This is a genomic window from Prochlorococcus sp. MIT 0604, from assembly GCF_000757845.1.
In the GTDB taxonomy this organism is placed as follows: domain Bacteria; phylum Cyanobacteriota; class Cyanobacteriia; order PCC-6307; family Cyanobiaceae; genus Prochlorococcus_A.
In genome coordinates, this window is sequence record NZ_CP007753.1 from 966,278 (window position 1) to 1,081,620 (window position 115,343).

At 30.9% G+C, this 115,343-nt stretch carries 125 protein-coding genes and 3 tRNA genes (2 of these 128 running past the window's edge); 59 read left to right on the forward strand and 69 right to left on the reverse strand.

Annotated features, from left to right (window positions below; translation table 11 throughout):
* Together EW14_RS05420 and EW14_RS05425 are read right to left on the reverse strand one after the other, a co-directional pair.
* Positions 1 to 126, reverse strand: partial view of a hypothetical protein gene (locus EW14_RS05420; protein WP_225866621.1) — the 5' portion only. 60 nt of this gene lie to the left of the window's left edge; only the first 126 of its 186 coding nucleotides appear in the window; it begins with the start codon at positions 124 to 126; its stop codon lies off the left edge, out of view.
* Positions 127 to 211: 85 nt separating this feature from the next.
* A complete protein-coding gene (locus tag EW14_RS05425; RefSeq protein ID WP_025888492.1) occupies positions 212 to 391 on the reverse strand; it encodes a hypothetical protein in 180 nt (59 codons plus the stop codon).
* Positions 392 to 629: 238 nt separating this feature from the next.
* Here EW14_RS05425 and EW14_RS05430 point away from each other — a divergent pair, with 238 nt between their 5' ends.
* From EW14_RS05430 to EW14_RS05440, 3 genes are all read left to right on the forward strand, one after another.
* Positions 630 to 812 (forward strand): Nif11 family protein, encoded by a 183-nt coding sequence (locus EW14_RS05430; protein WP_025888496.1) that lies wholly within the window; start codon positions 630 to 632, stop codon positions 810 to 812.
* A gap of 85 nt (positions 813 to 897) precedes the next feature.
* Positions 898 to 1,668, forward strand: a complete 771-nt coding sequence (locus EW14_RS05435; protein ID WP_042850492.1) for a hypothetical protein — start codon at positions 898 to 900, stop codon at positions 1,666 to 1,668.
* A 131-nt stretch (positions 1,669 to 1,799) separates the two neighbouring features.
* Positions 1,800 to 2,114: a hypothetical protein gene (locus EW14_RS05440; protein WP_042850493.1), complete on the forward strand. Its 315-nt coding sequence runs from the start codon at positions 1,800 to 1,802 to the stop codon at positions 2,112 to 2,114.
* 18 nt (positions 2,115 to 2,132) lie between these two features.
* Here the strand turns inward: EW14_RS05440 and EW14_RS10315 are convergent, their stop codons facing one another.
* On the reverse strand, positions 2,133 to 2,294 hold the full coding sequence (locus EW14_RS10315; protein ID WP_197049547.1) for a hypothetical protein: 162 nt from the start codon (positions 2,292 to 2,294) through the stop codon (positions 2,133 to 2,135).
* 96 nt (positions 2,295 to 2,390) lie between these two features.
* A complete protein-coding gene (locus EW14_RS05445) occupies positions 2,391 to 2,765 on the reverse strand; it encodes a hypothetical protein (protein ID WP_042850495.1) in 375 nt (124 codons plus the stop codon).
* A gap of 180 nt (positions 2,766 to 2,945) precedes the next feature.
* Between EW14_RS05445 and EW14_RS05450 the strand changes: the two genes are divergently transcribed.
* From EW14_RS05450 to EW14_RS05460, 3 genes are all read left to right on the forward strand, one after another.
* On the forward strand, positions 2,946 to 3,152 hold the full coding sequence (locus tag EW14_RS05450) for a hypothetical protein (protein WP_042850497.1): 207 nt from the start codon (positions 2,946 to 2,948) through the stop codon (positions 3,150 to 3,152).
* A gap of 281 nt (positions 3,153 to 3,433) precedes the next feature.
* Positions 3,434 to 3,676 (forward strand): hypothetical protein, encoded by a 243-nt coding sequence (locus tag EW14_RS05455; RefSeq protein ID WP_042850498.1) that lies wholly within the window; start codon positions 3,434 to 3,436, stop codon positions 3,674 to 3,676.
* Between the two features lie 144 nt (positions 3,677 to 3,820).
* Complete coding sequence (locus EW14_RS05460; RefSeq protein WP_042850499.1) at positions 3,821 to 4,228, forward strand: OsmC family protein; 408 nt, start codon at positions 3,821 to 3,823, stop codon at positions 4,226 to 4,228.
* 636 nt (positions 4,229 to 4,864) lie between these two features.
* Here EW14_RS05460 and EW14_RS05470 read toward each other — a convergent pair.
* Positions 4,865 to 5,248: a DUF1499 domain-containing protein gene (locus EW14_RS05470; protein ID WP_042850500.1), complete on the reverse strand. Its 384-nt coding sequence runs from the start codon at positions 5,246 to 5,248 to the stop codon at positions 4,865 to 4,867.
* 856 nt (positions 5,249 to 6,104) lie between these two features.
* Here EW14_RS05470 and EW14_RS05480 point away from each other — a divergent pair.
* Entirely contained in the window at positions 6,105 to 6,353 is a 249-nt protein-coding gene (locus tag EW14_RS05480; RefSeq protein WP_042850502.1) for a hypothetical protein, read from the forward strand.
* Positions 6,354 to 6,435: 82 nt separating this feature from the next.
* On the forward strand, positions 6,436 to 6,582 hold the full coding sequence (locus EW14_RS10320) for a hypothetical protein (RefSeq protein ID WP_197049548.1): 147 nt from the start codon (positions 6,436 to 6,438) through the stop codon (positions 6,580 to 6,582).
* Here the strand turns inward: EW14_RS10320 and EW14_RS05485 are convergent, their stop codons facing one another.
* Positions 6,583 to 7,368, reverse strand: a complete 786-nt coding sequence (locus tag EW14_RS05485; RefSeq protein WP_025954687.1) for a metal ABC transporter permease — start codon at positions 7,366 to 7,368, stop codon at positions 6,583 to 6,585.
* A 17-nt stretch (positions 7,369 to 7,385) separates the two neighbouring features.
* Here EW14_RS05485 and EW14_RS05490 point away from each other — a divergent pair, with 17 nt between their 5' ends.
* Positions 7,386 to 7,820 (forward strand): transcriptional repressor, encoded by a 435-nt coding sequence (locus tag EW14_RS05490; RefSeq protein ID WP_042850503.1) that lies wholly within the window; start codon positions 7,386 to 7,388, stop codon positions 7,818 to 7,820.
* Between the two features lie 13 nt (positions 7,821 to 7,833).
* On the opposite strand, the gene EW14_RS05495 is transcribed toward EW14_RS05490, so the two are convergent.
* On the reverse strand, positions 7,834 to 8,604 hold the full coding sequence (locus EW14_RS05495) for an ABC transporter ATP-binding protein (protein WP_042850504.1): 771 nt from the start codon (positions 8,602 to 8,604) through the stop codon (positions 7,834 to 7,836).
* A gap of 136 nt (positions 8,605 to 8,740) precedes the next feature.
* On the opposite strand from EW14_RS05495, the gene EW14_RS05500 reads away from it, so the two are divergent.
* From EW14_RS05500 to EW14_RS05510, 3 genes are all read left to right on the forward strand, one after another.
* On the forward strand, positions 8,741 to 10,282 hold the full coding sequence (locus EW14_RS05500; RefSeq protein WP_042850505.1) for a metal ABC transporter solute-binding protein, Zn/Mn family: 1,542 nt from the start codon (positions 8,741 to 8,743) through the stop codon (positions 10,280 to 10,282).
* A gap of 77 nt (positions 10,283 to 10,359) precedes the next feature.
* Entirely contained in the window at positions 10,360 to 11,709 is a 1,350-nt protein-coding gene (locus EW14_RS05505; RefSeq protein ID WP_042850506.1) for a GTP-binding protein, read from the forward strand.
* Complete coding sequence (locus EW14_RS05510; RefSeq protein WP_042850508.1) at positions 11,697 to 12,770, forward strand: WD40 repeat domain-containing protein; 1,074 nt, start codon at positions 11,697 to 11,699, stop codon at positions 12,768 to 12,770. The genes EW14_RS05505 and EW14_RS05510 overlap by 13 nt, the downstream gene beginning before the upstream one ends.
* Before the next feature lie 18 nt (positions 12,771 to 12,788).
* Here the strand turns inward: EW14_RS05510 and EW14_RS10325 are convergent, their stop codons facing one another.
* The gene (locus tag EW14_RS10325) at positions 12,789 to 12,944 is read right to left on the reverse strand and encodes a hypothetical protein (protein WP_197049549.1); all 156 of its coding nucleotides are present in this window, start codon (positions 12,942 to 12,944) and stop codon (positions 12,789 to 12,791) included.
* Between the two features lie 560 nt (positions 12,945 to 13,504).
* Here EW14_RS10325 and EW14_RS05515 point away from each other — a divergent pair.
* Positions 13,505 to 13,780 carry a DNA gyrase gene (locus EW14_RS05515; RefSeq protein WP_042850509.1) on the forward strand — a complete coding sequence of 92 codons (276 nt, stop codon included), beginning with the start codon at positions 13,505 to 13,507 and terminating at the stop codon, positions 13,778 to 13,780.
* 24 nt (positions 13,781 to 13,804) lie between these two features.
* Here the strand turns inward: EW14_RS05515 and EW14_RS05520 are convergent, their stop codons facing one another.
* Together EW14_RS05520 and EW14_RS05525 are read right to left on the reverse strand one after the other, a co-directional pair.
* The gene (locus EW14_RS05520) at positions 13,805 to 14,038 is read right to left on the reverse strand and encodes a hypothetical protein (protein WP_042850510.1); all 234 of its coding nucleotides are present in this window, start codon (positions 14,036 to 14,038) and stop codon (positions 13,805 to 13,807) included.
* A gap of 31 nt (positions 14,039 to 14,069) precedes the next feature.
* Positions 14,070 to 14,306 (reverse strand): hypothetical protein, encoded by a 237-nt coding sequence (locus EW14_RS05525; RefSeq protein WP_042850512.1) that lies wholly within the window; start codon positions 14,304 to 14,306, stop codon positions 14,070 to 14,072.
* 127 nt (positions 14,307 to 14,433) lie between these two features.
* Here EW14_RS05525 and EW14_RS05530 point away from each other — a divergent pair, with 127 nt between their 5' ends.
* From EW14_RS05530 to EW14_RS05550, 5 genes are all read left to right on the forward strand, one after another.
* Positions 14,434 to 15,876, forward strand: coding sequence for a circularly permuted type 2 ATP-grasp protein (locus EW14_RS05530; protein ID WP_042850513.1), 1,443 nt, complete (start codon positions 14,434 to 14,436; stop codon positions 15,874 to 15,876).
* A 1-nt stretch (position 15,877) separates the two neighbouring features.
* Entirely contained in the window at positions 15,878 to 16,819 is a 942-nt protein-coding gene (locus tag EW14_RS05535; protein WP_042850514.1) for an alpha-E domain-containing protein, read from the forward strand.
* An 11-nt stretch (positions 16,820 to 16,830) separates the two neighbouring features.
* On the forward strand, positions 16,831 to 17,688 hold the full coding sequence (locus tag EW14_RS05540; protein ID WP_042850515.1) for a transglutaminase family protein: 858 nt from the start codon (positions 16,831 to 16,833) through the stop codon (positions 17,686 to 17,688).
* A gap of 173 nt (positions 17,689 to 17,861) precedes the next feature.
* Complete coding sequence (locus EW14_RS05545) at positions 17,862 to 18,335, forward strand: hypothetical protein (protein WP_042851319.1); 474 nt, start codon at positions 17,862 to 17,864, stop codon at positions 18,333 to 18,335.
* Positions 18,336 to 18,418: 83 nt separating this feature from the next.
* Complete coding sequence (locus EW14_RS05550; protein WP_042851320.1) at positions 18,419 to 18,937, forward strand: pentapeptide repeat-containing protein; 519 nt, start codon at positions 18,419 to 18,421, stop codon at positions 18,935 to 18,937.
* 8 nt (positions 18,938 to 18,945) lie between these two features.
* Here the strand turns inward: EW14_RS05550 and EW14_RS05555 are convergent, their stop codons facing one another.
* The 3 genes from EW14_RS05555 to EW14_RS05565 are packed head-to-tail and all read right to left on the reverse strand — an operon-like array spanning position 18,946 to position 20,378.
* Complete coding sequence (locus tag EW14_RS05555; protein WP_042850516.1) at positions 18,946 to 19,299, reverse strand: hypothetical protein; 354 nt, start codon at positions 19,297 to 19,299, stop codon at positions 18,946 to 18,948.
* On the reverse strand, positions 19,299 to 19,490 hold the full coding sequence (locus EW14_RS05560; protein ID WP_011863102.1) for a hypothetical protein: 192 nt from the start codon (positions 19,488 to 19,490) through the stop codon (positions 19,299 to 19,301). The genes EW14_RS05555 and EW14_RS05560 overlap by 1 nt, the downstream gene beginning before the upstream one ends.
* 24 nt (positions 19,491 to 19,514) lie before the next feature.
* Complete coding sequence (locus tag EW14_RS05565) at positions 19,515 to 20,378, reverse strand: PfkB family carbohydrate kinase (RefSeq protein WP_042850517.1); 864 nt, start codon at positions 20,376 to 20,378, stop codon at positions 19,515 to 19,517.
* A gap of 41 nt (positions 20,379 to 20,419) precedes the next feature.
* Here EW14_RS05565 and EW14_RS05570 point away from each other — a divergent pair, with 41 nt between their 5' ends.
* Positions 20,420 to 20,791 (forward strand): DUF2834 domain-containing protein, encoded by a 372-nt coding sequence (locus tag EW14_RS05570; RefSeq protein ID WP_025888552.1) that lies wholly within the window; start codon positions 20,420 to 20,422, stop codon positions 20,789 to 20,791.
* Here the strand turns inward: EW14_RS05570 and EW14_RS05575 are convergent.
* On the reverse strand, positions 20,788 to 22,017 hold the full coding sequence (locus tag EW14_RS05575) for an MFS transporter (protein ID WP_042850518.1): 1,230 nt from the start codon (positions 22,015 to 22,017) through the stop codon (positions 20,788 to 20,790). The two genes, EW14_RS05570 and EW14_RS05575, sit on opposite strands and share 4 nt — an antisense overlap.
* A 2-nt stretch (positions 22,018 to 22,019) precedes the next feature.
* Between EW14_RS05575 and EW14_RS05580 the strand changes: the two genes are divergently transcribed.
* Positions 22,020 to 23,570, forward strand: a complete 1,551-nt coding sequence (locus EW14_RS05580) for an alpha/beta fold hydrolase (RefSeq protein ID WP_042850519.1) — start codon at positions 22,020 to 22,022, stop codon at positions 23,568 to 23,570.
* On the opposite strand, the gene EW14_RS05585 is transcribed toward EW14_RS05580, so the two are convergent.
* The 10 genes from EW14_RS05585 to EW14_RS05630 all read right to left on the reverse strand — a co-directional run bounded on the left by EW14_RS05585 (position 23,567) and on the right by EW14_RS05630 (position 31,686).
* The gene (locus EW14_RS05585; protein WP_042850520.1) at positions 23,567 to 24,589 is read right to left on the reverse strand and encodes an ABC transporter permease; all 1,023 of its coding nucleotides are present in this window, start codon (positions 24,587 to 24,589) and stop codon (positions 23,567 to 23,569) included. The two genes, EW14_RS05580 and EW14_RS05585, sit on opposite strands and share 4 nt — an antisense overlap.
* Complete coding sequence (locus tag EW14_RS05590) at positions 24,582 to 26,153, reverse strand: ABC transporter substrate-binding protein (protein ID WP_042850521.1); 1,572 nt, start codon at positions 26,151 to 26,153, stop codon at positions 24,582 to 24,584. Before EW14_RS05590 ends, EW14_RS05585 begins: the two co-directional genes overlap by 8 nt.
* A 17-nt stretch (positions 26,154 to 26,170) precedes the next feature.
* Entirely contained in the window at positions 26,171 to 26,422 is a 252-nt protein-coding gene (locus tag EW14_RS05595) for a hypothetical protein (RefSeq protein WP_197049550.1), read from the reverse strand.
* A 70-nt stretch (positions 26,423 to 26,492) separates the two neighbouring features.
* Positions 26,493 to 27,794: a homoserine dehydrogenase gene (locus tag EW14_RS05600; protein ID WP_042850524.1), complete on the reverse strand. Its 1,302-nt coding sequence runs from the start codon at positions 27,792 to 27,794 to the stop codon at positions 26,493 to 26,495.
* Positions 27,795 to 27,838: 44 nt separating this feature from the next.
* A complete protein-coding gene (locus tag EW14_RS05605) occupies positions 27,839 to 28,258 on the reverse strand; it encodes a SufE family protein (protein ID WP_042850525.1) in 420 nt (139 codons plus the stop codon).
* A gap of 39 nt (positions 28,259 to 28,297) precedes the next feature.
* On the reverse strand, positions 28,298 to 28,855 hold the full coding sequence (locus EW14_RS05610; protein WP_042850527.1) for a 5-formyltetrahydrofolate cyclo-ligase: 558 nt from the start codon (positions 28,853 to 28,855) through the stop codon (positions 28,298 to 28,300).
* A gap of 9 nt (positions 28,856 to 28,864) precedes the next feature.
* Positions 28,865 to 29,338, reverse strand: a complete 474-nt coding sequence (gene ruvC, locus EW14_RS05615; RefSeq protein WP_042850528.1) for a crossover junction endodeoxyribonuclease RuvC — start codon at positions 29,336 to 29,338, stop codon at positions 28,865 to 28,867.
* Positions 29,339 to 29,343: 5 nt separating this feature from the next.
* Positions 29,344 to 30,432 carry a magnesium chelatase ATPase subunit I gene (bchI, locus tag EW14_RS05620; RefSeq protein WP_042850529.1) on the reverse strand — a complete coding sequence of 363 codons (1,089 nt, stop codon included), beginning with the start codon at positions 30,430 to 30,432 and terminating at the stop codon, positions 29,344 to 29,346.
* 118 nt (positions 30,433 to 30,550) lie between these two features.
* On the reverse strand, positions 30,551 to 31,303 hold the full coding sequence (locus tag EW14_RS05625; protein WP_042850530.1) for an RNA methyltransferase: 753 nt from the start codon (positions 31,301 to 31,303) through the stop codon (positions 30,551 to 30,553).
* Positions 31,303 to 31,686 (reverse strand): cytochrome c, encoded by a 384-nt coding sequence (locus EW14_RS05630; RefSeq protein WP_042850532.1) that lies wholly within the window; start codon positions 31,684 to 31,686, stop codon positions 31,303 to 31,305. The genes EW14_RS05625 and EW14_RS05630 overlap by 1 nt, the downstream gene beginning before the upstream one ends.
* A gap of 55 nt (positions 31,687 to 31,741) precedes the next feature.
* Between EW14_RS05630 and petG the strand changes: the two genes are divergently transcribed.
* Positions 31,742 to 31,861 carry a cytochrome b6-f complex subunit V gene (gene petG / locus EW14_RS05635; protein ID WP_011376619.1) on the forward strand — a complete coding sequence of 40 codons (120 nt, stop codon included), beginning with the start codon at positions 31,742 to 31,744 and terminating at the stop codon, positions 31,859 to 31,861.
* Here the strand turns inward: petG and rsmD are convergent.
* From rsmD to EW14_RS05655, 4 genes are all read right to left on the reverse strand, one after another.
* On the reverse strand, positions 31,838 to 32,437 hold the full coding sequence (gene rsmD, locus EW14_RS05640) for a 16S rRNA (guanine(966)-N(2))-methyltransferase RsmD (protein WP_042850533.1): 600 nt from the start codon (positions 32,435 to 32,437) through the stop codon (positions 31,838 to 31,840). The two genes, petG and rsmD, sit on opposite strands and share 24 nt — an antisense overlap.
* Positions 32,438 to 32,450: 13 nt before the next feature.
* Positions 32,451 to 33,068, reverse strand: a complete 618-nt coding sequence (gene hisH / locus EW14_RS05645) for an imidazole glycerol phosphate synthase subunit HisH (RefSeq protein WP_042850534.1) — start codon at positions 33,066 to 33,068, stop codon at positions 32,451 to 32,453.
* 11 nt (positions 33,069 to 33,079) lie between these two features.
* Entirely contained in the window at positions 33,080 to 33,403 is a 324-nt protein-coding gene (gene trxA / locus EW14_RS05650; RefSeq protein WP_011376622.1) for a thioredoxin, read from the reverse strand.
* A gap of 230 nt (positions 33,404 to 33,633) precedes the next feature.
* Positions 33,634 to 34,797 (reverse strand): GuaB3 family IMP dehydrogenase-related protein, encoded by a 1,164-nt coding sequence (locus EW14_RS05655; protein WP_042850535.1) that lies wholly within the window; start codon positions 34,795 to 34,797, stop codon positions 33,634 to 33,636.
* A gap of 179 nt (positions 34,798 to 34,976) precedes the next feature.
* Here EW14_RS05655 and gyrA point away from each other — a divergent pair, with 179 nt between their 5' ends.
* Positions 34,977 to 37,574: a DNA gyrase subunit A gene (gyrA, locus tag EW14_RS05660; RefSeq protein WP_042850537.1), complete on the forward strand. Its 2,598-nt coding sequence runs from the start codon at positions 34,977 to 34,979 to the stop codon at positions 37,572 to 37,574.
* Between the two features lie 24 nt (positions 37,575 to 37,598).
* A complete protein-coding gene (gene crtL / locus EW14_RS05665; RefSeq protein WP_042850539.1) occupies positions 37,599 to 38,810 on the forward strand; it encodes a lycopene beta cyclase in 1,212 nt (403 codons plus the stop codon).
* A 5-nt stretch (positions 38,811 to 38,815) separates the two neighbouring features.
* Here crtL and EW14_RS05670 read toward each other — a convergent pair whose 3' ends face one another.
* Positions 38,816 to 40,399 (reverse strand): glycoside hydrolase family 57 protein, encoded by a 1,584-nt coding sequence (locus EW14_RS05670; RefSeq protein WP_042850540.1) that lies wholly within the window; start codon positions 40,397 to 40,399, stop codon positions 38,816 to 38,818.
* Positions 40,400 to 40,624: 225 nt separating this feature from the next.
* On the opposite strand from EW14_RS05670, the gene EW14_RS05675 reads away from it, so the two are divergent.
* Both EW14_RS05675 and EW14_RS05680 read left to right on the forward strand, forming a co-directional pair.
* Positions 40,625 to 42,265 (forward strand): 2-isopropylmalate synthase, encoded by a 1,641-nt coding sequence (locus EW14_RS05675; RefSeq protein ID WP_042850541.1) that lies wholly within the window; start codon positions 40,625 to 40,627, stop codon positions 42,263 to 42,265.
* An 81-nt stretch (positions 42,266 to 42,346) separates the two neighbouring features.
* The gene (locus tag EW14_RS05680; protein ID WP_042850542.1) at positions 42,347 to 42,739 is read left to right on the forward strand and encodes a hypothetical protein; all 393 of its coding nucleotides are present in this window, start codon (positions 42,347 to 42,349) and stop codon (positions 42,737 to 42,739) included.
* Between the two features lie 9 nt (positions 42,740 to 42,748).
* Here the strand turns inward: EW14_RS05680 and EW14_RS05685 are convergent, their stop codons facing one another.
* Positions 42,749 to 44,221 (reverse strand): HDIG domain-containing metalloprotein, encoded by a 1,473-nt coding sequence (locus tag EW14_RS05685; RefSeq protein WP_042850544.1) that lies wholly within the window; start codon positions 44,219 to 44,221, stop codon positions 42,749 to 42,751.
* 75 nt (positions 44,222 to 44,296) lie between these two features.
* On the opposite strand from EW14_RS05685, the gene folD reads away from it, so the two are divergent.
* The 3 genes from folD to EW14_RS05700 are packed head-to-tail and all read left to right on the forward strand — an operon-like array spanning position 44,297 to position 46,626.
* Positions 44,297 to 45,193 (forward strand): bifunctional methylenetetrahydrofolate dehydrogenase/methenyltetrahydrofolate cyclohydrolase FolD, encoded by an 897-nt coding sequence (gene folD, locus EW14_RS05690; protein ID WP_042850545.1) that lies wholly within the window; start codon positions 44,297 to 44,299, stop codon positions 45,191 to 45,193.
* A gap of 37 nt (positions 45,194 to 45,230) precedes the next feature.
* Positions 45,231 to 46,133 carry a geranylgeranyl diphosphate synthase CrtE gene (gene crtE / locus EW14_RS05695; protein WP_042850547.1) on the forward strand — a complete coding sequence of 301 codons (903 nt, stop codon included), beginning with the start codon at positions 45,231 to 45,233 and terminating at the stop codon, positions 46,131 to 46,133.
* A 13-nt stretch (positions 46,134 to 46,146) separates the two neighbouring features.
* A complete protein-coding gene (locus tag EW14_RS05700; protein ID WP_042850549.1) occupies positions 46,147 to 46,626 on the forward strand; it encodes a divergent PAP2 family protein in 480 nt (159 codons plus the stop codon).
* On the opposite strand, the gene EW14_RS05705 is transcribed toward EW14_RS05700, so the two are convergent.
* The 4 genes from EW14_RS05705 to EW14_RS05720 all read right to left on the reverse strand — a co-directional run bounded on the left by EW14_RS05705 (position 46,623) and on the right by EW14_RS05720 (position 52,082).
* Positions 46,623 to 48,014, reverse strand: a complete 1,392-nt coding sequence (locus tag EW14_RS05705) for a cobyrinate a,c-diamide synthase (RefSeq protein ID WP_042850550.1) — start codon at positions 48,012 to 48,014, stop codon at positions 46,623 to 46,625. The two genes, EW14_RS05700 and EW14_RS05705, sit on opposite strands and share 4 nt — an antisense overlap.
* A 3-nt stretch (positions 48,015 to 48,017) precedes the next feature.
* Entirely contained in the window at positions 48,018 to 49,319 is a 1,302-nt protein-coding gene (locus tag EW14_RS05710) for a glucose-6-phosphate dehydrogenase assembly protein OpcA (protein WP_042850551.1), read from the reverse strand.
* Positions 49,320 to 49,321: 2 nt separating this feature from the next.
* Positions 49,322 to 50,845 (reverse strand): glucose-6-phosphate dehydrogenase, encoded by a 1,524-nt coding sequence (zwf, locus tag EW14_RS05715; protein WP_042850552.1) that lies wholly within the window; start codon positions 50,843 to 50,845, stop codon positions 49,322 to 49,324.
* Between the two features lie 109 nt (positions 50,846 to 50,954).
* Positions 50,955 to 52,082, reverse strand: coding sequence for an FAD-binding oxidoreductase (locus EW14_RS05720; protein WP_042850553.1), 1,128 nt, complete (start codon positions 52,080 to 52,082; stop codon positions 50,955 to 50,957).
* A gap of 182 nt (positions 52,083 to 52,264) precedes the next feature.
* Between EW14_RS05720 and EW14_RS05725 the strand changes: the two genes are divergently transcribed.
* Positions 52,265 to 52,801, forward strand: a complete 537-nt coding sequence (locus EW14_RS05725; protein ID WP_042850554.1) for an SRPBCC family protein — start codon at positions 52,265 to 52,267, stop codon at positions 52,799 to 52,801.
* A 17-nt stretch (positions 52,802 to 52,818) separates the two neighbouring features.
* Here EW14_RS05725 and EW14_RS05730 read toward each other — a convergent pair.
* Positions 52,819 to 52,891: transfer RNA gene (locus tag EW14_RS05730), tRNA-Glu, on the reverse strand.
* A 41-nt stretch (positions 52,892 to 52,932) separates the two neighbouring features.
* Positions 52,933 to 54,051, reverse strand: coding sequence for a histidine kinase (locus EW14_RS05735; RefSeq protein WP_042850555.1), 1,119 nt, complete (start codon positions 54,049 to 54,051; stop codon positions 52,933 to 52,935).
* A 106-nt stretch (positions 54,052 to 54,157) separates the two neighbouring features.
* Here EW14_RS05735 and EW14_RS05740 point away from each other — a divergent pair, with 106 nt between their 5' ends.
* Both EW14_RS05740 and EW14_RS05745 read left to right on the forward strand, forming a co-directional pair.
* Entirely contained in the window at positions 54,158 to 54,697 is a 540-nt protein-coding gene (locus EW14_RS05740) for a hypothetical protein (RefSeq protein WP_042850556.1), read from the forward strand.
* Positions 54,698 to 54,759: 62 nt separating this feature from the next.
* Complete coding sequence (locus EW14_RS05745) at positions 54,760 to 55,200, forward strand: hypothetical protein (protein ID WP_042850557.1); 441 nt, start codon at positions 54,760 to 54,762, stop codon at positions 55,198 to 55,200.
* Between the two features lie 10 nt (positions 55,201 to 55,210).
* Here EW14_RS05745 and EW14_RS05750 read toward each other — a convergent pair whose 3' ends face one another.
* A complete protein-coding gene (locus EW14_RS05750) occupies positions 55,211 to 56,206 on the reverse strand; it encodes a ribose-phosphate pyrophosphokinase (RefSeq protein ID WP_042850558.1) in 996 nt (331 codons plus the stop codon).
* A 238-nt stretch (positions 56,207 to 56,444) separates the two neighbouring features.
* Between EW14_RS05750 and malQ the strand changes: the two genes are divergently transcribed.
* On the forward strand, positions 56,445 to 57,965 hold the full coding sequence (gene malQ / locus EW14_RS05755; RefSeq protein WP_042850559.1) for a 4-alpha-glucanotransferase: 1,521 nt from the start codon (positions 56,445 to 56,447) through the stop codon (positions 57,963 to 57,965).
* A 13-nt stretch (positions 57,966 to 57,978) separates the two neighbouring features.
* Here malQ and EW14_RS05760 read toward each other — a convergent pair whose 3' ends face one another.
* Positions 57,979 to 58,473 (reverse strand): RodZ family helix-turn-helix domain-containing protein, encoded by a 495-nt coding sequence (locus EW14_RS05760; protein WP_042850560.1) that lies wholly within the window; start codon positions 58,471 to 58,473, stop codon positions 57,979 to 57,981.
* Positions 58,474 to 58,587: 114 nt separating this feature from the next.
* On the reverse strand, positions 58,588 to 60,243 hold the full coding sequence (locus EW14_RS05765; protein WP_042850561.1) for an AarF/ABC1/UbiB kinase family protein: 1,656 nt from the start codon (positions 60,241 to 60,243) through the stop codon (positions 58,588 to 58,590).
* Positions 60,244 to 60,307: 64 nt separating this feature from the next.
* On the opposite strand from EW14_RS05765, the gene EW14_RS05770 reads away from it, so the two are divergent.
* The gene (locus tag EW14_RS05770) at positions 60,308 to 61,705 is read left to right on the forward strand and encodes an aminotransferase class I/II-fold pyridoxal phosphate-dependent enzyme (protein ID WP_042850563.1); all 1,398 of its coding nucleotides are present in this window, start codon (positions 60,308 to 60,310) and stop codon (positions 61,703 to 61,705) included.
* A gap of 9 nt (positions 61,706 to 61,714) precedes the next feature.
* Complete coding sequence (locus EW14_RS05775; protein ID WP_042850564.1) at positions 61,715 to 62,572, forward strand: phosphatidate cytidylyltransferase; 858 nt, start codon at positions 61,715 to 61,717, stop codon at positions 62,570 to 62,572.
* A gap of 12 nt (positions 62,573 to 62,584) precedes the next feature.
* Here the strand turns inward: EW14_RS05775 and EW14_RS05780 are convergent, their stop codons facing one another.
* The 4 genes from EW14_RS05780 to rimI all read right to left on the reverse strand — a co-directional run bounded on the left by EW14_RS05780 (position 62,585) and on the right by rimI (position 67,746).
* Positions 62,585 to 63,484, reverse strand: coding sequence for an alpha/beta fold hydrolase (locus tag EW14_RS05780; RefSeq protein WP_042850565.1), 900 nt, complete (start codon positions 63,482 to 63,484; stop codon positions 62,585 to 62,587).
* Between the two features lie 8 nt (positions 63,485 to 63,492).
* Complete coding sequence (locus EW14_RS05785; RefSeq protein ID WP_042850566.1) at positions 63,493 to 64,584, reverse strand: iron-containing alcohol dehydrogenase; 1,092 nt, start codon at positions 64,582 to 64,584, stop codon at positions 63,493 to 63,495.
* A 15-nt stretch (positions 64,585 to 64,599) separates the two neighbouring features.
* Entirely contained in the window at positions 64,600 to 67,125 is a 2,526-nt protein-coding gene (locus EW14_RS05790; protein ID WP_042850567.1) for an ATP-dependent Clp protease ATP-binding subunit, read from the reverse strand.
* Positions 67,126 to 67,299: 174 nt separating this feature from the next.
* Positions 67,300 to 67,746, reverse strand: a complete 447-nt coding sequence (rimI, locus tag EW14_RS05795; RefSeq protein ID WP_042850568.1) for a ribosomal protein S18-alanine N-acetyltransferase — start codon at positions 67,744 to 67,746, stop codon at positions 67,300 to 67,302.
* Between the two features lie 82 nt (positions 67,747 to 67,828).
* Between rimI and lysA the strand changes: the two genes are divergently transcribed.
* The 6 genes from lysA to EW14_RS05825 are packed head-to-tail and all read left to right on the forward strand — an operon-like array spanning position 67,829 to position 73,401.
* The gene (gene lysA, locus EW14_RS05800; protein WP_042850569.1) at positions 67,829 to 69,202 is read left to right on the forward strand and encodes a diaminopimelate decarboxylase; all 1,374 of its coding nucleotides are present in this window, start codon (positions 67,829 to 67,831) and stop codon (positions 69,200 to 69,202) included.
* A gap of 28 nt (positions 69,203 to 69,230) precedes the next feature.
* Positions 69,231 to 70,139, forward strand: coding sequence for a diadenylate cyclase CdaA (gene cdaA, locus EW14_RS05805; protein WP_042850570.1), 909 nt, complete (start codon positions 69,231 to 69,233; stop codon positions 70,137 to 70,139).
* A gap of 3 nt (positions 70,140 to 70,142) precedes the next feature.
* Complete coding sequence (locus EW14_RS05810) at positions 70,143 to 70,946, forward strand: isoprenyl transferase (protein ID WP_042850571.1); 804 nt, start codon at positions 70,143 to 70,145, stop codon at positions 70,944 to 70,946.
* Between the two features lie 5 nt (positions 70,947 to 70,951).
* Positions 70,952 to 71,959, forward strand: a complete 1,008-nt coding sequence (bioB, locus tag EW14_RS05815; RefSeq protein WP_042850572.1) for a biotin synthase BioB — start codon at positions 70,952 to 70,954, stop codon at positions 71,957 to 71,959.
* Positions 71,956 to 72,888: a rhodanese-related sulfurtransferase gene (locus tag EW14_RS05820; RefSeq protein WP_042850573.1), complete on the forward strand. Its 933-nt coding sequence runs from the start codon at positions 71,956 to 71,958 to the stop codon at positions 72,886 to 72,888. Before bioB ends, EW14_RS05820 begins: the two co-directional genes overlap by 4 nt.
* A gap of 12 nt (positions 72,889 to 72,900) precedes the next feature.
* Complete coding sequence (locus tag EW14_RS05825) at positions 72,901 to 73,401, forward strand: hypothetical protein (protein WP_042850574.1); 501 nt, start codon at positions 72,901 to 72,903, stop codon at positions 73,399 to 73,401.
* On the opposite strand, the gene lipA is transcribed toward EW14_RS05825, so the two are convergent.
* Together lipA and recR are read right to left on the reverse strand one after the other, a co-directional pair.
* On the reverse strand, positions 73,398 to 74,297 hold the full coding sequence (gene lipA, locus EW14_RS05830) for a lipoyl synthase (protein WP_042850575.1): 900 nt from the start codon (positions 74,295 to 74,297) through the stop codon (positions 73,398 to 73,400). The two genes, EW14_RS05825 and lipA, sit on opposite strands and share 4 nt — an antisense overlap.
* A gap of 3 nt (positions 74,298 to 74,300) precedes the next feature.
* Positions 74,301 to 74,900 (reverse strand): recombination mediator RecR, encoded by a 600-nt coding sequence (gene recR, locus EW14_RS05835; RefSeq protein WP_042850577.1) that lies wholly within the window; start codon positions 74,898 to 74,900, stop codon positions 74,301 to 74,303.
* Positions 74,901 to 75,003: 103 nt separating this feature from the next.
* Between recR and psbP the strand changes: the two genes are divergently transcribed.
* Positions 75,004 to 75,561 (forward strand): photosystem II reaction center PsbP, encoded by a 558-nt coding sequence (psbP, locus tag EW14_RS05840; RefSeq protein WP_042850578.1) that lies wholly within the window; start codon positions 75,004 to 75,006, stop codon positions 75,559 to 75,561.
* A 15-nt stretch (positions 75,562 to 75,576) separates the two neighbouring features.
* Here the strand turns inward: psbP and EW14_RS05845 are convergent, their stop codons facing one another.
* From EW14_RS05845 to EW14_RS05885, 9 genes are all read right to left on the reverse strand, one after another.
* Positions 75,577 to 77,349 (reverse strand): ABC transporter ATP-binding protein, encoded by a 1,773-nt coding sequence (locus EW14_RS05845; protein WP_042850579.1) that lies wholly within the window; start codon positions 77,347 to 77,349, stop codon positions 75,577 to 75,579.
* Between the two features lie 10 nt (positions 77,350 to 77,359).
* Positions 77,360 to 77,653, reverse strand: a complete 294-nt coding sequence (locus EW14_RS05850; RefSeq protein WP_042850580.1) for a hypothetical protein — start codon at positions 77,651 to 77,653, stop codon at positions 77,360 to 77,362.
* Positions 77,654 to 77,662: 9 nt separating this feature from the next.
* On the reverse strand, positions 77,663 to 79,444 hold the full coding sequence (locus tag EW14_RS05855; protein WP_042850581.1) for a DEAD/DEAH box helicase: 1,782 nt from the start codon (positions 79,442 to 79,444) through the stop codon (positions 77,663 to 77,665).
* Positions 79,445 to 79,581: 137 nt separating this feature from the next.
* Positions 79,582 to 81,285, reverse strand: coding sequence for an ATP-dependent RecD-like DNA helicase (locus tag EW14_RS05860; RefSeq protein WP_042850582.1), 1,704 nt, complete (start codon positions 81,283 to 81,285; stop codon positions 79,582 to 79,584).
* Between the two features lies 1 nt (position 81,286).
* On the reverse strand, positions 81,287 to 84,913 hold the full coding sequence (locus EW14_RS05865; protein ID WP_042850583.1) for a UvrD-helicase domain-containing protein: 3,627 nt from the start codon (positions 84,911 to 84,913) through the stop codon (positions 81,287 to 81,289).
* 12 nt (positions 84,914 to 84,925) lie between these two features.
* On the reverse strand, positions 84,926 to 85,399 hold the full coding sequence (locus tag EW14_RS05870; protein WP_042850584.1) for an isoprenylcysteine carboxylmethyltransferase family protein: 474 nt from the start codon (positions 85,397 to 85,399) through the stop codon (positions 84,926 to 84,928).
* 3 nt (positions 85,400 to 85,402) lie between these two features.
* A complete protein-coding gene (locus EW14_RS05875; RefSeq protein ID WP_255347387.1) occupies positions 85,403 to 88,537 on the reverse strand; it encodes an exodeoxyribonuclease V subunit gamma in 3,135 nt (1,044 codons plus the stop codon).
* A 65-nt stretch (positions 88,538 to 88,602) separates the two neighbouring features.
* Complete coding sequence (locus EW14_RS05880; protein ID WP_042850586.1) at positions 88,603 to 88,920, reverse strand: MgPME-cyclase complex family protein; 318 nt, start codon at positions 88,918 to 88,920, stop codon at positions 88,603 to 88,605.
* A gap of 8 nt (positions 88,921 to 88,928) precedes the next feature.
* The gene (locus tag EW14_RS05885; protein ID WP_042850587.1) at positions 88,929 to 89,645 is read right to left on the reverse strand and encodes a pyridoxine 5'-phosphate synthase; all 717 of its coding nucleotides are present in this window, start codon (positions 89,643 to 89,645) and stop codon (positions 88,929 to 88,931) included.
* Positions 89,646 to 89,805: 160 nt separating this feature from the next.
* Here EW14_RS05885 and EW14_RS05890 point away from each other — a divergent pair, with 160 nt between their 5' ends.
* Genes EW14_RS05890 through grxD form a run of 4 tightly spaced genes read left to right on the forward strand, consistent with a single transcriptional unit; the run spans position 89,806 to position 91,549 of the window.
* Complete coding sequence (locus EW14_RS05890; protein WP_042851321.1) at positions 89,806 to 90,420, forward strand: 1-acyl-sn-glycerol-3-phosphate acyltransferase; 615 nt, start codon at positions 89,806 to 89,808, stop codon at positions 90,418 to 90,420.
* A gap of 43 nt (positions 90,421 to 90,463) precedes the next feature.
* On the forward strand, positions 90,464 to 90,982 hold the full coding sequence (locus EW14_RS05895) for a hypothetical protein (protein WP_042850589.1): 519 nt from the start codon (positions 90,464 to 90,466) through the stop codon (positions 90,980 to 90,982).
* A 9-nt stretch (positions 90,983 to 90,991) separates the two neighbouring features.
* Positions 90,992 to 91,222 carry a BolA family protein gene (locus EW14_RS05900; protein WP_042850590.1) on the forward strand — a complete coding sequence of 77 codons (231 nt, stop codon included), beginning with the start codon at positions 90,992 to 90,994 and terminating at the stop codon, positions 91,220 to 91,222.
* Positions 91,223 to 91,225: 3 nt separating this feature from the next.
* Positions 91,226 to 91,549 carry a Grx4 family monothiol glutaredoxin gene (gene grxD / locus EW14_RS05905; RefSeq protein ID WP_042850591.1) on the forward strand — a complete coding sequence of 108 codons (324 nt, stop codon included), beginning with the start codon at positions 91,226 to 91,228 and terminating at the stop codon, positions 91,547 to 91,549.
* 48 nt (positions 91,550 to 91,597) lie between these two features.
* Here grxD and EW14_RS05910 read toward each other — a convergent pair whose 3' ends face one another.
* Positions 91,598 to 91,867, reverse strand: a complete 270-nt coding sequence (locus tag EW14_RS05910) for a DUF6761 family protein (protein ID WP_042851322.1) — start codon at positions 91,865 to 91,867, stop codon at positions 91,598 to 91,600.
* Between the two features lie 86 nt (positions 91,868 to 91,953).
* Here EW14_RS05910 and EW14_RS05915 point away from each other — a divergent pair, with 86 nt between their 5' ends.
* A complete protein-coding gene (locus EW14_RS05915; RefSeq protein ID WP_042850592.1) occupies positions 91,954 to 92,691 on the forward strand; it encodes a response regulator transcription factor in 738 nt (245 codons plus the stop codon).
* On the opposite strand, the gene EW14_RS05920 is transcribed toward EW14_RS05915, so the two are convergent.
* From EW14_RS05920 to EW14_RS05935, 4 genes are read right to left on the reverse strand one after another with little or no spacing between them, the layout of a single operon-like run.
* Positions 92,688 to 93,194 carry a hypothetical protein gene (locus EW14_RS05920; RefSeq protein WP_042850593.1) on the reverse strand — a complete coding sequence of 169 codons (507 nt, stop codon included), beginning with the start codon at positions 93,192 to 93,194 and terminating at the stop codon, positions 92,688 to 92,690. The two genes, EW14_RS05915 and EW14_RS05920, sit on opposite strands and share 4 nt — an antisense overlap.
* Positions 93,195 to 93,209: 15 nt before the next feature.
* Positions 93,210 to 94,754, reverse strand: a complete 1,545-nt coding sequence (crtH, locus tag EW14_RS05925) for a carotenoid isomerase (protein ID WP_042850594.1) — start codon at positions 94,752 to 94,754, stop codon at positions 93,210 to 93,212.
* Positions 94,755 to 94,777: 23 nt separating this feature from the next.
* Positions 94,778 to 96,190 (reverse strand): methylenetetrahydrofolate--tRNA-(uracil(54)-C(5))-methyltransferase (FADH(2)-oxidizing) TrmFO, encoded by a 1,413-nt coding sequence (gene trmFO / locus EW14_RS05930; protein WP_042850595.1) that lies wholly within the window; start codon positions 96,188 to 96,190, stop codon positions 94,778 to 94,780.
* A 6-nt stretch (positions 96,191 to 96,196) separates the two neighbouring features.
* Complete coding sequence (locus tag EW14_RS05935) at positions 96,197 to 96,313, reverse strand: photosystem II protein Y (protein ID WP_002807463.1); 117 nt, start codon at positions 96,311 to 96,313, stop codon at positions 96,197 to 96,199.
* 177 nt (positions 96,314 to 96,490) lie between these two features.
* Between EW14_RS05935 and EW14_RS05940 the strand changes: the two genes are divergently transcribed.
* A tRNA-Lys gene (locus EW14_RS05940) sits at positions 96,491 to 96,562 on the forward strand.
* A 518-nt stretch (positions 96,563 to 97,080) separates the two neighbouring features.
* A complete protein-coding gene (locus EW14_RS05945) occupies positions 97,081 to 97,188 on the forward strand; it encodes a high light inducible protein (RefSeq protein ID WP_011132751.1) in 108 nt (35 codons plus the stop codon).
* A 536-nt stretch (positions 97,189 to 97,724) separates the two neighbouring features.
* Here EW14_RS05945 and EW14_RS05950 read toward each other — a convergent pair.
* Together EW14_RS05950 and EW14_RS10330 are read right to left on the reverse strand one after the other, a co-directional pair.
* A complete protein-coding gene (locus tag EW14_RS05950; RefSeq protein ID WP_369794263.1) occupies positions 97,725 to 98,795 on the reverse strand; it encodes a porin in 1,071 nt (356 codons plus the stop codon).
* 183 nt (positions 98,796 to 98,978) lie between these two features.
* On the reverse strand, positions 98,979 to 99,152 hold the full coding sequence (locus EW14_RS10330; RefSeq protein WP_197049551.1) for a hypothetical protein: 174 nt from the start codon (positions 99,150 to 99,152) through the stop codon (positions 98,979 to 98,981).
* Between the two features lie 540 nt (positions 99,153 to 99,692).
* On the opposite strand from EW14_RS10330, the gene EW14_RS05955 reads away from it, so the two are divergent.
* The 3 genes from EW14_RS05955 (at position 99,693) to EW14_RS05965 (ending at position 102,688) form a co-directional block, all read left to right on the forward strand.
* Positions 99,693 to 100,940: a tetratricopeptide repeat protein gene (locus tag EW14_RS05955; protein WP_042850597.1), complete on the forward strand. Its 1,248-nt coding sequence runs from the start codon at positions 99,693 to 99,695 to the stop codon at positions 100,938 to 100,940.
* Positions 100,941 to 101,017: 77 nt separating this feature from the next.
* A complete protein-coding gene (locus EW14_RS05960; protein WP_042850598.1) occupies positions 101,018 to 101,983 on the forward strand; it encodes an SPFH domain-containing protein in 966 nt (321 codons plus the stop codon).
* 342 nt (positions 101,984 to 102,325) lie between these two features.
* The gene (locus tag EW14_RS05965) at positions 102,326 to 102,688 is read left to right on the forward strand and encodes a hypothetical protein (protein WP_042850599.1); all 363 of its coding nucleotides are present in this window, start codon (positions 102,326 to 102,328) and stop codon (positions 102,686 to 102,688) included.
* 23 nt (positions 102,689 to 102,711) lie between these two features.
* Here the strand turns inward: EW14_RS05965 and EW14_RS05970 are convergent, their stop codons facing one another.
* The 3 genes from EW14_RS05970 to EW14_RS05980 form a co-directional block, all read right to left on the reverse strand.
* The gene (locus EW14_RS05970) at positions 102,712 to 103,317 is read right to left on the reverse strand and encodes an ImmA/IrrE family metallo-endopeptidase (RefSeq protein WP_156095666.1); all 606 of its coding nucleotides are present in this window, start codon (positions 103,315 to 103,317) and stop codon (positions 102,712 to 102,714) included.
* A gap of 5 nt (positions 103,318 to 103,322) precedes the next feature.
* On the reverse strand, positions 103,323 to 104,381 hold the full coding sequence (locus EW14_RS09730) for a tetratricopeptide repeat protein (RefSeq protein WP_156095667.1): 1,059 nt from the start codon (positions 104,379 to 104,381) through the stop codon (positions 103,323 to 103,325).
* Between the two features lie 104 nt (positions 104,382 to 104,485).
* Positions 104,486 to 104,998 carry an adenine phosphoribosyltransferase gene (locus EW14_RS05980; RefSeq protein ID WP_042851324.1) on the reverse strand — a complete coding sequence of 171 codons (513 nt, stop codon included), beginning with the start codon at positions 104,996 to 104,998 and terminating at the stop codon, positions 104,486 to 104,488.
* 500 nt (positions 104,999 to 105,498) lie between these two features.
* On the opposite strand from EW14_RS05980, the gene EW14_RS05985 reads away from it, so the two are divergent.
* Complete coding sequence (locus EW14_RS05985) at positions 105,499 to 107,052, forward strand: glycosyltransferase family 39 protein (protein ID WP_042850601.1); 1,554 nt, start codon at positions 105,499 to 105,501, stop codon at positions 107,050 to 107,052.
* 42 nt (positions 107,053 to 107,094) lie between these two features.
* Positions 107,095 to 108,186 (forward strand): glycosyltransferase family 2 protein, encoded by a 1,092-nt coding sequence (locus tag EW14_RS05990; protein ID WP_042850602.1) that lies wholly within the window; start codon positions 107,095 to 107,097, stop codon positions 108,184 to 108,186.
* A gap of 78 nt (positions 108,187 to 108,264) precedes the next feature.
* Here the strand turns inward: EW14_RS05990 and EW14_RS05995 are convergent, their stop codons facing one another.
* A complete protein-coding gene (locus tag EW14_RS05995) occupies positions 108,265 to 108,657 on the reverse strand; it encodes a GtrA family protein (RefSeq protein WP_042850603.1) in 393 nt (130 codons plus the stop codon).
* A gap of 266 nt (positions 108,658 to 108,923) precedes the next feature.
* On the opposite strand from EW14_RS05995, the gene EW14_RS06000 reads away from it, so the two are divergent.
* The 5 genes from EW14_RS06000 to EW14_RS06020 all read left to right on the forward strand — a co-directional run bounded on the left by EW14_RS06000 (position 108,924) and on the right by EW14_RS06020 (position 112,177).
* Complete coding sequence (locus tag EW14_RS06000; RefSeq protein WP_225866622.1) at positions 108,924 to 109,169, forward strand: hypothetical protein; 246 nt, start codon at positions 108,924 to 108,926, stop codon at positions 109,167 to 109,169.
* A 301-nt stretch (positions 109,170 to 109,470) separates the two neighbouring features.
* Positions 109,471 to 109,544: transfer RNA gene (locus EW14_RS06005), tRNA-Pro, on the forward strand.
* 393 nt (positions 109,545 to 109,937) lie between these two features.
* Complete coding sequence (locus EW14_RS06010; protein WP_042850604.1) at positions 109,938 to 110,213, forward strand: hypothetical protein; 276 nt, start codon at positions 109,938 to 109,940, stop codon at positions 110,211 to 110,213.
* Entirely contained in the window at positions 110,213 to 111,610 is a 1,398-nt protein-coding gene (locus tag EW14_RS06015; RefSeq protein ID WP_042850605.1) for an AAA family ATPase, read from the forward strand. Before EW14_RS06010 ends, EW14_RS06015 begins: the two co-directional genes overlap by 1 nt.
* A 294-nt stretch (positions 111,611 to 111,904) precedes the next feature.
* Positions 111,905 to 112,177: a helix-turn-helix domain-containing protein gene (locus tag EW14_RS06020; protein ID WP_042850606.1), complete on the forward strand. Its 273-nt coding sequence runs from the start codon at positions 111,905 to 111,907 to the stop codon at positions 112,175 to 112,177.
* Between the two features lie 6 nt (positions 112,178 to 112,183).
* On the opposite strand, the gene EW14_RS09870 is transcribed toward EW14_RS06020, so the two are convergent.
* The 4 genes from EW14_RS09870 to EW14_RS06035 form a co-directional block, all read right to left on the reverse strand.
* Positions 112,184 to 112,489 carry a hypothetical protein gene (locus EW14_RS09870; RefSeq protein ID WP_042850607.1) on the reverse strand — a complete coding sequence of 102 codons (306 nt, stop codon included), beginning with the start codon at positions 112,487 to 112,489 and terminating at the stop codon, positions 112,184 to 112,186.
* Between the two features lie 185 nt (positions 112,490 to 112,674).
* Entirely contained in the window at positions 112,675 to 112,815 is a 141-nt protein-coding gene (locus tag EW14_RS10075) for a hypothetical protein (RefSeq protein ID WP_156095668.1), read from the reverse strand.
* A gap of 75 nt (positions 112,816 to 112,890) precedes the next feature.
* Positions 112,891 to 113,952 carry a GTP 3',8-cyclase MoaA gene (locus tag EW14_RS06030; protein WP_042850608.1) on the reverse strand — a complete coding sequence of 354 codons (1,062 nt, stop codon included), beginning with the start codon at positions 113,950 to 113,952 and terminating at the stop codon, positions 112,891 to 112,893.
* Positions 113,942 to 114,547, reverse strand: a complete 606-nt coding sequence (locus tag EW14_RS06035) for a molybdenum cofactor guanylyltransferase (protein WP_042850609.1) — start codon at positions 114,545 to 114,547, stop codon at positions 113,942 to 113,944. The genes EW14_RS06030 and EW14_RS06035 overlap by 11 nt, the downstream gene beginning before the upstream one ends.
* Before the next feature lie 221 nt (positions 114,548 to 114,768).
* On the opposite strand from EW14_RS06035, the gene EW14_RS06040 reads away from it, so the two are divergent.
* Positions 114,769 to 115,343: the beginning of a NarK family nitrate/nitrite MFS transporter gene (locus EW14_RS06040; RefSeq protein WP_042850610.1), read on the forward strand. 979 nt of this gene lie beyond the right edge of the window; 575 of the gene's 1,554 nt are visible here — the first part of the coding sequence; its start codon is at positions 114,769 to 114,771; its stop codon lies beyond the right edge, outside the window.

Consider the following 115,343-nt stretch of genomic DNA (forward strand, 5'->3'; position numbering starts at 1 on the left):
AGACAAGCATTCAATTTCTGCCTTCTTCTCAGTATGAGAACTGCAGCCACCTGCATTTGCATTAGATGTTGAAAACAAAGTTAGTACCCCTAAAATTAAGGCGCATGAGGTGTTAATCGGTTTCATGAATTTTATTTTTATTATGGAAAAATAATTTCGCAATTGCGAAGATAATCTTCTCTTCTGCTAAAAGTATCCCCTTTTTATATATCTATTTGTAGTAATTAACTAAATCGATAATTAATATTGCTAGTAATGAAAAACCTAAAATGAAAGGTAAATAAGGATATTTATTTAAAATTTTGTTTAGTTGATTTTTCGATGTTTGTTTTTCCTTTTTCTTTTCTCTAGGTGGTAAGCCTAACTCTTCCCTTCTCTTAGCTTCTCCCATAATTTTTAAACTATTTAAGACTATTTTATACACTTAGAAAAAGTAGTGTATTGTTCTTGATTTAAATTATTAACGGTTAATTTAATTTAAATTTTGGATATATTAAAAATATATAAAAATAATTACATGATAGAAGTAGTTTGGTCAGTAAATATAATGATTGCAATTCTTATTATTGGTGTTGCCTGGGTTCTTTATTACATATTTACTTATGATCAAAAATTCACTTCCTAGATAAATGTCAGATAAAGATCTAAGTAATTTTCTAAAAAAAATAGAGCAACTTAATCAAATTGCTGAGCTAATAAAAAATAATCCTAGTAAAAAGTTATCCCTTTCAAAATGCAAGAATCATGATGAAGTAATTAAATTAACCACTGAATGGGGGTTTGATATTGGTAAAAGGTGGGGAGAATATTAATTGATTTTATTACCAGCATTATTAAAATTGCCATCAACTTCAAATTAAATTCCTAAGATTAATTAGTATTACTTGTATTGGAGTTATGAAAGAAATTGGAGAGATAAAGTCAAATATATATAAAATAGCTGCTGTTACAGATAGAGGGCAAAGATTAAATAAATTAATTTCTCCTATGTATGAGGAAAAAGCTAATGAAATGGATAAATTGATTGATGCTCTTAAGGACTTTAGTTTTGAAATGTCAGAAGAATTATTGTCTGGAGAGTGGGAATTGATTTTTTCTAATGTTGAATTATTTCGAAGTTCTCCTTTCTTCCTTGCTATTGAAAAGGCATTAAATGATGAATTTAAAAGTAATCTTTTTTTTAAATTACATCAATTGCAAGTAGGATCCTTTGGCATATCAACTATTGGGAGAATTGCTCAAAAGATTGATTTTAAAAAAAAAGAATTTATATCTACTTTTGACACTACAATATTTGGACTCACAACAATTCCTATCTTGGGTTGGTTCAAACTATTGCCTACTTTTGGTGGAAGAGTAATAACCTTAGCAAGTGATTTAGTTTTAAGAAATAATTTACTTGATATGAACTTACAAAAGACAAAAGTTTCCAAAGTTGATGGACTTAATAAGATTCCATTATTTAGTGAATTACTTATGGATAGATGGTATCCAGTTAAAGAGGTATGGAATAAGTTACCTTGGAATAAAGAATCGCCAAATTGCCAGGTTTCAATTGTATATTTAGACGATGAAATGAGAATTATGCAGGATATGTATGGGTCTATTTTTATTTATATAAGGCCTTCAATTTCCTTGTTGAATTCAAATAAAATCTCTTATGATTAATTAAAACACTGAATAATATTTTGTAATTTATAGGATAAATCTATTAAAAATTTATTTTAAAGATTAATTAATAAAAACATCTCACATCTTAAAATCAAATAGGTTATGTTCATAATGAACATTTTTTTATTATGCTTAGAAATCAAGAAAAAAATTCAGTTGTTAGAGGAATATTCCTAATAGGAGGTTGGGGCTTAGGTCTTGACAGATTCTACGAAGGAGATAAAAAAGGTGGCTTTTTATCAATCATTGGTTGGAGTATCACATTTTTAAGCTTTATCTTTCTTAAATGTTCAGGTTATGAATATGTTGAAGGTGTGAAAAATTATTCAGATTATTCCCCTAACCCTTTAATAGTATTACCTTTACTGGCAGGAGCATATGGTGGCTTTCTAATAATTAAGAAGGCATTTAGATTAGCAAAGCAATTTGAGAATGCTGAATAATAATAACAGCAGGCAAATTCAAGATAATAATCCAGATCCTTTCAAATAAAATTTAAATAAAAGAATTACTAAAAGGTTTACTATTACTAAGGCTACTAAACCATTTCTGTTCTTTACATCTAATTTCTTGACTAAACTAGAAAGATAAACGACTGGATTTTCTGGCTCTTTATTATCCAAATTTTATTTAAATATTAATTTGACAAGAAAATATCACAGTTTCATTTGAAGAATCAAAATTGTAAAGATGATTATCCAAAAAGAAATAAATAATTTCTAACCCATAATTCCTGCATTTCTTAAAAACGCTTTACCCATATTGCCAATTACAAAAAACAGAGACAAATTAATTAAAAGGATTATTAATAATGCCAACATTTTATAGTTTGGATTAGTTGAAATGCCATCAAATCCATTATTAAGAAATCTTTTAAAAAGTGATTTGTCAAGTTTTGATTTTTGTTGCTCAGAATCAAGTTTTACTTTTTCTTCTGAAGAATCTTGACTACTTGCTTTCTCTAGAAATTCTGTAAATGCTTTAACATTTTCTTCTTTTTTAATCCCCTCATTAAGATCTTTATTGTCTTCATTCAAATTGGAGGGCGATTCGATTGAATTATTTTCCTCAGGATTAAGTTTTGAATCTTCCAAATTAGTATTAAATGCTAGGAGTATATTACACCATAAAAAAAACCCACTCGATCAATTGAAGAGAGGGTTAGCTAAGGTTAAAGTTCTTAATTAAATAATAATTTATTTTAATTAAATTTGCGGTTGTGACATAATGTAGTTTTAGTTTAGATTAAATTCAAGGCGATTTTTTTAGTACATATGTTGGATGCGAATACTAAAAAGGCATGTAAAGATGATCCCACAATAAGAGAAATTAAAATCAGAAATATAGAACATGCTATTGAACAAGCAGAATTGATAATAAAAGAATCAAAAATGAGCCAAGAAGAATTAATCTTCTTAAAAAGAAAAATATCGGACTCAAGACAGGATTTAGAAATACTTTATTTAATGAAAATTCAATGAATATAAAATTTTTTAATCTGTAAAAGAATTGAATTTTGCAAAGAAAATTAATTTGTATATTTGAAGACTTATAAAGTTTAAAGAGAATGTAAGAATTTTTATAAAGTTTCTAGTTATGTCTAAAAATAATCTATATATACCTTTAAAGGTTGTTCCATACATCTTCATCTCAATTACTGCTATAGCAATAACAGCAGCTACATATGTAATTACTTAGCTCTATAAGCTATGTAAAGTTTTTAGATATTAAATAAATTAAAATATTTGTAATAACTAATTGTATGGATAAATTCAAAATAGCAATTTTTACAATATCAATAATCATATTTTCCCTTATCGGGATTAAAAAATTCATTTATATAAATCAAGTTAAAGATTTAAAAAATAAAGAAGCATCATTCTTAAATGAATCTATACGTGTTTTAAATGAATGCTTCGATCTAGAAAATAAAAATAAAAGAACTCTTAATAAATCAATTGAATTAATTGAGTATTGCTTAGAGGAATATGGATATAAAAACTGATTTCAAAACTTGAATGATGAATTTCCTTAATACTCCACTAATATGCAAATAAAAATAATATGCAAATAAAAAATTTCTCATCAATAGTCTTGTTATGTTCCATAATTTTTTATTAATAATATTTTCCTAATTTAATTTTTTAAAATGACTAAAGTTAAATGTTCTTATTTAGGAAATTTAAACTGTGAGGCTATTCATCTACAATCTGGAAGTCTTATTAGAACTGATGCACCTTTAGATCACTGCGGTAAAGGTGAAAGTTTTTCCCCAACTGATTTATTAGCAACATCTCTAGGTACTTGCCTGCTAACCATTATGGCAATCAAAGCTAAGTCGAAAGGATTTGATTTGAAAGGTATATATTTAAATATTGAAAAAGTAATGACACAAAATAGCGAGAGGAAGATAAAAGAACTAATAATAGATATTTTTATACCAGAGAGCACTTCTAATGAAACTATTAATTTTTTGAAAAAAGCTTCCAAAGAATGTCCAGTTACAAGAAATTTATCTCAAGAAATAGATATTAAAATTAGTTGGCATAATGGATAAATCTCAAAAATAGTATTACATAAAAAATAATGAAATACTTCATTGGAATAGTCATTCTTTTATTTGGGATTTATATAATGACAAACTTGGCATTAAAGACTAGGTATACAAGAAAAAGACTTTCAAAAGGAAAAAAAATCTTATAAATTTTAATATTGCAGATCAAGGAAATAGATTTATTTTTGTACCGACAATTAAGGCATATTTTAGTTTTATTTTTTCACTATTTTTTGGTCAATCAAACTAATCAAAGGGATCATGAAATTTACATTTATTCCAACAGTGCACCATGTGTAAATAATAAGAAAAAATATTTTTATAAATAAATTAGGGGGTAAGTTGAAAAATATTTTGAAAAACCCTCCAATGAATAATACCAATATTCCAATTTGAAAAAGACCTTTGATTATCCATTTAAGTCCATTTTTTTTAATGTTTATATAAAACAAGAAAAAAACAAAACTACATAACACTAAATATATAAAATTTATGATCATCTTTTAGAGAAAATCTAATAAACTTGCCATTATCAAGGCATGATGACAATTATCACTTTTTTATCTACTAATTTTTTTTAAAAATGGAAAAGTTATACAAAAAACAATAAAAACAATTTATTTTTTTTTTACTTTTAACTTAAAACATTTTCGATTTTAGTAAATCAACTCTTTTTTGATTCACTCCCAAATCACTTTCTCCAACTCTTGATTCTGATCTTATTGATAAGATGTTTGATTCAGGTAGAAAGGATACTTCTAAGTCGTCTACATACTTCATCCATTTACTGGTTGCCTCAGCATGAAGATAATCGCCATCTATTTCTACAATCTCAGTTCTTGGAGTGTTTTCGATAAATGTTTTAATCTCTTCAAAAGGTTTTTCAATATTGTTTACCTCCCATTCCTCTCTTACACAATGAGCAATCTCTACACAAGGTTTTAGTTCTATATGTGAAGCAAATGATGAAGAAGGGAATGAGAAACTTGAACAAATTAAAATTGCTAAAAAAAGTATTTGCATTAACAGAAGAATTTAACAACCCATAATCTAGCTAATTAAATTACAAATTTATAATGAAGACCTAATTATTTTGGAAGAAAGCATATATGTTTTTATATTCAGAATTTAATATGTATTTCTAATAGTACAAAAAAAAGATCCCTTCTTAAGGGATCTTTTTAAAAATTGATTTACATCAAGTGTTTCCTTGTTTCCACTGAAATAAATCAATTCCTCCTACACACATACCTAATATCACACCTATATTCAAAATATGTAATGCTTAATGGACCTCTATCTTAACTGTCACATGGGAAAAAATATAAAAAAGTACTCAAACATCTAGGTCGAGTACTTTTAAAGTTATCAGAAAAAAGTGTGTGAGGAGTTTCTGATGTATATAATCTACTCCGTAGATAATTTAAAACGCTACAGTATAAATCACTAATTATTTAAATCTTTGAGAAAAATTGGGCGTTGATGAAAAAAATAATCAAAAAAATAAAAAATTAATGAAAAGCATTTACAAAAAAATCATTTTTATTATTTCGGCAATTGCTCTTTTTTCAGTAATAGTGTGTGTTGTCAAATATTCGCTTACTTATATTGAAAGTAATCCGGAAAAATACTTACCTACACAAAAGTTAGACAAAAATTAAGTATAAATTCACTTCAAAAAATCTTTAAAGTGTCTTAAATATGTTATGCATAGACAGCTTGAGTCATGAAAATCAAAAATCCTTCAGTTCTTAATCAGCATTATATTCACTTAAGTCAATTCAAAAATAAGCATAAATATCAAATACTTGAGAATTACTGGAAGAAAAGAAAGAAAGAATGTGAAAAAAATCTTTCAAAATTTTGCTAACAGATAATTATGAATTTTATTTTTTCTTTTTTATTAGCATCTGTGATGTGGGTACAAGTTCCACAATGGGAAGCTGACTGGTCAAAATGTGCTGTAGATGTTCCCGATTCATCATGTCACTGGTACGTAGCTGCTCCCGATAATACGTTTGGGAAAGGATTCAATTGGGAAAACGCTCCTTGGTTTGATGCTAATGGATTACAGGATGTAGCTAAAATTGAGAAAGAATCTGTAGTAGAAAAACTTCAAAATAACTAAAGTTTCTATTTCATCAATTAACTTTTAAAAGTATTTAAATCTAGTTGCTTAGTGGTTAACTTTTGATTAATTAAAAATTTTTATGCGTTTCAAAGTAAGTCTCCTAAAAAATGGAAAGGAATTTGATGAAGTTGTTATAGCTAATAATAAAAAAGAGGCTATAGAAGTAGCTTTAAAAAACAATCCAGAAGCTCAAGCATTAAACTCTGATTGGACATTTAAGATTTAATTATTTACGAAGCTTAGGAATCAAAAGAGATGCGACACAAATAACACTAATTGCAGGTCCAGGCGACAAATTAAAGACTATAGAGAGAATAAAGCCCAGAAGTGAGATGCATAATCCAAAAAATGAAGACCTCATCATTGCAATTCTTAAGCTATGAGCGTTATTTAGCCCTAACAGAGTTGGGGTAGAAAGAAGAGCAATAACAAGAATTACTCCCACTGCTGACATTGAACTAACAATTACTAATGCCGTCGTAAAACTCAAAGCAAGATTTAATAAAGAAACATTTATACCACTCGCGGATGCACCTTCTGGATCCAATCCCACATAAACAACCTTTTCATATCCAAAAGTCATTAAAAGTATAAATACTAAAAAAGCAATTATTGTTCTAAGTAAATCTCCAAAATTTGCTGTCAATAAATCGCCAAATAATACTGCCTCCAAATCAATCCTTATTCCGAGCAAAGGGATTATAAGGACCCCAAACCCAAGCATTCCAGCGAGAATAGTATTCATAACTGCTTCATAATTTTCACTTTTTCTATTAGTTAAACTTTCCGCAATTACTGAGCCCAGAAGACCACTTATAACACCACCAATTGAGGGGTGAATTCCAAGAGCTAATGCAAGAGCAAGTCCAGGCAACACACAATGAGAGATTAAATTAACTTGTAATAATCTCTTATGAGTTATTAATACAGTTCCCATAGCTGGACATAAAATCCCGGAGAATATAGTTATTATTAATGGAACCAGCCACCAGTTGTTATTAATAAAAGACATTATTCGAATGATTCGGTATGATCAAAAATACGGGACAAAAAAAGATTTTGGAAACAATGGTAACTAAGTCTGACATTACCAAAAGACAAGAACAACTTCTTGAAGAACTTAATAAATGCGAGGATGAATTGACTGGTCAAGAGTTGCATAGAAAATTGATAGAAAGAGGAAAGTCTATGGGACTGACGACTGTTTACAGGAATCTTCAAGTTCTGATAAAGCATGGCTTAATACGTTCTAGACATCTCCCAACTGGAGAGGTTTTGTACACTCCCGTAGATAGAGATATTCATCATTTGACCTGTGTTCAATGTGGTGAGACATCAAAAATGGAAGGATGCCCAGTAAAAGATATTCATACACCCAAAACAAATCCAAAGAAATTCCAATTGTTGTTTCATACCCTCGAGTATTTCGGGCTTTGCCAAAACTGTTATCAAGCTCAGAATTAAAAAGGAACATTCTCTAATCACAGAAATTATTTTCGTTTATAGAGCTAATGTTTATTGCCTCTAATTTATCTTTTATTTGACCAGGACTACCAACTGCCAAAACACTTTTATCAAGAACGATTACTTGATCATAGTTATTTAAAGAATCGCCCCAATCATGGCTACTTACGAGCAAAGAAAGTCCAGCATCCGCAAGTTGTCGAACAATTTTAAGAAAATCCTCCTTTGCAGGTGGGTCCAAAGCTGCACAAGGTTCATCTAAAAGAAATATTTTTGCTGGAGACATAAGAGTTTTTGCTAATAGAGCTCTTTGCTGCTGTCCTCCTGAAAGAGAATCGAGTCTTCTATTAGCCAAACTTGCAATGCCTACTCTCTGCATTGTCGCCTCTAATTCACAACATTTATTAATCCAAGAATTAGGATATGCTAGAAGAGTCTTAATTTGAAATGGGTTATTACTTCTTGATTTTGAATACTTTATTTGACCAAGAGATACCAATTTTTCAACTGTAATGGGGAACTTCCAATTCATAGAACTTCTTTGAGGCATAAGTGCCACAAGAGCTCTAGATCTATATAAATTTTCACCGTCAATTTTTATTTCGCCTTTATCTGGAGTATTTTGTCCTTGCAAAATTCTCAAAAGAGTTGATTTACCTGCGCCGTTTGGGCCAACTAACGCTGTTAGAGTTCCAGGTTTAATCTCAATAGATACCTTATTCAAAACTGGCTTACTTTTTTTTGCGTATGCAAAGGTTAAATTTTCAGCGACTAAAGTAGCCATTAATTAATTGTTTAAAATAGTCACTTTACAAGCTTACCAATAATACAAGTTGCGTATTATTTTCATAACATTTGATACCTTCACTTGTCAGGTATAATGAAAATGATTATCATTTTTAGGTATTTAATTATTTTTCATGTCAATTTTTAAAAGACTCCTAACAAATAAAAAAGGTTCGAGTAAGTCATTTATTAAAAATTCCGTAATCGCTGGAACGATTATATTTTCTGGTTTTGGGCAGGATGTTATGGCTAAAGGAAAGTCATATATAGCAGTAGAGCCACTAGTTTGTGATTTAGTTAAATCAATTGCATTACCATCTGACGAAGTTACATGCTTAGTAGATAGAAAACAAGATGTTCATGACTTGAAGATCAATCCAAGGCAAGCTCAATTACTAAATAGAGCAGATAAAGTATTTACTCTTGGTAAAGAAATGACTCCAAGTATGAGAAATTGGGAAAATAAAAAGAATACTGTTGTTGTAGGTGTTAGTGCAATAGACGTAGATGATCATTCTGATCATGGAGGTCATGATGATCATTCAGACCATGGAGGACATGACGATCATTCTGAACATTCAGCTAAAGTAGATGATCATTCTGATCATGCAGGTCATGATGATCATTCAGACCATGGAGGACATGATGATCATGCTGAAGGTGCTTTCGAATGGGCAGGAAAATTTCAACTTTCTAAGGGTTCTTACAAATGGTCATTTGAAAAAGTCGATGGCGAATATGCAGATCCTGCAATGAAGATGGTAATTCTCAAATCTAATGACATAGAAGGGTCTGAAGATTTAGCCAAAGAATTATTAGGATCTAAAGACTCAATAAGCAGAAAAAATGATGGTATTTTGATAGCAAGTAATAAAGCTTTTGTTCTTAACTTTGATCAAAGAAAAGAAAGTACTGTTTTTAACGTGGATATCAAAGAGGATGGTCAATATATATTTTTTACTGAACACATGCCTTTTGAGTTTGAAGCAACTCAACACTTTTTTAAAGACGTTTCAAATAGTGATGTAGAACCAATAGCACAAGTTCCAGACGAAGGAGAGGGGCATCATCATCATGATCATGGAGGTCTAGATCCACATGTATGGCATGATCCGCATAACATCATAAAAATGGGAGATCTTATAAGCAAAAGTTTAAAGAAAGATATTTCAGTTTTTAATAGAGGTGACAGAAAACTAATTAATGAAAGATTCGAAAAAGCTGATTCTCTCTTAGAAGGCTTAGATAGTTGGATAGTCGAACAAGTAAGCTCTATTCCTGAGGAAAACAGAGTAATTGTCTCTAAACACAAAGCAATGGAATACTACGGGGATGCATTTGGTTTTGAGACCATTAGTTTACTTGACTTTCTTGGAGACTCCTCAAGCTTAAGGCCAGACAACATAAGTTCTACTTTAAAAATGTTAGATGAAGAGAAAGTTCAGGCAATATTTCCTGAACAAATTCCAGCATCTAAGTTATTAAGGAACTTAAGTAGACAAAGTTCGGTTCCTTTAGCTTCTAATCAAATATTCGTTGATGGATTGATGATGGATGGTAATACGGTTTCAGTAGCTGTTCACAATACTTGTACAATTGTTGATTCATTAGGTGGAAGCTGTGATAAAGAATCTGGCTCCAATCTTGAGTCTGAATGGTACAAACTTTCAGATTAAATTTTTCTAATAAAAACGGTTTTCATTTCTTATTATTACTATTATTAAACTATTGTTTATTTAGCAAAAATCAGTAAATGAGCATCAAAGATAAAGTTCCCGTAACCATCCTCACTGGATTCTTAGGTTCAGGGAAGACTACTTTGCTTAATAGAATTTTAAGTGAAGAGCACGGAAAAAGAATAGCCGTAATTGAGAATGAATACGGTGAAGTAGGTATAGATCAAGGGCTCGTAATTAATGCCGATGAAGAAGTGTTTGAGATGTCAAACGGGTGCATTTGTTGTACTGTTCGCGGTGATTTAATAAGAGTCCTTGGCAACCTAATGAAAAGAAGAGATAAGTTTGACTATGTTTTAGTAGAAACGACAGGATTAGCAGATCCGGGACCAGTTGCTCAGACATTTTTCATGGATGAGGAGATAAGTTCTGAATTCACTCTTGATGGAATTGTAACTTTAGTTGATGCTGCCCACATTGATCAGCAGCTAGGCAGGAGTGATGAAAGTTCAGAACAAGTGGCATTTGCAGATGTTCTAGTCCTTAATAAAACTGATTTGGTCTCTGATGATGCACTAGATACTCTTGAATCGAGATTGAGAGATATGAACCGAATGACCCGAATTATTAGAGCCGAGAATGCCAAAGTACCAATTGAAACAGTCTTAAATCTAAGTGCATTTGATCTTGATCAGATCCTTAAACGCAGGCCAACATTCCTTGAACCAGAATATCCTTTTGAATGGACAGGTATTTATGATCTTGATGCAGGTAAATATGAATTAATGCTAGAAGAAGGACCCGATCCAGAAATGTCATTAGTAGCCCTCGCTAACCAAGGAGAGAGTGAAGACGAACTTAAAGATGGTGCTGAATTCTCAGTGAGACTTTATGCAGAAAAAGCTAATAGTTTAGATCCTGGAAATACCATCCCATATGGAGAACATATAAATCTCAAATTGGAGGATAAAGGAAATAAATCCTTCATCCTTAACATAGAAAAACCAACAAAAATAGGTTTGTTTACACAGCACACCGCTGAAGAATTCAATATGAAAGTCATTAAAAGTGACGAAAATAAAGAGATTCCATTCAATACTGAAAGATTCTGGCAAGCAGAGCACGAACATGATGATGAAGTAGGCTCAATTGCTATTGAGCGTTTTGGAGATGTTGACCCAGAAAAACTAAATACTTGGATGGGTAGACTCCTATCAGAAAAAGGAGTGGATATATTCAGAACTAAAGGTTTCATAAGTTACTCAGGTAACCCAAGGAGAATAGTTTTCCAAGGAGTTCACATGTTATTTACTGCACAACCTGATAAAGAATGGGGTAACGAACCTCGTAGAAATCAACTTGTTTTTATCGGTAGAAATTTAAATGAGAAAGAGATGCAAGAAGGCTTTGATAAATGCCTGATATAGAACCATTTAGCCCAAGAGGCATGTTCCATGAAGGATGGACTGCTGAAGTTAACGATTACGCCATAGCATGTGGCTGGGCTCTTAAAGGAAAACAATTTATTGTTGGCGACGTGGCAGGAGGTATTTTTGCGTTCGAAGGAGATACTGGAAAAATCATTTGGAAAAAAGAAAATACACACTCCGGTGGTCTACTAGCTATGGCAATTCATCCAGAGGGTGAAATTTTTGCAACATCAGGTCAGGATGGGAATGTTCAAATTTGCAATTGCTACGAAGGTAAAGTAATTAAAACGCTTGATCTTGGCAAGGGTTGGGTAGAACACCTCAAGTTTTCTAATGATGGTTTATTTCTAGCGATAGCTTCCTCAAAAAAAGTATACGTTTTTAATGAAATTGGAGAAGAGAAATGGATCTCAGAAGACCATCCAAGCACAGTAAGTGCAATAACATGGTCAAATAAAAATGAGCTGGCAACTGCATGCTACGGCAGAGTGACATTCTTTGACATAGTTAATAATAAAACGAATCAAAAACTCGAGTGGCAAGGATCATTGGTCTCTATGGAATTAAGCCCAGATGGAGATATAGTTGCCTGTGGGAGTCAAGACAATTCAGTTCATTTTTGGAGAAGATCATCAGGAATGGATGCTGAAATGACAGGATACCCTGGAAAACCAAGTCACCTTTCTTTTGATGAAAGCGGAAAATTATTAGCGACAAGTGGCAGTGAAAGAATCACAGTATGGAGCTTTATAGGGAATGGTCCAGAGGGCACTATGCCAGGAGAGCTATGTCACCATACTGAACCTATTTCCAGCCTTGCGTTTTCAAATAAAGGTATGCTTGTAGCCTCAGGATCTAGGGATGGTTCCGTTGTCGCAAGTTTCCTCAAAAATGACGGCAATGGTGATCCCGTTGGGGCTGCATTCGCAGGAGATTTAGTAGGGGCAATATCATGGAGACCTGATGATTGTGCACTTGCAGCAGTCAATGCAAAAGGTGTTGTAAATGTATGGAAATTTAAAGTTCGTACTAACCTTTTTTCAAAGGGATTTAAGTAAAAAGTAGAAATTTATTAATTACCAATAGTTAGCTTTTAAATGTCTTTCCATACAAATGACCTCACAGTCATTATCTATCCCTTTTGGGTGAATATCGCAATATGAGAGACATTGAAAATATTCGTCTATGGGATTTGATTTATCAGTTTTACAAACTTCTTTCGAATGATTCATAAAAGATTTCCTCAATTATTTAAAATTAAGATAGACGAATTAAATATCAAAAGAAATAAGCAAAACTTACTAAAAATATCTCAAAAAAATTAGCTCAATTGATTCCTACTCTCGGACATTTTTAATTAAAAAGCAATGCGTATAAAAACGGATTGTCTTTAGAGAAATATTTTCCTAATTTTATATTGTTGAGTTCTAGGAGGTCTTTCAAAATGATCGATAGCCTGCCTGAAATTTCGGAATAAACCGAACTAATTTAATTAACTGCTCCAATTATTTTTTATTAATGTCTAAGCTTCCTTCTTCTGCATCGTTTAGGTGCCCTTTGAGAAACAAGCTTAATTCTTGAGTTTTTGCCCCAGTTAAAGACAATTAGTTAATTTTGGTAAGCATTAGCTTAATAGAAGTTAGCAACAAGGATCCATGATTTAGGTGCGTTATTAACTTCAGTAAAAAATATAAGTAAGAGATAAAAGAGGGCTTAAATAAGCCCTCTTTTTTGTTATTAGATGACTTTCTTCTAATTTTATAGATAATGATTAAAGCAATAAAATTTTAAAATGGTTCAATATTATTGCCCATATTGTAATCCTAAATATCAATTTCAAAAAAAATCCTCAAATGGTACTTTGATTTGTGGCTTGTGCGGAGAGGATCTTGTAAAAAAACCATTTATTAGGTTGAACCAGATAATTGCTCTTTTTGCAGCGTCATCATTACTTCTACCGTTAATATATACTTTTATTTTTTTAATTAAAAATCAAATAAATCCTCCTAAAAAAAATTATCAAGCAAATGGTAATTTAATGATAATTATCAAAGAAACACTTTCATAAAACAATTTAAAAAATCTCGAGAGGTTAACCTCTACATAGTGATTTATTTAAACAAGAATTTTCACTATCAATATTTATTTGAGCATCAATATTTTTTAATTTGTTTTTATTACTTATTACTTTAACTTTTTGGCCGCAATGTTCATTACAACCACCATTAAATAAATTATGTGCATACAAATTAGAAATATTCGTAAGTGATAAAAGAAAAATTATTTTATAAATTAGATAAAAATAAGACTTAATCCTTAATATCATTTTCTCAGAATTAGTAAATAAATAATATCAGTTAATTCCAAGGAGTGTTTATAAGTCCCCAGATATCAAAAAAGAAAAATAAAACTGCAATAACAACAAGATCCCATGCTCTTTCCCTAAAAGCCCAAGGCGCAATAAAAACTTCCCCAAGTCCGTGAAGTGCCGCCCCTACTGGTAGATGATCAAGAACCAGCAAACTGTGAGAGAGGATAAAAAGAAAGCTTGCGAAATATCTAAAAAATACATATTGCCAATTACTAGAACCCATACCTTTAGATTTTTAAAAAATATACTTCAATGATCAAAATAATGGTATAGATCGAGTCAAGAGATATTATTTTTGGTAGCCATAAATACGAATAAAGATATAAAGCTAAAGTAAAAGTTACTAAATGATGAAATATATGTTTTCAAGTTATCAGCCTAAAAATAGTTTTGATGAATACTTTAAGGACAATGTTAACTCTGCTAGAGAAATATTGATTCCGCTTCTTGCATCTTTAGATAATATGGGACTTGAAGAATTAAACAGGAATCACTCTGCCGCAAAAAAATTATTACTAAGACATGGTGCGACTTTTAGATTAAACGATACTGGTCTAAAAGGTACTGAGAGAATATTACCTTTTGATCCACTTCCCAGAATAATTAGTAAAGATGATTGGGTAACGTTAGAAAATGGCCTAAAACAAAGACTTGAGGCAATAGATTTATTCCTAGATGATATTTATAATTCTCAAAAAATAATAAATGATGGAATAATTCCAAGAGAATTAATAGAGAGTTCAGAAGGTTGGAGGCCTCAGATGATGGGTTTCAAACCTCCACTAAATAAATGGTGTCAAATTTCAGGACTTGATTTAATAAGGGATAGAAAAGGAGATTGGCATGTTTTAGAAGATAATTTAAGATGCCCTTCTGGGGTTGCTTATTTTTTAGAAAATAGATTAGTTATGAAGAATATTTTTCCTAATCTTTTCTCTGGCAGAATAGTAAAACCAATTGATGAATATCCATCATATCTTTTAAAAACGCTTCAAGACCTTGCTGTTTGGACAGATACTCCCAAGATAGTTCTACTAACTCCAGGAATTTTTAATAGTGCTTATTTTGAACATAGTTATTTAGCTCAAGAAATGGGCATCCAACTAGTTCAGGGTCATGACTTAGTTTGTAATGATGATTATGTGTATTTAAAAACCACCTCTGGATTAAAAAGAGTAGATGTCATTTACAGACGAATTGATGATGATTTCTTAGATCCTCTCAATTTCAGAAAAGATTCCTGCCTTGGTGTTAGCGGATTACTTGATGTTTTCAAGGCAGGTCATGTTGCTTTAGCAAATGCACCTGGGACTGGAATAGCAGATGACAAAATGATTTATTCTTTTGTCCCAAAAATGATTAAATATTATCTTGATGAAGAAATTATTATTAAAAATGTAGAAACGTATATTTGTCATTACCAAAAGGATCGAGAATATGTTCTAGGAAATTTATCAAAACTTGTTGTTAAGTCTGTATCTGAAGCAGGGGGTTATGGAATGTTAATTGGACCTCACTCAACAACCAGTGAAATAGAAGAATTCGCTAATAAAATTAAAAAAAATCCTAGAAATTTCATAGCACAACCAACGTTAGAATTATCTACTGTGCCATCGTTATGTGATGGAGAACTATATCCATGTCACGTTGATTTAAGACCATATATCTTGAGAGGGAAAGATTCATGGGTTAGCCCAGGTGGGCTTACGAGGGTAGCATTAAAAAAAGGATCATTAGTCGTCAATTCTTCTCAAGGTGGTGGATGCAAAGATACATGGGTTGTAGGTAAATAATATGCTTTTAAGTCGTGTAGCAGAATCTCTTTATTGGATAAATCGTTATTTAGAACGCGCGGAAAATATATCTCGTTTCGTGGAAGTAAGTGAAGCAATGTCATTAGATTGTCCTCCAGGAAGTGCAGAACCTTGGCTCCCATTAATTGAAGCATCAAGTGACAGAGAATCTTTTGATAAAAGATTCCCTGAGAAAAAACCTGATGACGTTATTAATTTTTTAATAAGAGATCGTTTAAACCCAAACAGTATAATTTCTTGCATTCAAATGGCAAGAGAAAATGCACGACAAATCAGAGATGTCATGACCACAGAAATGTGGGAACAAATTAATATTTTATATTGGAATATGCAAGAAGGAGAAGCAATATGGAATAAACCAAGACAAGAACAATTAAGCGAAATAAGGAGAGAATGTCAGCTTTTTTATGGAATTACAGATGCGACTCTGAGCAAAGATCTTGCGTGGAGATTTAGCATTCTTGGAAGATTAATCGAAAGAGCTGACAAAACATCAAGAATTTTAGATGTTAAATATTATTTACTATTGCCCAGCTTAGATGAACTTGGAGGAGTTCTTGATGAGCTGCAATGGATCGCACTTTTACGTTCAGCTGGAGCTTATCAAATGTTTAGGAAAGCAGTGCAAAATTCTATAAAGCCTAATTCAGTTGCGAGATTTCTTTTACTTGATCCAATCTTTCCGAGATCAGTTAGATACTGTCTTGATGGAATAAGCAATACTCTTAAAACGATAGATAACTCTCCATCTCCTGAAAATCCTTCAGAATTAGAATGCATGAGAGGTTTGCTTAAAGCAAAGTGGAGTTATATCAGAATTGAAGATATAATAAATGATGGTTTACATGAGGCAATCGATTCATTGCAAATGGATTTAAATAAATTAAATGATCTCATTCAAGAAAAATATTTTATTAATTAATAAGTTTATTAATGAGGATTAAATACATTCACAAACTTGAATATAAATACGAAGACCCTGTTCAATTAGGCGAGCATAGATTATGTATAAAGCCAAGGTCAAATGGCTTCCAAAAACTAAAGAATTTTGAATTAAATATAACCCCAGATCCAGAAATTATTTATCCATTACTTGCTGCCAGCGGAGAAGAGATTAATAGAATCAGATTCAATGGATTAACAGATAATTTAATTATTGAATCAATCAGCGAAGTTGAAACTATTAAACATCCAAACATTATTGATGGAGTTAAAAATAGAGATTTAACATTACCTTTTTGTAGAAGCATTATTAACAGAGATTTACAGGGTGCATTAGAGGGATGGATGCCAAATGGACAACACGATCCCTCTGCCGTAGAACTGGCCCAAGAAGCCTTAGCAGGAAGCATTAATAACGCATTATCATTTACCTACCAACTAATAGAGATTATTCAAGATCGGGTTAAATATACCAAAAGACATACAGGTCCAGCATGGCCGGCTAGCAGAACACTTAGAGAACGTATAGGTTCATGCAGAGATTTAGCAATGCTAATGGTTGAAGCTTGCAGGTCTATAGGTATCCCAAGTAGGTTTGTAAGTGGTTACCATTTTGAAGATCCTTTACCATCTGAGATGGATTTACACGCTTGGGCTGAATTATATATTCCAGGTGCTGGTTGGAGAGGTTTTGATCCCAGCGGAAAAGGATTGATTGATGATAGATATTTAACATTGGTATCCTCTTCAAAAGCTAATTTAACCTCCGTAATTACAGGAAACTTTATAGGAAAAAATAATCTAGAAAATACTTTATCTTGGGAAATCAAACCTCTTGAAATTAAATAAACATTAAATTTTTAATCTTTTAAAATAACAAAAAATATAAAAAATAATATGTTTCTTTTTTAGTGTTAATTGATACGTTCTTAGATATATATATCTGTTTTCATTTGTTTAATCTTTAAAGAAAATTGAACTCAAGTTTAGAAATTCCAGTTATCAAATCAAATAAATCAAAAATGTTTGAATTGATAAGTTATGAAAAATTTCGCGATACAAAAGATGTCAGATTTTTTGATATTAGTGTTAATGAATCAAACTACAGAGATCTAGTTATTCACAGTGGTCCTGCGGTTAGTCCTCCAAATGATGAAGATTTTAATAATTGGCAATTTTACATACATCACAATCAAGAAGATAATCTATTAGCTATCTCCGGGGGTAGAACATTTTTCCTTGTCAATTTTGGTTGGGAATATCCTTTTTATAAAGTTAGATTAGAATCTTGCGGATATATTTTAAGGATACCTAGAGGAACTTTTCATAGATCCGTATCTGACGAAAACGGTTCCATAGTTTTAAATCAAGCCATTAGAGATGAAGGCGGTACAGTGGAATCTGAATTCAAGGTAACGAATAGCAAAGATAATAAAAAACTTCTAGATTGTATAACTAATCTAGAACCTAGATTTAAAATTTATAGTGTTAAATAATCTTAAAAAGGTTTTCCAAATCTATACATCAATTTTAAAAATTATCTAATTGTTATAAAATAACAATGTTTGAATTATTTAGTATGAAATCTTTTAAGTTCTTAAAATATTTTTTATGCATAACTTTTTCTTTTCTAGTTTTATCCTCTCCAGTTTTTGCTGGAGCAAATGTAGCTGTTAAGGGTGAGGGAGATGAAGTCCCAAGTTATGTAAGATCTAATATTACAGGATTTGATTTTCATGGAGAGGATCTTCATTTGTCTTCTATAGCTGGAGCAGTTGCAAGAGACGCAGATTTTAGTGACGTTGATTTACATGGGACAACTTTAACCCTTTCTGATTTAAAAGGTTCTAATTTAAATGGAATCGACCTGACCGATACGCTTTCTGATCGAGTTAATTTCCAAAAAACAGATCTTAGAAATGCAGTTTTAATAAATATGATCGCATCAGGTAGCAGTTTTGCAGGAGCTCAAATAGAAGGAGCAGATTTTTCTTTTGCTATTCTTGACAGCGAAGATCAAAGGAATCTTTGTGAAATTGCGGATGGGATCAATCCAACAACAGGCGTTTCAACTAGAGAAAGTCTTGAGTGTAGTTAGCATTAAAATTATAAGTAAACTTTCTTACCATTATTAAATTTATAAATCCTTTGTTCTTCGTCTTGAAATATCATCTCACCATTTAATTTGGATTTCTTAAATTTTGAAAGCCTAGCTCTGTGAATATTAGATTTTCTGTTTATACTTTCTTCTTTATCATAACTTCCAATATAGATATTTATATTAGGGTTTGAAAAGGTTTTTTCTTCCTCTCTTAAAAAAATCCTGTCAATATTTGTTTGCGTACTCTGTAGTTTATTTTTAAATTTATCTAATTTTAAGTTCTTTGTTTTTTTAGAATTAATTTTTTTGTAGCCCAAAAAAACAACTCCTAAAATTAGAAAAACTAAAAATATATTCATTACTTAATTTTTATTTTTATATCTACGCCTAAGTTACTTTTAGTAGTTAATATTTCTTTTTTTATGATTCCATAGGTAAAAATTTTAGATAAAGTTTTTAAAGAATTAAAAACTAAAAAAACAGTAAATAAAAAGAAAACAATAATGTTTTCAACAAGTAGATTTTTATTTTTATTATCTAGATTGCTCATATAAGTCTTAATTCAATTATTTTTTTAATCACTATTTGCATATGGGCCGAAAAATTCACTGGCGTCTCTTCCCATTACTTTAGCAAGATTTAAACTTTTATCTATATCCCATTTAGATGCCATTCCATAAAGAATCCCAGCAGCAAAAGAATCGCCACATCCATAAGAATCAACCTTTAATTTTTTGTTTTTAAGAGCCTTATATCTTCCTCCTGGGAATATTATGCCTCCCTTCTCTCCCTCGGTTTTAATAGTATATTTGGGTTTTAACGATAATTCAGAAAAAGAAAAAACTTCTCCGGGATCAAGATTACTGCCTATTAATCCATCTAAAAGAACATTTGAATTATTAATTGTATTTAATCCTACCCTTGGTGTTGTACACAGTATTGAAGCTGATCTAGCCATTTTAAAAATCTCTGAATCAGATGCAGTAATAAAAATTCCGTCCATTTTTTTTAAAATGTTCCATTCTAAATTGTCTTTATGAGTTGGAGCTAACCTTTCTCCAATAACTGTTATTGCTCTTTCACCTTGAGAGTCAATTAAACTAAATCCTCTTCTAGTTGGTTTATCACGCCAAGCCACATGCAACTTAATTCCCATATTTGAGAGAATCTTGAAACACTTATCTCCATAATCATCATTACCTAATGACGTAAAAAAATGAATTTGGTTTAAGGTTAAATCAGAAAGTATTTTCGCGATAATAGATCCACCACCAGCTGGATACTCAAGGGACTTTTCAGAATGAGAAATGACTCCTGGTTTTGGTAATTGATCAACCTTTAAAAAATTTATCCACTCAACATGACCAACAACGGCAAAATTTAAATTTCCTTTTTTAAATTTATAGTCTTCAACTTTATTATTCTTTTCAACAACCATAAGCTTTTAAATACTATTATTAAAAGAAATATTTTTGACAAGTGAATTCATTTAACATTTTAAAAGATAATAAACAGATACTATCTTTTCTTTACCTTTTTCTATCAATTTTGGGGGCGGTCCTACCAATGTTGGCAAATTTTGAATTTGCTAGGGAATATGGAAACAGCTTTGATATAAATAACTTCATTTCGTTAGCGAATGCAAACCCTGCAGCTCAGTCAATTTCTAGAGACCTATTAGTAGGTGCAAGCGCTATTTTTATATGGATAGTAAATGAATCAAAAAAACTAAACATGAAGAATATGTGGGTTGTATACATTGGAACTTTTCTTATAGCCTTCGCATTCTCTGCACCTTTTTTCTTATTTCTAAGAGAGAGAAGAATTATTGAATTAGAAAAGATTAATTAAAATAATCTCTTAAATAGAATTGTAAATACAATAAAGCAACAACAAGAAATTGAAAGCCAGATTATTGAAGCATAACCAAATAGATCTAATATGCGTCCTGAAATAAATGGTCCAAAAAAATAACCCATAGCGAAACATTGTGATAGTAGAGCAAGTGCAAAACCTTTTTTATTTGAAGGAGCTATTCTGAAAACTACATCTGTTGATGTTGGAAGAAATGAAGCGGTACCTAAACTTACTAATATCAATGAAAAAGAAATTAAATAAAAAGCTGGGATATTTAGATAACTAGAAATAAATAATAAAAATGAAGCGAGAGAGAAATTTATTAAACTAAATTTCAAGCCATATAATCTTCCTTTCTTAGATATCCAAGAACCGACAGGCCATTGTAAAAACAACAATAAAATTAACTGAATAGAAATTATAAGACTAATAATTTCTTTGCTTAATGCATTCCGATATATCCCACCTTTAACAAGATCCAGAGGCAAAGTTACTTGAATCAGAGCTAAAGAGGTAGTTATCAATAAAATAGATAAAATTATTATTATTGAATTTTTATTCCATTTCAATTGTCCCTGATTAATTGGATCTACTAATTTTTTTTGGAAATTTTCTAAGTTACTTTTAATAGAAGAACTATTTCTAGATATTAAATACATGATAACTATCATGCAAAATATATCATTAATAAAAATTGATTTAGAATACAAAAAATTCGTCATATAACCCCCTAAGAATACCCCCAGAAATATTCCTAAAGCCTCCGAACTTCTAACAAGAGAGTACGCTTTGCGTGTTTCGATAGGATGGCAAAAATAGGGGACCCCAAACTCGGCAGCAGGCCAATATATTCCTGCAGCAGCCCCAACGAGTGATTGTCCAATTATGTAAAAAAAAGTATCTCTAGAAAAAATAAGGCATAAGCTAGCGGCAATACTTAGCATTGAAGAAGAAATTATGGGAAATTGTATTTTCCCTGTTTTATTAAGATAATTACCTGTAAAGAGTCTTGTTAGAGTTCCAATTATTGCTGAAATGGTAAACCCCAAGCCAATATCTGTTGCCGATAATCCTAGGTTATTAAATATAAGTGATGTTAAATAAATAACACCTCCTGCTCCAAATGCAGCGTAAAATCTTATCTTGGTTATTAACCTCAAATGATATGGAAATTGAATCCACCAATTTTTGCTAATTTCTAAACTATTTGGACTAATCACAAGTGAAATACATTTTTATAATTTTTTTTAGTTTTTATGGTTTATTTTTTAATAATGGTTTAGAGGCTGCTGAAAAGATAAATATTAAATTTGAAGAGATGGAAATCCCTCTTACTATAGAACAATTATCAAAATTAGAAAAATACAAAGATGATTCAACAGAATTAATAGATTGGTTTAAAAGAAATGGATTAATAAGAGTTTTTGAATTATCAAAATTTTTAGAATTTCCAGTTTTCAAAGAAGAGGGATTAAATAGAGAAATATTAAGAAGTTGGATAGGGCGTAAAATTCTTACAGAATTAAGCAAAAGCATTAAAGTTCCAAATGACAATAATGGAACAGAAATATATAACACTATAGAAAATTTATTAGATCAAAAAAAAGAAGTTTCAACTTTAGACATCATCAAGGCATTACCATCAGAAGAAATTTCACTAGATATTGACAATTTAATTTTAATAATTTCATCTTGGAAAAATGAATTATCAATGCATCAAGAACTTTTATCCAAATTAAATAAACTTGAAAGAACGAACCAAAATTCCTTTAAAAATACTGAAAACAAATCAACTCAAGATCCAATAAAAATTGCTAAAAAAATTTATACTCCTCATCGAGTAAAACCTCTTGAAATTGAAATATGGAAAAGCAATAAAAGAAATGATGATAAAGAACTGATAATTTTTATGCCAGGACTTGGAGGCGAAATTAATAATTTCAAATGGATTGGCAATGAATTGGCTAGAAGAGGTTGGCCAATATTATTCATAGATCATAGAGGGAGTAATTTAGAATCATTCAAAGAAGTACTCGAAGGTAAGGAAACAATACCTGGAGGTGCAGACTTTTTCTTATATAGAATTAAAGATTTAGATGCTGTATTGAAAGCTCATGAAAATGGCAAATTTGGTTTACCTAATAATTCTTATATTTTAATGGGGCATTCACTTGGTGCTTTAATAGCACTTTTATATGAAGGAAATAAACCAACTGATCAACTAGAGGGCAAATGTGATTCAGCATTAGAAGACTTTGCGGTAACAAATTTATCTAAATTACTTCAATGTCAGTTGAGCGAAATACCATTCCCTAAGAAAAATAACTCTAATAAGGCCAGTGCGATTATAGGTTTTAATTCATTTGGCAGTTTAGTATGGCCAAAAGAAAATAGTACTGGCATTAAAACACCAACTCTTCTAATAGGTGGAACGTATGACCTTATTACACCATTAATGAATGAACAATTTAGAGTTTTTTCTGCTTTAAATAATCCATCAAATAGATTTCTAATTATTGAGGGAGCAAGTCATTTCTCTCCAATAAGAATTAATAAAAGCTATGAAGAAAATAATGACCTCTTCAAAATAAGTGAATCTTTTATTGGTTCAGAACCAAAATTAGTACAAGATTTATCTACGAAATTTATAGTTGAATTTTTAAAAAATATTAAAGACCAAAAGATCCCTACAGTAGTTAAAAACCAAAGAAATTTGGGACTTGATTTCCATCTTTTAGATCTTGAAACAATAAAAGAAATTTCCGAGAATTAGTACTCTATTCGTGGATCTAAATATGCGATTAAAATATCTACGAAGAGATTTAAAGAGACTATGAGCATAGAGGTAAAAATTACAATTCCTTGAACCAAGGTATAGTCTCTTTGAGAAATAGCTTCATGTAATCTTAAAGCTATACCAGGCCATGAAAAAGTTACCTCGAACAATAGTGCACCTCCAGCTAATGAGGCCATAGTCAAGCCAGAAATAGTGACAATTGGCAATAGAGCATTAGGCAATGCATGGTTTAAAAAGATTTTTTTCCTTGATATTCCTCTACATATAGCGGCATTTACATAATCACTTTTTAATGTCTTATCCAAATTTACTCTTAATGAGCGGCTGAATATACCACTTAATAAAAAGCCCAGGGTAATCGAAGGAAGTGCGAGATGATAAAGACTATCTTTCAAAGCAATAATATTATTGGAAAGAATACTATCTAAAATTAGAAAACCTGTAATTTGAGGTCGTTGCTGAAATATTGGAAATCTACCTCCAATTGGGGAAATATTAAAAAATACAGAAAATAATAATTGAGCTAACATTGCACCCCAAAAAGGAGGGATAGCATATGTGGCAATTCCTAAAATTCTCGCAATATAATCTGTTTTTTTACCTCTATTTCTCAAGCCAAGTAATCCCAATAGGAAGCCAATTAGTGTGGCACTTAATATTGAAAAGAACCCAAGCTCAAGACTTGCAGGCAATGACCTAAGAATAATATTTAGAACTGGCTCTTGGGTACTAAGAGATTGGCCAAAATCCAAGTGCAATATATTTTTAATATATGAAAAATATTGACTTATTAAAGGTTCATTTAGCCCCAATTTATTTCTTAGAAATTCCCTTGAAACCTCATCGGCACCAGATCCAAGTATGGCATCGACAGGATCGCCTGGAGCAACTCTCAATAAAATAAATACTAATGAAGAAATTATCCATAACATTATTGGTATTAATGAAATTTTTAATAAGGAATAATTTAGTAGTTTATTGAAATTTCTACTCATCAATTAACTTAAGATCACTCAATGAAATTATTCCTGCACCATTAAAAATTGGTTTTGATATTTTATTTTGAGACCATGCTTTTTGAGAGGATATCCAAATAGGAATATAAGGGATTGAATTTGCTGCTATTTTTTCAATTTCAACAAGTTTTTCTAATCTGTTAATTCCACTTATTTTTTCACTCTCAAGAAATAAACTTTCCACTTTATTAGATCCCCAAAAACTACCGCTGTAAACTGATTCTCCTTTTTTACATATACCATCAACTATTTCATTGCAACTTAAAAGAGGAGTGAGATAGGCTTCTGGATCTGAATAAGCTCCAGTCCAGTCGAGAATAACTGCTGTATAAATTCCTAAACTTAGATTCTTATAAATTGTTGTAGATTCAACCCCATTGAGTTGAATATCAATACAATCTTTCAAAGAATTTTTAATTTCTTCCTGCCATGTCAGAGCAATAAGCTTGTCAGCTGGTACATTGGATCTATAAGTAAGAGGTATTTTAAGAATATTTCCATTACAATAATTTTCCTTTTCTAATAACCTTCTCGCTTCTAAATAATTATATTTAGGCCAAAGTGCTTGATTATCTTTTTTTAATATCGGTGGAATAATTGATCTAGATGGCTTCCTTAATCCATAACTTACTTTCTCACTAATTAATTTTCGATTAAGACTTTTTGCCAAAGCCAATCTTAAATTAAGATTACTTAAGGGATAAGAACTAGTTTTAAGGCTTATATAACTTAATTCAGTGAAAGGACTATTACCTTCTTTAAACTGTTTATTTTTGCTTAAATCATTTAAACTTTTTCTCTGACTATCATCAATTGAATTTGATAAAAGTACGTCAATTTGTTTACTTTTTAAAGCCCCAAAAAGAGATGATGAATTTGAATATCCCGCAAAATTAACGCCGTTATTTAAGGGCTTTTCACCCCAATAATCCAAATATGGATCAATTGATTGAACTTCATTAGAAAAACTGGTCAGCACATACTTGCCGGTACCAACAAATTTTTCATTTAGAAACTTATCAGAATATTGTTTGTAAAATGTAGGAGATATTGGAGTTAAATTTACTGATGTGAGTAAACCATTTAAAGAACTTGATGGTTTATTCAAATTTATTATGACTGAATATTCGCTTGGCGTTTCTATTGATTTAATCTTATTTCCTAAAATATAGTTCATCGTTCCAATTCTTTTGAATCTATCAAAGGTAAACTTCATAGCATTTGAGTTAAATTCAGTTCCATCATGAAAAAAAACATTCTTTCTTAAATTGATTGTTATTTGAAGTTTATCCTTTGAAATAACTGGCATCCCCGAGGCCAATTCAGGTATTAATTCTCCGTTAGAATTTAATTCATATAATGTGTCTCCAAGAGAACTGATTAATTGAATTGCTTTAAGAGTATTTGCTCTAGCTGGATCTAAAGATTCAATTTTTCCAGAACTTGCTACTATAATTTTTTTAGATATTCTTTTTGAGCCGCAAGAATTCTGTAAAAAATAAATTAAAATTATGAATATTGATGCAACAATTTTTTTTTTCATATTTCCTTAGTTCTTTATTATTCTAAAGAATTATTTGAGCAGAGAATTTGTAAGGTTATTTGACTAATTTCTAAAGCAAATGTTTTTTTAGAATTACAAGCAAAAGGCCACTCTCTCACCCAACAAATTTCTTTACCTCTATTTAAACCAATTACTTGAAAAGTCTTATTGCTATTTTTAATTTTTACACAGGCACCTTTATAAAGATTTTCAGAAAAAATTAAATTATTATTTTCATTATTATTATCTAATAGTTTTGAAAGAATCATTAAGGTGCTAAAACCAAACAGTTACTTTCTTCGGTTTACCAAGCTATGAAGAAATTTGCAAACTATTTTTTTAAATACAACTTAATTGACTTGCAATAATTTTGACTTCATTTAGCGAATTTATTTCATCTTTCGATCTCTCAAAATCTCCATTATTCACCTCATGAGTAATAACGACAATTTCAGCTTTGTCCTCACTAGCATCAAGTTGAACAATTGATTCGATTGATACATTATTCTTTCCAAAAATATCTCCAATCTTTCCTATGACACCTGGACTATCAAGACAAACAATTCTAAGGTAATTTTTTTTATTTATTTGTGAAGGACTTATTATATGGCAGTTTCTCCAGAAATCAAAAGATAATAATGGATCGATTGAATTATTATTTTTTACTGAGGCAGCATGCAGATTTAATATATCTGATACTACTGATGCTGCAGTTGGGCCACTCCCTGCCCCTGGACCATATAACATTATTTCTCCAAGAGGATCAGCCTCAATCAATAAGGCATTATTAACTCCCTTAACTGTTGACAATGGATGAGATTTTGGAATCAAAGAAGGTCCTACCCAAATATTTAAAGCGAGTGAATCATTACTATTAAGTTGTCCCCTTTCGGAGAGCGCTAAAAGTTTTATTTCAAACCCTAATTTATTGGCATATTCGATATCCTTTAGATTAATTTTACTAATGCCCTCAGAATGAATCTGCTCTCTTTTAATTTTCCCTCCAAATGCAAGTTCACTAAGAATTGAAATCTTATCAGCTGCATCATGTCCCTCAACATCTGCAGTTGGATCAAATTCTGCATACCCAAGGCTTTGGGCCAATTTTAAGGTCTCCTTGTAATCAGCTTTTTCATTTGTCATCTTTGAAAGAATAAAATTTGTTGTGCCATTTATTATCCCAACCATTTTTTTTATGCTGTTACTTTTTAATGATCTTTTTAAGGGTTCAATTATAGGAATCCCCCCGCAAACTGCCGCCTCTGACAATACATAAAGTCCTTCTTTAGATGCAGTTTTATATATTTCTTCTCCATATCTTGCAATGACTGCTTTATTTGCTGTAACAACAGATTTACCTAATTTTAATGATTGCAGAATAATATCTTTCGCCAAATCAACCCCACCCATTACTTCAACAATTACATCTATAGAGGGGTCATTAATTAATTTAAATGGATCATCTGTTAATAAATTTTTATCTAGCTCAATATCCCTTTTTTTATTAAGATCTCTTACAGCTATTTTTGCAATTTCTATTTCTTTTAGAATTGGATGAGAATCAACTTCAGAACTTAATATTTTATAAATCCCTGAACCTACAGTTCCAAAACCTATAATCCCAATTTTGCATTTTCTCATTTTTTATCTCTTTTAACTTTGAGTTTAATTTTATATTATTAGGCCTACAAAAATTCATTTGCTTGAGACTGCATTTTCAACAATATGTTTAAAAAACCATTTGACCGAGAAGGAGTTAAGCTTGATCTCAAACCAGTATCTTCAATAAATTTCTTATCTATTTTAATAACCTCATTTGGTGTTAATTCACTTAACCCAGTAATTAAAAATGCTAATAAACCCTTGGTTATTAGGGCATCAGAATATCCTTCCCAAAATATTTTACCGCCTTTAATATTTGCCTTAACAAAAACTTCTGAAACGCATCCCTTAACTTTATTTTCTTCAACAAGAATTTCATTATCTGGTTCTTTCAATTTTTTACCTAACCACAAAATGTATTCATATTTTCTTTTTGGATCATCTGATTTCTTCAACTTTTCAACTAATCTTGATAAATTATTGTATTTTTCCTGATTTTCCATTTATTAAAACTATAAATTAATCACTTTATAAGTTTCCTATTATACAAATATTTCTTTCTCTGTGATAAAGCCCGTTAAAGGAATATCCCACTCAGCTCTGGTTAATGGAACCGTACTTACACAATTAGAAGTTAATACTCCAATGCAAGGAACATTTCTCCAAGCATTATCTCTCCTTAATTTATCAAAATAACCTCCTCCATAACCTAACCTTGTTAAATTTTTATCAACAGAAAGACATGGTACAAATATCATGCTTATCTGCAAATGACTTAATGGGGAAGAGTTATTTGGACTTAGTATCCCCTCAAAGTCTTTGGTAAGAGGTTTTTCGTCCCATGGATAAAATAACAACTCTTTTTTACCTTCACATCTAGGCAAAGCTAAAGTAAATTCTTTCTTAAGACTTCTTATATCAACTTCATTTTTTAGAGGCCAATATATTGCTACATAGCCAATATTTTTATATCCCTTAATTAATGAATCAATATATAACCTTACATTTTTTTCTACATTTTCTCTTTGATTAAGAGAAATCCCATCTCTTAGTTTTCTAAACCTATCCCTCTCCAATTTCTTATTTTCAAAGATCGTCATATTAAATTTTCAGTTAAAGCCATCTTCATTTAGTTTTGTAAGTGCTATAGCCAATGCATCTGCTGAATCATCAGGTTTAGGAGGTTTGTCAAGATCTAAGTTATACATAACAGCATCAAGAATATCTTTCTTAGATGCCTTTCCAGACCCAGCAATTGTTAATTTTATCTGAGCAGGTGAGTACTCACTAACATTAATTTTTTTAGAGGCCAATACCATCATAATCACGCCTCTGGCCTGCACCACACTAATAGTAGTGCTTGACCTGTAAAAGAAAAATTTTTCTACTGCCGCTGCAGTTGGGTTCCAATGATTTATTAATTCATTAAGATCTTGGAATATCTCATAAAGTCTATCTTCTTCTTTTTTATCTTTACCTGTCTCAATAACACCGCAATCTAATAATATCTTTCTTTCATTTTCTATCTCAATTATTCCATAACCAACTCTAGCTAATCCAGGGTCAATCCCAATTATTCTCACTGTTATTATGCTTCAGCAGATAATTGAAATTTTGAAAGATTTTCTTTTTCATCTAAATCAAATACTTTACAAAAAGCTTGAATAACTCTTTCGCCAGAATCAACTTGTTCTAAGGGATCTTTTCTAAGTCTATGTCTTAAAGAACAAGAAATAACCCTTGCTATGTCATCTTCTTGAACTTCAGTTCTGCCCTCAAATGCTGCAATTGCCCTTGCTGATCGATTTGTAACAATATCTCCACGTAAACCATCCACATCTAGTTCTCCGCAGATTGCAGAAATATTCAATCTTAAGTCATCGTCCATTTGAACAGAATTTAATATTTCTTGTGCTTTAATAACTTTTTGTTGAAGTTCACCCTGTTTTTTCTCAACACTCAATGAAAACTCATCAGGATTATCATCAAAAGAAGTTCTTTGATCAACTACTTGAACTCTTAATTCAGCATCTCTAACTGTCTTAACTTCAACACTCATTCCAAACCTATCCAATAGTTGAGGCCTTAACTCACCTTCTTCTGGATTTCCTGAACCAATAAGTACAAATCTCGCAGGATGTCGAACTGAGACCCCCTCCCTTTCAACTGTATTCCATCCGGAAGCGGCCGAATCTAAAAGTACATCAACTAAATGATCATCAAGTAAATTCACTTCATCAACGTATAGTAAACCCCTATTAGCTTTTGCTAATAGACCTGGTTCGAATGCCTTAACACCTTCGCTCAAAGCCTTCTCAATATCAATGGTTCCACAAAGCCTGTCTTCAGTAGCCCCTAAAGGCAAATCAACCATAGGTACTTGTTTTTTAATGCTCTCTAGATTTTCTCCTTGAGTAATTTTTTCCAAAACTTCTTTACTTTGTAAATCAGGATCGACTAGTGAACTATTATATGGATCGTCTTTAACAACATCGATTGCAGGCAACAAATCAGCTAAGGCTCTGATTGTAGTAGACTTTCCAGTCCCTCTATCACCCATTATCATCACCCCTCCAATTCTTGGATCAATAACATTTAACAAGAGAGCCAATTTCATTTCTTCTTGACCAATTACTGCTGTAAAGGGAAAAACTCTTCTTTTCTTTGTTGTAGGCACAGTTTTAGTTTTCTTAAATATTCAAATAATCAATAGATGCTACTTCAGAAAATGTTTTTAGTAAATATCCCTATCAAATTAAAACAAGAAGTAAATAAAAAACTAATCAAATTTATACTTACTTATTTTTTTTTGAATTGTTCAAAAACCAGTTTATTTGATGGACTATTCCTCTTAAAACATTTATTTCGTGCTTTGATGTATTTGCCCTCAAAATAAAATTCTTAAATTTACTGATTTTTGCCTTGGAGGTATGTTTTAAGAGATATCCAACTCGCAAAAGCATTTCCTCTATCTCCAGAAATGTATAATGTACTTCTCTCGACGATGCCAAGTTAAAAACTTTTAATTCATTATTTAAATTCTTATTAAAAGACTTATTTAATTCATACAAAACTATTGAAACAGCGTGAGAAAGATTTAATGAAGGATTATTCTGAGAAGTTGGAATATTAAAAGTTTTATTTGCTAGAAGCAATTCACTGTTAGTTAATCCTCTATCTTCTCTTCCAAATATAATTGCTAAATTATTTATCTTCTTAAAGGATAATGTCCAATCAAATATATCTTCAGAAGATACAAAAAATGAATCTTTATTTACATCAATCCTTCCACAAGATGCTAGAACCAAATCACAATCAAAAATTGCTTTTTGAAGATCATCAAAAATCTTACAATGTTTAAGAAATTTTTGACCTTTAAGAGCCATTTTTTTTGCTTCTAAAGAAAATATATCGCATTTAGGAGAAACAATTCTTAATTCATCAACATCAAAATTACTACATAATCTAGCAACGCTTCCTACATTTAAAGGGCCATTTGGTTCAACTAAGATTACCTTTAAATTAGAAAAATTTTTTCCCAAAATCATTAAAGGCTGTGAAGATATTTTAATAAATTGGACATATTTACAGGATCAATTTCAAAACTCGGCATAGGAGGAGTCAGGCCTCCAGTAACTTGTTTTATTATCTCTTTATCATTCAAACGTTGTGTTATTGAGTGTAAGTCTGGGCCCACTAATCCTCTTGCTGTAATTCCATGACATCCGACACAATTTATCTTAAAAAGAGCATCTCCTTCCTCAGCAGAGCCATTAAGCTCAAGAGTTTCAATAATATATTTATTATTTTCATGATGATTTACGAGAAATATTGAAAAACAAATCAATAAAACTCCAAATAAAACAAAAACAATTTTTAAGAATTCTCTCTTAAAGTCTCTTTCTGCTGCAGTTGATGAAGATGTTGACACAAAAAATAGTCTCTATGTAACAATTGTGATTAAGAAATTCAAAAAAGGCAAAAAAATGATCGAGCCTCTTCTATGTGGAATTGTTTTAGGTTTAGTTCCAATAACTCTTCTAGGATTATTCGTAAGTGCATGGAATCAATACAGAAGGGGTTCAGGAATGCTGGACATTGATTAAAAATGTTAATCTTGACTGCCCATAATTTCTTACATCTATAGTTTCCCACAAAGTACTTTTTTTAATAAAAAGGTTTGGAGAATGTTCACAAATAATTGTTGAATCTTTTTTTAAAAGATTAGAATTAAATAATTGATTTAAGACTAATTCATGGAAATCAACATCATATGGAGGATCTAGATAAACAAAATCAAATTTTAATTTATTTAAATCCATATTTCTAGATGATATTTTTCTCTCATAATTAGGTTTTGTCCATTTCAAAACGTCTTTACAAATAACTTCGATATCATTTCTCCTATTCTCTATATTCTCCAAGGAGAGCAAATTTTCTAAGCAAATTTTTGAGTTGATCTTGTTTTTTTCGATTGCAATTATTTTGCTTGCCCCATGATTATAGGCTTCACAAGATATAGCTCCTGTTCCACTAAATAAATCTAACCAGTTACTATTTTCAACTCTTTTGTTCAATATATTAAATATGGCCTCTCTCACTCTCAAAGTTGTAGGTCTGGTATAAGAATTATTTGGACTTTGGAGTTTTTTACCACCTATTAATCTTAAATTAGTCTTCATCCCTAATAATCTGTTATTGAATATTACTCAGCCATCTTCTCAAAAGTTTTTCACCGGTTTTTCCAGATTTTTCCGGATGAAATTGACAGGCCAATAAATTATCATTCTCTATCATTGCAGTTAATTTCTCAGAACCATAATCAACCTGAGCTGCAATAATATTTAAGTCATCTGGGATTGCATGATACGAATGTACAAAATAGACCCAATTATTTAATTCTTCAATCCCAAATAAAGTATTTTTTTTCGTAGGTAAAAGTTGGCACCAACCCATGTGTGGGATTCTTTGATTAACAATATTGGGTATTTTTTGTATTTTCCCTTTTAAAATTCCCAGCCCTTTAACTTTTCCTTCATCACTAGATTCAAAAAGGAGTTGGAGACCTAAACATATCCCAAAAAAGGATTTCCCACTTTTAATCCAATTTTTCAAATCAGTTATCAAATCTGTATTTATGAGATTATTCATCGCTGGATCAAATGCTCCAACTCCTGGAAGTATTATCGCCTTACAAAGCTTGGAATCATTAAAGTTTTTAATTAATATAATTTCTTCTCCAAGACTTTCTAGAGATTTTGTTACAGAATGAATATTACCCATTCCATAGTCTATTAGTCCAATTTTATGCAAAGCTTTTAAGTTTATAAATGCTTAGTTAAAGTGCTTGAAAGAGTTGCTTTTGGCACAGCACCAACAACAGTATCAACCTTTTGACCTCCTTTAAAGATCATTAATGTAGGAATACTTCTAATTCCGTATTGACTGGCTACATTTGGATTCTCATCTGTGTTCAATTTAAAAACTTTAATCTTCCCTTCAAAGTCTTTTGAGATTTCTTCTACAACTGGAGCGACCATCCTACATGGACCACACCATGGTGCCCAAAAATCAACCAATACTGGTAGATCACTTTGCAGTACATCTTTGTCAAATGAAGAATCAGTTACGGCTGGAGCTGATGACATAATTTAAGTATTCCTTTTTGAAAATTTAGCAGGCAATTCTTTTAAGTGATGATTTCATTACAGATTAAATAATATAAGTAACAAAATATCTAAAAAAGCCCGATTAATCGGGCGATTTAGTGTGTGAGGAGTATGGGGTTTCCCCCATCATTTCATAATAACTCCTAATTAGAAAATTTTTCAAATTTATACTTAATTCACTAAGGATTTATAATTTTACTCAAAGAGAACTACTTACCCATCCCAAGCTGCTGAGCTTTTTGATAAACCTTACCCTCAGTAAGAAGCGATGGTGCGATAACTATTTCAACTTCTTGCATTTCTTTAATATTTTTTGCCCCAAGAGTACTCATTGAGGTTCTAATGGCTCCTAATAAGTTATGTGTACCATCATCAAGTAAGGCAGGACCTTTAATTATTCTTTCTAAGGATCCTGTAGAACCAACTTCAATTCTTGTACCCCTTGGCAATACTGGACTTGGAGTGGCCATACCCCAGTGAAATCCTTTACCTGGAGCGTTTGAGGATTTAGCGATTGGGGATCCAATCATTACTGCATCTGCTCCACATGCTAAACATTTACAAATATCTCCGCCAGTAACAATTCCTCCATCACCAATAATTGGAATATAACGACCACTTTCTTTAAAGTAATCATTTCTTGCCGCACTACAATCAGCAATTGCGGTTGCTTGAGGGATTCCAATTCCCAATACTCCTCTTGATGTACATGCCGCTCCAGGTCCTATCCCAACCATCAATCCTGCAACTCCAGCATCCATTAGAAGTTTTGCAACTTCATAAGTGACACAATTACCCGCTACAACTGGAACATTCATAAATTGACAGAGATCTTTAATATTTAGGGTTTCCTTACCTTCCATACCAAGATGTTCAGTGGAGACAACTGTTCCTTGAAGAAAAAATAAATCTATTTTGGAATTATTAAGTGTTTCTTTAAACTTAATAGCAGCTTGAGGAGTCCCACTAAAAGCAGCTATACCTCCTTTTTCTTTCACCTCATTTATTCTTTGTACAATCAATCCCTCCTTGACCGGTTCACTATATATTTTCTGCATTAATGGAACAAAATCATTCTTCCCGACTGATGCTATTTGGTTCAATATTTCATCAGGGTTTTCATATCGTGTTTGTATGCCCTCCATATTAATAACCCCTAGGGAACCTAATTTTGTTAGCTCTGCTGCCGTATTGACATCGACAACACTGTCCATGGCACTAGCGACTATCGGGACTTCTCTTTTGAAATCACCTATTGACCAAGAAGGATCAGTCAAATCGTAATCAAGTGTTCTATTACCAGGGACTAAAGCTATTTCATCGATGCCATAAGCCCGTCTGACTTTTTTATTTAAACCAAGTTCAATATTCACGATAATTTTCTTTTATTCTGATTAAATTAACAACTAAAGGGGTAATAAGCCAAGATTTATTTAAAAACAATAGGTTTTATTTTGATTTGTGTGTAAATGTGAGTATTTGGGAATTAAATAAACCTTTTTTTTTATTCATTATGACAATCAGCGATTATTATTAAAAAAAGGATTTTTGTATGTCTGATATTCCAGATTCCAATAACTCAGGATTAAGCGAAGATAACGACCGAATTATTCAGACTGACTTAAGAAATGAAATGTCGCGCTCATATCTAGAGTATGCAATGAGCGTTATAGTTGGTCGTGCTCTTCCAGATGCAAGGGATGGGTTAAAACCTGTTCATAGAAGAATTCTCTATGCAATGTATGAACTTGGTTTGACTAGCAGTAGACCATACAGAAAATGTGCAAGGGTTGTTGGAGAAGTACTTGGCAAATATCACCCTCATGGAGATACCGCTGTTTATGATGCTTTGGTCAGGATGGCCCAGGATTTCTCTATGAGGATGCCACTAATAGATGGTCATGGAAACTTTGGTTCAGTAGATAACGACCCTCCAGCAGCAATGAGATATACAGAATCTCGTTTACAGTCTCTTACAGATGAAAGTTTACTAGAGGATATTGAATCTGAAACTGTTGATTTTGCCGATAATTTTGACGGTTCTCAACAAGAGCCCACAGTTTTACCTGCTAGAATCCCCCAACTACTTCTAAATGGATCATCTGGAATAGCAGTAGGAATGGCAACTAATATTCCACCTCATAACTTAGGGGAATTAATTAATGGTCTTAAATCAATAATCAAAAATCCTTCAATCGAAGATAGAGAACTTTTTGAAATAATTAAGGGTCCTGATTTCCCCACAGGTGGTCAAATCTTGGGCAGAGATGGTATCAGAGAAACTTTCAAATCAGGAAGAGGTTCAATAACCATGAGAGGTGTAGCAAATATTGAGCAAATTAAATCCCCAGGTAGGGCAGAGAAAGATGCAGTAATAATTACAGAACTTCCATTTCAAACTAATAAAGCTGCATTGATCGAAAGAATTGCAGACCTGGTTAATGAAAAAAAATTAGAAGGAATTTCTGATATTAGAGATGAAAGTGATCGAGATGGAATGAGGATCGTTATTGAACTAAAAAGAGATGCCTACCCACAAGTAGTTTTAAATAATCTTTTTAAGTTAACGCCTCTTCAAAATAACTTTAGTGCAAATATTCTTGCGTTAGTAAAAGGAGAGCCCACAACACTTTCATTGAGGAAAATGTTAGATGTATTTCTAGACTTCAGAGTGGAGACAATTAGGCGAAGAACAGCATTTTTATTAAAAAAGGCAGAAGAAAGAGATCATATTGTAAAGGGTCTTTTATTGGCCTTAGATGCTATGGATGAAATTATAAACCTAATAAGATCAGCGAAAGATTCATTATCAGCTAGAGAAAAATTACAAAACGAACATAAATTATCTTCCATACAAGCAGATGCAATTCTACAAATGCAATTAAGAAGATTAACAGCGCTTGAAGCAGATAAAATCAAAGGGGAACATGATGAGTTAACCCGAAAAATCAACCTTTATAAGCAAATATTAAATAGTAAAGAACGAATTTTTGAAATTATTCTTGAAGAACTTAAAAAAATCGATGAAAGATTCTCTTCTCCTAGGAAAACAGAAATACTAGATTTAGGCGGCGGATTAGATGATATTGATCTTATAGCTAATGACAGATCCGTAGTCCTATTAACGGAAGCAGGTTATTTAAAGAGAATGCCTGTTAATGATTTTGAATCTACCAGTCGTGGTTCAAGGGGTAAAGCTGGCACAAAAACCAAAGAAGATGATGACGTGAAATTATTTATAAGCTGTAACGATCACGATACTCTTTTGCTTTTCAGTGATAGAGGAGTAGCTTATGCTCTCCCAGCATATAGGGTTCCTATGAGTAGTAGAACAGCAAAAGGGACGCCGTCAGTTCAACTTCTCCCAATTCCAAGAGAAGAAAAAATAACTTCACTAGTTGCTGTGGACTCTTTTGTTGACGATCGTTATTTATTAATGCTAACCAAAGCTGGCTTTATAAAAAGAACTGCACTTTCTGCTTTCTCAAAAATTCGCTCAAATGGACTAATAGCAATTAATCTTGAGGATGGAGATGCCCTAACCTGGGTCAGATTATCAAAAGAAGGTGAAAGTGTTTTAATTGGATCTAAAACAGGAATGGCTATTCATTTCAGACTAGATATCAATGAATTAAGACCACTTGGTAGAACAGCAAGAGGGGTTAAATCAATGAACTTGAGAGAAGGAGACAATCTAGTTTCTATGGATGTTTTAACATCTGATTTGGTTGATCAATTGGCTAAAATTGAGTACTTCACAGAAGATCTTGATGAAAATGTTGAGGAAAACTCTTCAGATGGTCCATGGGTATTAATAGCTAGTGCATTTGGACTAGGAAAGAGAGTGCCTGTAGCTCAGTTTAGATTACAAAAAAGAGCAGGCATGGGTTTGAGAGCAATAAAGTTTAGAATTAAAGATGATCAGCTAGTTTGTTTGAAGGTCCTTGGCGAGGGAGAAGAATTACTACTTGTGACCGAAAAAGGTGTAATAGTAAGAACAAACGCAGATAAAATCTCACAGCAATCCAGGGCAGCTACAGGAGTAAAATTACAAAGATTAGATGATGGTGATCACTTATCTGAAGTGGTATTGGTACCTCGTGAACAAACAGAGGAAAAAGACCAACTTGGATCAATTAAACAAAATTAAAATCCTTATGGTTAGCTAAATAATATGGAAATACTGGATATTTTAATTTTAGGTTCAGGTCCTGCAGCATTATGTTTAGCTTCAGAATTAGCCAAGCAAGATCTTAATATTAAGGGAATATCGACAAAATCTCCAAATGAAAAATGGGAGAATACATATGGTATCTGGGCATCTGAATTAGAAGAATTAGGATTAGAGTCCTTGTTATCTCACCGATGGTGTAAAACAGTAAGTTTTTTTGGAGATGGAGAAAATAAAAAAGGGGATACTCCGACAAAACACAACTACGATTATGGCTTAATAAATCAAGAAGCTTTTCAAAATGAGCTTTTAAAAAAATGTAAAGGGATTGAATGGTTGAATGAGACAGCAAAAGATATTAAGGAAATCAATAAACTATCTGAGGTAATTTGTTTTTCAGGTCTTAAAATAAAGGCAAGATTAGTTATTGACGCAAGTGGTCATAAAAGTAATTTTGTAAAAAGACCAGTTCAAAATGAAATCGCTCAACAAGCTGCTTACGGAATTGTAGGTAAATTTTCATCACCACCTGTTAATAAAGAACAATTTGTTCTAATGGATTTTCGTCCAAATCATTTAAACATTGAAGAAAAGTTATCTTCTCCTTCATTTCTTTATGCAATGGATCTTGGCAACGACACTTTTTTTGTTGAAGAAACATCATTAGCTAGTTATCCTGCATTATCCCAAGAAAATCTTAAAAAAAGACTTTATAAAAGACTTAATAGTAAGGGTATTAAGGTTAGTGAAATTTTTCATGAAGAGAATTGCCTTTTCCCTATGAATTTACCTCTCCCATTTAAAAAACAATTTGTACTTGGTTTCGGAGGGTCTGCAAGTATGGTTCATCCTGCATCAGGATACATGGTTGGATCTTTGTTAAGAAGGGCTCCACTCCTTGCACAAAAATTAGCAATCTTTTTAAAAAAACCTCACCTAAGTTCACTAGATTTAGCTTCAAAAGGTTGGAAAATCCTATGGCCTTACGAGTTAACACAAAGGCATAAACTTTACCAATACGGTCTCAGAAGATTGATGAGTTTTGACGAAAGTAGATTAAGAAGCTTTTTCTCAAATTTCTTTAGATTATCAACCAATGAATGGGTAGGTTTTCTTACTAATACACTTCCACTTCCAAAACTAATTTACGTGATGAGTAAGATGTTTATAAATTCACCTCTAAAAGTAAAACTAGGAATGCTCAAGTTAAATTAGTATTTTTATTTTCTCCAATCATCAATATTAATAATTGGGAAGACTTTATCCTCTTCCTCAATATCTTCAATGAATTTTAAATTAATATTAGAATGATCTTTAATCATTTCAACCAATTTCCAGAACCTGAATAAGTGTCTTTCTATTCTCTCTTTTGCGAGTTCAGTTGTGGTTCCAGCTCTTAGAATAAAACTCCAATCAGAAGACTCCGAAAGAAGTAGTTCTCTTGCTGCTTGCTTGAAGAGTCTTAGAGATAAATCATTATCAAAATTTTCCAAGCACAAATCCACAAATGTTGAGCCTGCCTTTGTGATTTCTGGAACGATCCATGCATTTGCATCATTAATCCAATAATTATGGTAACCACCTTGCCCCCAGCTTGATGGCGATGGATCACAAATCTGAATATTTGGCTTTTGAAGTAAGAATTCTTTTAAATTTGTAAGCTTAATTGAATATTTACTAGAGTTCTTTAGTATATTTTCAATAAAAAAAGGTCCCTCGTACCACCAATGACCAAATAACTCTGCATCAAATGGAGCTACCAATAAAGGCTTAAAGGATGAGGATAAAGTCAATTTTTCTAGTTGTTTAGATCTCGCTAGAAGATATGCATCAGCATGTTCTGCCGCCTTATTTTTGGCTTCATTTTCAAGGTAAAACTCTTTTTCACCTAAAGAAATGCTTTCATCTGTAATCTTATGAAACTTTAAACCTAGAGGTCTTTTTGTTGAAATACCTTTCTTTTGGAGCTTGGAGATAGGTAATTCCCATCCCAAATCTTTATGAAATTCCCTGTAAACTTTATCACCCGGGAACCCATCCTTTGCAGACCAAACGGGCAAAGTTGACTCGCTATCTCTTCCGAAGAAGGCAACTCCTTTTTTCGAGCAAATTGGTGCGTAAACACCATACCTAGGTCTTGGTGTGGAATTTAGAATCCCATGACCATCTAAGATTGTATATCTAATTCCTGAATTAAATAGTATTTCGTCTAAATTCTCATAATATGCACACTCAGGTAACCAAATACCTAAAGGCTTAGTTCCAAAAATATTTTCATGGTTCATAATGGCTGTATTGATTTGTCCTTTAACAGTTTCAGGATTCTCCCTAAGAATTGGCAAATATCCGTGAGTAGCTGCACAAGTAAGGATATCCAAATTTCCAGAGTTATTTAAAACCCTAAACTTCTCAATTAAATCTCCAGAGCAGTTTTGCCAATATAAGTATTTGTCATTAAGATTTTTCATTAAAAATGCTGAGGCATTTTTTTCTTCTAGCGGCAGTTCGTTTAAGAAATCATTTCTTGTTTTAATCCAGCTTGGGAAAGTTTCTTTAATTTGTTTATTATTTAGAAGTGATAATAATGTTGGAGATAGACTGATAGTAAGTTTTGTATTTTCAGGATTTTCATTTTTGGAAGATTCTATTGATTGAAGTAGTGGTATATAACATTCTAAAATCGCCTGAAACAACCAATCCTCTTCTAAGGAGTTTTTTTCATTTTTTCTGACATAAGGTAGATGAGCATGTAAAACTATCGCTAACTGACCTAAAACATTTGGGGGAGTGTATTGCCCATTCATACTTTTTATACTTTATGACTGTAATTCTATAAAAAATCAAAATTAACCTTTTATAGCAGGAGGTTTTAATCTTAAAAGAATACTTTAATAATTTAAATATTTCATTTTTTTTTTCAGAATTTTAACCAAAATTGTTAAGTTATAAATTCACGGCAAATTTTTATTGAACAAAATCTAGTCAATTTTTTTTAATTAGCTTAATATAAGTTTAGGTTATTACTTCTAATGTCAAAAGATCCTGGAAGAATTTTGATATTTGATACAACTCTTCGAGATGGAGAGCAATCTCCTGGTGCCAGTTTAAATCTTGAAGAAAAACTTGCTATAGCCCATCAATTAGCAAGATTAGGAGTAGATGTTATTGAGGCAGGCTTCCCATTCGCAAGTCCAGGAGATTTTAAAGCTGTTAATAAAATTGCCAATGCTGTAGGGAAAGAAAATGGCCCTATAGTATGTGGTTTGGCTAGAGCGTCAAAAGGCGACATAAAAGCATGTTACGAAGCAGTAAGTCCAGCTCCCAAGAAAAGAATACATACTTTTATTGCTACAAGCGATATCCACCTTAAACATAAACTTAAAAAATCAAGAAAAGATGTTCTTCAAATAGTCCCAGAAATGGTTAACTATGCAAAATCATTAGTTGATGATATCGAGTTTTCTTGTGAAGATGCCTCAAGGAGTGATCCTGATTTTTTATACGAAGTGATTCAACTAGCAATTTCTGCAGGAGCGACAACAATAAATATCCCAGATACTGTTGGATTTTCAACTCCTAGTGAATTTGGCAAACTAATTAGCGATATAAATAAAAATGTTCCAAATATTAATGAGGCAGTAATCTCAGTTCATGGTCATAATGATTTGGGTTTAGCAGTAGCCAATTTTCTAGAGGCAGTGAAAAATGGAGCAAGACAATTAGAATGTACTATTAATGGAATTGGAGAAAGAGCCGGGAATGCCTCTCTAGAAGAATTAGTAATGGCACTGCATGTAAGAAAAAGTTTTTTTAATAGTTTTTTCAAAAGAAATACAGAATCACCAACTCCTCTTACTGCGATAAGAACAGAAGAAATAACAAAAACCTCTAGACTTGTCTCTAACCTAACTGGAATGACTGTACAACCTAATAAAGCAATAGTGGGAGCTAATGCTTTTGCACATGAATCAGGCATTCATCAGGATGGGGTTTTAAAAAATAGACTTACTTATGAAATCATCGATGCAAAAACTGTTGGTTTGAGTGACAACAAAATATCCTTAGGAAAACTTAGCGGAAGAAGTGCAGTAAGAGCAAGATTAGAAGAGATGGGATATGACTTGAGCCGAGAAGATTTAAATGATGCTTTTGCTCGTTTTAAGGATTTAGCTGACAGGAAAAGAGAAATTACAGATAGAGACTTAGAAGCAATTGTTAGTGAACAAGTTCAGCTCCCAGAAGCTAAATTTCAATTAAGTCTTGTACAAGTAAGTTGCGGTAACGCATCTAAACCTACTGCCACCATTTCGCTTCTAAACACGGAAGATAATACCGAGGATACTGCCGTATCAATAGGGACTGGACCAGTTGATGCTGTATGCGAGGCTTTAAATAAATTAGCTAAAGTTCCTAATGAATTAATTGAATTTTCTGTTAAGTCAGTAACAGAAGGAATTGACGCTTTGGGTGAAGTAACAATAAGAATAAGGAGGGATAATAAAATATATTCTGGTCATTCTGCTGATACGGATGTTGTAGTTGCTGCAGCGAATGCTTACGTTAATGCTTTAAATAGGCTTGTTTTTTCCGAGAAAAAAAATTCAATTCACCCACAATTTGATAATTTGGAAAATGTGAAAAGCACATTTCTATCTAATCGCGCAAATTAAATTATTTTTTAGGAATATTAAGTAGCATTAAAAAGAGTCTCTTAATATTGTAGATTTATCTAATAGTTAAAGCAGTTAATAATGAGAGAAAGGTTACTAGGATATTGGCTACTTTCATGGGTTGGGTTAATCAGCAATATAATTGCACTTCCAATAATCGCATTAATAATAAGTTATGGGCCTCCACTAAAAATTGCAAATATAACTCTTGCCATAAGTCTTGGTTGGCCTGCCGCGATCGTTGGAATAGTTTCTTCAGCAGCACTTTTAGCAGAGAGAAAATGGGGAGTAACTTTAACTCTAGTCTCTCTATCAATGGTAATTTCTGGGACCGGTCCTTATTCAGTAGTTAGACTCATAACTCTTAAAGACATTTTTGGAATTGGGGGATTTACTCTTTTAACAACATTATTAAGTACATTAGCTCTTCTATATTGGTGTAACCCAAAACATCGAAGAAGCATTAGGCTATAAAAATTAAAATCAAGAAAAAGTATTATTCTTGCTAGTTGGATATTGAATTCTTCTATGTCTAATTCTTTTCCACACATTCAAGAATGCCCTTTTTATTAGAAAAATTTCTCCTTTCGATAAATTACTATCATCTAATTGCCCATCTTTTTGTCGAGAGTAGATAATATTAGATATTATTTCCAAAGCTTCTTTATCAGATGCATTAATATTCATAGCTCTTAATGCAGCTTCACATCCATCTGCAAGCATTAAAATAGCTGTTTCTTTTGACTGGGGAATAGGGCCTTTGTATCTAAAGTAATATTCATTAATATCAAGATTTTTTTCTTTAGCTTTTTGAAAAAAATATCCCATTTTTAGGGTGCCTTGATGTTCAGGGATAAAATTAGCTATTAGTTTAGGTAGTCTATTTTTTTTTGCAAATTTCAATCCTTCATCTACGTGAGCCTGTAATACTTCTGCACTTTTTATCGGATCATCTAATTCGTCATGAGGATTCTTTGAACCATCCTGATTTTCAATAAACCAATTAGGTGCGTGTAATTTACCAACATCATGATATAAAGCTCCAGTTTTAATTAGATCAATATCACCACCAATGATTCTTGTTGCTTCCTCTGCCAAACCACATATAAGTAAGGTATGTTCAAACGTACCGGGAGCTTCAAGAGACAATCTTCTAATTAAAGGTTTCTCCTTATCAGCTAATTCGAGCAATCTTGCTTTAGTTAATAATCCAAATATCGATTCAAAAATAGGAATAAATAAAATAGTAAAAAGCATTACTATTGCCAATAACAAGGAATCAGAAAATATATCCCCATTAGCTAAAACAAAATCTTGGTTCTTAATAAGAGATATATTATCTTTACCTATCAATATCCATTGACTCAAAAACGATCCTATTGGGACAAAAATTGATAGTTGAAGTAACTGAGCTCTACTTCTTATTCTTCCTCCAAGTAGAGATACTACTGAAGCGCAAACTAATAGAATAAAAAATAAATTATTATTAATAGCAACTGCTGGGTCTGGCCAACTAAAGCTTGCTATTGATACCCAAGCTAAAGCTGTTATGCTTCCCATTCCTTGAGATATTATTAATGCAGGCGGAATTATAATAGACAATGGACTTAGGGTTGAAGCTAAGGCTAATTTCGTAGCTTGTACTGCTAAGAGAAGAGTAATGATCAAGAAGATCTGTCTAGAAGATATTGTGGGATTCTCTTTTTTTGAAACTAATATCAAAATTCCGGAACTAATAAGTATTTCAATAAAGGTCAAAAGCCAAGAAAAAATATCTGAGATACTTAAAGGTGAACTAAGGAGTAATTTATAAGAAGAAATTATTGAAATTAAAATGCATAATAAAAAAATTATGAGATTATCTATTCTTGAAATTTTAATTGGTTGTTTCGCTGGAACTTGACTTCGTCTCCACAGATAAAACAATTTCTTTAAGGTAGATGTGATGTTTTGCACAGAATATAAATAAATCTATTTGAATAATTTAAAATTATAGGCATGCTAAATGTAAAAAAGGAGAAGTTTTTCTAAATGTCATTAAAATTAGACGGTAAAAAATTATCTCTTGAAATTGAAGAAAGATTAAATGATTATATTTCTAGTAATAAAAAATTTACAAAAAGAGCTCCCGGTTTAGCTGTAATAAGAATAGGTGAAGACCCTGCAAGTGGTGTTTATGTTAATAACAAAGAAAAAGCATGTTCAAGGATTGGGATAGAGAGCTTTATCTTTCATCTAAAAGAAAGAGTAGATCAAAAAGAAGTTGAACAATTAATAATAAAACTTAATTCTGATAAGGATATTGATGGAATTTTGCTTCAACTTCCCATCCCAAATAAGTTTGATGAGCAAAAACTAATCAGTCATATTAATCCAAGCAAAGATGTAGATGGATTAAATGAGATAAACATAGGCAAATTAGTAAAAAATGAGCCGGCAATGAGATCATGCACTCCAGCAGGAATTATTAATTTATTAAGATCCCAAAATATTACAATTGAAGGTAAGAAAATTGTTGTTATTGGAAGAAGTTTGCTTGTTGGCAAACCCCTATCGCTTATGTTGTTGAATTTAAATGGAACGGTGACAATGACTCATTCAAAAACATTAAATTTGAATAAAGTTTGTAGAGAAGCCGACATACTAATTGCAGCTGCAGGAAAACCCAATCTTGTAGATTCGAGTTTTGTGAAAGATGGAGCAGTAATTATTGATGTTGGCATACATAGATTAAAAAGTTCCGATAAGAATCGAACCAGATTATGTGGAGATGTATTATTAGAAGATGTTATTTCTAAAGTATTTGCTTACACACCTGTACCAGGAGGTGTTGGACCAATGACAGTAACAATGTTACTTGTAAATACTATTTTTAGCTGGAAAAAACAATTTGGTTTATCATCAACTCTTAACGACCTTTTGCCATAGACTCCAATATGAAAAAAATTTTTACTAAATGTTCAAGATGACTGAAGTTATAAATAGTATTTCTGATTTTGAAAAATATCTTAAAAACACAAAAAAGGTTGTAGAAGAGGCACTTGATTTTTCTTTGGGTCCTGAGAATCCAGAAATATTAAGAGAATCAATGAGATATTCACTTTTAGCTGGGGGGAAAAGAATACGTCCAATTTTATGTTTAGCATCTTGCTCACTGGCAGGAGGAGAACCCTCTCTTGCTGTTCCTACTGCAGTAGCAATAGAAATGATCCATACAATGTCATTGATTCATGATGATCTGCCTGCCATGGATAATGATGATTTAAGGAGAGGTAGGCCGACGAATCATAAAGTATATGGAGATGCAATAGCTATTCTTGCAGGCGATGCTTTATTAACCAGGGCCTTTGAAATGGTCTCTTTAAGAAGCCCTGGAGTCGATCCAAATAGATTATTAAATGTAATTGGTGAATTGTCCCTTGTTGCTGGTGCACCAGGTCTAGTTGGAGGCCAAGTTGTTGATTTGGAATGCGAAGGTAAAGAAGTCAATCTTGAAACTCTCGAATATATTCATCTTCATAAGACTGGGGCTTTATTAAAGGCCTGCGTAAGAACAGGTGCTATGATCGCCGGCGCTAACGAAAAGCTCTTACAAGCTCTCACAACATATGCAGAAGGAATTGGCTTAGCCTTCCAAATAATAGATGATATTCTTGATTTAACTTCCAGCAGTGAAAAGCTTGGTAAAACTGCAGGCAAAGATCTTTTAGCTGATAAGACTACTTACCCTAAATTACTTGGGATGGAGGAGTCAAAGAAAAGAGCATTTGATTTAGTTGAAAAAGCAAAAAAAGCAATTGAACCTTGGGGTGCAGATGCAAAATATTTAATATCCTTAGCTGACTTTATTACAAATAGAGACAGATAATTAGTTTTAATTTATGTCTGAGTTTTTTCCCTTTTTTAATAATTCAGTTCTTTTTTGGAGCTTAATATCCTGTTTACTAGCTCAATTTTTGAAAATTGTATTCAATTTTATTTTAACTCGAGAGATAAGATTTGGAATTATATTCGAGACTGGTGGCATGCCTTCAAGTCATTCCGCCTTAATAACTGGTGCTACATCTGGTATAGGTTATGAATTGGGATTTGATAGCTCAATATTCGCTTTGTCAGTTGTTGTAGCTCTAATAGTTATGTATGACGCTAGTGGTGTTCGAAAATCAGCTGGAATTCAAGCTGCAGAAATCAATAAACTATCAAAAAAACTAGATCCTCAATCTGAATTAACTTTAAAAGAAACCCTTGGTCATACAAAAATTGAGGTCATCGTGGGAAGTTTTTTAGGACCATTAATCACTTTGCCTGGAATGTTTTTTTTAGGTTCTCCTCTCAAAATATTTGATTTAATAATAAATTAAGAGTCCTTTGAAAAACTCATTTGGGTGGCATCTATAAAGTTTTTTGCGACTTCAGGAGAACTTGGCAAATGTAAGTGAATCCAACTTGCATGTAATTTTTCATCAAAAAAACCTTCATTTTTGTATTCAGTTTTCCAAGATTTAATTTTCCATGGAGAAGAAAGTTTCTTATGATGCTCGGCCTTTCTTAAATCAAGCTCAGATAAATTATTTTCAATTTCCCAATAATGAAATTCATGTCCTCTAATTAATTGATTTTGTTTAATTATCGGAGTATCTTTTAAACCTTCAATATATCTATAACCTACTGAAAGTTTACTTTTTTTTGTACTAAAAGACAGGACGCCACTCATTTTATGATTATTACCATTTTCATCTTTTATAAAGTCTCCTAAAATCATCATCCCTCCGCACTCTGCATATATAAAGCCATTATTGCGGAATTCCCTTAATGAATTTAGGCTTTTTATAGAGTTACTTATATGATCAGCATATTTTTCAGGGAAACCTCCAGGAATAATTAAAGAAGAAGCCTCATTAGGTATTTCTTCATCATCATAAATACTCCATGAAATCAATGGTATGCCAATTTCACTCAAAAACTCCTTAGTTTCAGGGTATTGAAAATGAAAGATTTTATCTTCTGCAATTGCAATAGGTTTACTTTTATCTATTTTAAAATCTTTAAAACTGACAGAATTAAATGTTTTTTTTTGGGGAGATTTCAGAAATTTAATAAGGGAAAATACATCAAGATTTCTTTCGGCAAAATTTGCAAAATATTCAACATCAATTTCTTTACCATTATCCAATGGGGATATTAAACCTAAATTAGCTTTGTTTAAAGTTATTTTTGAATCAGATGGTAAAAAACCAAGAATCTCGATATCTTCATTTTCAAAAACTTCTTTGATTAATTTTTTATGTCTATCTGAATTAACGTTGTTAAATATAATTCCTGATATTGACAACTCACTATCGAAATCTCTAAAACCTCGAACAGTCGCCAAAAGAGAAGCTACTTGACCTCTAGCATTAACAATAAAAATTATAGGGGCCTTGAGAAGTTTAGAGATATTTGCCGTGCTGGAATAGGTTGTTGACCCTAATCCATCAAATAGACCCATTGCTCCTTCAATTAATGAGAATTCGTATTTCAAAGAATGTTTTAAAAAACTTTCTTGAACCCATTCCTCACCACTTAAAAAAATATCTAAATTTCTACAAATAGGTTGGCCAATTGAACTAAGTTGTTGTTGATCGAGATAATCTGGGCCAACCTTGAAAGTTTGTATCTTTATACCTTTTGAGAAAGCCCAACAAGATATCAAAAGGGATAATGTAGTTTTGCCACTATCAGTTGAAGGAGAAGATATTACACAAGGCATTTATTAGTTATTAAAACCATTAAATATTTGAAGGGCTATTTTAATAGAATTTTCAAAAAGAGGACTTGTATTCCCTCTACTACTTCCCAATAATTTACTAACATCATACTCTGATGTAGAAAAAGAATTAGGAACAACTTGTTCTATTAATTCCATATTAGCCATTCCCCCTGCTTCAAGTCTCATACATTCAACTGATTCACAGCCAAGTATTACACAAGTGTTATTTTTTTGAACCTCACTAATTTTTGAAATCAACCTCAATCCAATAACTTGTCCTAAATGAATACTTGGATTTCCCAAAGATAAGGGGTTTATTGATGCAGAAATTATTTCGCCATTAATTCTTTCAAACTCTATTTTTGTTGATTCTGTATCCCTTTCAACTCTTAGAAAAGACCAACCAAGTTTATCGCTAATCCATGAAATCAAAAACAAAGCTTGAATAATATGTTCTCCTGCGATATCAATATCGATATCAGTAATATGATCTAAAATTGGTCGCCTCGAAGGCGGATCAAAAATCATTGCCAATGATTCCCTCCAATTTTTCAACCTAACCCAATTCAAATCATTAATAGATTTATTTGAATTATTTAATTGATCTAAAACTTTTAAACATTTGTTAGGCGATCCAAGAGCAGTATCAATTATTAACCGTAGATCATGATTAGTAAAATATTCGAAGATTTCAGGCGATTCATCCAAGCTTCCATTCCACCACAACCATGAAGGTAATTCATCAATAGATAATTCATCAATTATTTTTAATCCTTTATTAGATATTGAGGCTGAGTCCCCCCTGATAACAACTAAATCCCCACATATAGGTTGAATAGCTGGAGTATCACTTAATGGACAGTAAGCGGATACAAAAGTTTTGAGATCTGAATTTTTATTTAACGTTGGCGCTAGAGTTATTAATCTTCTTGGATTCAATGTACTTATTGATGATTCAAAAAATTGTCCTCTAAAGTCTTCAAAGTCATTATTAGATAAATTTTGCTTTAACAAATTTAATAAATTTTCACTTCCAAGGGAAGTAGTGATAGGAAGTCCTTGATCTAGTATGAATTTTTTAGCAACTTCAATTATCTCTGTACTTAAATTTCCAGTAATTGGTCCATTTACTAATCCTTTTTGAACCAAGCATTGTTCTAGCCAAGCAGGCTGCCAGACCATTAATGTAAAAGTATTAGCTCCAGAATTATCTTTATCTTCAGAAATCCATAATTTATTAAGGTAATTAGAAATTTCCTGAGAAGGCAATTCTAATGGAGTTTGAAGTGTTAGTTGAGGTTTCATTTTTAAGGTCTACGCCAGAAAATATTATCTTTTGAAAGTAATTGATCAGACTCAGGAGGTCCCCAAGTCATAGATTCATAATTATAAATAGGTAACTTCCAAGGAGAATTATCCATCAAATCTATTAATGGCGTATAAAGTTTCCAAGCTGCCTCTACTTCATCACTTCGAGTAAATAAAGTTGGATCAGAAAGCATTGCATCAGCTAATAATCTTACATAGCCTTCATCTGAGGGTTCTCCAAATGATTCATCATAAGAAAATTCCATCTCAACAGGTCTTGATTTCATTCCAGAGCCAGGAGATTTTACCTCAAATTTGAAAGTAGCTCCTTCGTTTGGCTGAATTCTAAGGATAAGTTGATTTGGGGAAGGGTTTATTATTGTTGATTCAAATAAATGAACTGGAACGTCTTTAAAAGTCAAGACTATTTCTCCAAGTCTTTTAGGTAGTCTTTTCCCTGTTCTTAAATAAAAAGGAACGCCTTGCCAACGCCAGTTATCAACAAAAACTTTTGTGGCAATATAAGTTTCTGTTGTGCTATTACAATAAACCCCATCTTCCTGCCTATACCCTTTGAGTCGACTTGAAATATTTCCTCCTTCTCCATATTGACCTCGTATGCAACAATTCCACGGTTCATTTTCATCAGCAAGTTTTGAAGCTTGAAGAACCTTAGCTTTTTCATTTCTTATTGCTTCTGGTTCGAACTTTCCCGGCGGTTCCATAGCAGTAACAGCAAGCATTTGTGTCATATGATTTTGAAGCATATCCCTTAAAGCACCAGAACTCTCGTAATAACCTGCTCTATCTTCAACACCCACTGTTTCAGATGAAGTAATTTGAACACTTGATATATAATTTCTGTTCCAGATTGGTTCAAAAATAGTGTTAGCAAACCTCAAAACAAGAATATTTTGAACTGTCTCTTTACCTAAATAATGATCAATCCTATAAATCTGACTTTCTTCAGCACAACTTTGAACGATCTTATTCAATTTTTTTGCACTTGAATAATCTCTTCCAAAAGGTTTTTCTATCACTAAACGACTTTTTTTAGGGTCATCTAAAAGCCCAGCTGCTTTAAGAGCTTTACATCCACTTGCATAAAAATTTGGAGATACAGATAAATAAAATGTTCTATTCCCATGAGTAGCTTGTGTTTTATCAATTTCATTTAATCTTTTAGAAAGCCTTACGACGTTATCACTTTGTTGTAGGTCAACTGGTTCATAAAAAAGATAATTAGAAAATTGTTCCCACTCTCTTTCTTTACCAGATATTTGATTGGATAGCTTTACTTTCATCTTTTCTCTAAACTCATTATCAGTCCAAGGTCTTCTCGCACAACCAACTATTCCAAATTCACTAGGAATTCTTCTTTGTAAATAGAGTTCAAATAAGGCTGGTATTAATTTTCTATGAGTAAGGTCTCCACTTGCACCAAATATTACTAAGCATTGTGGAGATATGACTCTTTCCTGCCGTAAACCTAATCTTAGAGGATTACTTAAAGTTGAAGGCATATTTTTAGTATTCTTTTTTTAAAATCCTCTTTTTTTCTAAGATTAGCTACAAATTGTGTCTAAACCAAAAAGTATTTAGCAGGTGAAACTTAAATCAAATATAAAAGATTTAGTAGGTTTCTACGTGCCATCTTCCTGCTTTTTTTAGTTGAGGTCTTAGTTCTGACCAGTTCAAGCCTTTTTCCTCAGCTGCCTTAGTCATTGCTTCATCTATTCCAGGCTCCATACCCTTTAAACCACAAAGATATATATGAGTCTTTTCATCTTCAATCATATTGAAAAGTTCATTGGCTGATTCTAAAACTCTGTCTTGTATGTACATTCTTCCACCTTTTGTATTTTGCTGCTCACGACTAATAGCTTTTGTATATTTAAAATTATCTGGATTTTCATTAAGGTATCTTTGAAGATCTTCTTCATATAACAAGTTAGCTGATTTTGGAGCACCCATAAATAACCATGCTTTACCCTTGAAATTCCATTTATTTTTTTCTTTTTCGGTTGGTTCAAACATTCTTCTTAAATAAGCCCTCATCGGTGCTATTCCTGTGCCAGTGGCCAACATGACAATGTTTGCTTCCTCTTCATCAGGGAGAAGCATCTCTTTACCTACAGGTCCTGTTATTTTTACTTTATCGCCAGGCTTAATATCACATAAGTAAGTGGAGCAGACACCATTAATGGTTTCACCATCTTTTTCATACTGAAGCTGTCTCACACAAAGAGAAACTGTATTTCCATTAAAGTCATCTCCATGTCTGGTGCTGGCTATTGAGTAAAGTCTTAATTTATGAGGTTTTCCATTGGCATCTTCACCAGCAGGCATAATACCAATACTTTGACCTTCTACGTAATTTAAAAATGGATCACTATCTTTAAGGTCAAAAGTTATGTGATTAACTCTACCAATAGCTCCTTCTTTAAGAAGACTATAGTTTTCAATAACTGTTCCCTCGTATGGTGTCTTGGGGCGATAAATATTGACTGGAACATCTGCATGCTTTTTCTTGGCCACTTTAAGAGTTTCTGTTTTTGGAGCTTCTATTTTTGTATTATCTGTTTTCAAAACAGTTGTTTTTTTTGGTTCCACAGGCTTTGATTCAGGTTTTTTTGTTTTTGCTTCTTCAACAAATTTTAAAGCTCTTTTATTAAAAGTTGTGAGTATAAAATAAAAAACAGCTATTACTACTGGTATATGAGCTAATCCGCCTGCGATTACTTTTGCTTGTGAATACATTTTTTAAGATTTCTTTTATAAAAGATTATCAATTTGTAGTTTAATTTGTAGTGATTTCACAAAAATGGTTACGTTTTGAGATCGGAATAATTTAATGAAATTATTTTTATTTTTCAGTATTTATTGTTTTTATCGGTATAGTTACACAGAAATAATTTTTTATCTAATTAAAAAATTCATTTATGAATAATCCTCAAGCATCAGTAGATCATTCTAAAAACGATGATTACAGGACAATTGAGCAAACGATGGAGAAGCTTTCTGGTGGAACAAGAAGACTTGCAGCTCAACTTACAACCTCTGCGAGTTTTGATTCTTTGTGGAATGTTTTAACAGATTATGATCGACTAAATCTTTACATACCAAATTTACTTTCAAGCAAAAAAATATATCAAAATAACAATAATGTTCACCTTAAACAAGTTGGAGCTCAGGATTTTCTTGGTTTGAAATTTTCAGCTGAAGTAACTATCGATTTATTCGAAGATAAGGAGCTTGGTCTTTTAAAATTTAATTTGATTAAAGGAGATTTCAGAAAGTTTGAAGGTAGTTGGAAAATTCAGAATATTAAAAACAGACAAAAAAATTCATTAATTTACGATCTCACTGTTCAAGGTTGTCAGTGGATGCCTATAGGAATGATAGAGAAAAGATTAAAAAAAGATCTTTCAGAAAATTTGATTGCCGTAGATAGGCAAGCAAAGTCCTCAATAAATTAGCATTAAATTTTAAATAATAGCCCCAAGGGGATTCGAACCCCTGTCGCCTCCGTGAAAGGGAGGTGTCCTAGGCCTCTAGACGATGGGGCCAGGAAATTAGCATAACAGCTTATTAAAAATTAAGAGTAAGGCTAGCCTTTCGTCAAGTATTGTTGATCTTTGTTTTGTCCTTGCCACACAGGAACTGTAAAATGAAAACAGGAACCTACGCCAACTTCAGATACAACCCATATTCTTCCCCCATGGACTTGTACTATTCTTCTACATACTGATAGCCCTATCCCAAATCCTGAAGTTCCTTCAGAAGTCTGTGGGAGCCTGACTCTATCAAGAAAAATCCTTTTCTGTTCGCTCATAGGAATACCTGCACCTTTGTCACAAATTGTTATTTCAACCCATTGGTTTGTTTTGTGAATCATTGTAATTTTTATTGAACCAGAGTCTTTGGAAAATTTAATAGCATTTTCAATTAAATTTAGAAATACTTGCCTCATTCTTCTTTGATCAGCGAATACACTTGGTAAATCTGATGGAATGTCCGTGTCAATTTCAATATTCCTTAATCTCCAAAACTTTTCTAATTCAAGTATTACTTCAGCACTAATATTACCTAATTCAATTTTTTGAGGATTAAATAAAGCTTCCCATTTTGTTGTTCCGACCTCTAAAAGATCCTGAGATAAGAGTTCAATCTCTTCCAATCTTCTTTTAATTACCTCTTGCAATTTTGTAATATCTATTTGTCCAAGTTTTTGACTTTGAACCGCCAAAGTAGCTGCAGTTAAGGGTGTTCTTAATTCATGTGCAACCATTCTTAATAATCTTTCCTGAGATTCTATTCTCTTTGTTAATGTCTCATTCTCTTGTCTTAGAACAAGAAGTTCGTCTTCCAGAAGAAATTCTTTTTGAGTTCTTATTGAATCAATTTTGGATGGTTGCAAATTAATCCCTAAATTTTTTGTTAAACCTTCCTGTGTCCATCTTGGCAGCCACTTCTGCAACTGAGAAAAAATATTACTTCCAGCAAATATTTGTTTAGGAGCTGGGGAAACCTTTATAAGAGCGGGGATAGCCACTAATCTATGTAATTCGAGTAATTCTGGCTGTTCTGTGGGCTCCGAAATCTGAAGAGATATCTTAAACTCACAATCATCTGACTCTAAATAAGCTATCAGAGACTTAATATCATTACTAGAAAGTTGATTTCTAGCTGCTACAAGTATTAATCTTAGCTCTTTTTTATCATTCAAATGATTTCCCCTGAAGTGTTGAAAAGCTGTTAATCCTTATAAACACCTTAAGATATTTATTTTTATTCTACAAATAAGCTATGAAATAAATAGGACTTATTTATATATGGTTGTTGTCAATCAAAAGAAAAATTCAAATTTTGGAGCTAATCCTCCAGAAATTAATTTAAATAGTAATTTAAAAAGATGGTTTTCGAGAAATATTGGTTTGTGGAAATCTAATAGAACATATTTTCTTGATGAAATGCAAAAAACTTATAATTTATGTATGAATATAAATATACAAGCTCTTAAAAATAAATCTGAATGGGAATCTCACTATAAATTTACTTGGTATCCAGAAAAAAAATATAAATTTTTTGAGGAAAACCCCCAATATAAAGAACGAGGTGAAATGCTTGCATTCCTAAAGGGGCATCAACTTATGAGGGAAAATTTTTATTTAAGTAATGATGAAGGTGTTTCAAATATTAAGCAGGTAGATGAACACGAAATGATTTTTGAATCTTCTTACAAAGATTGGTACATACTTGAACATACAAGACTAGTAGATTCGGATAAGTTTAGATTCAGAGTTATATACTCATGGAACAAAAACAAGTTAAAAATAGTAGAGAATCATCATGAAATAAAAATTATTAAATAAGTGCTTTTTTATAAATTAATGCAAACTTAAAAATGTTATCTTGTAGTAAATGTTATTAGTTAATGGGCATTAATTTTTATTCAAAAAAAATTTTAAAATTACTTGGGATTAGCCTTTTTATACCCTTTACACTTTTTGAGATTAATTTAATAAATAGACAAATTAAGGCTGAAAAAAATTTAATTGCTGCATCTGAAAAAGATCTTTTCCTTTATCGACAAATGGGGGCCTCCTATCTTTGTATAGCTTCAAAAGCTGAAGTAGATTTTAAAAAAGGCCTTGGGATTGCTAGTGCTACCTTTGCAAATGTAATAATTGGGAAGCATGGAGGACTTATTAAAGAATTAGGAAATGAAAAACTTGATGAGAAAAAATTATATAACGCAGGTACATTTCAAATTATCGGAAGTGCACTTAATATTTGTCCTGAAAGTATTCCAAAAAATATAAAAAATGATTATGAAAAAAGGTTAAAGCAACTTGTAAAGCAAAGTAAAAAATAACTTTTATTTATTATCTGAACATTGAACTTACGGAACTTTCTTCGTGGATTCTCCAAATAGCTTCTCCAAGCATATTTGCTACAGAAAGAATTTTTAACTGTGGAAAATTATCTGTATGTATAACGGGTATGCTATTAGTTACAATAACTTGCTCGAATAGATTCTTAGTACTTAATCTTTCATAAGAAGGAGGAGAAAATACAGCATGTGAGGCACATGCAAATATTCTTTTGGCTCCTTCTTTTTTTAATAAATGAGCTCCAGAACAAATTGTTCCTCCCGTGTCGATCATATCGTCTATAAGAATAGCCGTTTTACCTTTAACTTCACCAATAACTGTTAGACTTTCGGCGATATTATGAGCCGATCTCCTTTTATCAATAATAGCCAAAGGAGAATCTTTCATTAATTTTGCAAATGCTCTTGCTCTCGCAACTCCACCTACATCAGGAGAGACGACAACTATTTCTTCTAGATCTAAAGTTTCTAGATAATCAATTAACACAGGCGAACCGTAAATATGATCGCATGGGATGTCAAAGTACCCTTGTATTTGGGCTGAGTGTAAGTCCATAGCAAGAACCCTATCAACTCCTGATTTTTCAAGCAAATTAGCAGTTAGTTTTGCAGTTATAGATTCTCTTCCAGAGGTCTTTCTATCTGCCCTTGCATATCCAAAATAGGGAATTACAGCCGTTATTTGTCTTGCAGACGCTCTCTTGCATGCGTCAACCATAATCATAAGCTCCATTAAACTATCGTTTACAGGAGCGCACGTAGGTTGTATAAGGAATACATCACAACCTCTAATAGATTGCTGAATCTGGACATAAAGTTCTCCATCAGCAAATCTTTTAGAAATTAAGGGTACATTTTTAATCCCTAAGTATGATGCAATTTCTTCAGCTAATTTAGGATTTGTTGTTCCACTTACTAGCCTTAATCTACTATTAGTTAGATTAAAGTTAGATTCTTTACTCTGCATTGCCGTGATAAAACTTGTCACGAAATTTGCACCATAAACTATATTCTTATCGTAGTCGTTTATGTGAATTTCGCAAAAGATATTGACTTATGTTTTCAAAAGTCCCATCAATTAAAAAAAATTGTTGATTAAAATCGGATCTAATATTTATTCAGTCTTAAAAGCTAGGAATAATATTTGTCAATTAAAGAAAATTTGTATATGGTTTAATTTAGAGAATTAGAAACTCTTTAAGTGTAAAGAATCAAAATATATACAAATGCCCATAGAATCAATTCTTGCAAAAAAATCATTAGGCGTACTTATGCATCCAACATGTATTCCTGGAGGAAGAGTATGTGGAACGTTTGGTAGAGGAGCTAAAGAGTGGATAAAAAAACTACATAAGCATGGAATTGAATACTGGCAATTTTTACCTCTTACACCTACTGACTCTACAGGTTCTCCATATAGTTCCCCGTCTAGTTTTGCACTAAACCCATGGTTTTTGGATCTAGATGATTTAATCGAGAAAGGTTTTATCTTGATTCCAAATAAAGAAAATCTTGATCCAATAAATCAGAATAAAGATGAGTTTGATTTTAATATTGCGGATGATTTAACAAAGAAAATAGGGCACCTACTTTTACAAGGTTGGAGTTCACAGCCTGAAGAAAAAAAAATAAATTTTAATAAATGGATCAGTAGGAATTCTTGGGTTGAAGATTATGCAACATTTGTTGTTATCAGAGAGGAGTTTAATATGTTGCCTTGGTGGGAATGGCCACAAGATTTTAAAATAAAAAATAACAATTTTTTAAAATTGTGGATTAAGAAAAAGAGTAAAGAGATACTTATTAAGAAATTAATACAGTGGCATCTAGATGAGCAATGGAGCTCCATTAAAAACTTTGCAAAATTAAAGAATATTAAGCTCATAGGAGATTTGCCTTTTTATGTCTCTAGAGACAGCGCTGACGTATGGAGTAATAAATCATTATTTTCAATTTTTAAGAATGGAGATTTAATATTTCAAAGTGGTGTTCCACCTGATTATTTCTCATCAACAGGACAATTATGGGGTACCCCAACTTACTTTTGGTCAAAACATAAGAGGACTAATTTCAATTGGTGGAGAAAAAGATTTCAAAGGCAATTTGAACTTGTGGATATTTTGAGATTCGATCATTTCAGAGGTTTAGCGGGTTACTGGAGAGTTAATGGCCGTTCTAAATCGGCAATTATCGGAAAATGGATAAATTCTCCAGGTAGAACACTATTGAAAAAAGTAAAAAAGGACCTAGGGGGTAAATATCTACCAATTATTGCGGAAGATCTTGGAGTAATAACCCCAGATGTTGAGAAATTAAGGAACAATTTTGAACTGCCTGGCATGAAAATATTGCAATTCGCTTTTGATGGCAATGAAGATAATCCTTATTTACCCAAGAATATTGAAGGAGAAAATTGGGTTGTTTATACAGGGACTCATGACAATTCTACTTCTGTTTCATGGTGGGAATATCTAGATTATGAATCCAAAAGAAGAATAAGAGATAAGTATAAATTTTCAGAAAATCCTTCTTGGGATTTAATAGAAATTGGAATGGACACAAATGCGAATCTATTTATCGCTCCAATACAAGATTTATTATCTCTAGACGATTCAAGTAGATTAAACAAACCTGGTACCACAAAAAACAATTGGAAATGGAAATTAAATCGATCTTTAGAAGAAATAGAAGATAATATAAAAACTTTTAGTGAGCTTGGAAATAATTTTGGGAGAACTAGAAAATAGGATTTCTTAAAATTTATTTTTCGATGATTTGATTTTCAATATTTTGAATCTCTATGACATTTACGTTTAAAATAAAGTATCTCTTTAATATAAATATAGTTAAAACTAATAGAAAAAAATATAAAAGACTTCCTTGCCAAGTATTGATAAGATCGAATTTCTTGAACAAAAAATCCTTTCCCCCTTTCTTTATAATTTTTCTTTCTTTAACTGCTAATTTTAATAATGTATTTTTTTTTAAACCTAAGCATTCCTCTAATTTAATTAATATAGATCTTATAAATGGATACTCTGGCCTAATATTTTTATTGTTACTTTCAATAGAATTTATTATTCGTTCAGGAATTTTTGAAATGTATGACAATTCTTTTATTGTAAGTTTTTGTTGAATTCTTGCTTCTTTTACTAACTTTGCAATTTCTATATATTGATCAACAAATCCAGGACTAAAGTCTTTATTTTTTTCAGATTTCTTATTAAATAAAAAGAGATTTTTCAAAATATTCATTCTATAGCCCTAATCTAATAAATACTTTTACTACTCAATTTTCAAAATAAACAATTTGTTCAATTCTAATCGAATTAAAATCATAAGTAAATTTATTAGAGATAAATATAAAAACTAAACTGTGGAAATAATATTTTGCACTGCACTTTTTGCAATATTCAGAGGGCTAAAAGTATCTCTTATTAAAGCTAAGAGTTTTTTTGCATCTGTAAATTCTAATTTTTCATCTTTTATAAGGCTTAAAAGAAGATTCTTTCTAACTTCGGATCCTTTTTTACTAATAAATAATTTCAATCCAGCGTTAGCAACTGGTATGAGGTCTGAATTAATATTCTCTGAATCTTTAAATAAAATATTTAATAAACTTTCAACTTTTTCTATTTGAATTTGACCTTTTTTATCAAAAACGACTTCTAAAAGGATGTCTAAAATCTCTTCAGAATTATCTGTAAGTAGTTTTTTTGCAATATAGGGATAAGCGATTTTTAAAATTTTAAATTCAGGATCTAGTCTTAGTGCTAAACCTTCTTGACTAACAACGGCTCTTATTATTAAGGCAAACCTACTGGGAACTCTGAAAGGATAGGAATACATTAGTTTTGAGAATTTATCAGTTACATTTTTAAGATTAAAATTACCAACCTCTGCTCCTAGAGATCCTCCAAGAACTTCTTTTAATGGTTCTACAAGTTTTTGAAGATCTTGCTCTTTGGTTAAAAAACCTAATTTCTGGAAATCTTCTGCTAGAAGATAATATTCTTCATTTATTATGTGAACAATTGCCTTGATAAGAGTAAGCCTATCTGAATTAGTAATAGTATCCATCATTCCGAAATCAACATAAGCTAAATTCCCACAATCTGCATTTCCTCCTTTGAGAGCAAACATATTTCCTGGATGTGGGTCTGCATGAAAATATCCAAATTCAAATAATTGCTGCAGTCCACTGATGACACATGTTTTTATAAAAGAAGAAGGTATTAAGTTATTTTCCTCGAGTAAAGCTCGATCTCTTAACTTAACTCCATCAATCCAAGAGGTTGTGATAATCCTTTTAGATGAAAACTGTTTTTCTAATTTAGGAATAAAAATATTTGGGTTTTCTTTGAATAAATTTGCAAACTTCAAAGCATTTTCGGCCTCTTTTTGATAGTCAATTTCATCAAAAAGTGCCTTACCGAATTCATCTATTATTTCTCCAATTCCAACACCTATATTTAATGGTAAGAGTGGAGATAAAAAAGTTCCTAAAAACCTTAAGATTACAATATCCCTTCTTATGAGAAAGTATAGATTCGGTCGCTGTACTTTCACAGCTAGATAAGAATTATTTATTTTTGCTTTATAAACTTGACCTAAGCTTGCTGAAGCAATAGGACTATCTGGAAACTCTTCAAATAATTTATTAGCCGGGGATCCAAGTTCCTCTTCAATGATTTTTAAAGCAATTTTGTGATCAAATGCTGGGAGATTATCTTGTAAGTTTGTAAGTTCTGTAAGCCAATCTTGTCTAACAAGATCTGGCCTAGTTGAGAGTGCTTGGCCTAATTTGATAAAACAAGGCCCTAAATCCGTTATTACATCAAAAAGATATTTCGAGAGATTTTTTTGTACATTTTCATTTTTACTGTTACCTTGAAAAAGTATTCTTAAAAAAAGAAAAATAAAAGTTAAAAGGATATATAAAACTCTTGGGATAAAAATCCATGGTCTCAAAATCAACCAAAGTAAGTCATCTTTTGCTGAATATTTCGAATAAGATCTTTTCATTAAAGTTAAAAAATATCAAAAAAGATTACCATGTAGACCATTCTATATATGTCAATAATACTTTATGAGCATTTCATCTTTTCTAACTAAAAAGTTTTTAAAGTCTTTATTCTTTCCCGCTCATAACAGAGGGGCAGCTTTACCAGATAAATTGGTGAAGTTATTAAAAAATCCACCTGGGTATTGGGACTTACCCGAACTACCAGAAATAGGTTCACCGCTATCCCAAAGCGGATTGATTGCTAAATCTCAAAGAGAATTCTCCGAAAGATTTGGGGCTAAAGGATGTTTTTTTGGAGTTAATGGAGCTTCCGGATTAATACAATCAGCAGTAATTGCAATGGCAAATCCAGGAGAAAATATCCTGATGCCTAGAAATGTTCACATAAGTATTATAAAAATCTGTGCGATGCAGAATATAAATCCAATATTTTTTGACCTAGAATTTTCAACCTTAACGGGTCATTACAAACCAATTACAAAAATTTGGTTTGAAAATGTATTTAAGAAATTAAATTTTGATGAGAATAAAATTGCAGGGGTTATTCTTGTAAATCCCTCTTATCATGGATATTCCGGAGATTTAGAGCCTTTAATAGATTGTTGTCATCAAAAAAATTTACCTGTTTTAGTTGATGAAGCCCATGGTTCATATTTCCTTTTTTGTGAAAACCTTAATTTACCAAAACCGGCCTTATCATTAAAGGCTGATTTAGTTGTTAATTCATTGCATAAGTCGCTCAATGGATTAACTCAAACGGCGGTACTTTGGTACAAAGGGAATCTAATAAATGAAGGTAATTTAATCAAAAGTATTAATTTGCTGCAAACTACTAGTCCAAGCTCCTTATTACTTTCTTCTTGTGAAGAGTCTATTAAGGACTGGCTCAATAAAAAAAGTTTATCAAAATATCAAAAAAGAATTTTAGAGGCAAAAAGTATTTATAAAAAATTAATTCAAAAAAATATTCCTCTCATAGAAACTCAAGACCCCTTAAAAATTGTAGTCAATACCTCTCAGGCTGGAATTGATGGTTTTACTGCTGATAAATTTTTTTATAGAAATGGCCTTATTGCCGAATTGCCAGAAATGATGACTCTCACTTTTTGCTTAGGATTTGGAAATCAAAAAGATTTTCTTAATTTATTTGAAAAGTTATGGAAAAAATTACTGTTAAATGCCAAAAAATCAAAAAGTTTAGAAGTGCTCAAATCGCCCTTTGAATTAGTTCAAGCTCCCGAAATCGAAATTGGAATTGCTTGGAGAAGTGAGACTCGTAGTATTTCTTTCTCACAATCATTAAATAAAATATCTGGAGATATTATTTGCCCTTATCCTCCCGGGATACCTCTAATAATTCCTGGCGAAAAAATTGATATAAATAGGTTTAATTGGATAAATAATCAAAGTTTATGCAACAAAGATCTGGTAAATTTTAATATAAGAGTCATAGAAACATAGCAATTTCATATGAGATTAAGAAGCGGATTACTTATAGGAATTTTTGGTTTAATTGTTGTTTTGATGGGGGGGTGGTTTTTTACATTGGCAACTGCGTTGCTTACATATCTAGCATTATTAGAATTTTTTAGAATGGCAGAATTTAAAGGAATAAGACCAGCTACAAAAACTACACTATTTTCATCCTTTATAATTATAGTTTCTACTTATCTTGAGACTATTGGTTTGCTTGAAGGAGAAATTTCAAATTCAATTTTACCAATCTGTTCAGTTGGGATATGCACTTGGTTACTTTTGCAACCAAAACCCGGGACAATTTCAGATATTGCAGCCTCTATTTTTGGATTATTCTATTTAGGTTTTTTACCTAGTTACTGGATTAAGTTAAGGGGATTAGATTCAGTGATAATAAGTTCAAATCAGGGTATTATGTCGTTTGAGAATTTATCAAATACTACAGGTCTTTATCTAACTTTAACTTCTTGTTTTTTAATTGTAGCTAGTGATATTGGTTCTTATTTCATTGGGAAGTCATTTGGTAAAACATCTCTATCTCCAATATCTCCGAGCAAAACTATAGAAGGTTTACTTGGAGGAATATCCTGTTCAACATTACTAGCAATATTTTTCGCATTTTTAATGAATTGGGAAAATCCATTATTTGTTGGAATAATATATGGAATTTCAATTTCTCTTATGGCATTAGTTGGAGATTTAATTGAATCTATGATGAAGAGAGATGCAAAAATAAAGGATTCCGGAACTTTTTTACCTGGACATGGAGGAATTCTTGACAGAATTGACAGTTACATCTTTACTCCATCTGTTTTGTATTATATTTTTATAATTTTGAAGTATCTAAATTAATTAAAAAATCTTTTATTCCAAAAAATAATCTTGGATAATTTTACTAGATAATGATGGTAGATCTATATGTGGAAGATGACCACAATTTTGTAATCCTACAAAATTTAATTTTTCAATACTTCTTATGTTTTTAATCTCTTTTTTTCCAAGGATTCGATCATTTTCTCCACATAATGTTTTTATAGGGATATTTTGAATATATTTTTGAGTTCCGGCAAACCCACCACTTTTTGCAAATGATGCAAGTGAATTCCTCCATCCTTTACAACCAAGATGAATTGAAGCAATTTGCTCTTCCATTTCACCAACACATTCATCTGGAAAAGCAAATGCTTGCCTACAAAGACTTTTTCTGACCTGAGGCAAGCCAAGAAATGAGGCGCCAATTTGATTAAGAGGGAAAGGAATTCTCTTAGGTTCTCCAAACAATCCGGCTGGAGAAAGAAGGATAATTTTGTCAATAGAATCAGGAATTTCAAAAGCAAGTTTTAAAGCTGTTGAGCCTCCCATAGAGGCACCTATAATTTTTAGATTCTTTGCTATCTTTAAAGTTTTAAGGAGATCAATTAAATGTGAAATTATTTTCGAGGAATTGTATTCATTTGTTGCGCACCTGGGACTAAAACCAAAACCCAACAGATCAGGAACGATAACTTGAAAATTTCTTTTAAGTGATTTGTATATTCTCCTGAATTCTAAAAAACTACTATCAAAGCCATGCAGAAGAAGTATAGGTTGACCTTTCCCTCCCATAACTACTGGGAATTTTAAAGAATTCCAGTTTTGGTTGAATTTTATCCACCTTACATCATTTGCCAAATAAAGACCTAAAGGGTCTAAAAGTGACAATTTGGCACTTTCAAAAAATTCTGCATTTAAATCACTTAATTGTTCAAAATTGTTTTTAGTCAAAAAAATGTTTATATTTTAATTTTTTGTTGTTCAAAATTTGAAATGACCTCTATTATATCCTGTTTATTAATTTCAAAAGGTAAAAAGTGAATCTCAGATTTATCTCGACAGGTAAAATCAGCAATTTTCTCTAAATTATTATTTTCAAAAACATTTATTCCAAGTTGTCCGATAGTAGTTGGCAAATTCAATTCTTTCATGAGTACAAATAATTGTTTAATTGATTGAGCAGCTAATTTATTATTATTTTTCATTTCTTCTAATCTTAATTGCAATAATAATCCAACCCCAACAATCTCACCATGTAAGAATTTATTAGGGGTAATTATCTGAGTAATTGCATTATGAATAGCATGTGCTGCTGCAGTCCTACATTTTTCTCCACCAATACCACCAACTAATCCTGCTGTAAGTCCACATGCTTCTACAGTATTTTGCCAAGAAGGATAATTTTCATATTGACCCTTAAACGCTTTTTCTCCATCTATTAATAGTTGATCTCTTAAAACTCTTGATATCTGAATTGCTTGTTGAACAAGACCGTCATCTATCGTTGAACTTGTTATTGAGGATTCGTACCATTTTGCCAAAGCATCAGCTATGCCACTTGCAAGTGTTCTTGATGGTGCTGTTTGAATAAATTTATGATCATAAACTAGTATTTTCGGGCAAGATCTTAGTTCGACATCCTTTATGAATTGACCATCCTTTGTATATATATTTGATAAGGCTGTCCAACCTGCGCATGTAGATGCACTAAGAGGCACAGTAATACAAGGGATATTAAGACAATCTGCTAAATATTTTCCAGAATCAAGAACTTTGCCACCTCCAGCTGCGATAACAGAATCATTATTATTATTTAAAATGATATTCTTAACTCTTGAAATATCTTCGTAACAACAATCAAATTGTAAATTAGCAGAATTAACATTAAGTTTTTGATTTTTTAAATCATTAAAAATATTATTTCTCAAATTATTCGTTTGAATTCCTCTACCTAGAATTAATGGACTTTTAGTTAAAGTACTGATTTGAGGTAATGATTCTTCCCAAGCATAATTTCCCCTATATATAATTTCTGGAGAGATTGACTGCATATTTACTTTGAATGATTAGAAGTTAGCACCTGCTAGCTCTTGAGAAGATTCTTCAGAAGAAATATTTATTGTAACTTTTTTATTGTCATCTATATCAACTAAAGCATTATCTCCATTTTTTATTCTGCCAGAAAGAACTTCTTCAGCCAAACTATCTTCAAGTAAACGCATAACCGCCCTTCTCAAAGGTCTTGCTCCGTATGAAGGATTATAACCTTCCTCAACCAGTCTTTCCTTGAAAGCATCGGTGACATCTAATTTAATGCCTTTATCTTGTAATCGGACAAAAACTTCTTGCAACATTATTTCAGCAATTTCTTTAACTTCATTTTTAGTTAGTTGTCTGAATACAATTATTTCATCAAGTCTATTTAAAAATTCAGGTCTAAAGTATTGCTTAAGTTCTTCATTAACTAATGATTTAATTCTATTATATTGGCTATCTTCAACTGAATCACCTGAGAATTCGAATCCTAGTCCGCCACCACCTTTCTCGATGACTTTTGAACCGATATTAGAGGTCATAATTAACAATGTATTTTTAAAATCTACAGTTCTACCTTTGGAGTCAGTTAATCTTCCGTCTTCAAGTAATTGCAATAATAAATTGAAAACATCTGGATGCGCCTTTTCAACTTCATCAAATAAAACGACTGTATAAGGACGTCTTCTAACTGCTTCAGTAAGCTGGCCACCTTCGTTAAAACCGACATAACCAGGCGGTGAGCCTATAAGTTTACTAACTGTATGTCTTTCCATAAATTCTGACATATCTAATCTGATCATTGCTTCTTCACTACCGAAGAAATATGAAGCTAGTGATTTAGTCAATTCAGTTTTACCAACACCAGTAGGGCCAGAGAAAATAAAACTTGCGATGGGTCTATTAGGATTTTTTAATCCAACCCTTGCTCTTCTTATAGCTCTTGAAACAGCCTTTACAGCTTCGTCTTGTCCAATTAGCCTTTGGTGAAGTGTTTCCTCCATATTAAGGAGCTTGACTGATTCAGTTTCTGTTAATTTTTGAACAGGAACGCCTGTCCATGAAGCCACAATATGTGCAACATCCTCTTCACTAACAAGGGGATTTTGCAAAAGTGTTGAATCGCTTTTTAAAGAATTATCAGCATTTAATTGATCTCCAGTTGCAGATTCTTTTTTATTGTCCAATACTTCTTTAATTTTTGCAGACAATTCCATCTCTTTTTCACGTAATTGGCCAGCTTGATCGAAATTTTGGTCTCTTACAGATTCTTCCTTCTGTTTTTGGACTTGTCTTAACTCTCTATCTATTTGTTTTGCTTCAGGTGGAAGTTTAGAGTTTTTTAAACGAACTCTACTTCCAGCCTCATCGATGAGGTCAATAGCCTTATCAGGTAAAAATCTGTCAGATATATAACGATCCCCCAAATGAGCTGCGGCCTCTAGCGCATCATCAGTAATTTTCAAACGATGATGTTGTTCGTAACGCTCTCTAAGACCTTTTAAAATTTCGATTGTATCTTCTATAGATGGCTCACCTACCATTACAGGCTGAAATCTTCTTTCTAGAGCAGCATCTCTTTCAATATGTTTTCTATATTCATCTAGAGTTGTTGCTCCAATACATTGAAGTTCCCCTCTAGCTAAAGCTGGCTTGAGTATATTTGCTGCATCTATAGCTCCTTCAGCAGCTCCTGCACCAATTAAAGTATGTACTTCATCTATAACAAGAATGACGTTACCTGCTGATTTAATTTCTTCCATTATTTTTTTTAACCTTTCTTCAAATTCACCTCTATATTTTGTTCCTGCTACCAAAAGACCTATATCAAGAGTCAAAACTCTCTTATCTTCAAGTATGTCTGGTATATCTCCAGTTTGTATTCTTTGAGCTAAACCTTCTGCAATAGCTGTTTTACCTACACCAGGCTCACCTATGAGAACAGGATTATTTTTTGTCCTCCTACCTAATATTTGAACTACACGATCTATTTCTGAATGGCGGCCAACTACTGGATCTAATTTTGATTCACTAGCTAGTTTTGTTAAATTCGTGCCGAATTCATCAAGAGTAGCAGTTTTTAAGTTGCCCTTGTTTGAACTGGCACCTGAACCAACTTCAGCTGTTTCACCAAGCATTCTTATAACTTGAGTTCTTACTTTGGTAAGGTCTATATTAAGATTTTCAAGAACTCTCGCAGCAACACCTTCACCTTCCCTTATTAAACCTAATAATAAATGTTCTGTACCTATGTAATTGTGACCTAGTTGACGAGCTTCTTCAAGAGATAATTCTAAAACTCTTTTAGCCCTAGGAGTAAAAGGTATTTCTACAGCTACAAAACCTGAACCTCTACCTATTATTTTCTCAACTTCTATTCTTGAATCTTTTAAATTAACTCCAAGCGACTTAAGTACTTTAGCTGCAACTCCAGTTCCTTCTCCAATTAACCCTAAAAGAATTTGTTCAGTTCCAACAAAATTATGGCCAAGTCTTCTAGCTTCCTCTTGAGCAAGCATAATGACTTTTATTGCTTTTTCTGTAAATCTTTCAAACATTAGAAGATTAAATTCCTATTAATAACCTACCAGTAATATGTCAATTTTGTGTTCAGAATGAGCTTTTATGAATACCTAAAAGTATAATTTATCAAATTAAATTGAACTTTTTTGATGATATAGCAAGAAATTATAGTAATTTCAAGCATTCTGGTTATCCGAACATTTAAATTTTTACATTATTTTTGTTGTTAAATTTTTTTCTTTTAAAAGAGCATGTGAACCATCTTTATAATAATTTTTTCTTATTCCTACAGTAGAGAAATCAAAGCGTCTATAGAATCTTTCGGCAGTAACATTGCTCTGAGAAACCTCCAATAGTAATTTTTTTAGATTCAAGTTTTCACATTTGTTTATTAAATACCTCATAAGGTAAGATCCAAAACCCTTTTTCCTAAACTTCTGATTTACAACAAAATAATTTATTTGAGCCTCATCAAGAACAACTTGAAAAACACATATTCCAATAACTAAGTTTTTAATTAATACCCCAAAGACTTTTGTACCTTCTTTTTTGAATTCATTAACCCATTGTTTCTTACTCCATAACGAAATCGTATTTGAATCTAATTCATAACATAAATCAATATCTCTCTCATTTATTTGTTTAATAGATATCATTTTAATAAGTATATTTAATGTCAAAATCTTGATTCATTATAAAATATGACAGGTTTGGCAAAGCTTTATTCAAAGTTCTCCTATGGAAGAAAAACATAGTTTTTTAAAACAGAAAATTGATCTGGAAAGCCCTAATAAAAATATTGTACCTATTACTACATCCATTGGAGGAGATGGAAAATTGTCAGTTGGTGGATGTTCTATTGAAGAATTAGTTGAAAAATATGATTCACCTCTTTACATTTTGGATGAAATCACTTTAAGAGAGTCTTGTAGAGCTTATAAAAAAGCCTTAGAAAAATATTATCCAGGCGAATCACTTCCCATATATGCCTCCAAGGCAAATAGCTCTATATTCATGAGTAACCTTGTTTCCTCAGAAGGGTTAGGACTTGATGCAGTTTCGGAGGGAGAATTATTAACAGCCTTAAAGGGTGGAGTCCCAAATGAAAAAATTGTTTTTCATGGGAACAATAAATCTGACAAAGAAATAGATTTCGCGATTAGAAATAACATAAAAATTATTATTGATAATGACTATGACTTAAAAAGATTAGAGGAAATATCAAATTCATTAAATCATGACTTAGAAATAATGATTCGCTTTACTCCTGGAATTGAATGTCATACACATGAATACATAAGAACAGGTTCATTTGATAGCAAATTTGGTTTTGGTATCGAATATTTGAATAATATATTTGCCAATATAAGCAAAACTAAACATCTCAATTTAAAAGGACTACATGCTCATATTGGTTCCCAAATTTTTGAACTAGAACCTCATAAAGATCTAGGTGAAATAATGGTAAAAGTTATTTTAGACGCCAAGAAATATGGCCATAAAATTAAAGAACTAAATGTTGGTGGAGGCTTAGGCATAAAATATACAAAAAATGATGACCCACCTTCTATTGATGAATGGGTAAAAACAATTTCCTCCTCAGTTGTTAAAGCTTGTAAAAAACATAATTTAGATTTACCTAAATTGATGTGCGAACCTGGTAGATCCATTGTATCCACAGCAGGCATAACAATATACAAAATTGGTGCTTTTAAAGAAATTCCTGGAATAAGAACTTATTTGTCTGTTGATGGGGGGATGAGCGATAATCCAAGGCCCATAACATATCAATCAAATTATTCTGCATGTTTGGTAAAAAACCCTTTTAATCTTAACTCGACAAATAAATATACTATTGCTGGTAAACACTGCGAATCGGGAGATGTATTATTTAAGGAGATAGAACTCGCAAATTGCAAAACAGGAGATCTTATATGTGTTTTTGGTACTGGTGCGTACAATAATTCAATGAGCTCTAACTACAACAGAATTCCAAGACCTGCAGCTCTTTTAGTTTGTGATGGAGAAGCAGAGATTATTCAAAAAAGAGAAAGTCCATTTGATCTTTTAAGGTATGATATTTTGCCTGATCGCTTTCTTAAACAAAATTAGGTACATTTAAATTAATTTTGTTTTTAGTGTGAATTTCTGGGGGATTATAAATTTAAAACTTTTGTTAGATGTCTTATTTGCTCTTGGTTTTGGACTTCTATTGTTTTCTAGAGTAAAAGAACAAAGGACATTATGGCTTTTAAGAGGATATTTGTTTTTAGTATCATCAGCATGGTTTATTCAACGATATGCATACTTACCACTAACATCAAAATTAATTGATGCAGTAGTTCTCGCCTGCTCTCTCTCATTAGCGATCCTTTGGCAAGGAGAGTTAAGAAGATTAATGGAACTATTAGGCACAGGGAGGCTAGCTGTATTACTAGGAAATCCGCCAAAGGAATTTAGAGCAGCTTCAACTACTATTACACAGTTAGTAGATACTGCAGGTAAACTTTCTCAAAATAGGAGGGGGGCTTTAATCGTTGTAGATTTGGGGAGTGATTTAAGACCTGAAGATTTTTTATATGCAGGTACCAATATTGAGGCACAATTATCGACTGACCTTTTAATAAATCTTTTTGCAACAGATACACCCTTACATGATGGAGCAGTTCTTGTGAAAGGGAATAAAATAATATCTGCCGGGGTAATACTCCCTTTATCTAGGCAAGGAATAAGTAGATACGGGACAAGACATCTTGCCGCACTAGGTATTACAGAAAGATTTGACAGGTGTATTTGTATTGTTGTCTCTGAAGAGACAGGCACATTATCATTAGCAAACCAAGGGAAACTTGAAAGGCCAATTACCAGCAGTAGGTTACAAGAACTTCTTTTAGATTTAATTGGGAATCAAAACTCAATGGGAACAAACAAATCATCTTTAGGTAAAAATTCTTTATCCCAAAATACAAATCTAAGTGATAATATTGTCAGTGATTCGAACGAAAAAGATACCGAAAAGCCTGCAATCTTTATTAACAAAAATGATTAACTTATGACTATTGGAAAAATAATTGACAATAAAAATAATAACTTATCCAAAAAAATAGATAAGCAAAAAATTCCAGAACATGTAGCAATAATCATGGACGGAAATGGTAGATGGGCAACCAAAAAAGGGTTACCTCGTACATATGGTCATAAAAGAGGAGTTAGTGTTTTAAAAGAAATTCTCAAAGCATCAAAAAAATTAGGTTGTAAAGTACTAACTGTTTATGCTTTTTCAACCGAGAATTGGACAAGACCAACAAAAGAAGTTGATTTCCTTATAAATCTTTTTAGCGAAGTTTTGAGCAACGAAATTGAAGAGATACATGAAGAAGCAACAAAAATAAAATTCATTGGAGATTTAACTCCTTTCCCTGAAACTCTAAAAAAAATAATATTTAATTCAGAATATCTAACTAAAAACAACAATAAATTTTTGTTGAATATTTGTGTAAATTACGGAGGTAGACAAGAAATTGTAAAAGTTGCAAAAGAATTAGCATTAAAATCTTCTTCTGGCGAGATAAATCCAAGTGAAGTTAATGAAGAATTATTTAATTCAGAGCTATTAACACGAGGGATTAAAGATCCAGAATTACTAATAAGAACTAGCGGAGAAAAAAGGATCAGTAATTTTCTTTTATGGCAATTAGCTTATTCAGAAATTTACATATCCGACGTACTTTGGCCAGACTTCAATGAGTTTGAATTTTTAAAAGCAATAATTGATTACCAATCAAGGAATAGACGTTTTGGCGGTATAGAATCATTACCAAATAAATCTTTTGAAGATTCTCATTATTCTTCCTAACAAAAATGGCTAATTTGAATAATCAATTATTAAGAGAAATTAGGTTCGATTGGAATAAAGAGGAGATATTGGAAATACTTAATATGCCTCTGATTGATTTAATTTGGGAATCACAAATTGTTCACAGGAAATTTAATAAATACAACATTCAATTAGCATCATTGTTCAGCGTAAAAACTGGTGGATGTGAGGAAAATTGTTCGTATTGTAGCCAATCAATTTATAGTGCTAGCGAAATAAAAAGTCATCCACAAGTTCAAGTTGAAGAGGTTTTAGCAAGAGCCAAAATCGCAAAAAATGAGGGTGCAGATAGGTTTTGTATGGGTTGGGCATGGAGAGAAATTAGAGATGGTAAATCTTTTAATGCAATGTTAGAAATGGTTAGAGGTGTTAAAGATTTAGGGATGGAAGCATGTGTTACTGCTGGGATGCTTACAGAAGAACAAGCTTCTAGACTGGCTGATGCAGGTTTGACCGCATATAACCACAATCTTGATACTAGTCCTGAGCACTATAAAAATATAATTACGACTAGAACTTATCAAGACAGACTAGATACAATTAAAAGAGTAAGAAATGCAGGAATAAATGTTTGTTGTGGAGGGATAATAGGTTTGGGTGAAACTAATGGTGATAGAGCATCTCTTTTGGCAGTGCTTTCAAATATGAATCCGCACCCTGAAAGTGTTCCTATTAATGCACTAGTAGCTATTGAAGGGACTGGATTAGAAGATAATCAAGAAGTTGATTCTATTGAAATGATAAGGATGATTGCTACAGCAAGAGTTCTTATGCCTAAAAGTAAAATAAGATTAAGTGCAGGGCGAGAAAAGCTTTCAAAAGAAGCTCAAATTTTATGTTTTCAATGTGGGGCAAATTCAATTTTTTATGGAGATGAGTTACTCACAACTTCAAATCCATCTTTTCAATCAGATAGAAAACTTCTTGAAGAGGTTGGCTTATCATTTAACAAAGATTTTGAAGCTTGTGAAAAAACATTATCTTCTTTATGAAAGGCCCAAATTATAAAATAGTTTCTATTTATTCTTTCTTCCCATTTCAAGAAAACTTAATTTTTGATCTCAAAAATAAATTATTAAAAATTGAAAATGAGAACGATCTTTCAGGTTTATTAATTTTTGCAAGTGAGGGCATTAATGGAACTATTTGTGCTGATAAAAATGTGATTGATAATGTAATCAATTTACTTAGCAAATATACAGATAATAGAAACTTGAATATGAAAGTAAACTTTTCAAAAGAGAAAGTCTTCAAAAAATTAAAAATAAAAATCAAGAAAGAAATTGTTACAATGGGAGTCCCTGAAATAAATCCCTCACAAGATAATGGGATTTATATTGATTCGGCAGAATGGAATAAGTTAATTAAAAATCAAAATACAATAGTGATTGATACTAGAAATCATTATGAGGTTTCTGTAGGTACATTTCAGAACTCTATAAACCCAAATACAAGAAACTTCAGCGAATTCCCCAATTGGGTAGATGATCACTTAGAAACCCATATAGAAAATAAAGAATCTACAAATATAGCAATGTTTTGTACTGGAGGAATAAGATGTGAAAAAGCTACTAGTTTGCTAAAAAAGAAAGGTTATAAAAATATATATCACCTACAAGGGGGCATCCTTCAATACCTTGATGATGTCCCAAAAGAAAAAAACTTATTTGAAGGTGAATGTTATGTTTTTGATAAAAGAGTTGCTTTAGATCAAGAATTAGAAAAAGGCTCCTACTCGATTTGTCATGCATGTGGAATGCCAGTTTCAATTCAAGATCAAGAAAGAAAAGAATATAGAAAGGGTATCCAATGTCATTTCTGTATAGACCAATTCAGTGATGATGATAGGAAAAGGTTTGAAGAAAGACAAAAACAAATAGATAAATTAAAAGTGGAAAATCATAAAATCTACAAGGACTAATTTTTTAAAATCATGAAAGTTGAAGAATTAGAAAAATTAGCATCTACCATTGGATTATTAATTAAAATTCAAGTTACAGAAACTCTCGGATTATGTTTCTTTAAAATCGTTATAGCGGAACAGACAGATAACATCATTAAGATTTGGGCTGAAATGAAAGGTTGGACTTATTTAAATAAACAAGGTATTCAGCTTGATACACTAAGAATCCTTAGTAAAGCTCCTGCTTTTGTTTCGGAATTAATATGGGCAACTACTATGGCTTGGGCAATTGAAAAAAAATCAAGCAACAAAGCAAGGCTTTTAGCTATTTTTGATAGTGAAGGATATAGTAAAAAACTTGTGAGATATTTCAAGTTAATAGGATTCAAAATTGTAAAAGAAGTTGGTTCTAGCCCAGTAGATCTTTTATTAAGATTGGTTTGGGGAGGTGCAGGTACACTCATGAACGGGGAATGTATTTCAATACTAAAAAAACTTGAAAAGAAACTCTCTTTAATTGAAGAAAATTAACCCGCATGATAACTACTTCTAACTAAAGGGCCAGAAGATACTTTTTTAAATCCTAATTCCTTAGAGAAGCGATATAAATATTCAAACTCTGATGGATCCCAATATTTCTTAACTGCCAAATGATTGAATGAGGGCCTTAAATATTGGCCAATTGTAATTTGATCACAATCTATTTTTTTAAGATCAGAAATTGTATTTTTTATTTCATCCAATGTTTCCCCAAGACCTAACATAATTCCTGATTTAGTTTGAATATGAGGAGCAATATCTTTTGACTTTTCTAGTAAACTAAGGGATTTCTTGTAATTTGCACCCCGCCTAACTTCTTTTTGAAGTCTTTCAACAGTTTCAAGATTATGATTAAAGCATATTGGATCTTTTTCTAAAATCATCTTCAATCTATCAGTCTGAAGGTTATTAGTTTCATCAAAATTTTTGCCCCCACCCCATAAATCAGGAGTTAAAACCTCTATTTTAATTTTTGAATCAATTTTTCTTATCTCATCAATTGTAGATACGAATAAATTTGCACCATGATCAGGGAGATCGTCTCTAGCTACAGATGTCAAAACAACATATTTCAAATTTAATACTTTCACTGCTTCAGCGACTTGAGTACATTCATCAATATTGATAGAACTAGGTCTACCTTTATTTACCTGACAAAAAGCACATGAACGGGAACATATCGATCCACCCAGTAAGAAAGTGGCTGTTCCTGAGGCATAACATTCTGCTCTATTTGGACATCTTGCTTCTTCACAAATAGTATGGATATTTGATTTTTTGATAAGTGTTTGTATTTTTTCAAATTCTGAAGCTTTACTAATAGGAAATTTAATCCAGGGGGGAAGTCTTAAGATTTTTTCTTTCTTGATAAGATTATTTTCTCTCATTGTCTAATTTATTTTTGTTCTTCCTTCTAACGCCCTTGCAAGTGTAACTTCATCCACATATTCAAGTTCACTGCCCATTGGGAGGCCATATGCAATCCTCGTAACTTTAGTAAAAGGAGCTAACAATTTTCCAATATAAAGACTTGTTGTATCTCCCTCAACACTGGGGGTCAATGCCAATATGATCTCATCTATTTCAGTCTTACTAACTCTTTCTACCAAGCTTCTTATTTCTAAGAGTTCGGGGCCAACAGAGTCCATTGGAGATATCAAACCACCAATAACATGGTAAACACCTTTAAATTCTCTGGCGCGCTCCAAAGCAAGCAAATCTTTAGTTTCTGCTACTACACAGATTAGTTTTTGATTTCTTTCAGTATTTTTACAAATTTCACATACATCTTCTGAAGTCAAATTGAAACATTTTATGCAACGACCAACATTACTATGTGCCTCTAACAAAGCCTTTGAAAAATCTTTTATTGTACTTTCAGGCTGTTTTAAAACAAACAGGGCCAATCGTTGCGCTGTTCTTGGACCAATCCCTGGGAATTTCTCAAAATGACCAATTAATTTTGAAAGCGATTTGGTATAAGTAATCAAAATTAAACTGTTTCTAGGGATAATTTAGACGCAAAATTCTGAATTGCCATAATTGTTTGCTTTTAATGTCTTATTATATTTTTAGTTAGTAATTTCAAACAAAATGAAAAATATTAAATTTAACCCTTTCAAATATTTATTTTTGATTTTTTTGTGTTTAACACTGAGTGCTTGTAGTGGCGGACTAAATGCAGGATTAGAAGCTTATCAAAGTCCAGATGGAAGATATGCCTTTTTGTACCCAACAGGATGGACTAGAGTAAAAGTCGATGGAGGACCTGAAATTATTTATCATGATCTAATAAATAGTAATGAGACCTTAAGTTTAGTTATTTCAGATGTAAATAAAGATGTTCAATTAGAGCAATTAGGAAGCCCAAGTGAAGTAGGTCAAACATTAATTGATAAAGTCATTGCTCCCGAAGGTTCAGGTAGAGATGTAAAACTTTTAAATGCCAATAAGAGGGAGGCATCCAATCATATTTTCTATGATTTAGAATATGAATTAAAATTAAATGCACAGGCCAGACACGAATTAGCTACCGTTGTAATTGATAGAGGAACACTTTACACTTTCGCTGTGGGAACAAATGAAGAGAGATGGAATAAAGTTGACGGAATATTTAGTAATGTGATTGAATCATTTAACTTTTTAATATAGTTTAGAAATTCCATACTAGATCCCTACTTGAACATTCCATAAATCCGCATATATTCTGTTCTGATCTAATAGTTTTTCATGCTTTCCGCTTTCAACTATTTTACCTTTATTAATAACAACAATATTATCTGCATTTTTTATAGTGCTTAATCTATGAGCTATTACTATAGTTGTTCTTTCTTTTGTGATTTTAGATAATGATTTTTGAATTAAAGCCTCTGTTTCATTATCAACTGAGGCTGTAGCTTCATCTAATATTAATATTGGAGCATCCTTTAAAACAGCTCTCGCCAAGGCAATTCTTTGACGTTGACCGCCTGAGAGCCTTTGACCCCTTTCCCCCACTATAGTTTTATAGCCATCTGGTAATTGTTCAATAAATTTATGAGCTTCCGCAATCTTTGAAGCTTTAATGATATCTTTAAGACTTGGGTTGATTGAGCCATAAGCAATATTTTCTTGTACACTTCCATGAAATAAATAAGTTTCTTGACTTACTAAAGAGATACACTTTCTCAAATCCCTTAAATTAATTTCTTTAATAGAAATGCCATCCAATGTTATTGACCCATTATTAATATCATAAATCCTAAGGAGTAATTTTATTATTGTACTTTTCCCAGAACCCGTTAAACCAACAATTCCTAATGTTGAGTAATTTTCAATTTTAAAATTTATGTTTTTTAAAGTTAAATCTCTTCCAGGATAATTAAAATTTACATTATTAAAAATAATTTCTCCTTTAATATCTATAGGTTCAATTTTTATTTTTCCATCTTTTATTTTTATAGGCGTATCTATGAGATCAATTACTCTATCTATTGAAGCCATAGATCTCTGAAAATCATCTAAAACATGCCCCAAAGTAGTTAAAGGCCACAATAGTCTTTGTGTAATAAACACTAAAAAACTATACGTTCCTACATCAAGTGTCTTATTCCAAGTTTGGAAACCTCCAATTAATAGAATCGCTATAAAAGCAAATAAGATTGCAAATCTTATAAGAGGGATAAAAGCAGAAGATAATTTTATTGCAGCCTTATTGCTTCTTTGATAATCTAGGCTTTCTTTATTTAATCTATTTAGTTCCCATTTTTCTTTAGTAAAACTTTTTATCGTTAGAATTCCACTTAAATTATTATTAAGTCTTGATGCCAACAGTCCAGCTTTATTTCTAACATCTCTATATTTTGGAGCAAGCTTCCTTTGAAATTTAATTGATCCTAAAAATATAATTGGAATAGGAAAGAAAGCGAATAAAGCAATTTTTGGAGCAACAAAAATCATAGTACTCCCAATTATTAAGACAGTTATAAATAGCTGAATAATCTGATTAGCCCCTTGGTCTAGAAATCTCTCGAGTTGATTTATATCATCATTCAAAATAGATAATAGCCTTCCAGTATTATCATTTTCAAAAAAATCCATATCTAATTCCTGGATATGCTCATAAGCTTTAATTCTTAATTTATGTTGAGATAGCTGAGCTAAATTTCTCCATAAAATCGAATATAAATATTCAAAGTAGGATTCACCAGACCAAACTATTCCTGAAGCAAATGCAAGAAAAATCAATTGTGCTGGAACTTCTTTTATCCCAAAACCAGCAATCCATGAATTCTGTTCCTTTACAACGATATCAACTGCGAGACCAATTATTACAGGGGGAGCTAAATCTAATATTTTATTAATTATGGAACTAAGAAAAGCAAAAAATAGTAAAGTTCTTTCTTCAATTAGATTTAAATAAAGTCTAATTATTGGATTTTGATTGTTCTTAGACCTCATAAAATAACAATTAAATTTTTCTATTATGATTTAAATTTTCTTTAGTTTCTAATTTGCATTTTGTTTTTGCATCTTGATGACTTGCAGTTTGTGTAAATTCTTCGTAGTAACAATCACAAGTTTCATTCACAATTTCTTCACTATATACTATTTCTGCCTTCAACATTTCCTCTTTAACACTCTGAATACAAAATAATTTTATGATTGAATTTTCTTTTGTTTGAGCTAAAAAATAACTATTAAAAGAGTTGAATAGGATTATCAGATTCACAAAGATAAAGAATTTATATTTACTAGTTTTCATTCTCTATGCCTAGTTTCTGACTTTAATTTTTTTTAATTTATTTTTAGTTTCTCTATGCAGATCTCTGGGTAAATCTACCAAACTGTACTCATTAAAAATCTGTATCTTACCAATGGATCTACCATTTATATTAGTTGAATTACAGATTGAGGATATTATATTTGCAACTCTAACCCCATCAAATTTGCCAAAGTTAAATTTGTAGGTTTCAAAAGAATCATTTTGATAATTATTTCTTCTATTCGAATTTCTCATACGATTATTAATATTTCTATTTGATCTATTTCGATCATTATTATTTTGTTTATGAATCCAAGAATCATCTTCATTAACAAAAAATGATTTATTACCTATTACTAAATTAATCGCCGCCATTGCAATATTTGATTCATCCATAGCGTATTTTTCTTTTAAATTATCTAGTACATCAATAATCAAAGCTTTATTTTCTTCATTTTCATCTTTAGCTAAAGAACTTTCATTAACATTCTCTATAAGTTTCTCCATCCTTTTTTCATTTATTACTTTATTACTTGGTATATTAATTTCTTCAATCTTAGTTCTTGTTGAGTTTTCTAGGTTTCTTAGAAAGTGTTTTTCTCTTTGATTAACAAATAAAATTGCTTCTCCTGATCTACCTGCTCTTCCAGTTCTTCCAATTCTATGAGTATATGTTTCCTTGTCAAAAGGAAAATCGTAATTAACAACAAGTTTTATCCTCTCAACATCTAATCCTCTAGCTGCGACATCAGTTGCAACAAGGATATTAATAAATCCTTTTTTTAATCTATCTACAGTATTTTCTCTTTGGTTTTGAGGTATATCTCCATTTAGGACTGCCACAGTATGACCTGAATTCTCTAAAGCTTCAGCTATTGAAGTAGTAAGTAGTTTTGTCCTCACAAAAATTATTACCCCCTCGTTATTAATTTCTAATATTCTTTTTAAAGCATCTAACTTATGATGCCTTTGTACATATAGAAATTTTTGCGAAATTAATTGAGTTTCTTTTTTGACACTTTTGATTAATATTTCGGCGGGATCATTTAGATATTTTTTCGCAATATTTCTTATCTCACTAGGCATTGTTGCTGAAAACAATACCATCTGCTTATTTCCCGGAAGTTGATCTATTATCCATTCAATATCTTCAAGAAAACCCATATTTAACATTTCATCAGCCTCATCTAAAACAAGACAATTTATGTCTTTAATTTTAAAAGTTCCCTGCCTTATATGATCCATGATTCTGCCAGGGGTCCCAACTACTACGTCAACTTTTCTTTTCAATGCAAAAATTTGATTTCGATAGTCGGTACCTCCATATATTGCAACCGTCTTAAAATTACTAGATTCAGAACTATAACTTTTAAAAGATTCTGCCACTTGAGTTGCTAATTCTCTTGTAGGAGTCATAACTAAAACCTTGGCATTTAATTCTTTATTATCTGCAAGTTTTTCTATTAAGGGTAATGCGAAAGCTGCAGTCTTTCCTGTTCCTGTTTGTGCTTGGCCTAGTAAATCTCTGCCTAACATTAGTTCTGGAATTGCAGCTTTTTGAATGGGAGTTGGATTTTTATATCCTTTATTTATTAACGAATTTAAGATCGATTGATTAAAACCAAAATCGAGAAATCCATTCTCATTATCATTTTCTTTCGATACTTCCAATGGTTGAGATTCAATTTCTTTTTTATTCTCTAAGTTCTTTAACTCAATCATGGAAGCATCTTCATTCTGAGATTTTTCCTGCTCACTACCAAGAGAGTTACTATCTTTTTTTAAAGCCATTTTAAATGCCTAATAATCTTCTGATTAGGCATTCAACAAATATCTAAATTGACTTGAATTGTTGATTAGCCTTGCAGAGCCGAATTATTAATCTAACATCTTAGGGTTAAGTTCTTACTAATTTTTCAAAAAAAGATTTAATTTAAATAATATATTTCTAGAAATTTTTTCGCTCTTGTAACAGCAGTATAAAATAACCTTTTTTCAAAATTATCTCTGCAAAAGATATTTTCACTATCTTTTTTTTCTTTTAAAGCAAATTGATTTCTTCTATATTTTGGTGACCACAATATGCTTACTTTCTCAGACTCACTTCCTTGGGATTTATGAATAGTAATGGCTATTGCTGGAACAACATTTTCTAAATTAGATGGATCAATTAAAGTGACAATTTGTTCGTTATTATCATTAAATTTTCTAAAAAGATATTTCCTTTCTTTTTTTAAACCTATAAGTACACCGATATCGCCATTTGACAATCCAAGTTCATTATTGTTTTTTGTACACATTATCGGAACACCCTCATTTAAAGTTTTAAGATCATAAGGTTTTTTTTGACCAAAAATAACTTCATTCAAATATTCAACACTCCATATTCCAGAATTTTTTTCACATAAAATCAAGTGACTTTGTAAATCCAGAAATATCTTATCTACTAAATCTTTTTCATTAAGCAATAAATTATCGATACCCTCATCAAATATATATTTTTTTTTACTTAAATTTGAAGTTAAAAGATTTAAATTATTTAGATGACTTGTAATCGAAAAAAATAGTTTTTTTGGAAGATTTTTTTCTCTACTTTTTAAAATAGTAACTTCTTTTGATTTGTTATATTTTTCTAATTCTTTTATCTTTTGATTAACTAAACGATAATCATTATTAAATATTAAACTACTAAATAATGCTATATCTCCAGTATTTCTGTAAGTTTTTTCTAAATTTACTACACAAGATTTAATTGAACTATTTTCACAATATGCAAACAAATAATTCCAGATAGAACAGTTATTTACTGGAGACAATTGATTTTTATCTCCAACTAAAATAATTTTACAGTCCTTTGCCAGTAAACTTAAAACTGATTCAATCAAATCGATATTAACCATTGACATTTCATCAATTATGAAAATATCAAGTTCTTTTAGTTTAAATTTCAACTTAAGAGATTTATTTTGAGAATTTAAAATCCATCTATGTAGAGTTTGAAATTCTATTTGGTCTTGAAATTTGCTAGAAGTAATATTTTTTTTATAATTAAGAGCTTCTTTTAAACGAGCTGTAGCTTTACCTGTTGGAGCAGACAACCCAATATTTAAAAAGCTATCAACTCGAATGAGTTCTATTATTAAGTTTATAATTAATGTGGTTTTACCTGTACCTGGTCCTCCTTGCAGAAAAACTAAGTTTGAATATTTAAATATATTTTTAATTTGATCAATTTTATTACAATCTTTATAAATTATCGAGTTAATTAAATTATCAGTATCTATTTTTCTTAAAAATGAATTAATAACTCTTTCTATCTTTCTTGACCATTTTGCAAGTGATAATTTTCTATCTACTAATACGAATGGAGAATTAAGGAAACCTATCAAGCCTATATTTTTTAAAATATCTAGATGTTTATTGGGCCAGCCATCTTCTAATATTTCAAAGATAATTAAACTATTATCTACATCAATAATAGTTTCACCGTTTTTTTCAAACTCTAATAAAATCTTTATTGTATCTTTTACGAAATTACCGTATTTTTTATCATTAAATTTGAAAATACCTAAAATTAAATTAAATATATGATCATATTGGAACTTTTCAATATCAGTCTTTTTTTTATTCATTCTAAAAAAGTTTATCCAAATAATTAATTCTCTTTAAAGGTGCATTGCTAATAAAAACACCTGGAGATATATCTCTCGAATTATGTTTTTCAAATAATTCAAAATCTGGCAATCCCTTTAAAAACAAATAAATATATCCTCCAAGATTTTTATGAGGCTCATAATTTTTAAGTCGCCACTTTAATAATCTATGCAACGCTAATAAATAAAGATGGGATTGCAAGGGATAATGATGATTAATCATTTCATCTCTCATATTTTCATAGTTATAGTTTCTTGGTAAACAATCACTATCATCACTTCCAGAAATTAAATTACTTTTCCAATCAATTACCCACCATTTACTATTTTCTAATGTATTTCCTACAGGGAAAACACAATCAATACATCCTGAATGAAAGCCTTTATTCATGATTTGAAGATCATTTATTTTCTCTGCATATTCTTCACCAAATTCATATTCCTGATCTAAAAGAAAGCATTTAGATATATCCTGAGAATTTATATTTCTACCTTCATAAGATAGTGTTAAATCATATTTAACTTCTTTAAGTAAGTATTCATTTCGAATATCAACAAGTTTCTTGTTTTGTAATTGACTGCCTAAAGATATATTTATAACTCTTAAAATTGCATCTTTTACTTTAAAAGCCAAAGAAGTATCGATTTGATGAAGGTTCAATTCCTCAATAATTAAATCAATTAATTCTTGATTATTATCGTTTCTAAATTCAAATCTTTCTATTATTTTATGCAAGCACGTACCAGCAATATTGCCTTTTGGAAATTCACTTAAGGGATTAGGATAAGAAAAATAATTAGGATAATTCTTGGAATTCTTTAAATTAGAATCTTTGATAATTGATATATTATCTTCATAATCTTTATATTGATTAATGACTGCATTAATATTTTTCTCTTTACGTATCCAAGAAGAATAACTTGAATAAGAAATGAATTGATCAGAGTTAAATTCTTTAGAAACTTTTTTATTGAAGTTATCAATTTTCCAAAGATTATTATTCACTGTATTAATTTGAAACTTAGCGAAACTTTTTTTAATTTTCTCTTTTTCTATAATATTTTCAAAAGTAGATTTATAGATATTTATATTTTCCAAATTATTAAGTAAATCATTATTTAAGATATTATTCGTATCTTCCAAATCATTAAAAACTATAAGTTTATATTTGCTCCTTGTAAGTGCTACATAAATCAACCTCTCGCTCTCTTTAAATAAATCTTCTTCTTCTATTAATTTAAATTTTTCAACCTTCGCGTAATTATTAGAAATATTAATGTATATGTTTCTATCAATATTTGATTTCCAAATAGGTCCTTTAATTTTATTTGACTTATTAGAAATAATTGAGAGATATGGACATAGTACCATGTCAAACTCAAGACCCTTACTACTATGTATGGTAGAGAGATTTATTCCATTTTTAAGATTATAATCTTTCGTCAAAAAATCCTCGCCATTACAAATTCTTATAGAATGATCTAACTGATTTTTATACCAGTTAAAAACTTTATTTAGATTAAAATCATTATTGATTAATTCTATTTCAACAATTTCTGCAAGTTGAAATAAATTTGAATTTAAATCTGAATCTTGAATAATCGATGATGATTTGTAATTTATAAGAAGTTCATTAACTACATTTAAAAAACCTTTTTCTCTTAGTTCCTTGGACCAAGTGATGCATTTATTAATTAGAATTTCTAAATTTTTACTTATTCCATCATCAATTAATTCTTCTGATTTAATTTCTATAAACTTTGAAGCAGCAAGCAAAGTTATTTTTTTAAAAAACCTAGGATTTACTAAACAGTCAATTAATAAAAACAATAGAGAACTTGCTTCTGTATCAAAAATATTTTGCTTATTTTGAATTTTACATGGAAGGTTAAATTCATTTAATTTGTTTTTCAAATCTAAGCATTGCGAATTATTTAATGTAAGAATCGCAATTTTATTAATATCAATTCCTTTATTATTTAAAATAAAGTTAACGATGTAATGAGTTACAAGAACCTCTATATCAGTAACTTTTTTTGAAAATTCTACAATTTCAAATACATCCTTAAATTGAAATTCAGGATTAATTTTTTCATTAATTCTAGAAATTAATTTCCTATATTTTAGTTTTGATTGTTTAAGTCCATTCTTATAAAGCTCATTAAGCACATCCATTAACTTTTTTGAAGATCTATAGTTATCAGTAAGACTAAAAAGTTCGATTGCATTAGATCTTGCATCTAAGTAAGTTTCAATATCTCCACCTCTAAATTTATATATCGCTTGTTTTGGATCACCTACACAAAGTAAAAAATGATTTTTAGTATTGAAAAACTTTTTTATTAAATTCCACTGAGTTTTATCTGTATCTTGAAACTCATCAACTAAAACACATTTGAATCTTTTTTGTATTTTAGATAGAGTAATACTATAGTTAATTTCTGAATCTAAAAATTTATTTTCTACAGTCTTTATAAGATCATTAAAGTTAAAAATTGAATAACTTTTCTTTAATTCAATTAATTTTATATAAGCTAATTGGGTAAATATTCTTACAAATTCAGTATAGAACCCTTCTTTTATTTTATAAATTTTATCTTGTAATAAATTAAATTTAGTAAAATCTAATTTTAGATTATGTTTTTTAATTTCTTTAGATATATTTTCATTGTAAAAATATTTTAATAAAAGATCATCTTTAGAAATATCATAAAGAAAATTAATCACATTTTTCGAATTAAGAGTTTTGTTAATCTCTTCTATCCAACAAATTATTTGATTAAACTTATCATTTCTCGGATTTGCGGAATATATTTGACTTTTACGACCACTCTCCTTAATTAATTTTCCCAAATCAATAAGTTGTAAAAATAATTCCTTACCTTTCTTATTCCATTCAAGACAAAACTCATTCCAATTTAAATAAAAAAAATCATTAAAATAATTATTTAAATCATTAATATTATATTTATTATTTATTTGAAATTTACAAATATTTTCTTGATCTATATTTTTTAAAATTTCTACAAAAAATGACTTATTTATTCTACTTCCAAATCTAGAACTTATTTTTTTTTTATTGACTGCTGAAATAATCTCAGGATTAAGATTTAGAAAATCATCAATCCACAAATTATCAATCACATCTTTATACAAATTATCTATATTATTATCAATGTATGGATCTTGAGTTACTCCTATTTCAATACTATATTCATCAATAATATTATTGCAAAAAGCATGGAATGTAGTTACTTGTAATTTATAAATTTCATTAACAAAATTATCAATTTCGGATATAATTTTTTCCTTAGATTTTTCCTTCTCCTCAAATTTTAGATACCAATCCTTAAGGGTATTATCTATATTACTTTCATTATAATTCTGCAAATATAATTTTAAATCCTTAAATCTCAAAAGTATTTTATCTCGCAATTCAGAACACGTATTTTTTGTAAAACTTAATAAGAGTATCTCATCTGCTTTAATTTTTTTCTCCAAAACATTTCTTAAAACCAGATGAGCCAAAGTGAAACTTTTACCAGTTCCTGCACTTGCTTCTACTAATTTAAATTTATTATCTAATTTAATTTGATTAATATCCATATCTTTATTGAATTAATATTTGACCTCATTTTTATAAAGTAAGTAATTCTTGAATTTATTATTTAAATATTGCTCTTCTAAAGAAATCTTAAATTTAATTATTAAGCCAAAACTTGTTAATAGAAATAAATAATAAATAGATAACTTTGTTATAAAAAAGCCAAAGGAAATAAATATTAAAGAATAGTACATCGGATGTCGCGTAAATCGATAAATACCTGTAGTAACAAGATTGCTATTGTTTATAGGTCTTGGGAAAGGGGATAAATTTCTTCCTAAGTCTTTAATTGCAACTAACAATATTATGAAAGCAATTATGATAATTAAAAAACCCAAAAAATAAGAAAAAGGAGTGACTTGAATTATTTGTTTTTCTGGAATAAATTCCCATTGAAAAAAATGGAGACTAATAATAAAGAACTGTAAAAAAACAAGGATTATTTCATAAGCAGCTTTTAAAAAAATTTTTAACTGAAATTTAGTCATCTTTTATTTCTTTAACGCTTTAATAAGAGGACTATATAATCTGAATGATAGTTTATCAAAACTATTATTTGCCAAAAAGAAGTCTGGTTCTTTTTTATTTCCAAAACATAATTTCATTTCGATATTATCTCTTTCTCCTTTAGAAAAAGTTTTATTGCCAATCCATCTATCGGTAAAAGCTTTTTTCTCATTTTTTGATTTTATTTTTGCTTCTACATATTTATAAGCACTCTCTGGAGGAAGAGGTAAACATTGTTCAGAATAATTTTTAAAAATATGTATGTATTCTTCCAAAATTAAATTTGACTCCATTGCTCCGGGTGATTGAATAATTTGTGATTTGTAATGATTTTCTGCTCTAAAAATTACTTTAATCTTGTTTATATTCTTCTTTAATGAAAAAATGAAGAGCGATTTTATCCAAGCCTCTGACAAACGACTTAAACTTAGTTTCGAATGAATTAATTCAATTACGATGTCATCAGCTATAAAATATTCTTCTTTATTTGCATTTGATTTAACATAAATTCTATTAATCTTATTATGTTGACTCAAACTTGTAGATAGACTCTCTAATAAATCTTTGATTTCTTTTTCTTTTATAAAGATACTATTATTAGGGATAATAATTCCATTTTCAACCAATTGATCATTGATATTCAAATTTTTTAAATCATTAATAATATTATGATTATCAATCTCTAACTCTTTGATTATTTTTGTAATTAGTTGCGTCTTATGCAGATTACTTACATACTCCTCATCTGGATGATGAATAAATATTTCCTTAGGAGAAATATTTTTTTTATTTAGCCAATATTTTTGTGGATTCTTGAACCAATATATCAGTTCTGATAATTTGTAATTTTTAATATCAGATTTTTTTTCATTCCAATCTATATCTTCTAGTAAACAATAATTACTTTGAATTGTTTTAGAACTATCAAGATCAATTATTTCTTTTTTATTTAAATCAGAATCTTTAATTATTATTCCTCTTTGACCAGGATTTAAAAAACTATCAAAAAAAGAAATTAACTCTTTTATAGGAAAAGAAACATCTAATTTTTTATTATTTTTGTCATTCTTTACCCAAGTAACTATAAATTTATCTCTGCATGCAAGTAACAACTCAAGAAATAAATATTTCTCTCTTTCAAAAACTGATGGATCGCCTAGGTGATATTTATTATTTAATAAATTAATATTTTCATTCTTTGATAATTTTGGATAATAAACACTATTCATGTCTATTAAGAAGATAACCTTATGTGGAATATGCCTTGAATTCTCAATATCACTTACAAGGATCTTATTGATACGTGATTTGCTTTGATATTTAGCTTCATTTATGCAAGAAATTAATATCTCTCTAAAAACATTTAACAAAATAAGATCATCAGGGATTAAATTTATTGCTTTATTATTAAGAGTTCTATTTATTTCACTTATTTCTAAATTAAAATTTTCACCAAATTCAGCAACACTTTTTAATATAAACTTTATCTTTTCAACCCAAGTTGAGTAAGAAAAAGATCCTCTTAGCAAATTAATATATTTTTTAAAATCAAGTAATAATTTAACCCATTTATTCAAATCCAAACTTATATTTTTCAAACTAGATGGTTTTAAATTAAAACTACTTAAGTTTACTTCTTTGTCATAAATTAAGCCTAAAGTTATTCTATTTATACACCAATCTAGAGTATTTTTTTCTTCCCCTAATCTTTCATTAGCATCTAATCCCCAATGAAAACCAACTTGCTTAAGTAAGAAAATAATTTCATCCTTCTCAGTAATATCAAAATCAAAAATGTTCTGAGTTACTTTTTTTGAAAGAATATAATCTATTTTTTCAAGTGTAATTTTCTCATTTGCTATTTCAGTGATTTCAATTAAAAATTTATAAATATCTGGATAATCATGATTTCCCTCATCAATAAAAAAATAAGGTATCTTTTCGCCATTAATTAACGCATTATTGAAGATATACCTAAGATAAGGTTTGATTTGATTAGTTTGTGGAGATAAAACAGCAATATCACCATATTTAATATTCTCGCATGAATTTATTATTTCTATAATCTTATTTCTTATATATTCTAATTGACTATTCTGATTAAAATGCTCACAAAGTAATATTGAATCATCCCTTTGATTTACTATAAAATCATTGCTATTATTATCAATCAGTTTTTTTTGTATTTGATTAAGAAGAGGAATATCTTTCTTATCATAAAAATTAGTTGTTGGATCAATATATATTAAATTATTTTTTAAATTTATACCTTCTTTATAAATATTTTCCTCAATTAATTTCTGAAAGTTTGCTCCAAATTTACCAAATATTTTCTCTATATTTTTATTGTTTAAATTCAATTTAGTATCAAAATTATCAAATTCCAACTCTCCTTCAAGACAATTTATTCGATTCCATAAATCATCACCTGCAGATATTAAATATAAATTTACCCTAGTAAATTTTGAAAGTTCTGAATAAAAGTTTATATGTAGTTTAGATAAGTTATTATCGGAAATAATATAAATTTGATTTGGTACTTTAATTTGAACGTTTTTAATTTTTTTTAAAATCTTTATTAGTTCAATCATGTATAAACATGAAGGCTTTTCAGATATCTTTTTCTCTAATAATTTATATAAAATTGGTTGCCAAAACTGATCTGAATTTAAATTCTTAAATAGATTAGGTGAATTAATTTCAGATCTATTCCATTCATCAATCATTTCAGGTCTAAATATTAAATAATCAATAAAATTATTCGTAATCTTCTTTGTCAGGTTATATAGATCTCCATCAATTGTCTTTTTATTATCCAAATATTTATTAATCCAATTTCTAAGCGGAAATGATTCTTTGAAGCTATTTAATTCTTCTAATGAATCAATAATGCCCCATTTAATTGACTCAAAATTCCATAAACCCATATCAATTCCTGGGAAAAAATTTGTCAATAATGATTCGGTGTAACTTGATATTGTCTTTAATTCGTAAAGAGCACTTATTTTATTTTTTATAGTTATTTGTTCACTTAACCACTTACCCAAAAAATAATTGGGAACAGCTATTTCTAAATTCTCAGTTATAAGAGGAGGAGATACTTTTAATTCTTCTGCCAAAAGCTCACTAATTACTTCAATTTTGTTTGACTTGTATAGATTGAGCAATTTACTGGTTGATTATATTACTCAACTTTAAATGGATCAGTTATTTCTGCATTAGGAAATTCGAATTCCCCAACAGCAACGAACTCTAAACGCAGCTTTAAGAAAGTTATAAATTTTTTATCCGTCGATAAAATAGCTGCTGGGGGTGATGGAATCTTTGCCTTTAAATCAGCAAATTGGGCAGTTTGCAAAAATGATGGATTTTTTAAAAGCCAAAAATCTATTTCTTTATTATTTTCTTTATAGTTCCTCATCCTCTCTTTCAAAATCTCCTCTATTGGTTCTTCAACTGTTAAAAACTTTTCACTTGCCGCGACGAAAAAATATGTTGTCATTTTGGAATTTAATTTGATGTAATAAGGGACTTCATTTCACGTACAGACTTTTCTAATCCTATAGCTAAAGCCCTTGCAACAATACTATGACCTATGTTTAACTCGTTCATATTGTTAATTGATGCAATTTTTTTTACATTATTGTAGTTAAGGCCATGACCAGCATTAACAACTAATCCAAGGTCATTTGCTAAATGTGTAGACTCTATAATCCTTTGGAGCTCTTTATACTCTTCAGATCCTGTTAGTTCAGCATATTTTCCAGTATGCAATTCTATTAAATTAAAACCTATTTCTTTGGAATAATTTATCTGGTCACCAATAGGATCAATAAATGCACTTACTTGTATATTTGAATCTTTTAAATCTCCAACAAAATTCTTAAGGTATTGCAAATTACTTTTTAAATCCAACCCTCCTTCAGTAGTTACTTCTTCTCTTTTCTCGGGTACAAGCGTTACATAATCGGGAAGAATTTTTTTAGCAATTTCTAACATTTCTTCTGTAGCAGCCATTTCTAAATTAAGTTTCGTTTTTATGGTCTCTTTCAGGAGGAATACGTCTCTATCTTGTATATGCCTTCTATCTTCTCTTAGATGAACTGTTATGGAATCAGCACCTCCTAATTCAGCTAAAAAAGCAAATTGTACAGGATCAGGCTCCACAGTTTTCCTTGCTTGCCTTACATTTGCAATATGATCAATGTTTACTCCTAAAGTAACCATAATTTTAATAATCCTACCTTCCAGACAATCTAGTAACCGCCCAATACTAGCTAATAAAAAAAGGCAAACACTTAAATTATTAATATATAGTAAATAGAACTTGAAGAAAAAATCCCTAGATAATTGGCATAAAATAAACCCTATTCTGGGATTTATTGCAATGTTCATTACCCAGGACGTTGTTTTAAGGTTTTTTTTTAGAAGAAAGAAAATATTAAATAATGGTTTTTCGATTCCCAAAAATTCCTCTATAATTTTGGCTCCAACCCACAGATCAAGATGGGATGGCTTAATACTCACCATGGCAATGGGTAGAAGGATAAAACAAAAAGATTGTAGATTTATGGTTACTAAATCCGAAATGAGAGGCATACAAGGTTGGTTTTTAAAAAGACTTGGATGTTTTTCGATAAATCAATTATCGCCATCTCTTTCAGCGTTAAGATATGCTATTGATCTTATAGAAAAAGGAGAACAACTAGTAGTTTTCCCAGAAGGAAGGATTAACAAATATGGGAAAAAATTAGTTCTCAGAGAAGGACTATATAGATTAGCTAGATTAGCTACAAAAAAAACAAAGTCTATAATCATTATTCCAATTGGAATTGCTTACAGCAAAGTACCTCCCAACTTTAGGGGCGAATTTTGTTTATCCTTTGGAAAACCAATCCCAATAAATGATTACTTAAAATTTACTATTAAAGACTTTAATATTTTTTTAAATGAGAAAATGACTCAAGAGGAAGAAAAAGCATTAAAAAATGTAGGTAGATGAATCTGCAATAGGTTACTATATTTTTTAATAATTGAACAAGAAAATGAAATTCTTAAAACTAATCCCAATTTTATTAATATTTTTTGGTAATGTTCCTTACAAAAATGAAGTTCATGCAGAAATAAAGAATCCAAAAGACTTCAGAGTTCTCTTATCTGAAGGTAAAAAGTTCTCCATTTCAACAGTAGGAAATTTCATAAAAAAGGGTGATAAGTTCTTAGAAAGTGGAGATTTTGATAAGGCTAAAGCCTCCTACCTTGATGCGAGGAAATTAGCCACAAATCTTGGTTCATACTATTCAGACCTAAATAAAGTATTCAAAGGAGTGGATGCAAGGATACCAAATGAAATGAGAAAGAAGGGTAAAGCCTCATTACAAATTTTGGCAGAATCTAATGAAAGACTAGTATCTGTTTACATTAAAACTGAACAGCCTGAGGTGGCTGTACCACTACTTATTGAAAATCTAAGAATATTGACTCCTAATAGCCCTGAAGGAAAAGAAGCTTATAAAAAATTAATTCAACTTGGATTTGTTGAGACAGAATACAAAGGTAAATAAAATTTAATCATGATTACTAAAGCAGAAGTCATTAATTTAATCAGTAAAAAATTACCAAATTCCCAAATTTTTGTTGAAAATCTTAAGGGAAATGATCATTTACAAGTAACTGTAATTGCATCTGAATTTAATGGATTATCATTAGTTAAACAACACCAGCTAGTCTATTCTGCTTTAAAGGAAGAATTAGCTTCAGAAGCCATCCATGCACTGGCATTAAAAACAGAAACACCCAACTAAATTATGGACAACCTAACAAAAGATAAAATACAAAAACTGATTGACTCTAATCCAGTAATGGTTTTCATGAAAGGGACTAAATTAATGCCTCAATGCGGTTTTTCTAACAATGTAGTACAAATACTAAATTCCCTAGGGGTGGAATTTAGTACGTTTGATGTTTTAAGTGATTTTGCTATTCGAGAAGGTATCAAAGAATATTCAGATTGGCCAACAATTCCACAAGTTTACTTAAAAGGAGAATTTCTTGGTGGATCAGACATTCTTATTGAAATGTACAATTCAGGATCTTTAAAAGAAAAAATAGAAATTGAATTAGCGTCTTAAGACAATTAGTAAGTATAAATACTGAATTGATTAATAAAAATTAATATTTTAAATCCTTTTTTTGTCAAAAAAACCTTTATTTCCATCTCCATCTGAATCAATAAAACTTGAAGGATCTAAAATCCATCTTTCAATTAATCTTTCTAATTTCTCTTGATCCTTTGCCTCTAAACCATTGCAATTTCTAAGGGCTTGGAGATAACCATCACTATATAATTTAAGATCAGATGGTGGATGAAAACGAGTAACTAAGTCTTGGCAAGTATCGCAAATTGATTGAAAATGACGAATTGCTTTGGGATTTTCAAATGATGTCATAATTAGATAGATTCTGATTTTTTTTTTGCATTTGTTATACCTTATTAAGGATGATAAAAAATTGCCTGGCCCAACAGTAATTAAGAATGCAATCAACTGAGCAAATCTTAGCTTCAACTCCTGGCAGTTCACAATTGCCTTCGAGCTCTCAAACCCCATCAAGAGTTCTTGTTGTTGAACCTCACCCCACACTTAGAACGGTCCTTGTTCAAAGGCTTCGCCAAGATGGCCATTTAGCTGCTGCAGTAGGTTCAGCAGTAGAAGCTGTTGACTTATGCAGAGATCAATCACCAGACCTTTTGGTTAGTGCAGAAATCCTCGAGCAAAACACAGCGATGAGACTAGCTCAACAATTAGGATGTTCTGTGATAGTTCTTACAGCAAGATCAGGTGTCGAAGCATTAGTCAATTTATTAGATGAAGGTGCAGATGATGTTCTTAGAAAACCTTTTGGACTCGAGGAGCTTGCAGCAAGATGCAGAACTCTCTTAAAAAGGGGAAGGATAGGCTTACAAGAAAAAGTTGAAGTTGGGCCTTTAGAGGTTCATCTTCTCTTAAGACAAGTAACTCTTAGCGAAAAGCCCGTAGAATTAAGCCCTAGAGAGTTTGCACTCCTTTGTGCTCTTCTGATGCCGCCTGGCATGGTCAGAAGCCGACAAGAGCTTCTAAGGATGGCTTGGCCGCCTTTTAGCGGAGGCCCGAGATCAGTAGATACTCAGGTGTTAACTTTACGCAGAAAATTAGAACAGGCAGGCTTGGGAGAAGGTGGTGGAATAACCACTGTTAGACAACAAGGTTATCGATTTAGTATTGATAATATTTAATATACAAAAGCAAAAAATTCACCAATAATCATCATTACTGATATTAAAGTCAATAACTTATATGTCCATAGTGGTGATAGGTAAGATATTTCATCAATAGAAATGCCAGTTTTTTTGGATATAATTAGTAAGAATTTTTCAAAGTTTTCCACTCGTTGTGGAACAAGAAAATTATCTCCTTGAAAAGTATTAAAGTAATAAACCTTACTACCCTGACTGGTTGGCAAAGATTTGATTGATTTAATATCATTCCAAGAAATCTCCCAATTTTTTTTCCCTAAGAATTTTGAAATAAAACTACTTTTGTATGAAATTTTTTTACTGCAAGTTTCAACATGATCACTTGTGATATTAATTATCAAATAAATTCCTAAGGCAAAAATTAATATAGAGGGTATTTTTAATTTTTCAATTGAGATAAATGGTAAAGGAATTGTAAGCGCTAGATAAAGAGAAACCAACGAACTTTTTACAAAAAAAAGAGTTTTAAACTTTTCTATCATTTCAGAAGACTTTATTTAGTCGGGCAATTTGAAACTATTTATGTTTAATTTTGCCCCTACTTTATGAGCGCAGGCATATCCACTAAAAGCAACTGCATTTAGACCTTGACCAGGGAAGCATGAATCTCCTACACAATAAAGGTTTTTAATTTTTGTGGTATTAAAAGGCATTGGCAAAAGTCCAAGCAACTTTTTACTAGGAATTGGTCCATAACTACCCTCATATCTACCAAGAAATTTTTTATGAGTTTTGGGAGTGCCAATTTCTTTGTGATCAATGTTTTGTTCAAGATTAGGGATAATAGTTGATATTTTTTCAACAAGAAATGAAAAGTATTTTTCTTTCTTTTGCAAATATTCTTTCCTTGACAAACCTTCCCATTCACTCATTGATGAAGGAGTAAAGGCATGTACGATGTGTTTACCTTCTGGAGCTAAAGACGAATCAAGCAAAGTAGGTATAGAAACAAAAATAACTCCTTTTTCACTTTCTAATTCATCCCAATTTTCAACAATTATATGATGACAATTAAAATTATTGGTTATTAGATTTTTTTCTACCCCAAGGTGAATCGAAACAAAAGAAGGTGAAGGGTTATAAGTTTCTGACCACTTATATTCACTTTTTGGCACGTTTTGACTCGAAATTAATCCTTTCTTGTTATTTTTCAATCCAAATGTGTCCCATCTAGTTGAGTTAGATACAATAATGTTTGAATAAATCTCTTCCCCATTTGAAAGCTTAACTCCAAACGCTTTATCATCCTTTAAAAGGATTTCAGTCACGTTGGCTTTGTATCTAATTTTACCTCCAAATTTTTGGATCCCAATAACTAACTTTTCTGCTATTGTTCCAACTCCCCCTTTTGGATAATTGATACCTCCTGCATGCCTATCAGTAAAAACCATTCCCGCATTAATCATAGGGGTTTTGAGAGCTGGCATTACAGACCAACAAAAACATTCAATATCAATAAATTTTAAAAGTTCAGGATCTTTTATAAATTTCCTAGCAACATCACCTGCATTTACTGGTAACCATCTAGCCAACCCTAAACAGGATAATGGAGATTTAAAGAATACTTTAAAAAGATAACTTGGATCCTCTATTGATAAAAGAGGCATTGAATCTAAACATTTAAATACACTCGCACAGGTATCGTAAAATTTCTTGATACCTTTTTTTTCCTTGGGGAAAATCGCTGATAATTTATTTATAAATTGCTCATAATTTTTATTTACAGCAATATTAAATTTTCTTGGTAAATGATATTCCAGTTGCACTGGATCAGGAATGGTTTCGCATTTTTCATTCACATCTCTTAGAGCACGAGTTAATAAATTGGTGTAACCTTTATCTCCAAATCCAAATATCATTGAAGCTCCAACATCAAAGGTATAACCCTTTCTCTTAAAAGAGCCCCCACTTCCTCCAGGAATAATATATTTCTCAAGAACTAATACTCGAGCTCCCTTAACAGCTAATTGTGATGCTGTTACTAAACCTCCTATTCCTGAGCCAATAATAATTGCATCAAAATTTTCCTTATTTAATTCCATTTTTGAATCTTTAATAACTAATCTTAGTAAATTTTGCTAAATAAATGTTTTTTTTCAAAACAAGTATCTAGTTTATTTTTAAAGCTATTCAAGGCTTCTGTAGATCTTTCTTGATAAGCTTTGTACCTTAATCTTTTATCTTTTATCCTTTTAGTTAGTTCAGGTACTAAACCAAATGAAGCAGGCATTGGTTGGAATTTATTCTTTTTCTGATTAGATAATATTTGATTTTTATTACTGATGAAATTTATTAGAGAACCAATCATTGATTCTGCAGGAAAACTTACTGTTTTTTTACCCTTAGCTAGTAAAGATGCATTTATTCCAGCAAGCAAACCCCCTGCTGCTGCTGCTGCATAACCTTCCGTCCCAGTTATTTGACCAGCTGCAAAAAGATTTTCTCTTTTCATAAATTGCAATGTCGGTAAGAGTAATTTTGGAGATTCTAAAAAAGTATTTCTGTGCATTACTCCAAAACGTACGAACTCAGCCTTTTCTAAACCAGGGATCATTCTAAATATTCTTTTTTGCTCTGACCATTTGAGGTTAGTTTGAAAACCTACCATATTTAGTAATTTCCCTTCCAAATCTTCTTTCCTTAATTGGACAATTGCATGAGGTCGCTTTTTCAATCTATTTTCCCTATCAAATAAATCTCCCCATTTTGGATTCCACAAACCGATAGATTTCAAGGGTCCGTATCTCATTGTATCAACTCCTCTTCTTGCAATTTCTTCAATTGGTAAGCAACCTTCAAAAAAATTAGCCGATTCTTTTTCAAAGTCTTTTAAAACCGCTTGTTCTCCTTTTATTAGTTCTTTCCTGAAATTAATATATTCATTTTCACCCATTGGGCAATTAAGGTATGCCGGATCACCCTTATCGTATCTACTAGCTTTAAAGACAATCTCTTTATCAATAGTATCTCCATAAATAATAGGACTAGCTGCATCAAAAAAATGACATGAATCGATACCTGTAAAAGCTTGTATTTTATAAAACAACTTATCTGCAGTTAATGGACCAGTTGCCAAGATCGTAATAGTTTCCTCGCTCGGGAGATCCAATTGCTCAAATCTCTTAATCTCAACTAAAGGATGATTAGACAAAGCTTCAGTCAAAGCCATACTAAATTTAGATCTATCAACAGCTAAAGCGCCTCCAGCTGGGACAGCAAATTTATCTGCTGTTTGAACTATTAATGATTTAAAAATCCTAAGTTCTTTTTGTAATAAACCAGCAGCCCTATCAGGACTTAAGGCACCAAAACTATTGCTGCAGACCAATTCTCCGAACTCACATGTATGATGAGCTGGAGTTGATTTGATAGGTCTCATTTCAACTAATTTGACTGGTATACCAGAATTAGCTACTTGCCAAGCTGCCTCAGATCCTGAAAGACCAGCTCCAATAACTATTACTTCTTTATCTATCAAATTGGATTAATCCTTACCCAAAAAGTCTCTATTAAATTGTTCTCTTGCTGGTTTTTGTATATTAAATACTACCCAAGCTAAAGCAGCGATAATTGGAGCAAAAACTACGATTGTTCTGAGCATTTTAGAAATTAGCATATTTATCAAATTATTTTAACTTTTAACATTAAAATTAGAGAGAAATTTTAATTTTTTATTTCATAAGTTAAGAATTGTTTTTCTATTGCTCAACTTGAGATAAAAAGTTGTTTTTTTTACCTTAAAAAGGGATAATTTCATATGTACTCAATTTTACAAAATGGGTCGCTAGCTCAGCGGTAGAGCATCCGGCTTTTAACCGGCTGGTCCTGAGTTCGAATCTCAGGCGACCCACATTTTCTTAAATTGAGTTCAACATTTATCTCCTTCATAAAATTTTATTCTAAAAAATATTTGAAAAAATCATCATTTTTCATAACGCTATTCATCAAAATTATGTCTTTCAAGATTGTTAAAGTTAAAATTTTATCGAACATAATCTAAGACTATATTTTAGACGTAAAACAATAATTGAAGACTTTGAATTGAAATTAATAGCCCATACTCTGCAAGATTGATCTGTCATTATTATTTAGTAAATCTCAAAGTCAATGATTCTTATAAACTTTCAAAGTTTTGAGAGAAAGCAGGAAATCGTTTTTAATATCAAAGCGTTGTTAAATGAGAAAGGAAATATTCAAACATCTTTAATCCAAAAATTATAAATAATGAAATCCCAAATAATATACATAAATTAAACATATCTTTCGCTAATATTTTTAATAAAAAACTTGTAAAAAAATTATCAAAAATTACTTTACAAACCTTCATATATCCTGTTACAATAGTTTACATAAATACATTATTTTATTATGACTCCTGAAGCAGAACGTTTTAATGGTTGGGCAGCAATGTTAGGTTTCGTTGCAGCCGTAGGTGCTTACGTAACTACTGGACAAATTATTCCTGGTTGGTTCTAGGACTTAATTTCAAACATTAAAATTTAGGGCTTTTTGAATTTTTTGTTCAAATTGCCCTTTTTTTTTGAGAATTGTTTTTAAAATTTAGATTTACCAAACTGATATATTTTATAGAGTTCAGATTATTGCAATCCTTTAGATGAATTTTTTTCAATATCGTCTAAACATGTAGAACATAATAAATGTCCTTTTTTAATCCAAAATGTTTTAGTCGATCTTTCTATATCTCTTCGACAAATTAAACATTTAAATATTGGAGTCATATTTTTAATAAATTAAAAAAATAATGCTATAAAGCCAATCTAGAGAAATACTTTCAACATGCAAATTAATTATTTTAAATGTTGCAGGAAAATGTTTATGTAAATAACTTTAAGTATTACAAGAATTAAATACTTAAAAAAAATTAATTTTATAAAGATTCAAAATAAATATTTTTGAAATTTGCCTTAAAAACTATATTCAAAAATAAAAGACCCACCTTGGCGGCAGGCCTTTTATTTTATTGTGTAGGATTTCTAAACTTAACTAGTTATCTAGAAGCTGAAAGATGTTTTCAACATTAAACCAGTTTCATCAGTACCAGATTTTTCCTTGATGAACACTATTGGAGTAATTGTCATTCCATCATTCATTGGATAGCTATAGAAAGCTTCATACATATAGTACTCAGTAGCACCGTCAGCAATGTGGCCATATGTACCTAAAGCAGCACCAAGTGTACCTGCTCCAACTTCATCCCACTGAAGTCCAACAAACCACTGAGAAGAATCAGTAGCGCCATCTACGCTTGCTGCTTCATAACCAGCACTTATTGATGGAATTGAACCTGCACTATCAGGAGTGTAGTAAGCGTTGAAGGCAGTGTAACTAGTGTCATTAGCTGATTCATAATCTGAATAAGTTAGTGAAACACCGTAAGAATCGCCAGTATAAGTCACCTGGCCACCGAAGACATCCATACCTTCTTTAGTGAACAGACCCTTTGTACCAGCTCCTTCACCTTCATAACCTATTGCCGCTGTGAAACCATTTCCGAAATCATAACTAGCACCTGCAGCTGTACCTTTACCTGCAGCAAAAGCAGCACCTGAGTTACCGCAATCATCTAGCTGAATAGTAGGTCCACCATAAACGCAAGCAGTGTTATAAAGTGTGCTTCCATCCATGCTGTCTCCAACGAAGACAGTTGTCTTGTCACCTAATGGGAATGTGTATGAAACACCATCAACCTTTAGAGTAGCTCCAGCATCATTTAGATCTAACTCATCTAAGTTTCCAGCATCAGCATTACCAGCGTCGATAGAAACATCTAGTGAATCTTCACCAGTAAAACTTGTGTTTAAATCGATTTGGAATCCATAACCAGCTGTTACAGCTTCGTTACCAGAAAGACCATCAACTGTACCGATTGCCATGTCAACTGAGAATGATGCAGTTGTTGTTTCTGAGAATGAACCAGCTTCAAGATTGTTAAATCTTGCTTCTAAGCCATCTACACGGCTGTTTGTGACTGCAATTTCTTCTGCAGCATTAAAATCGCTAATTGTTACTTCGTTAGCTGTCGCAGACATAGGCGCAAGTAGGCCAAGTGTCGCAGGAGCCACGAGTAAGCTTTTAAAAAGCTTCATAAATTTCCTCACACGAAATTTAAAGGACACCTCAAAATACTGTATATTCACTAACTAAATCAAGTATCTCTGAATACAAATTCAGGATTTTGTACCACTTTTTTTTTTGGCTATATAGCTAGTTGTTTATTTTAATTAATTTAGGTGGTGGATTATTAATTAGGTATTAGGATTGATTTTTGATAATTTAAATGGAACTTTAGAAGTTTTATAATTTTTCTTTTTTGGGTTGTGCAATGAATCTACATACCATCCTGAGGCAAGTCTAGTGTCAATTTCTTCGTAATCTCTATTTTGGTTGAGCTTTTTTAGAGACTTTTTTTTGTAATCCATTATCGCGGGAGAACTAAAAGAACTTTAGCAAAAACTAAAACAATTAACTTAAAATGTCCTTTAAATAATTTAATCACATATTTTATAAGTTTATGTGATTACTTAAATAAGGTTCATAAAAATTGCATTCATTAATTAATTGACAATCAAATCTATAGAAAAAAGAAAAATAAAGGACTTTTTAACTCATTATTTGAAATTTTTAGCTAATTTAATCAAAAATTAATACACCTGAGGAGCACAAGGTCAAATGACTCAACTGAATTTTATTTTAAACTCTCTTCCAAGAGACCTTCTTGAATTTTCTTTTTTCTGCATAGTTGGCTTTACCGCTGGTTCTATTGGGTTATTATAGTTTTACTATTAGAAATACTGAACCTCATAAATATATTGTTTCCAGGTTAATTCTCTCGAACTATAAATTGCTCAGATTTTTTCCTAATCAAGAAATTTCTTACATAATTCCTGCTTGTAAATCTACCTAATTGTTTAAAAACTTTTGAAGTATGGGATAATAAATTAGATATTCTTCGAAATTAATTGAAATTTAAAAAAGAAAAAATTTTTTATTACTTTTTAGGGATAACTTCTTTTTTTATTATTCCTAACTCAGCCAATTCAAATCCGAGTAGCTATTTTGAGCAAAGACAACAATGTATTGAAAACCCTGACTTCATTACTCCAATAACAAAAAAATTTAAATATTGCATTAGGGACAACGGAATAATAAAAAAATATGATGAATTTGATAATTTAGTTGAAATTGACCTAAAGCTTGATGTTTTGGTCGAAGAGAAAATCAAAAAAGATATGAAAAAAGGAATGAAGAATAAAAAGGTATGGAATCGTTTTAGAGAATTAACCGAGTACAAAGTAGATAATGAAGAACTTTTTAAATATTCATGTGAAGCGAAGAAGGAGAGAGGAAAGGCAATTTGCAAAAACAAAGCCCAGAAAAAGTTAGTTGGGATTAGACCATACGGATTTTATTTAAAAAAAGGCTTAAAAGAAATTGAAAATAAAAAATGGGATAAATCTATTAAACTTTTTGATAAAGAAATTGAATATAATAATAATCAAGAAGCTTTTGCATACAGGGGGTATTCAAAATTCAAATTAGAAGATTATTTAGGTTCTATTAAGGATTTAGGGGATGCTTTAAAAATTAATAAGTCTGATATATATTCTCTAAGTTTGAGAAGTAGGGCAAATTTTGCACTTGAAAACTATGATGAAGTTATTTTAGATTTAAATAAACTTATTACTTTAATAGAATTCAAATCCGAGAAAGAAACTAATGAACTATTTAATAAAGAAATTAATCCGGTAGACCGTAACTATTACTATCTAAGAGGATTATCTAAAAGTGAATTAGGGAAAACAAAAGGTGCTATAAAAGATTTTGATTTAGAAATAATTAATAATCCACTAAATGGAAATGCATATTTTCAAAAAGGCTTAGAAACATATTGGGTTGATAGAGAGAAGTCTTGCGAAAATTTGATAAAAGGTGTTTCATTAGGAGCGAAAGACTCAAGTTCAGATTTTTTAAAAGAGGCTCAAGAGTCAAATACATTTTTGGATGAACTTTTCACTAGTAGTGATAAGTCTTTGATTAACGCATGCAAAAGCGCAAGCACAAGAAAAGCAGAAAATATTAAGCAAAACTATGAATCAGAAAAGTTAAATATAGATATTAAGAACTTAATTCAAAAATATTATTTTTTAGTTCCTATCCCTTTATTAGTTATTGGCTACACCTTACTTAAGTACAGATCAAGAGATTAATAAATTAATTCTTATGCTGAACCACACCACTAATGGTATATTCTAGATAATTATTTTAAATCAAATCTAATTAGAAATTGGCTATTCCAACAATAGAAAGCAAAAATACAGACAACTATTTGATTTGGAAACACCCAAATAGGAATTTAAGTATCGGCTCCCAAATAATAGTTAATGAAAGCGAGGAAGCTTTATTATTTGAAAATGGTCAATTATTGCATGTACTTAAAGCAGGCAAGCATAAAATTGATTCTGGTAATATTCCTGGACTGGATGGAATAATAAGGAGATCTGTAGGGAATACTCCAGTAATAAAGATTGACACATGGTTTGTTAATAAGATTGTTTCTACTGACTATAAATGGGGCATTCAATTACAAGTTAAAGATAATACTCATCAGCTTTTAGTTCCTGTTGGTTCTTATGGATCAATATTACTTAAAATTCAAGATCCTGCTTCATTTGTCCTGCAAGTAGTTGGAAAAAATGAAAGATTGAAAAAAGAGGAATTGAAAAACTTTATTTTGCCATGCATCGAAAGGGGGTTAAAAGAATATATTGCTGAAAAAATAAAAGAAGGTAGTCTTGATATTTTTAGCATAGAGACAATTTTAGGAAAGGCATCTAACAATGTTAAAAATTCATTAAAGGCTGTTTTTGAGAAATATGGTTTAACAGTAGTAGAGTTTTTTGTTCAAGGCATTCAAGTTCAGGGAGAAAGTCCCGAATATAAAAAAATCAAAGAAAGTTTGGCTGATGCTGCCAGTCTAAAAATAAGAGCAAAAGCTGCTTCTGAAGCTAAAAGTTTTTACAAAGATAAAAAAGAAGTGGAAGATCTAAATAAATCAGTAGAGGGGGTGCAAAATCAAACAAAAGTCTCAAAAGATAGTGATATTAAAACCAATAAAAATCAATCAAAAAATTATCAAGGAGGAGAAAACCTCAAAGATAAACTAGAGTACTTAAGAGAGCTTCTAGATTCTGGTTTAATTACAAAAGCCGAATATGACAAAAAACGATTTAAATTATTAGACCAAATTTGAGTATGAAATTATCTTTTTAATCTCATGAAAACTATCCAATCTATACCCTTTGTATGGCTACCATTATTGAGTCTATGGACCATAATTTTTGTTCTATACAGAAATTTATCTGTAGATAATATTGAATTTTATATTCCTTTATTAATCTATATACCCGTTTCATTTATTTTTTCTGCCCAGTACGGCCTCTTATTAAAGGATAAAAAAGAATTTTTATTTACAAAGCTAAGTAGCTCTACTTCTATCATCATATGTTTTTTGATTTCTACAATCTCAATATTTTATTTTATTTACGGCAAATTAGACCTTCAAAGATCCCTATTTTTTATAGTCTTTCCACTAGTGGGAAATTTAATAATTAACGAGTTTATTTCCTTATCAAACAAAAAATTAGTTACGAATAAAAAGCAATGGGAAAAAAGAAATATTGAGATAGAAGATGAACAAATAAAGAGATCGAAAGAAAATGCAACCTCGAGGGAAATATATTTGTCTTATAAAGGAGAATGGAAGACTTTTTTAAAAAAAGAGTTAAAAAATACTGACGAAAAGGATGAAAAATATATTTTGGAAATAAAAAGAATAATGGATATCGTTGAATACAGTTCTTACTTTAGAAATAGTGATTCTATTGAAGACTTAGAGGAAATTAAAAAATCAAAAGATTTAAATTTTATAAAAAAGATTTTTAAACAAATTAAGTAACTCTTTAAAACCTATTTAAATAGTTATTTATCTGTGTCTCCTACACAGAAAATTTTGTAATATGCATCCTTATGTGTGCCTTCTGATCTTCCAAAGTGAAACCCTGATCTAAGAGCCAGCATTCGATTTTCTCCTGAACCATGATGATCTTCGTGATCATATTCGTAATCGCCATATTTTTCATAAACGTTTGCCAACATTTCATTAGCATCTTCAATGGTAAAAGGGTATTTAGGATTAGTCGCCAACATAATACCTGCATAACAATCGGCTTGAAGTTCAACTTTAGTAATATTTTTTCTGCTCCTATCGGCTAAACTATCGACAGAATGTTGTATGTGATGAGCGTATTCATGTGCAGCTGTAAAAGCCAAAGATAAACCTTTATCTTTGTTATTTAAACAAATAAAATTTCTTGTTGGATAATAGGAGGGAGGTTCATCGCACCACTCCCATCTTACTTTTTTTGCTCCTACTCGTTTGCCAAATGTTTTAGATGCTTCTTGAATGATAATTTCAACAAGATTCTCAGAATCATTAATATCAACAATCTCAGAGTAAGAAGGATTTCCAAGAAAAAAAGGTAATGAAAGGAAAGGTAATATTTTTTTTGCAATTGATAAATACATCACCATTAATTGCAGGACTTCAGCATTGTTGCGTTGTAATCTGAAGCTTTCATTCTCCTTGCTTCTCTTACGTATCTACAACCAACTGGAAGTTTACCACTTTTGATTGTAAAAATGCCTCTCCACCAAACAATATTTCCATTTTCTGGTTCAATCCTCTGAGCTACATCTAATAGTTTAAAAGCTTCAAACGGGTAAAGCATTCTTGAATATACAGTAGCTAAATCTAATAAATTTTGAACATTATTAGGTTCCAATCTGTTTAACATTTGCAAATCAGCCGCAGCTCCAGGTAAATCTCTAATTTCAGTCTTAGCTCTTAGCCACCCCCTAAAGTAATAATAATCAGAATCGTTTGGATTAATTGAAATTGCCCTAGAGTAATCAGCTAAAGCTCCATTAAAATCTCCCATTAGTTTCTTTTCATAACCCCGAGAAAAGTAAAAATTCGACTTGTCTAATGATTTTATTTGTTTAACAGAATTTCTTCTAGAGATAAAGTTTACTGTTTTAATACTTGGCCTGAAACCAATAGTCCCAGCAATTTTCATTCTAAAGGGCAAAGAATTTACTTCACTTCTCTTGACCGTTATTAATCCCTTTGATGATGTATTGTCTTTCTTTGGTGCAATGGTAACTGATCTCTTAGGAACAACTGAGATTGGTTTTTGGATTTCCCGAATATCAATTTTCTCTCTTTTTGAAATTTCTTGATTCAATAATTGAGGGATTATTTTAATAGTTTCTTTTATGCTTTCTTTTATAACGTCTTCTTCATAACTAGTTTCTGTTTTTGTAGGTGTGGGGATATTTTCAACTCTATTTCTCTGAAAAGAGGGATATCTAAAAATCAATAATACAAGTAATATGCTTCCTAAACCTGCTGGAATGATTATTGAAGAATTAAATCCTTTAGTTTGACTTACACTCTTGATATAGTGAACAGCCCTTGAAAAAATACCACCTGCAAAATATGATGCTCCACAAAATTCACAGTTATAATAACCAGATCTTGGGGGATTCATGGGCGCCCCACATCTTAAACAGTTAGTAGTTCTATTCATTAGACAATCTTATAGTATTAAATCTTCAGTTATTGATTACATTACAAGAGTATTAACCAATGTAGGCAAATTGGGTATTTTATTAGTAAGTCAAAAAATAATTTTCAAAAAGTTATAGATGATTCAACAGGAAAATTGAATTTTAATTTTCCTTCCAATTTCAATAACTCAATAACAACTACAATCCCCACAACTTCTTTATTATTACTTTCAAGAATATTCGAAACACAATTAACAGTTCCGCCAGTAGCTAATAAATCATCAACAATGGCATAAGAACTATATTTCTGTAGGGCTTTTTTTTGAATTGAAAGTGTATTTTCTCCATACTCTAAACTGTAGTTTTTTTCTACAAGTTCTCCTGGGAGCTTCCCAGGCTTTCTTGCTACAATCATTGGCTTTGAAGCTTGCAAAGAGATGGCAGAACCAAAAATAAAGCCTCTAGCATCTATGGAAATTATTGCATCAGCATTTTTTATAATTTGACTGGAAGACATATTTAAAATAAGTTCCTTGAATATTCTTGGTTCCTGAATAATTCCAAGAACATCTTTGAATTCAATACCTTTTTTTGGATAATCTTTATAAGTATCAATAAATTCTTTAAGACTATTCATTCTCCTCATTTATATAGTTAGTTTAATGATCTATCGCTTAGCTCCTCAATTTTAGCTAAAAGTTATATTTTTTTCTAACTCCCCCAAAAGATTTCAATTAGAACTAAATCAAATAACTAAATAAAAAAATTGAGGTTGTAATTTAGATATTATGAACATCAAAAAAAATGCTTGCTAAAGCAATTACTAGAAAAGGGGGAAACTAAACCGAAAAACTAATAAAATAAAAAAATTACTCATAAATTTTTCATTAATATAGCAATCCAACTTAGAGTTAAATATATCGGCAAGGATTAATAACAATAAAATCTTAAGACTTAGATTATGTTGATCTTAAAGAGAAAGTTCCAAAAAGAGAGGGATTTTTTTTTGAAAAAAATTATTTAAATTTTTCAAGAAATTTAAATAATCAATATCCCTATAGAATTAATTTCCCAATATTAACTTTTAATGCATAATAATGCTTAAGCCTGTACAAGCAAAATTAGAATATTGAGATAATGATTAGTATATTCTTTAAATTCAAACCTCTTTTAAAACTATTAATTTTTATCCCTATAATTTTTTATTTTGGCAAGAGAAGTTTAATTGCTTTTGATGAGGGATTTTATGCCCTTCAAGCCAGATGGATATTAGATAAGGGAAATTGGACAATTCCTTTGTGGTTTGACGAATATGTTTTGGATAGAACTATAGGATTACAATTTTTAATTGCAAAATCTCAACAAATCTTTGGGAGGAACATATTTTGGACATATTTACCAACAACAATTGCTGCAATAATAATGTTGTTTATAACTTTTAAATTACATGAAGAATTAATTGATAAAAAATTTGCATTTGTATCACCACTAATACTCTCAACTACTTATGTGTGGTTTGATTATTCTCACTTAGCTACTCAAGATATCATTTTTTCAAGTTTGGTTACGACTGGGTTATTTTCACTAGCAAAAATAAAAAGCAGAAATAATAGAATTTATATTTTCCTTTTTGGTCTTTGGATTGGTTTAGCTTTTATGATAAAGACTTTTCTGGTAGCGGTTCCACTTTTATCACTATTGCCATATTTATTTATAAAAAAGAACTTATTTTTAACAAAATTTTTCTGGGTGGGATTAATAATTGGCTTTATTCCTTTTTTTATTTGGATGATATCTATAAACCAATATTTAGATCAAAATATTATTTTTTATTTATTTGAAAAATTTAATAGTCTTTCAAATAAAAATACTTTTACTAACCCTTTCTATTATTATTTTTGGAATATCCCAATAACATTCTTACCTTGGAGTATTTTCTCAATTATTGGAATTATATTTAATAAACCAGAAAATAAAGATCAAAAATTTATTTTAATATTTTTTCCTTTAACTTTTATAATTTTAATCAGCCTTTTTTCTACAAAAACACCCTACTACCCCTTACAAATATCTTCGATATTGACTCTAAATAGTTTTTTAGGAATCAAATACTTATTTAAATCTAAAAATTATAAGTCAATTTTTATTTTTTTAACTTCAAAAATAATTCCAATGTTTCTAATTACCGTAGCTTTCTTGTATTATTTTTTCTTCAAAAGCATTACTAGTTTTAACTTTAAGGAAAATACATATATTTTTGTAGGATTAATTTTGTTTGGATTAAGTTGGTCTTTACTAAATAATAAAACTAATTTCAAGAATGTTTTAGTAATTCTGATAATTGGTCCCTATTTGCTCACTTCATTGCTTTTGGGATCAGGATTATTCACTGACAGATCTAAAGAATTAAGAAAAACTATGGAATACGTTGCATCTCTTGATCTTGTCAAGAATCAAACTATTAAAGTTGATAAAAGTGGAATTAATAATAGTGATTCACAATCAAAAATCATCCGAATTGCTTTACAAACTCCTATTCTTGGAGATGGGTTGAAAACTATTAACAATTTAAATACTGGAGAATTATCTTGGTTTAACGAATCTTCAAATAAAAGAATCAACAAAAATTCATACGAAATTTTATTTAAAAATGATACTTTAAAACCATGGATATTAATCTTAAAAAGATGATTTAGCTATAATGATCTTTCTATAAAGAAATAAAAAAGATTGATGAAGTCATTCAATACTTGGAATTTAACAAATAATCAACTACATGAATTATTCAAGGATAAAAATAAATTTATCTCGATAAGAGTTAGAGGTAACACTTGGGAACCAATAACAAGATGGCTAAGATTAGATTCTAGAATTTTCAAAGAGACCACAAATAGACCAAGAATTACATTATGTGATATCGAGTCTTTAGCAGAGATTTATAACTATAGATCCATCAGATGGAAAGCAAAAAAATTAACTCCTTTACCAACTAAATTAATCCCCAAAAAATTAAAAAATATTTTCCGTAAATTACCTTTAATAAAACATTTGGCTTATGAGCTAGAAATAACCTTTTATAAATATATAGAAAATAATTCTGAGCAATTAATTTCTATAATTATTCCGGCAAGAAATGAAGAGGGGAATAGGGAACTTTTCATACAAGCCCTTAATAAATTCAAACAAATATCCAATAAAATTGAAATTATTTTTGTAGAGGGTAATAGCCTTGATAATACCTACTCTTTACTAGAAGACTTAAAAGCAAATTTCTCTGATTCTTTCAAAATTTTTCTTTTAAAACAAAGTGGTAAAGGAAAGAAGAATGCTGTTGTTGAGGGTTGCAATATTTCTTCAGGAGAAACACTGGCAATAGTGGATAGTGATTTTACCGTTGATATTGATGACAGTATTGCTGCAATAATGGAGTCGAAGAAAAATGAAAATATACTAATTAATTGTTCTCGTACAACTTTTCCCATGGAAAAAAATGCAATGCGATGGGCAAATTATATTGGTAATAGGTGTTTTGCAATTTTCATATCAATCCTTATTAATAAACCAATATCTGATTCACTTTGTGGAACAAAAGTATTTTCGAGGAAATTTTTTAATCTTATGAAGAAAAATGGAAGTTGGGATTCCAAATCTGATCCATTTGGCGATTTCACAATTATCTTCGAAGCAGCCAAAAACGACATAAAAATTCTTAATTATCCAGTGAGGTACTATGCCAGAAAGTCAGGGGCTCCAAATATATCAAGATGGGTTGATGGATTGAAGCTGCTTAAAGTATGTCTAATTTACTTAGTTTCAGATATTTAAATTTAATTACTTATTATTTATTTTTAAGAAAATTCTAATTTCTTTTTCTTAAACAAAAAAAATAACTTCTCAAAGTAATTATTTCTTGAATGAAAAGTATTTAGATCCCAAGAAGTTATTCAAAGATCCAATGCAAGCTCCAAACACCCAAGCAATTTTATAGTTTTCTATTATCCTTTCAATAAATACTATTACTAAAGACATTTCTATTCCTCCCAAAAAATAAATTAAAATAAATAGAGAAAAAGATTTTAATAAAGGTTGTCTAGAACTATTTTTGAAAACCCAACATTTTGCAAAAACAAATGATACTAGTATTCCTACGCAATATCCAAATATAGAGGCAAATAATATATTTTTAAAAATCAGATAAAAAGCTCTATAAGAGATAAAATTAAAACTTGATGCAATTGCTCCAGATACTAAAAATCTAAATATTTGTTTGTTGTTTCTTTTAAAAAATTTATACAATTTCGAAATTTTTATTTTTTAATTAAATTAAATACAAGGTGCTAATTTTGTATCTATCTAACTTATAAATCAAGTTAATCATTTTAAGCAAGAAAATATTACAGAAATCTTTCAAGATAATTTTTAAAAACCTTATTAAAACAAGTCTATATATTTGAATCTGATACAGAAATATATTTAAAAATAAATATCAAAATTTCGAATTATTTTTTTAGGAATTCAAATTCATAATTAAGAATTTATTCATATCAATAGAGTTTAAATTGATGCTAATTAACCCAAACATTTCTATCGCTACAGAATCTCCTATCGATTTACAAGAAGTTATTATTGTTTTTGAGACTATGGATTGGGATGCTCTTATATATCTAAAAGGAAAAGTCATAATAAGATTGCAAAGAGAAGAGTTAGGTGGTGGTGGAATAGTCTCAATCCACTCTCATCCAATTCGATTATTAGGCAATATTGAGCAAGATAAGATTGTTGTCAAAACAAGTAATGGGAGACCTTAGTTTTATAAAAGTAGATTCTTTTAAAGTTGGTAAAAAAAAAATAAAAATATACAATGCATAATGCACTAACTGATTAGGTAATTGTTTAATCTGCAGCAATAAGTAGAAAAGATATTCCAATATTAATTCTTGCCGAAGGAAAACTTTTCACTATAGATCAAGTTCAAAGGTAATTCCTGTCGCCAAAAAAAGAATTATTTTAGCGACAAATATTATTTTCTAAACTCAAAAGTGATTTTTTATAAAATATTTTGCAATTTGGTCTTTTATAGATGACAGTTATGGACTAAAATCTTTTGAGCGGGGCGTGGCGCAGCTTGGTAGCGCGGGTGCTTTGGGAGCACTAGGTCGCAGGTTCGAATCCTGTCGCCCCGATAGTTATAGCAATAGATCTCAGCAATTCCAAAAAGTGAGTCTCAAAAATCCGTAGAAAATTCCGTAGATATTTATGGAAATTAACAAAAACTTCTACGGAAGTTGGAGGATATGTGTGCAATTAAATGTTGAATACAGGCAATATTGGACTATATTATGATCAATCGGATTGCAGCGAGTGACTTTTCGTTCCCTTATATATAAGGGCGTGATCAACCTTAATCGGCAATGTTTACGAAGAAACCTCCGCCAACCCCCTTCCACTACCGCCACGAAGTAAGCATGGTTGCCCTTCTTGAAAAGCGGAATTATAGATGGAGCTCTAAGAGTGAGACGTAGTTTCTGGGGAGGGTCTGCAGATTAAACAAAAAATTAAATGTTTTTTCTCAGATCATGGCGTTATCAACTTGGCTTCCTTTAGAGGATTTGGCAGAACAACTATATTGTTCAGAACGTACTATTTATAAACTTAAAGCTTCCAATGTATTTGAAGCCGGAACTTGTTTTTATCGGATAGGTAATGGACAAGAAAAAGGGAAATGTATTTACAACTTAGAAAAATGTAGAGAGGCATTACTCCTTCATACCAAGGAAGGACAAGAAAAGAAGAAAGGAACTCGATATAGCAAAAAAATGCTTAAAGACCTTGTTTCAAGGGAGGTTAAGTAATGAGTAACAACAAAAAAGATCCAGAAACACAAAAAATAATAGCTAAAGAAAAAACTAAAAAAGTTAGCTCAGACGAATACGCCATTAGTCCTTTTGGCACTTTGTATAAAACTTATAAAAGAACAAGTATTCAAAAGCCAGCTAATAAACAAATTAAAGATAAGAAAAGGGAAGCAAAAACAATCACTGAAAGGTTAAATTCATTTGACGACGAAGTAGATACCTTTTTTAAAGGTAATTGTGAAATTCAACCAAAGGACAGAATAGTTTACTTAAGGGATAAAGCGAAAAATCTTGGATTAAATCTAAGAGATAACGAAATCAGAGCAAAGATTTGGGAAGGTCGTAAACGATCTAAAGGACTTGTGACAATGCTTGCTCCAGATATGGAAATAAATGCACCACAAGAGGTTTGGTTAGTTGAGGATTTAATAATGAAATCCGATACAAACCTTCTTATTGCTTCTCCTAAAGTTGGAAAAACTACTTTAGTTGTTGACTTGATTGGCAAATGGAGTCGAGGCGTTGAAGATTCCTATTTGGGTAAAAAGTTTATTGGTAAGTGTCCTTCGATTTTTATTGTTGGGACTGACATGCCCAGGTCAAGGTGGTTACCACTTCTGAATAGATTTGGTCTCGCAGAACAAACAGGCAAAGATAAATGGAAATTATTAAACCCGATAATTGGCTTATTTACACAAAATGAATCATTGCATCTTGATGATTCTGGATTATCTCGTATTGGAGAATTAGTCAGCAAAAATGAGGGATGTTTATTGTTGATAGATAGTTACTCAAAAGTTGTTGCACCTCTCGGACTTAAAGAATCTGACGCCAGTTTTGCTGGCCCAATTGGAGATCTTCAAGAGGTTGTGGCGCCTTTTGGAGTAACTACAATTGTCATTCACCACAGTGGCAAACAAAGTTTAGGATCTGGTGCTGTGATAGCTTCAAGGGGTTCAACTGCTCTTCCGGCTGCAGTATCTCAAGTTATAAATTTAAAATGGTTTAATAGAGACGAAAATCGTCAGGATAAAAGAATACTTCTTGAAACTGAAGGTAGAGGAATGTCTTTAGAGGCAATAATTTTGCAGACTCAATATGGTTTTGAATCTGATGGAGATGCAACTGATGTCATTGAAAGGCACAAAGAAAAAGAAAAAATAGCACGATTACAAGACACTCAAGCTGAGGTATTTGAAGAGGTGAAAGATAGGAGACCTCTAGAAACAACTTCTGGTGACATTAAAAAGGCTTTAAAGATTGGTGATAGGTCTGCTCTCAGGTCATTAAGAGCATTAGAAAGAAAGGGTTTATTAATAAGCGAAACCAGAAGAACTGATAAAGGTAGATGCGTAGTTTTTAAAATATCACCAACAATTGTCTTAACTGACTAGATGTCTTAGGTGACTAAACCGTCTGATCTTTTTAGACATTGGACACTTCAGATACTTAGGATGCATAGACACATTAGGCACCTTTAGTAAAAAACTTTCGAAATTATTTATGAAAAAAGAAACCGATATTATCTTTTGGGTCCTTTCTAGAGTAAGTGGGTGGGTGATTTCGAGGCGCTCAATATTTCTAGGTAAAAGATTGCATAATTAGACACACTTTTACAAATTCCCGATTATACAAATAGCTAAAATTAAGTTGTAGCAATTTATCTCATCAAATGTAAATAATTAAAGATGAAACCAAAATCATTGCATTTGGAAGCTTATACGATTTCCGAAACAGCTAAAAGACTAGGCTATAAAAGCACTAAAACAATCTATCGACTTCTCAAAAGAGATTTATTAGAAGACTATGTTTATCTAGAAAGATCAGGAAGAGTTTATTTAGTATTAGAGCCGCAAAATCTTCCATCTTTAGGGGAAAAAATTAGAACAAATATTCAGTTTAAAAAATCTAATGTCATTAAAAAAGGGGCTAAGCCCCTTTTTTTTAATAATTCGGTTTAATTAAAATTAATTTCCTCCCAGAGGTGACCAAAGAGTTGCTTCTGATCCTATAACTGGGGCAACACCATGACTTTTGATTTTAGTAGAAACTTTATTTTTAACAATAGGAGTATCTATTTCTCCTAAAGCTGACCATAAAGTTGATTGATGAGCGATAACAGCTGGAACTTTTAACGTTTGAGATTGTAAAGAAGGCTTATGGGTTCTTACAAGTTGTACTCCAAGAGAACCAACAACAAATGCCCCAAGAAAACCTGCAAATATAGCAGTAGTATTGTTACTCCTTACTGAGGTAGATACGTTATTAGACATAATAGTTATGTGACTAAATTTCATTTTTGACCGAAGTCCCCGTTCCTTGGCTTCAATCTTAATGCGGCTCGCAAAACGAGATGAACGTTTTTGTAGTCTACGCTACATATTAACTATAAGTACAATTTAATTTATAAGTTGTTCATTACTATACAAAAACTTATTAAAAAATAAGAAACTTAATTTTAAAGTGAAGAAAATATATTTGAATTTTTTTGAGTAAAAAATGATTGATTATTTTCATAATTGTTAGCAGAATAACTTCCGGAAACAACAGTTCCGTGAGTTACCCCAAAAATAAAACCAAGTAAGATCGCTAAACGCATCCAAGAGTATAAATTTGAAACTAATTTCCCTCGAATTTAGAATATATGATGTTGTTATTTATACTAAATAATTTTTTATCCCCCAAGATATGACATTGATGGATGAATTTTTTGATTTTTGTCAGTTGTTTTTTCTAATTTTTTAAATCTATCTTCACTATAGTTATCTTCTCTCGCTTCCCAAATGCTCTTGATTTTATTTTCCAGTTCATGGAGATTAATTGGTAGAGATAACCATGGGTTTAGATTTATACCTTCACTAGAAAAAAGACACGTGTAAGCATAACCATCGCTAGTTATCCTCAACCTATTACAATCTGAACAAAAAGGATTACTTACTGAAGAGATTGTACTTATAAAACTTTTTGAATCACTGATGTACCATCTATTGGCTGTTTGCCCTTCCTTTCTTCCGTAGTCTTTTAATCGATATTTCTTCTTTAATAAACTAATAATTTTTTCAGAGAAAAAAACATCTGATGGCTTCCAATTATTAGATGTGCCTACGTCCATATATTCAATAAAGCGAATTTCTATAGACCTTTTTTTTGCAAAATCAACTAATTCAAAAATTTGATTATCATTTATCTCTTTTTTAATGACTGCATTTATTTTTAATTTCCCCTCCTTTGGATTAAATCCAGCATTAATTGCATGATCTATTCCTTCAAGGACAGTAAATAATTTTTCTTTACCAATAATTTTATTTTCCTCTCCAATCATGTTTGAAAAAATATCAGGATCAATTGCGTCTAAACTTACTGTTATACGGTCTAACCCATTTTTAAAAAGCTCAATAGCTTTTTTCTCAGAGAGCAAATATCCATTTGTAGTTAAAGAAATATCCTGTAAATTTGCTATTGGATTTGATTCTTCTAACCTTTGCAATTTAATTTCATGAAGAAGTTCATCTAATTGAGAACTTAATAAAGGTTCACCTCCAGTAATTCTTAAAGAATTTACCCCTAATCGACAACTGACCAAAATTAATTTTTTAAATTGTTCAATATTTAATACATCTAAACTATAATTTTCTGGCTTACAGTAAATGCATGAAAAATTGCAATTTTGTTTAAGAGATAACCTTAAAACTTTTAACTTTCTTTTTCTATTATCCTCCAATTGCTTAAGTCCCATTATTCATATTTAAAAATTCTCTCTTCGAATTTATATTAATTAAATCTCCATTGTTTGCATAGAAATATTTATGGGGAATTTGATCAACCCATCCAAGAAAGTTTTTCTTTCCAGAGGATAACTTTTTTTTTAATTTAAAATGATTTTCTTCATTGAGGGGATAAATACCGAATAATGGTTGTACAAAAATTCCATCATGGGATACTACCGCAGAATTTTGATTTTTTTCCCATGATTTAATAAGTGAATAAATTAATTTTGTATTCAAATTAGGCATATCGATTGGGATAATCAGGATATTTTTAGTGTTTTTTTTAAAAGATGAAAAAATTTGTTCTATACAAGTTAAAGGGCCATCAAAGGGTTTGGCATCTGAAATAAACCCAACATTATTTCTTTTATCAACTTCTTTTGAATGAGAAGTATGATTTGTTATTACAAAAGTTTCCAAATTAAGAGTATTTAATATTTTTATTTTATGAGTAAGCCAATTTCCGCCTTCATGATGTTTAATTAGTGCTTTATCAAACCCCATTCTTGAACTCTTGCCACCAGCCAAGATGAATGCCTTAAATTTTTTATGTTTTATTTCCATAACTTAGGTAATATTTTCCCACGAGTATTTTATGTATCGAATAATACCAATAATAAGATTGCTAATTATTCCCAATTTTGAATTTTTCTTAGTACTGACAATATAATTTTAGCCTTTTAAAAAATTTGAATTTATTTCCCCTCAAATTTCGTATTAAATAATACAAATGAATGCATTGATCGAAATATAAATTGCTTAAAAATTAATCTTTAAAAATTTTCATGTTAAGTGATGTTTGGTCTTTGAATGGCAGATATAGAACTCTTCACCTCACCTGGTTTGCCTTTTTCCTTACTTTTGTTGTTTGGTTTAACCTCGCACCTCTTGCAACTACTGTTAAAGCCGATTTAGGTTTATCTGTCGCTCAAATTAGGACAGTAGCAATATGTAATGTTGCTTTAACTATTCCTGGCAGAGTTTTGATTGGAATGTTATTGGATAAATTTGGTCCAAGAAAAACTTACTCAACAATCTTGATATTTTCTGTAGTCCCATGTTTATTATTTGCTAGTGCGCAAGACTTCAATCAACTTGTAATTGCGAGATTGCTTTTATCAATAGTAGGAGCAGGTTTTGTTATCGGAATAAGAATGGTATCTGAATGGTTCCCTCCCAAAGAAATTGGATTAGCTGAGGGAATATATGGAGGATGGGGAAATTTTGGATCTGCTTTTTCTGCGCTTTCTCTTGTTGCCGTAGCTGGATTCTTGTCTTTTTCAGGAGGTTTTGAGTTTCCAACTGGAGCCGTACTGAATTGGAGAGGAGCTATTGTTCTTACAGGAATTATTTCTTTTGT

Coding starts and splice junctions, on each gene's coding strand:
- EW14_RS05560 (WP_011863102.1), bottom strand. CDS start 19,490: ATGAGCAATCTAGATAATAAAAATAAAAATCTACTTGTTGAAAACATT.
- EW14_RS06015 (WP_042850605.1), top strand. CDS start 110,213: ATGAGTAACAACAAAAAAGATCCAGAAACACAAAAAATAATAGCTAAA.
- lipA (WP_042850575.1), bottom strand. CDS start 74,297: ATGAGAGAAAATAATCTTATCAAGAAAGAAAAAATCTTAAGACTTCCC.
- EW14_RS05870 (WP_042850584.1), bottom strand. CDS start 85,399: ATGACTAAATTTCAGTTAAAAATTTTTTTAAAAGCTGCTTATGAAATA.
- EW14_RS10075 (WP_156095668.1), bottom strand. CDS start 112,815: ATGCGTTTAGCGATCTTACTTGGTTTTATTTTTGGGGTAACTCACGGA.
- EW14_RS05460 (WP_042850499.1), top strand. CDS start 3,821: ATGACTAAAGTTAAATGTTCTTATTTAGGAAATTTAAACTGTGAGGCT.
- EW14_RS05990 (WP_042850602.1), top strand. CDS start 107,095: ATGAAGTCATTCAATACTTGGAATTTAACAAATAATCAACTACATGAA.
- EW14_RS05480 (WP_042850502.1), top strand. CDS start 6,105: ATGAATTTTATTTTTTCTTTTTTATTAGCATCTGTGATGTGGGTACAA.
- EW14_RS05790 (WP_042850567.1), bottom strand. CDS start 67,125: ATGTTTGAAAGATTTACAGAAAAAGCAATAAAAGTCATTATGCTTGCT.
- EW14_RS05565 (WP_042850517.1), bottom strand. CDS start 20,378: ATGGTTGTTGAAAAGAATAATAAAGTTGAAGACTATAAATTTAAAAAA.
- EW14_RS05945 (WP_011132751.1), top strand. CDS start 97,081: ATGACTCCTGAAGCAGAACGTTTTAATGGTTGGGCAGCAATGTTAGGT.
- EW14_RS09870 (WP_042850607.1), bottom strand. CDS start 112,489: ATGTCTAATAACGTATCTACCTCAGTAAGGAGTAACAATACTACTGCT.
- bioB (WP_042850572.1), top strand. CDS start 70,952: ATGGCTAATTTGAATAATCAATTATTAAGAGAAATTAGGTTCGATTGG.
- EW14_RS05455 (WP_042850498.1), top strand. CDS start 3,434: ATGGATAAATTCAAAATAGCAATTTTTACAATATCAATAATCATATTT.
- EW14_RS05425 (WP_025888492.1), bottom strand. CDS start 391: ATGGGAGAAGCTAAGAGAAGGGAAGAGTTAGGCTTACCACCTAGAGAA.
- EW14_RS05430 (WP_025888496.1), top strand. CDS start 630: ATGTCAGATAAAGATCTAAGTAATTTTCTAAAAAAAATAGAGCAACTT.
- EW14_RS05610 (WP_042850527.1), bottom strand. CDS start 28,855: ATGACGATCTTTGAAAATAAGAAATTGGAGAGGGATAGGTTTAGAAAA.
- EW14_RS05935 (WP_002807463.1), bottom strand. CDS start 96,313: ATGCTCAGAACAATCGTAGTTTTTGCTCCAATTATCGCTGCTTTAGCT.
- EW14_RS05490 (WP_042850503.1), top strand. CDS start 7,386: ATGATCAAAAATACGGGACAAAAAAAGATTTTGGAAACAATGGTAACT.
- EW14_RS06000 (WP_225866622.1), top strand. CDS start 108,924: ATGCTAATTAACCCAAACATTTCTATCGCTACAGAATCTCCTATCGAT.
- EW14_RS05485 (WP_025954687.1), bottom strand. CDS start 7,368: ATGTCTTTTATTAATAACAACTGGTGGCTGGTTCCATTAATAATAACT.
- EW14_RS05845 (WP_042850579.1), bottom strand. CDS start 77,349: ATGAGGTCTAAGAACAATCAAAATCCAATAATTAGACTTTATTTAAAT.
- EW14_RS05740 (WP_042850556.1), top strand. CDS start 54,158: ATGGTTGTTGTCAATCAAAAGAAAAATTCAAATTTTGGAGCTAATCCT.
- EW14_RS05890 (WP_042851321.1), top strand. CDS start 89,806: ATGTTCATTACCCAGGACGTTGTTTTAAGGTTTTTTTTTAGAAGAAAG.
- EW14_RS10330 (WP_197049551.1), bottom strand. CDS start 99,152: ATGGATTACAAAAAAAAGTCTCTAAAAAAGCTCAACCAAAATAGAGAT.
- EW14_RS05585 (WP_042850520.1), bottom strand. CDS start 24,589: ATGAGTAGAAATTTCAATAAACTACTAAATTATTCCTTATTAAAAATT.
- EW14_RS05505 (WP_042850506.1), top strand. CDS start 10,360: ATGAGCATCAAAGATAAAGTTCCCGTAACCATCCTCACTGGATTCTTA.
- EW14_RS05745 (WP_042850557.1), top strand. CDS start 54,760: ATGGGCATTAATTTTTATTCAAAAAAAATTTTAAAATTACTTGGGATT.
- crtH (WP_042850594.1), bottom strand. CDS start 94,754: ATGGAATTAAATAAGGAAAATTTTGATGCAATTATTATTGGCTCAGGA.
- EW14_RS10325 (WP_197049549.1), bottom strand. CDS start 12,944: ATGAATCATTCGAAAGAAGTTTGTAAAACTGATAAATCAAATCCCATA.
- EW14_RS05900 (WP_042850590.1), top strand. CDS start 90,992: ATGATTACTAAAGCAGAAGTCATTAATTTAATCAGTAAAAAATTACCA.
- EW14_RS05545 (WP_042851319.1), top strand. CDS start 17,862: ATGTTTGAATTGATAAGTTATGAAAAATTTCGCGATACAAAAGATGTC.
- EW14_RS05680 (WP_042850542.1), top strand. CDS start 42,347: ATGAGAGAAAGGTTACTAGGATATTGGCTACTTTCATGGGTTGGGTTA.
- EW14_RS05855 (WP_042850581.1), bottom strand. CDS start 79,444: ATGGCTTTAAAAAAAGATAGTAACTCTCTTGGTAGTGAGCAGGAAAAA.
- EW14_RS05710 (WP_042850551.1), bottom strand. CDS start 49,319: ATGAAACCTCAACTAACACTTCAAACTCCATTAGAATTGCCTTCTCAG.
- EW14_RS05495 (WP_042850504.1), bottom strand. CDS start 8,604: ATGGCTACTTTAGTCGCTGAAAATTTAACCTTTGCATACGCAAAAAAA.
- EW14_RS05980 (WP_042851324.1), bottom strand. CDS start 104,998: ATGAATAGTCTTAAAGAATTTATTGATACTTATAAAGATTATCCAAAA.
- EW14_RS05880 (WP_042850586.1), bottom strand. CDS start 88,920: ATGACAACATATTTTTTCGTCGCGGCAAGTGAAAAGTTTTTAACAGTT.
- EW14_RS05760 (WP_042850560.1), bottom strand. CDS start 58,473: ATGAATATTTTGAAAAATCTCTTTTTATTTAATAAGAAATCTGAAAAA.
- EW14_RS05535 (WP_042850514.1), top strand. CDS start 15,878: ATGCTTTTAAGTCGTGTAGCAGAATCTCTTTATTGGATAAATCGTTAT.
- EW14_RS05470 (WP_042850500.1), bottom strand. CDS start 5,248: ATGCAAATACTTTTTTTAGCAATTTTAATTTGTTCAAGTTTCTCATTC.
- EW14_RS05910 (WP_042851322.1), bottom strand. CDS start 91,867: ATGACATCATTTGAAAATCCCAAAGCAATTCGTCATTTTCAATCAATT.
- EW14_RS05525 (WP_042850512.1), bottom strand. CDS start 14,306: ATGGGTTCTAGTAATTGGCAATATGTATTTTTTAGATATTTCGCAAGC.
- EW14_RS05435 (WP_042850492.1), top strand. CDS start 898: ATGAAAGAAATTGGAGAGATAAAGTCAAATATATATAAAATAGCTGCT.
- petG (WP_011376619.1), top strand. CDS start 31,742: ATGATCGAGCCTCTTCTATGTGGAATTGTTTTAGGTTTAGTTCCAATA.
- EW14_RS05675 (WP_042850541.1), top strand. CDS start 40,625: ATGTCAAAAGATCCTGGAAGAATTTTGATATTTGATACAACTCTTCGA.
- EW14_RS05625 (WP_042850530.1), bottom strand. CDS start 31,303: ATGATTTTGGGAAAAAATTTTTCTAATTTAAAGGTAATCTTAGTTGAA.
- EW14_RS05705 (WP_042850550.1), bottom strand. CDS start 48,014: ATGCCTTGTGTAATATCTTCTCCTTCAACTGATAGTGGCAAAACTACA.
- EW14_RS05895 (WP_042850589.1), top strand. CDS start 90,464: ATGAAATTCTTAAAACTAATCCCAATTTTATTAATATTTTTTGGTAAT.
- EW14_RS06035 (WP_042850609.1), bottom strand. CDS start 114,547: ATGGAAATAAAACATAAAAAATTTAAGGCATTCATCTTGGCTGGTGGC.
- EW14_RS05450 (WP_042850497.1), top strand. CDS start 2,946: ATGTTGGATGCGAATACTAAAAAGGCATGTAAAGATGATCCCACAATA.
- crtL (WP_042850539.1), top strand. CDS start 37,599: ATGGAAATACTGGATATTTTAATTTTAGGTTCAGGTCCTGCAGCATTA.
- EW14_RS05820 (WP_042850573.1), top strand. CDS start 71,956: ATGAAAGGCCCAAATTATAAAATAGTTTCTATTTATTCTTTCTTCCCA.
- EW14_RS05670 (WP_042850540.1), bottom strand. CDS start 40,399: ATGAATGGGCAATACACTCCCCCAAATGTTTTAGGTCAGTTAGCGATA.
- EW14_RS05850 (WP_042850580.1), bottom strand. CDS start 77,653: ATGAAAACTAGTAAATATAAATTCTTTATCTTTGTGAATCTGATAATC.
- EW14_RS05720 (WP_042850553.1), bottom strand. CDS start 52,082: ATGTATTCACAAGCAAAAGTAATCGCAGGCGGATTAGCTCATATACCA.
- EW14_RS05775 (WP_042850564.1), top strand. CDS start 61,715: ATGAGATTAAGAAGCGGATTACTTATAGGAATTTTTGGTTTAATTGTT.
- EW14_RS05785 (WP_042850566.1), bottom strand. CDS start 64,584: ATGCAGTCAATCTCTCCAGAAATTATATATAGGGGAAATTATGCTTGG.
- EW14_RS06010 (WP_042850604.1), top strand. CDS start 109,938: ATGGCGTTATCAACTTGGCTTCCTTTAGAGGATTTGGCAGAACAACTA.
- EW14_RS05765 (WP_042850561.1), bottom strand. CDS start 60,243: ATGAAAAGATCTTATTCGAAATATTCAGCAAAAGATGACTTACTTTGG.
- EW14_RS05605 (WP_042850525.1), bottom strand. CDS start 28,258: ATGGAAAATCAGGAAAAATACAATAATTTATCAAGATTAGTTGAAAAG.
- EW14_RS10320 (WP_197049548.1), top strand. CDS start 6,436: ATGCGTTTCAAAGTAAGTCTCCTAAAAAATGGAAAGGAATTTGATGAA.
- EW14_RS05510 (WP_042850508.1), top strand. CDS start 11,697: ATGCCTGATATAGAACCATTTAGCCCAAGAGGCATGTTCCATGAAGGA.
- folD (WP_042850545.1), top strand. CDS start 44,297: ATGTCATTAAAATTAGACGGTAAAAAATTATCTCTTGAAATTGAAGAA.
- EW14_RS05985 (WP_042850601.1), top strand. CDS start 105,499: ATGATTAGTATATTCTTTAAATTCAAACCTCTTTTAAAACTATTAATT.
- EW14_RS05590 (WP_042850521.1), bottom strand. CDS start 26,153: ATGAAAAAAAAAATTGTTGCATCAATATTCATAATTTTAATTTATTTT.
- EW14_RS05770 (WP_042850563.1), top strand. CDS start 60,308: ATGAGCATTTCATCTTTTCTAACTAAAAAGTTTTTAAAGTCTTTATTC.
- rsmD (WP_042850533.1), bottom strand. CDS start 32,437: ATGAAGACTAATTTAAGATTAATAGGTGGTAAAAAACTCCAAAGTCCA.
- EW14_RS05860 (WP_042850582.1), bottom strand. CDS start 81,285: ATGAATAAAAAAAAGACTGATATTGAAAAGTTCCAATATGATCATATA.
- malQ (WP_042850559.1), top strand. CDS start 56,445: ATGCCCATAGAATCAATTCTTGCAAAAAAATCATTAGGCGTACTTATG.
- EW14_RS05810 (WP_042850571.1), top strand. CDS start 70,143: ATGACTATTGGAAAAATAATTGACAATAAAAATAATAACTTATCCAAA.
- zwf (WP_042850552.1), bottom strand. CDS start 50,845: ATGCCTTCAACTTTAAGTAATCCTCTAAGATTAGGTTTACGGCAGGAA.
- EW14_RS05500 (WP_042850505.1), top strand. CDS start 8,741: ATGTCAATTTTTAAAAGACTCCTAACAAATAAAAAAGGTTCGAGTAAG.
- EW14_RS05920 (WP_042850593.1), bottom strand. CDS start 93,194: ATGATAGAAAAGTTTAAAACTCTTTTTTTTGTAAAAAGTTCGTTGGTT.
- EW14_RS05555 (WP_042850516.1), bottom strand. CDS start 19,299: ATGAATATATTTTTAGTTTTTCTAATTTTAGGAGTTGTTTTTTTGGGC.
- EW14_RS05885 (WP_042850587.1), bottom strand. CDS start 89,645: ATGGTTACTTTAGGAGTAAACATTGATCATATTGCAAATGTAAGGCAA.
- psbP (WP_042850578.1), top strand. CDS start 75,004: ATGAAAAATATTAAATTTAACCCTTTCAAATATTTATTTTTGATTTTT.
- EW14_RS05515 (WP_042850509.1), top strand. CDS start 13,505: ATGGTTCAATATTATTGCCCATATTGTAATCCTAAATATCAATTTCAA.
- EW14_RS05440 (WP_042850493.1), top strand. CDS start 1,800: ATGCTTAGAAATCAAGAAAAAAATTCAGTTGTTAGAGGAATATTCCTA.
- EW14_RS05520 (WP_042850510.1), bottom strand. CDS start 14,038: ATGATATTAAGGATTAAGTCTTATTTTTATCTAATTTATAAAATAATT.
- EW14_RS06030 (WP_042850608.1), bottom strand. CDS start 113,952: ATGGGACTTAAGCAATTGGAGGATAATAGAAAAAGAAAGTTAAAAGTT.
- grxD (WP_042850591.1), top strand. CDS start 91,226: ATGGACAACCTAACAAAAGATAAAATACAAAAACTGATTGACTCTAAT.
- EW14_RS05530 (WP_042850513.1), top strand. CDS start 14,434: ATGAAATATATGTTTTCAAGTTATCAGCCTAAAAATAGTTTTGATGAA.
- EW14_RS05700 (WP_042850549.1), top strand. CDS start 46,147: ATGTCTGAGTTTTTTCCCTTTTTTAATAATTCAGTTCTTTTTTGGAGC.
- gyrA (WP_042850537.1), top strand. CDS start 34,977: ATGTCTGATATTCCAGATTCCAATAACTCAGGATTAAGCGAAGATAAC.
- trxA (WP_011376622.1), bottom strand. CDS start 33,403: ATGTCATCAGCTCCAGCCGTAACTGATTCTTCATTTGACAAAGATGTA.
- EW14_RS05865 (WP_042850583.1), bottom strand. CDS start 84,913: ATGGATATTAATCAAATTAAATTAGATAATAAATTTAAATTAGTAGAA.
- EW14_RS05915 (WP_042850592.1), top strand. CDS start 91,954: ATGCAATCAACTGAGCAAATCTTAGCTTCAACTCCTGGCAGTTCACAA.
- EW14_RS05970 (WP_156095666.1), bottom strand. CDS start 103,317: ATGTATTTATCAATTGCAAAAAAAATATTACCTTTCCTTTCATTACCT.
- EW14_RS05725 (WP_042850554.1), top strand. CDS start 52,265: ATGAATAATCCTCAAGCATCAGTAGATCATTCTAAAAACGATGATTAC.
- EW14_RS05825 (WP_042850574.1), top strand. CDS start 72,901: ATGAAAGTTGAAGAATTAGAAAAATTAGCATCTACCATTGGATTATTA.
- EW14_RS06020 (WP_042850606.1), top strand. CDS start 111,905: ATGAAACCAAAATCATTGCATTTGGAAGCTTATACGATTTCCGAAACA.
- crtE (WP_042850547.1), top strand. CDS start 45,231: ATGACTGAAGTTATAAATAGTATTTCTGATTTTGAAAAATATCTTAAA.
- lysA (WP_042850569.1), top strand. CDS start 67,829: ATGGAAGAAAAACATAGTTTTTTAAAACAGAAAATTGATCTGGAAAGC.
- rimI (WP_042850568.1), bottom strand. CDS start 67,746: ATGATATCTATTAAACAAATAAATGAGAGAGATATTGATTTATGTTAT.
- EW14_RS05550 (WP_042851320.1), top strand. CDS start 18,419: ATGAAATCTTTTAAGTTCTTAAAATATTTTTTATGCATAACTTTTTCT.
- EW14_RS05600 (WP_042850524.1), bottom strand. CDS start 27,794: ATGAGAAAATGCAAAATTGGGATTATAGGTTTTGGAACTGTAGGTTCA.
- EW14_RS05540 (WP_042850515.1), top strand. CDS start 16,831: ATGAGGATTAAATACATTCACAAACTTGAATATAAATACGAAGACCCT.
- EW14_RS09730 (WP_156095667.1), bottom strand. CDS start 104,381: ATGAATAGAACTACTAACTGTTTAAGATGTGGGGCGCCCATGAATCCC.
- EW14_RS05595 (WP_197049550.1), bottom strand. CDS start 26,422: ATGATTCTTTCAAAACTATTAGATAATAATAATGAAAATAATAATTTA.